This is a genomic window from Cronobacter sp. HA18003, from assembly GCF_011605905.1.
Taxonomy (GTDB): domain Bacteria; phylum Pseudomonadota; class Gammaproteobacteria; order Enterobacterales; family Enterobacteriaceae; genus Cronobacter; species Cronobacter sakazakii.
This window is the reverse complement of the sequence record NZ_JAANQO010000023.1, coordinates 173015-288357: the sequence shown is the minus strand read 5'-3', so window position 1 is coordinate 288357 and position 115343 is coordinate 173015. Positions and strand designations below refer to the sequence as shown.

The following is a 115343-nucleotide window of genomic DNA, read 5'->3' as shown; positions in this document are numbered from 1 at the left end:
CATCAGTATGGCGAGCTCGATCGCGCCACCGGCCTGAAATTCCGGGGCAGCAGCACGCCGTTTGTCACCAACAGCGTGTCAGCCTCACGCGACGGCACGGTGCTGAAAGCGAGCGCCGAGGTGGCGGTGAACCGCAACGCGCATCTGTCGCTCGGCTACAGCGGGCTGATTTCCGATAACTATCAGGACAACAGCGTCAACGCGGGCTTTAGCTGGAATTTCTGATAACCCGGCATCGCGTGCAGTCATTTTGCAGTCATAAATAAAGGCGCCTGCCTGGGCGCCTTTACTGTTTAAGACATGCACAATGATAAATCACTATGCACATGCATGACGATGTTTTCCGGTATATTGCCTGCTAACGATACGGTTAGTGAAGGAACGCAGAGATGAGCACGGAGAGTGACAAGTTAAAATCACTGGCAAAGCGAGTCGGGAAATATTTCGTCGCGTTATTACCTTATTCAACCCTGTTATCTGGTGCGATTATCTGGAGTTATCTGACGAGTATTGGACGGCTCGATCTTCTGATGGGGGCGTTTTCTTTTAATATCGGTCTGGTCTCGCTTCTGATCTCCGCTGCCGTGTTTTCACTGGCGACGGCACTTACGCTGGTGCTGCCCAGTGCGATTTTACTGGCACACCGCGAAATTAATCCTGGCGATCCTGAGCGTTATTTTAATAAAGGATTGCCGTGGATCTGCTTTTCTGTCTCGTTTTTTTATCTGACGCTTGTCTTTCTGCCGCACACAACGCTTGTGAAAAAACTGACGGGGGACTATGTCTTTAGCGTTGAAAAAATACTGCTCATTACTGCCCTCTTCGCAACCTTACTGGTTATCTGTTTCAACTTCGGTTTTCTTCTTCGCCCCCTGAAACCTGGCAAATGGCAACGAGTGTGGCTGGTTTTAATGTGGGCGGGAGTCTTGATCGCCAATACGTTTTTTATCCTGTTACCAGGATTATCCATATCGATACCTGCGGGCTTTCTTATTCACTCCAGCCGCGGTGAAGGTTCATGGGCTGTGGTATTCGCATGGGTGTTTATCAGCCTGTTCTCCTTACTGGCATTTTTGCCTGCTATCGTGCATTACTCGCAAAAAAGTGACGCTCAAAATAACAGCGGGGCTATTAAAAACTTTTTTGTGACGGCCTTTATTGCCGTCGTCTTTATCGTTCTGCTCTTTCCGACCCTCTGGAGTACGCTTGTTTTTGGCTCGCTGGTCTCGATTGGTCTGGTTGATACGCAGCCGCATTACTACCGGGTCGATGACGAAAAATTCTCACCAGCGCTGTTTCCGCAAACCGTCTGGCAGACGCAGGAAATGCCGGGCCGCGATGAAAAAGCCTTTTTTATCCGCGGCGTAAATCTGTTTTCCACCGGCAGTGTCAATCTCATCTGCCCGGCTTATATTGTCAAACTGCGCGCGCAGGCCACGGCACGCGACTACGCGAATTTCATCCCCGGCAATAACGAAGCCTCGGTACGCTATTTCCGCCAGATGATGAAAGGCTGTGTCGCCTTTGAAACGGGCGAGATCCGCCGGTGGGATACGCTGTTTGACGCGAATGGCGCGATTAAAAAATAAATGCCTTTGAGGGAAAGCAGGGAACGTCTCTGTTTTTCTCTCTTCTCCCACTTTCGAGCAAACCGCTAACGTTTTGCGCTTAGGCATTATTTTGTCATGCTGAAATCAGAAATTAAGCGGCGCTTAATTTGTATTCTCGCAAGTCACAATATGAGCTGCGTCACACACTGCGTATTTATGGCGATTTCCCCACCAAAGTTAGTACAAAAATCGGGCCCGGGCGGGGCTTATCCTTATAAAGTTTTTGGGTTTAATGCCGAAACTCTCTCCATCTGTCGTATCGGGAAGAGAAACCATGTTAAACCGCATCAAAGTTGTAACCAGTTTGCTGTTTGTTCTGGCCCTGTTTGGTCTGTTGCAAATGGCTTCCGGTGGCCTGTTCTTTAATGCCATCAAAAGTGACAAGGAAAATTTCACCGTTCTGCAAACCATCCGTCAGCAGCAGTCCACGCTGAATGGCAGCTGGGTTGCGCTGATTCAGACCCGTAACACCTTAAACCGCGCCGGTATCCGTCACATGATGGATGCGAACAACATCGGCAGCGGCGCGACGGTGCAGGAGCTGATGCAAATCGCCAGCAGCTCGCTGAAACAGGCGGAAACGCACTGGGCGGATTACCAGGCGCTGCCGCGCGACCCGCGCCAGAGCGAAGAGTACGCGCAGGAAATTAAGCGTAACTACGACATCTACCACGGTGCGCTGGCGGAGCTGATTCAGTTGCTCGCGGCCGGGAAAATCAACGAATTCTTCGACCAGCCGACCCAGAAATATCAGGACGGTTTCGAGAAAGCCTATACCGATTACATGGCGCAGAATGACCGCCTGTATGACATCGCCGTGGAAGGCAGCAACAGCTCCTACAGCATGGCTATCTGGATCCTGATTGGCGTGCTGGCCGTGGTGCTGGGCGTGATTGTTTGCGTCTGGTTCGGTATCCAGAACACCCTTATCACCCCGCTGAACCGCATTATTGAGAGCATTCGCCATATCGCGAGCGGCGACCTGGCGCGTCAGATTGACGTCGACGGCACGAACGAAATGGGCCAGCTGGCCGCCAGCATTAAACATATGCAGGGCGAACTGGTGCGTACCGTGGGTGAAGTCCGTAACGGTGCCGATGCCATCTACAGCGGCGCGAGCGAAATCTCTGCCGGTAATAACGATCTCTCTTCCCGTACCGAAGAGCAGGCTGCGTCTCTCGAAGAGACCGCCGCCAGCATGGAAGAGCTGACCGCCACCGTGAAACAGAACGCCGAAAACGCCCGTCAGGCGAGCCAGCTTGCGCTGAGCGCGTCGGAAACCGCCCAGAAAGGCGGCAAAGTGGTGGATAACGTGGTGCAGACGATGCGTGACATCGCCGGCAGCTCCCAGAAAATCGCCGATATCACAAGCGTGATTGACGGCATCGCCTTCCAGACTAACATCCTGGCGCTGAACGCCGCGGTAGAAGCTGCGCGTGCAGGCGAACAGGGCCGCGGCTTCGCCGTGGTGGCCGGTGAAGTGCGTAACCTGGCGCAGCGTAGCGCCCAGGCCGCGAAAGAGATCAAAGGCCTTATCGAAGACTCCGTCAGCAAAGTGGACGTGGGCTCGACGCTGGTAGAAAGCGCCGGTGAAACCATGGGCGAAATTGTCAGCGCGGTGACCCGCGTGACCGACATCATGGGCGAAATCGCCTCGGCCTCTGACGAGCAGAGCCGCGGTATCGACCAGGTGGGCCTGGCCGTCGCTGAGATGGACCGCGTGACCCAGCAGAACGCCTCGCTGGTGGAGCAATCCGCCGCTGCTGCCGCCGCGCTTGAAGAGCAGGCGAGCCGCCTGACGCAGTCCGTCGCCGTGTTCCGCATCAGCCAGAGCGCGCAAGACAAGCCGCGTAGCGTAAGCCCGGTACAGGCAAGCGTCGCGCCGGTCGTCACCGCAAAGCCGGTGGTGGCCCAGGGCAGCGATAACTGGGAAACGTTCTAAGCGGTTCGTTTTCACCTGAAAAGCCCCCGTCGCTCACGCGGCGGGGGCTTTTTTTATGGTCAGCGTTCATCTCCCGAACAGGCGGCTGAAAACCCGCACCCGCGCCGATGCATTTATATTAAGAATCGGTTAACGGCTTCTATAATTTATCTGTCAGTAAAATAACCAAACCGGGGCGTCTTTCTTACGCAGGCACGCCATATCATCTTCGGCCCTCTTTTTAACGAACGGGATCCTCTGTGCGCATCGCAACGATGACTAACATTGCCTATGGCGCAACGGTAGCGCTCACCCTGATTTCCGGGGTCGTGCTGATGATGGCCTCCGGCGCCGACAAGGCGGAGCGGGCGGCCGTGCGCCAGAGCGCGGCATACGACAGCCTGACGGAAACGGTAGAACAGGAGACTTACGCGCTCACCGAGCTGGCGCGCGTTTACGTAGTGGATCGCAGAACGCAGGATCTGACGGCCTGGCAGGCGAAACGAGCGCAGGACAATAAAGATGAAGCGCATCTGGCGCGGCTGCGGGATCTGGGCGCTACACCTGAAGAGTTAGAGCATCTGCGTCAGGGCGTGGCCGTTGCGCATGCGCTGGAGCAGGAGCAGCAGCAGGCGATCGAGGCTGTAGCGCGTGGCGATAACGCACGCGCGCTGCAACTGTTGTTTGGCGTGAATTATGAGCATGAGCTTGACCGGGTGGACCTGCAGTTCGCGCAATTTCGCAGTCTGCTTGATTATCGGACCGGCATGTCGATTAAGGCTGCGACCGACGCCTCACTGCGGCTGCGCACGCTGTCGGAAATCATGGTCGGCCTCACCGCGCTGCTGTTTCTCTTTGTCCTCGGGTTTATTCTCAAACGCCGTATTTTGCGGCCGGTCGTGAAGCTGAGCGATGTGGTCAACCGGCTGGCGACGCAGGATTACGAAGTGGAAGCGCCGCTGTTGCAGCAGGTGGATGAGATTGGCGACATGGCGCAGGCTATCCATGTATTTCGCGAAAACGGGCTGGCGCGCCAGCGCCTTGAGCGGGAGCGCGATGCCGACTGGGCCATCCGGGGATTATTGTCACGCATGACCCAGCGGTTACAGGGGAGTGAATCACGTGGCGATATTATCGAGCTGGTCCGGCTGTTTGCACCGCAAATTGCGCCGGGGCTCGCGGGCAGGCTCTATGTGCTGGATACGCGCGATCATCTGATGGTGTGCGCCGCTCGCTGGCCTGAAAACGCTGGCGGCGACAGCGCGTTTACGCCGGACGAATGCTGGGCGCTGCGGCGCGGGCAGATGCACAGCCCTGACCGTGACCTGGTGGATATTCCCTGCAAACATCTGCCGCCTGCCGCTGCCTTGCGGGCCATCTGCGTGCCGCTGATTGCCCAGAATGAAACCATCGGGCTGCTGTCGTTTGAAAAAATCAGCGAGGAGCTTGAGCCGCCTTACGTTTATCTGGAACTGATGGCCGAGACGCTGGCGCTGGCGCTCGCCAACCAGAAGCTGCGCGATGAGTTGACCGAAAAAGCGATGTTCGATTCGCTGACGGGCCTGCGTAATCGCTATCACCTGGAAGACGCGCTGTACGCCTGTATCAGCCAGGCGGAGATGACCGGCTCGCCGGTAAGCTGCCTGATGATTGATATCGATCACTTCAAATCGCTTAACGATCAGTACGGACATGATGCGGGCGATGCGGTGCTGAAAGAGGTGGCGCGGACGATTCGCTCCGTGCCGGGCGAGACGGCGCAGGTGTTTCGCTACGGCGGCGAAGAGTTTCTGATGCTACTGCCCGGTATGCCACAGGCGCAGGCTCATGCGCTGGCCACGCGTATTCTGACGCAGGTCAGTGAGTTATCGCTGCGCTATAACGGCCTTGAGATTGGCCCGGTGTCGGTCTCCATCGGCCTCGCCACTTGGCCCGATCACGCGCGGCGCGAGAGCCTGATAAAAAATGCCGATATTGCGCTTTATCTTGCCAAAGAGATGGGCCGCTCGCGCATCGTGGTGGCGAACCGGCTGAAGCCGAGCGCCTGACGGCGCGGCGGCGCAACGGCGGCAAATAGGGTGCGGGTCATCCGCGGTAGTGGCTGCCGTTTCGCAAATCGCCCGTTTTTCCTCCTATACTCATCCGTTTACCTCAATATATTTTCTGGCAGAATGCTTCCCTTACACTGGCGGGCGCGCTGCTACTGACGCGGAGGCGGAACATGAAATTTCCTGGTATCCCTGAAAACGAAGAAGCGCGGCTGAAGTCGCTGTATATGATGGATCTGCTGGATACCAGGGATGACGAGCGTTTTGAGCGCCTGACGCGGGTGGCGAAAAAACTGTTCCGGGTGCCGGTGGCGCTGATTAGCCTGCTCGATCGCAACCGTCAGTGGCTGCTGGCCTGCCAGGGACTGAACACGCGCGAAACCACGCGCGACGTCTCATTTTGCGGGCACGCGATTTTGCAGGAAGGGCCGTTTATCGTAAATGACGCCCGCCTGGATGAGCGTTTTCACGATAACCCGCTGGTCACCGGCGAGCCGTTTATCCGTTTTTATGCGGGTTACCCGGTGCGGCTGCCGGATGGCGCGGTGGTCGGCACGCTTTGTATTATCGACGGCACGCCGCGCGATTTCAGCGATGATGATATTGCGACGTTGAAAGACCTGGCGTTTATCGTTGAAGATGAGTTTCACGTGATTAGCATGGCGATGACCGACAGCCTGACCGGTATTCCGAACCGCCGCGGCTTTTACCGTAGCGGCGAGCGGCGTTTTCGTGCCCTGAAGGAGAATCCCGAGCCGTTCAGCATTCTCTATTTCGATCTCGACCGCTTTAAGCCGATTAACGATTTGTGGGGCCACGCGGAAGGCGATGAGGTGCTGAAAGTGTTCGCCAGCCAGTTGCGAGAGCATCTGGGCCCGAAAGATATCGCCGGGCGGCTGGGGGGCGATGAGTTCGCGGTACTCCTGGCCCGGGAAAGCGACACGCAGCCGTTTCTGAACAATCTGCGCGCGAGCCTGGACGCGCATAACCAGCGCGCCGGTAAGCCTTATAACATCAACTACTCGTACGGAATGCTCCATCGCGATTCAGGCAATTACGACTCTTTGCTTGAGATGGTCAAAGAGAGCGACAACGTGATGTATTCCGAGAAGCGCAGAAAGCGGATCGGCTAACGAGCGGGATCACCCGCTCGCGTTAATGACTTTGATGGACACCATGCCGATGCCGAGACGGCGCGGCGAGTGACCAAGAATGTTGCCTTCGTTGGTCGACTGCGGATCTGGCGGCACAATCATCAGCGTGTTGCTGCGCGTCGGGTTTTCGAAATGCAGCGTGGTGGTGGAGACCTCGTTGCCGAGCGTCAGCGTCTGTTCGCTGTCGCCCACCTTCACGGGCACCGGTTTCCCGGCGTTCGGGCCAAACGCTTTGGCGGTAATGACCAGATCGAATTTCTCCGGCAGCGGCTGGTTATATTCGATTTTCACTTCTTCGCCGAGCTGCGCGTTGGACCAGCGGCCCCAGGATTCCGGGCGTGAAATGCCGGAGAACTGTTTGACCTCTTCCGGCGCGCCCGCCACGTTAAAGATAAAACTGTCGGCCTGATAGCGGATGTCGTTATCCATCACTTTGAGCGTCTCGACGTTACGCTGGTAGCGCGCGGTGTCGATGACCGTATCGCGAAACGCCGCTTTGCCCTGCCAGGTGGCTTTATCCACCCGCTGCACTTTTTGCTCGCCGCCGAGCTGCCCCTGCGAGACGCAGTAATCGGTGGAGAGCGCCAGCGCAGGTGCCCACAGACGCGCCATTTTGTAGCAGTTATCCACCCACAGGAAGTTATCGCGCGGGGCGAAATCCGCCAGTTGGAAGCGCAGCGGCGCGGAGTATTCGCTCTCCGGCAGCGGTTCGATACGTTTATCCGACACGCGCAGCAGCAGCGGCAGGCGGAAATGGCTTCCGGAGAAGGCGATGGTCTGTTTTTGCGTGTCGACCGTGAAGTTGTCTATTTTCGACGGGAATTTCCACAGGCTGATGATATCGGGCTTCCACGCCAGCACTTTTGATTTCATGTTCAGAAACACGGTCGAGAGCGACTGGCCGGAAAGACTGCTGCGCCCGAGTCCCAGGAAGTTGTCGCCGCCCAGCACATCGAGCACTGTCGCGCCGTTATCCATTGTATTGCGTTTCACCGCCAGCACGTCCTGCTGCGGCTGATCGCCTCGCAGAATAAAGAACAGGTTATTACGATCCTGCTTGCTGAGATATTTATAGGCGGTGTTGTTCATCGCCAGATGATCCGACGACACAACGATGACCGTATTTTTGAAATACGGCGACGCTTTGATTTTGTTAATAAACGCCGCGATATGCTGCTGGCTACAGGTGACCGCGCTGAAAGACTGGTTCGGTTTGCCTTCAAACGAGTAGCTCTTTCGCGTACAGGTGCGCGAGACGAAACCGTCCGGGTGGTGCGTGTCGACCGTCAGCGTAAAGAGCGAGAAGCGTTTGCCCGCTTTTGAGAGCTCTTCATATTTTTTCCACGCCTGGTCCAGCACCGTGTCGTCGTAAAAGCCCCAGTCGTTGCGATAGGTTGGGTCCGCTACCGTGTTTTTCAGCTCTTCGGCCCCGTAGAGATGATCGAAACCGTGGGATTTGAGAAACACGTCTTTTCCGGCAAAGCGCAGGTTAGCACCCTGGATGAAGTAGTTCTCATAGCCGGAGTTTTTGAGGATATCGCCCAGGCAGACGTTCTGCGGGAAGAAGCTCGACATCGAGGCAGACGCGTTGCCCTCAAAGGGCGCAAAAAGCGGAATGCCGCACTGCGAGGCGACCATACCCGCGATGGTGTAATCGGTGCCGGGCAACTGCGCGGTATGGCTGAAATCGATGCCTTCGTTTTTCAGCGCGCCCAGCTCCGGCGTCAGGTTCGGGAACGCCTGATCGTCAAAATAGGTGCGCTCCAGGCTTTCGCCGTAGATGTAAACGAGATTGAGCTGTGGATTGTCGATACGCTTTTGCGGCTCTTTATAGTACGCCGCAAAGTCGGGATCGCCCTCTGCGGTCTGGGATTTCACCAGTTCGGTTATCTGGCGAAACGCCGGGCTGGCGTCCACCGAGGCCAGCGCCAGCAATAGCGCCACGAAGCTGTAGCCGAAGTGATAAGGCAGATGGCGGCGACGGCGCAAAATCCACGTCAGCAGGCCAAAGACCGCGAGCAGCGCCGCGACCAGCCCGACGCCAGGCAGGATGTATTTGCTGACGCCCGCGCCGGTGAGACTGTTGGTCAGCGTGTAGAGCACCGCGTCATTGATGCCATCGCCGGTAAAATAGTTGCTGGCAAGCAGCGTCAGATTCAGGATAACAAACAGCCCTAACACCACCAGAGTGGCGATAAACCACCAGGTGTTACGGCCCGCCTTGAAGGCGTAAATCGCCACGGAGGCGATAAAGAAAAGTATGGAAAGCCACTCTGACAACACCACATCCTCGCAGCGAAGGCGCCATGCCCGTTAGGTTAAACTGCTTTTTTAACACCGAAATATAACGCTACTGTCATACTGGTACCATTTTAGCGTCATCTTTTTATGGAGCAGTTCAGATAAGGTTTAGATATACGGAATTATGAGCCGCGTCTCATCGCCTGTGGCGCGGGGGTAGCGTCGGGCAAGGCCAGAAAATAGGTGTTTAGTAATACACAGTGAGCGGAAACGCTAAAAAGCGGATTCTTTTATGAAAATTTTATGACGGCGCAGATTTCACTGTAGAGGCGTAAAAATAAAGCGAGACGGCAGGGAAGGGGAAGTGTCGGGGCGCAGAAAACGCGCCCCGTAAAAAGTGCGGAGTTTAGTACTCTTTACCCGTGACGCGGCTGCGGTAGCTGTCCCAGTTGAAATTCACCCACAGGCTGTTGCCAAGGCGCATACGATCCATCACGCGCTCGCCGAGCAGTTTGGTCATCTCTTCCATATTCTGGTTGGTCAGCATGCCGGTGGGGCGCTTGGACGACGAGCGGCGATCCACCAGCTGGTTGATGATCACTTTCTCGTAGCGCGACTCACTCTGCATACCGATCTCGTCGATCACCAGCAGATCGACGCTGCTCAGATCTTTTAAAAGCTGCTCTTCGCTGGTTTCGCGGTTGCCGAACGTGTCTTTCATGGCGGACATGATATCGGCGACGGTAATGATCATCACCGATTTACCGCGCAGCAGCAGTTCATTACAGATCGCGGCGGCAAGATGGTTCTTGCCGGTGCCCGGTTTACCGGCGAAAACAAAGCTCGCGATGTTGCCGTCAAAAGCGTCGACATACTGGCGCGCTTTGTTGACAGCGTTCATCTGCCCGTCGTTTTCAACACGATAGTTATCGAACGAACAGTTCTGATGCAGCGGGCGAATACCCGAGCGGTTGAAGGTGCGCTGCATTTTCATCGCGCGGTTTTCGCGCTCGATGGCCTCTGAGCGAATTCGCCCCTGCTCCTGCTGCCAGGCGATAAGCTCTTCGCCGGTTTTAAAGGCCGGCTTGACGTCAGGCGGCATCAGCCGCTTCAGGCGCATCATCAGGTCAGTGACGTTTTTCATTGTTACCCTCGAAAGCCGTCAGGAATATGGTCGTCCGGCTGCGCGATGGCGTTTACATCGCGCCGCGTTGATGACGTAAAGGTGGCGCGGTTCATCTGAATACTGCGCGCCAGCTTCTGCTGCCACTGGATGTGGTGGAAGACTTTGCCTTCCGCCTGCCAGTAAGCGACAAACGAGGCCAGCTCTTCGCTGGTGACCGGCTGGGCCAGCGGAATGCCCCAGAGCGCGGCCATACGCTGAAACTCCGGGTCGGGCTGCCAGCCCGGATACATGGCGAATTTGCCCATCGGCACCGGCACGGGCTGGGCGGCGTCGTTGCCTTCGTCGAAAAATTGCGCTTCCAGCGCGACATCGGAGCGGGGCGCGGCGAGCTGTTTTTCCAGCGCCAGCAGTTCCGCCATGCGCGCCGGCGTCACGGCATAAAATGCGGGCGCATTGTTATCAAACACCGCCACGGCCCCACGTTCGGCGTGCGCCAGCGCGCTGCCGGGATTGCGCCGGAAGGCGTCAATATCAACGACATCAGGGGTCAGGATTCTGGAAGACATAAAACGTTCTCAATCAAAGCGTTATCAGACACTGGCGCGAAAATCGCCAGCAGAGACGATAATTCCTTCATAGTAGCATAGTCAGAGGCGGGGTTTGAGCTTATTGGCGCATGGGATCGCACGTAAAAAAAAGAGCGCGCCATGACATCTGGCGCGCTCCGCGTCCCCTGGTGAGGGCAGTTTCGTTTTTTATTTTAAGCTTCCCCGTTAGCGGGGATAGCGTCAGGCAATGATATTCAGAGTGACGTCGATGTTGCCACGGGTCGCGTTAGAGTACGGGCAGACGATATGCGCCGCATCGACCAGTTTCTGCGCTTCTGCCGCGTCCATCCCCGGCAGGTGAATATTCAGCTTCGCTTCGATACCAAAACCGGTCGGCAGTGGGCCGATCCCGACTTCGCCTTCAATAAACGCGTCTTTCGGCATCGCGATTTTGTCGCGGGCGGAGACGAATTTCATCGCGCCCAGGAAGCAGGCGGAGTAGCCTGCGGCAAACAGCTGTTCCGGGTTGGTGACATCGCCGCCCATGCCGCCCATCTCTTTCGGTACGCCAAGCTTTACATCCAGCACGCCGTCAGAAGAAGTGGCGCGGCCGTCGCGGCCTCCGGTGGCTTTGGCTTTGGCGCGGTAGATGACATTTTCTAAAGACATGTAATATTCCTTATTTAAGTTTTAGGCGATTTAATAGTGCGCTACTTATTTGGTGCTTTCACGCCATCCGCAGATGGCGCTTACGACTGATTCAGATTATGGCGTAATGCTTCAAGCTGATCTTTCAGATCCAGCAAAGTCTCTTTGTCGCACGCGGTGGCGCAGAGCACCGAGCCCGGTATGTTGTGGGCTTCGGCCTTGAGCTGCCGGCCTGCGTCGGTGAGCGTGACGATCACTTGTCGTTCATCCTGACGCGAACGCTGGCGCATCAGCAGCCCCGCGGTTTCCATCCGCTTTAACAGCGGCGTCAGCGTGGCGGAATCCAGATAGAGCCGCTCGCCAATCTCAGAAACGGTCACGTCGTCCTTCTCCCACAGCACCAGCATCACCAGATATTGCGGGTACGTCAGCCCGAGCGGCGTCAGTAACTGGCGGTAAATTTTATGCAGCGCCAGGTTTGTCGAGTAGAGCGCGAAGCAGAGCTGGTTATCTAAATCCAGCGAGAGCGCTTTGCTTTTTTGTTGTGTCGTCTTCATGCTTTCAATATAGGTAGTGCGCGATTTAATTGCAAGCCAGGTTTTATCTTTTGCTTTGATAGTCGTTATACGCGCGGACGTTTTCGATAGAGCCACAGGCCGGGCAGCGACAGCCCGATAGAGAGCGCGCCAACGGTGGACGCGGCTTTAAGGAAGTTGGTCACCAGCGAAACCATCAAGGCATCGGTATAGCCGAAGTGGCTGATCTTCACGGCGGATATCATGGCCGAATAGGCCGAGATGCCTGGGAACATCGGGATCACCGCGGCAACGGTAAACACTTTCGGATGCGCCAGATACCAGCGCGACCATTGAATGCCGATGCAGCCGACCAGCATTGCCGCGAGAAACGTGCCCCATTCGATATTCAGCCCCATCATTATCATGACGGTGCGCGAACCGTGGCCGACCGCGCCCAGCAGCGCGCACCAGGGCAGGGCGCGGCGCGGAACGTTAAACACCATCGCAAAGCCCGCCGCCGGAATCGCGGAGAGCAGCATATCTTCCAGCATCAGCGTAATGATACGAATTACATCCATCCCCGCAGCCCCCATAACGCCATCGCCATAATCACGCCAATGCAGGTGGCGAGCGTCAACATACTCGCCATCGCCCAGCGGGCAAGACCGGTATTCACGTGGCCTTTAAACATATCGGCCACTGCATTGATAAGCGGAAACCCCGGCACCAGCAGCAGGACGCTCGCGGCCATCGCCACGGTGGACGCGCCTGCGAATGGCGGCAGCGCCAGCAGCAGACCAGAGACGGTGGTCGCCACAAAGGCCGTCAGACAGAAATTAATTTGCGGGTGCAGATGGCGCTGCGTCAGCGTCTGGCGCACATACATCGCCAGGGTGCTCGCGATAAACGTCACCAGCGCACCGTCCCAACCGCCTTTATTCATTTTGCAAAAGCAGGCGCAGGAGAGCCCGACCATCAGCACCACCTGCCAGCGCGGGTAACGCAGCGGTTTTAATTGCGAAAAGCGTTTCGCGACGTCGTGCCGGTCCAGCAGCTTATGTTCAGTCATAATGACGATGTGCTGGACTTCGGTCACCATGTGCATGTTGATGCCGCGATCGATGTTTTTTCGCGTCGTCGTCAGGCAGTGATTATCTTTTATCGTGGTCAGCACAATGGCATTAGCGGAGATAGAACTCTCCACGCTGTCCATGCCCAGCGCGCGGCCAAGCCGGGTAGTAAGTTCATCAATCAGCGCGCTCTCCGCGCCGTGCTGCAATAAAAACAGCCCGCACTGAATACACAAACGGGTCACGTCCCGCTGCGCTAAAGCATCCGCTTCCATATTCGGTCCTGGTGAGAATAGGCGTGGGTGTCAGATGTCCATTATTACCATGCGCCGCCAGGCGCAGCCGTGGCGGTAGATCAAGATTGCTGCATTTTTCGGCGTGGCTTCAGGGGGTATGTGAGTGCGGGTAGCCAATCTCGTTCCGCAGAAAACAATCGAGGCGGGTGCTGTTATCACAGTTAATTAATGTCGTACTGGCGGAGTCGCCAAATTAATTAAACAGGTATTTATATTGTGTCTATAAATAGACATTTTTTATCTTTTTACTATGAGAATATCCTTTAAACCGAGGTGGCGTATTTTTAGCCTTGTTTATCGTTGACAGTAAAATAAAGGGTTCATAGAATGCCGATGTTTTGTCGGGCAGAAAATTCTTTATGTCCACTTATATACATTATCTGCTAACGCGGTCTGCGTTTTTTCTTGATTTAGATTTTGAAATTTATTTTTACGTTATTACATAAGTTGGTTTTGAAATTTGTTTGGCCGGAAGGATATAACCGGAGGAAATATGTTACCAGGACGTTGCAAACTAGGCATTATCATTAGCCAAACCCCCGTGATGCATACCGGGCTGGAGACCATTATGCGTCACCATTTTCCGGAAACCGAACTTTATCACTACAACAGCAGCGCAGAAATAACGCTGCCGCTGCTAAACCCCATCGACATGGTGCTGGCAGAACTGCCCTGTGCGCCAGAGGACGCCCGTCGCGAGTGCGAAGCGTATTACTCCCTGGTGGCGCAAGCGCCAGGCGTACACTGGATTTTTCTTGTGCCTGCGGCCTCATTCAATATGGCGGTGCAGTTACTGATGCGCCCGGAAACCACGCTGCTTTCAACGGCGGAACCGGTGGAATGTGTCGTTAATGCTGTACGACTTGGCCGTGAAAAAGCCGAGAGGGTCAGCCAGATGTTAGTCACGCCGCGCCAGGCGCAGGAGAAAGAGACGGCGTCCAGCGTGATGCTCACTACGTCAGAAAAACAGGTATTACGGTTGCTCGGTAAAGGCTGGGGAATTAATCAAATCGCCCAGATGCTGAAAAAAAGTAATAAAACCATCAGCGCGCAGAAAAACAGTGCCATGCGACGCTTATCTCTGCGCGGCAATGCTGAAATGTATGCATGGATAAGCAGCTTACAGGGATTAAAGGAATTAAATTTGCTTTCATTACATAAGGAACAGGCTGAATGGAACACGGAGTCGAAAAACGAAACATTGCGCTAATCGAAAAATGCGTAATGAGCGGCGAGGGAATACGTTCGCTGCTACAGGGAAATAATTCGACGTCATGCCGCCTGGAAATATTTTCCGACCATCACGCGTTTATTGAGGCACTGACGAAACGTAATTTTTCTGCCGTTATCTTTTCGCTTGAAGGTACGCGCGAGCACCGGCGCGACTGTCTGCAGTTCGTCAGTGAGATGGCGAAAGCCTGGCCGCGTATGAAGCGTATTGTGATGGTAAATAACGTCAATGAGGCAAAACTAATAAGCCAGCTTTCTCCGACGCCACTGCAGGGGATTATTGATAAGTCGGAAACGCTGGCGCGCTTTACGGATGAACTGATGTCCGCGATGAGCGACTCCATCCGTGTGAGCGAATCGCCTAATAAAATCTGGTATGCCACGCAGGGATCGCGACTGCTGAGCCCGACCGAGCGGATTATCCTGCGCTACCTGACGGACGGCTATTCGGTGTCGCAAATTGCCAGCCGTCTGGAGCGCAATATCAAAACCATCCGCGCGCATAAATTTAACGCCATGCTGAAGCTCGGCGTGCATACCGATGCCGGATTGCTGAATGCGGCGGATATTCTTCTGCACCGGGCAGGCTTATTTTAAGCCTGCGGTAGAGGCGTTATCGCGTTACGCGCACACTTACAGACACACATCCACCCACTGCGCCTGGGTCAGCTCTGCCAGGCGAGTGGGCGAAATACGCACCGCGCTGTGAATCGCGCCTGCTGCAGGCAGCACTTCGTCATACTGACGCAGTGAGATGTCGCAGTAGACTGCCAGCGCGTTTTCCAGCCCGAACGGGCAGACGCCGCCAACCGGGTGGCCGGTCCAGGTCACCACTTCATCACTGCTGAGCATTCGCGCTTTCGCACCGAATGTGTTTTTTAGCTTCTTGTTATCAAGCCGCGCGTCGCCTTTGGCGACCACCAGAATCACCTCATCTTTCACTTTCAGCGAGAGCGTTTTGGCTATCTGACCGGGTTCAACCTGATGGGCAGCGGCGGCCAGCGCGACGGTGGCGGTGCTTTGGTTAAGTTCAATGATTTCAATATCGGGGGCGTTTTCGACAAAAAATTGTCGCACGGATTCCAGACTCATTTATTTCTCCTGAAAATAGCTGTCCTAATCTGGCATACCGCACCAGGTTTTGTAAATTATCGGAAAAGCGCTTTTCTGTGGCCATCCGGTGTTTTCTGGATCTCCTTCACAATCAAAGAAACCGGTTACTGTAACCGGTTGCAGAGCGACCATCGCGGATTAATACTGGTGATGTAACCTCCCTCTGTAACCAATAATAAGAGCCGTGTATGAAACCTTTCTTTCTCAGTTACGCCGCTGGCAAGGCAGTCAGACACTGTTGCAGCCCGGAAGATTTCACTGCGCAGGAAGCAGAGCGACACACCTGGTTACGGTTTTCAGTTCAATGGATTATGGGATGATGCGCGACGGCCGCTCGCCGCGTATTCACGTTGATTGCCTGACAGGAGACCGCCATGTCTGCCAACCATGCTGCCTTTAATGTGATATTTCGCTTTGTTGAAAACTATGTCAGCCCGATAGCTTCGCGCATTTCCGCGCAGCGCCACGTGATGGCGATCCGCGACGGGTTTATCTCCGCCATGCCGTTTATGATTGTCGGCTCGTTTTTACTGGTGTTTGCCTATCCGCCGTTTTCACCCGACACCACACTGGGTTTTGCCCGTGCGTGGCTGGATCTGGCGAAACAGTTTGAAGGGCAGATCCTCACGCCGTTTGATATGACGATGGGGATCATGTCTATCTACATCTGCGCCGCTATCGCTTATAACCTCGGCAAGCACTATGTGAAATCGCATCAACTGGATCCTTTCATGTGTGCGATGCTGTCGCTGATGGCATTTATGCTGGTGGCTGCGCCGAAAACCAAAGGGACGCTACCGGTAGACAGCCTCGGCGGCACGGGTATTTTTACGGCGATTCTGGTGGCGATTTACTGCGTGGAGATGATGCGTTTTCTGAAAGCGCATAACATCGGCATACGCCTGCCGGATCAGGTGCCGCCGATGATCAAAAACTCTTTCGATCTGTTGATCCCGGTACTGGTCGTCGTGCTGACGCTGTATCCGCTGAGCCTGTTAATTCAGTCGCAGTTCGACCTTCTGATCCCACAGGCGATCATGGCTATCTTTAAACCGCTGGTGTCGGCGGCCGATTCGCTGCCCGCCATTCTGTTAGCGGTGCTGATTGCCCATCTGCTGTGGTTTGCAGGCATTCACGGCGCGGCGATTGTCTCCGGTATGCTGCAGATGTTCTGGCTGACCAACCTCGGGCTTAACCAGACGGCACTGGCGCAGAGCGCGCCGCTGCCGCATATTTTTATGGAAGCGTTCTGGACCTTCTTTATTGTAATTGGCGGTTCCGGGGCGACAATGGGGCTGGTGTTCTGTTATCTGCGTAGCCGTTCCGCGCATCTGCGCTCGATAGGACGGCTCAGCGTGGTGCCCAGTATTTTCAACATCAATGAACCGGTGATTTTCGGCACGCCGATAGTAATGAACCCGGTTTTCTTTATTCCATTCCTGCTGGCCCCAATGCTGAACGCGGTGCTGGCATGGGCGGCGATGAAATTTGATTTAATCGGTCGTGTGATTTCTGTCGTGCCGTGGACCGCACCTGCGCCGATTGGCGCAGCCTGGGCGCTGGGCTGGGATTTCCGCGCCGCGCTGCTGGTGATTGTGCTCGCGGTGGTCTCGGCCATCATTTACTTCCCGTTCTTTAAAGTCTACGAGAAGCAGTTACTGGCACAGGAAGCGGAAGAGGCGCTGAAGGAGGCGCAGGGCGCGGGTGAACAGGCCGCGTGATGAAAAACGGCGGGGAAACCCGCCGTTAACTATTTCAGCGTACAGTCGCCGCACTGCTGCACGTCAGGCAGCTTGTAGCGCTGGCAGCAGGTGCGGCGCACCAGTAGCCCTTCGCGCATAACGACAGTACGAAACAGCGGATTTTCGTCGCCATTAAGCAGTGTCTTTTCGAAAAAACAGCTCTGGCGCAGCGCGCTGACGGTCTCGTCGCCGAGCCACTCGCGCCATTCGCCAAAACACCAGTTAATAAGATAACCGGTGTTACTCCAGATAAGCTTGCCGTTGATATCGCCGGAGGCTTCCAGCGCCTCAACGACCGGCGTCATAACCTCCAGCACCAGCTTTTCCAGCCGCTCGCGCGCGGAAAGAGCGGTTGCGCGCGCATCTTCTTTAACGGTCAGATAAAAGCAGGCCGCGCGGCCCGTTTCGTGAAACTCAACGGCGAGATTCTCTTCGTTTAAATCCAGCGCCTGCGGCTGCGTCAACAGCGCCAGCATCAGCGGCGGCACGAGTAGCCCGAGATACCACTGCGCCCAGAGCGATTTCAGCGGCTTATTTTCACGTACCGCGTGCGGCTGATTGCGATAAATATGATCGGAGTAAAGCGCCATTAATGTGGCGAGCGTCGCGGGCTGTGTCCATTCGCGAAAGGAGAGCGCTGCAGAGGGCGGCGTTTCGTCCAGCTTCATAATATCGTGAAAATGCGCGCGGTGCGTCGTAAACGCGTCGCGCAGGCGCACCGCCAGCGTCGATGGCGAACGAGGCAGCGGGGCGCGCCAGAGTAATTCATCAACAGAATGAAGAGAGCGATAAGCCATAGCGTCTGTGAATAGCAAATCTAAATGATAATGATTGCCAATCCTAACTATAGGCAGAAACGAGTGCAAGCAGTTTGACCAGAAAACCGGCGCACCGCAGCGCGCCGAGGGTTTTCACGCGGCGCGCAGGGCGTCGTGATAACGGATGTGATTGCGGCCCTGATTTTTGGCGGCGTAAAGCGCTTCATCGGCGCGGCGCAGCGCATCTTCAATGTCGTCGTTTTCCAGCGGCGCGATGCCGATGCTCAGCGTGACGTTGGTTGCCACGCTCTCGTTGAAAATATGAGGAATGCGCAAATCATAAACCCGCTGGCGAATTCGCTCGGCGGTAAGTCGTGCGCTCTTTTCATCCGCCTGCGTCAGGAGCACCATAAATTCCTCACCGCCGTAGCGGGTAACGATATCCCGCGAGCGCACGGCATCGCGGATCGCCGCTGACACCCGCGTCAGCGCCTGATCGCCCATCATATGGCCGTAGTGGTCGTTATAGGCTTTGAAATGGTCGATATCCATCAGCAGAACAAACCGCTGCCCGGCGTCTGGCGAGAGGTTAGCGAAGCGGTTTTCAAAGCCGCGGCGGTTACAAAGGCCGGTAAGTGGGTCCATCATACTGAGATCGTTGAGCGTCGCTTTTTCGTCTATCAGCGTCTGCACCATTTGCCGCGCGAGAATATCGTTGTGCCTGCCAATGAAATGCTGAATAACCAGTCCCATTAACGGTACGGTCAGCGTAAAAGCATAAAACACAGGAGGCTGGACGTTATCAAGCCACAGGATCGTCGAGATTATCGGCAGGCAAAAAGCGATACCCGGTCCGGGCATATTGATAAATGACAGCGCCGCAATAAACAGCGCGCCGAGCAAAGAAATAAGCAGGCACGTGCCATCATGAAATACGCACCACGGGCTTTTCAGCCAGAGATTGGCTGACCATAACGCGCCGGTCAGCAGCGCTGTCAGGGTAATTGCTTTCAGGCTGAATGTGCGCGTCCGCGCGTGCAGCAGAAGGGCACCGCAGAGCGCAATCATGCTAAACGCCGCCCAGGGAATATGCGGGTAAGGAGAGAGCGGATCCACGAGATTAAACAGCGCGGAAAAGAGATTAAGAAACAGAAAGCATTTCAGTGAGAGCTGATATTTTTTTTCCGTCAGGGCTCGCCAGTTATTTGCAGTCATATCCATTGTGACTTATTTAGCGCTATCAGATTTTTATAAAAGCCGGATAAAACAGAGGCTTATTATACCGCGAAACAGGGAGTAAGAATTTTCTTAACCAGGGCGGCTAATTTATCACCTTCATTCTGATATGTCATTAGCTCTTAACTTAAGTAAAGTAGCGCTAAACTCATAATCGCTGACAAATGAGAATTTATATCATATGATATTGTTTATCATTATCGATGAGAGAGGCGAAACGATGTTGTACAGGCGACTGGAAAGTGGTTGGGCCGTCATTTTGCCGGGTGCGGTGGTCGCGATGCTGGCCTGGAAAGAGCTGAGCTGGGAAGCGTGGCGGGTCATTATTGTACTGGCGCTGCTGGCGACCATCGGCATGCTGTATCATCCGCGTCTGCGGCACTATGTGTTGCTGCCATCCTGCATCGCTTTCGCCAGCGGATTAATGCTGATCGTGTCGCATTTGCATCTGGCGCTGAATTAAAGCAGTACGGAAAATCGTAGAGAAATAACAGGGAATCACGACGAGGAAAAACAGAGGAAATCAGAAGTGATAAAAGAAGTGGTGCGAGGGGGGGGACTTGAACCCCCACGTCCGAAGGACACTAACACCTGAAGCTAGCGCGTCTACCAATTCCGCCACCTTCGCACTGTCTCTTTTATCGTATCGCCATCGCATTGGTGCGAGGGGGGGGACTTGAACCCCCACGTCCGAAGGACACTAACACCTGAAGCTAGCGCGTCTACCAATTCCGCCACCTTCGCGCAGTGCGAGCGATACTTTCTTGCGTGGTCTTTGGTGCGAGGGGGGGGACTTGAACCCCCACGTCCGAAGGACACTAACACCTGAAGCTAGCGCGTCTACCAATTCCGCCACCTTCGCATACCAGCAATACCGGGAAGTATTGCAACCACGGAGGCGCATTCTAGATGTTTTCTGGACTTCGTCAACACTTAATTGCATGCCGCTTTTCCAAATGATGCAAAAAGCGGCATTCGACGCGTGAATACGCTTAACGCTTCGCGTTGCGGCCCATTACGGCGCGATAGACCTTAAAGCGGCCGGTCTGCGCCAGCACTTCGTGGTTGCCGAAGGTTTCGTCCAGCACGTTGGGATACGGCAGAAACGCATTCGCCACAATACGCAGCTCGCCGCCGATATTCAGGTGGCGTACGGCGCTGCGAATCAGCGTTTGCGCGGCTTCAAAACTGGTCTCCATGCCATCGTGAAACGGCGGGTTGGAGATAATCATATCGAAGCGGCCTTTGATTTCTGAAAAGACGTTGCTTGCAACCACTTCACCTTCAAAGCCGTTCGCGGCGAGCGTCGCGCGGCTCGCTTCCACCGCTGGCGCGCTCACGTCGCACAGGGTCAGACGCACTTTCGGCGAATGGCTCGCCAGCACCGCGGCCAGCACGCCCGCGCCGCAACCCACGTCCAGCACTTTGCCTTTGGTATGCGGCGAGAGGGTAGAGAGCAGCAGATCGCTACCAACATCCAGCCCGTCGCGGCTGAAGACGCCCGGCAGGGTTTTGATGGTCAGATCGTCGACCTGGTATTCGCCCCACCAGCCGTCGGCATTGAATTCCGGCTGTTTTTCAAGGCGACCGTGATACAGTCCGCAGCGGCGCGCGCTGTCGACTTTATTAAGCGGGCAGTGCGCTTCCAGCATTGCTTCGGCGCTGCGCACGCCGCTGCGGTTTTCGCCGACCACGAAAACATCGGTACCGACCGGCAGCAGCGACAGCAGGTTCATCAGCTGGAACTGGGCTTCCGGTTTGTTTTTCGGCCAGTAGTAGATCAGGGTATCGCTGTCCGCCACGATTTCGGCGTCGGCCACCAGACCATAGCGCGCGTTATCGCCCATCGGCTTGCTCAGCACCTGCCAGTGGTGGAACTGCTGCGTATGCGCGCGGCTTTGCGCGGTGTCAAAACGCGCCGGCAGGTCATCCTGCATATCGCCGGCAAACAGAACGCGGCTTTCGGTAAAATCATCACTGTGGCGCAGCAGAACTTCGCTTGCCGGGGAAAAACCAGACATGAAACACTCCTTCGGAAACTTGAGGAGCGATTATAGTGGTTTGTTGGCGCATGTTCGACGGATTTGCTATATTTGCGGCCCTTCGGCACTGATTCAGGCATTCCTATGACATCCCGACGAGACTGGCGATTACAGCAACTGGGCATTACCCAGTGGGTATTGCGTCGCCCCGCCGCGCTGCTGGGGGAAATCGCCATTGTGCTGCCTTCTCATATTCGCCTGGTCATGGTGGCCGCCGAGCCGCCGCCGCTCACGCAGCCCTTTATAAAAGATGTGCTGCGCGCGCTGGCGCTTGATGCCGACCAGGTGATGCAGTTAACCCCCGATCGCGTGGCGATGCTGCATGACGCCCACTGCAACAGCTGGTGTCTGGGCGTGGATGCGCCACCTGGGCTGCCCGGTGCCCGGCTGGTGACGCCGGGGCTGGAAACCTTACAGCGTAGCGGTCCGGCGCGCGCCGATCTCTGGCAACAAATTTGCGAGCACGAAGATGATTTCCTTACTGCAGAGCGCTGATCTGCCGGCGGCTTTCGCGATTGAACAGCGGGCCCATGCGTTTCCCTGGAGCGAAAAAACGTTCGCCAGCAACCAGGGCGAGCGCTATCTGAATCTGCGTCTGGATGTCGACGGCAACATGGCCGCCTTCGCGATTACCCAGGTCGTGCTGGATGAAGCCACGCTGTTTAATATCGCGGTCGACCCGACGTTTCAGCGCCGCGGCCTGGGCCGTGCGCTGCTGGAACATCTTATCGAGGCGCTTGAGGCGCGCGACGTGCTGACGCTGTGGCTCGAAGTGCGCGCCTCCAACCACGCGGCGCGCGCCCTCTATGAAAGCCTGGGCTTTAACGAGGCGACGATTCGCCGCAACTATTACCCGACGTCCGACGGGCGCGAAGACGCCATTATCATGGCGCTACCGTTGGGCTGATAATCAAGAAAGGTGACGTAATGAAGTGGGACTGGATTCTTTTTGACGCTGACGAAACGCTGTTTACTTTCGACGCCTTTGGCGGCCTGCAGCGCATGTTCCTGGACTACAGCGTGACGTTCACCGAGCAGGATTTTCACGAATATCAGGCCGTGAATAAACCGCTGTGGGTCGATTACCAGAACGGCGCTATCAGCGCGTTACAGTTGCAACACCAGCGTTTTCAGGGCTGGGCCGACCGTCTGAGCGTGCCGGCAGGCGATCTGAACAGCGCCTTTTTGAACGCGATGGCGGAGATCTGCGCGCCGCTGCCGGGTGCCGCGTCGCTGCTGGCGTCGCTTAAGGGCAAAGTCAAACTGGGCATTATTACCAACGGCTTTACGGCGCTACAGCAGATCCGTCTTGAGCGCACCGGTTTTCGCGACTATTTTGATTTACTGGTTATCTCCGAACAGGTTGGCGTGGCGAAACCCGCCCCGGAAATCTTCGACTATGCGCTGGAGAAAATGGGCAACCCCGATCGCTCCCGCGTGCTGATGGTGGGCGACACGGCGGAATCCGATATTCTGGGCGGCATCAACGCCGGGCTCGCGACCTGCTGGCTCAACCACCACGGACGCACGCTGCCGGAAGATATCGCCCCGACCTGGCAGGTCACCTCGTTAAGCGAACTGGAGCAACTGCTGTGTAAACAATGATTGTCTGACCCTGGCAGATGGGTAAAATAGCCGCATTTTTCGCTCACTCGCCGCGTGGCGCCTGGCCGCGCGCTTACACAGAAGATTGATTATGACGTTGTCTCCTTATTTGCAAGAGGTGGCCAAGCGCCGCACTTTTGCCATTATTTCGCACCCGGACGCCGGTAAAACGACGATCACTGAAAAGGTGCTGCTGTTCGGACAGGCGATTCAGGTCGCCGGTACGGTAAAAGGGCGTGGCTCCAGCCAGCATGCGAAATCTGACTGGATGGAGATGGAAAAGCAGCGCGGGATTTCTATTACCACCTCCGTGATGCAGTTCCCTTACCATGATTGTCTCGTTAACCTGCTGGACACCCCCGGCCACGAAGACTTCTCGGAAGATACCTACCGCACGCTGACGGCGGTGGACTGCTGCCTGATGGTTATCGACGCCGCGAAAGGCGTTGAGGATCGCACCCGTAAGCTGATGGAAGTTACCCGTCTGCGCGACACGCCGATCCTGACCTTTATGAACAAACTCGACCGTGACATCCGCGATCCAATGGAGCTGCTGGATGAAGTGGAAAACGAGCTGAAAATCGCCTGTGCGCCGATCACCTGGCCGATTGGCTGCGGCAAACTCTTTAAAGGCGTTTACCACCTTTATAATGACGAAACCTACCTGTACCAGACCGGTCAGGGCCACACCATTCAGGAAGTCCGCATCGTTAAAGGGCTGGACAACCCGGAGCTGGATCAGGCCGTGGGCGACGAGCTGGCCGCGCAGTTGCGCGACGAGCTGGAGCTGGTGAAAGGCGCTTCGCATGAGTTTGACCGCGAGCTGTTCCTGAGCGGTGAAATCACGCCGGTGTTCTTCGGGACTGCGCTTGGCAACTTCGGCGTCGATCACATGCTGGATGGCCTGGTGGAGTGGGCGCCTGCGCCGATGCCGCGCCAGACCGATGGCCGCGTGGTTGAAGCAAGCGAAGAGAAGTTCTCCGGTTTCGTGTTTAAAATTCAGGCCAACATGGACCCGAAACACCGCGACCGCGTGGCATTTATGCGCGTGGTGTCCGGTAAATATGAAAAGGGCATGAAGCTGCGCCAGGTGCGTACCGGTAAAGATGTGGTTATCTCCGACGCGCTGACCTTTATGGCGGGCGACCGTTCGCATGTCGAAGAGGCGTATCCGGGCGATATCATCGGCCTGCACAACCACGGCACCATTCAGATTGGCGATACCTTCACGCAGGGTGAAAGCATGAAGTTCACCGGTATCCCGAACTTCGCCCCGGAACTGTTCCGTCGTATCCGCCTGAAAGATCCGCTCAAGCAGAAACAGCTGCTGAAAGGGCTGGTTCAGCTCTCAGAAGAGGGCGCGGTGCAGGTGTTCCGTCCGCTCTCCAACAACGATCTGATCGTGGGTGCGGTGGGTGTGCTGCAGTTTGATGTCGTCATGTCGCGCCTTAAGAGCGAATACAGCGTTGAGGCGATTTACGAATCGGTCAACGTGGCGACAGCCCGCTGGGTGGAGTGTGACGACGCGAAGAAATTCGAAGAGTTCAAGCGTAAAAACGAGGTTCAGCTGGCGCTGGATGGCGGCGACAACCTGACGTATATCGCCCCGACCATGGTCAACCTTAACCTCACGCAGGAGCGTTACCCGGACGTCACCTTCCGTAAAACGCGCGAGCACTAATCCCCTTCAGGACGCGGCAAAGCCGCGTCCTGCCTCGTTTCCCCGCCTTTTTTCCGCCATGCGGAATGTTCTTAAATTCCTGCTTTCTCAGCTGTTTTGGCGATTTTTCCCGCCGTTGCCCAGGCGTTTTTGCGAAGCTGATCTATATTTAACAATGTGATGACAACGTCGTCGGGATGAAATGCCGCTAAGCGCTTCTCATCCGGTGATTCATCATCATAAACGTTATTATTGCCATATTAATAACTGAGTTTTCGCAACGCGACGGCTGTCTGACTGACCCTCTGACGATGCCTTGCCGGTGCGGCGCGAATAACTCATCAGCGGTGCTTATGCCTGCTGTTAGGAAAGCCGCTGACGTGGCGGCTTGCGGCTCAAATTCTGAGCAAACTACAGGAACGAATCGATGAATAAGACTAAGATTTCAAAAACTCTGCTGGCTGTTGTATTGGGTTCTGTCATGGCGTCCTCTTCTGCATTCGCAGAGAACTCCGCCGTTGAAAGCACCAAATCTACCGCGGATAGCGCAGGGCAAAAAATCGATAGCTCTATGAATAAAGTCGGTAACTTCATGGACGATAGCGCCATCACCGCTAAAGTTAAAGCGGCGCTGGTAGATGACGAACAGATTAAGAGCACCGACATCTCTGTTAAAACCGAGAAAAGCGTTGTAACGCTGAGCGGCTTTGTTGAAAGCCAGGCTCAGGCCGAGGAAGCGGTGAAAATCGCCAAAGGCGTTGAAGGCGTTACTTCTGTCAGCGACAAGCTGCACGTACGCGACGGTAAAGACAAGTCGGTGAAAGGTTATGCGGGTGACGCGGCCACCACCAGCGAAATCAAAGCGAAACTGCTGGCGGATGACATCGTTCCTTCGCGTAATGTGAAAGTCGAAACCACCGACGGTGTGGTGCAGCTTTCCGGTCACGTCGAGTCTGAAAAACAGTCTCAGCGCGCTGAAAGCATCGCAAAAGCAGTTGATGGCGTGAAAAGCGTCAAAAACGATCTAAAAGTGAAGTCGTAACAGGCAAGCCCCTCTCCCGGTTTGCGCCGGGAGGGAAGGTAAGCACTATCAGCTGGATGACACCGCCAGTGGACGCTGCGTTCATTAAGAAGCGGTATAAAGATTAACTATGGTAAAGGAGAGTCTTATGTTTCGTTGGGGCATTATCTTTCTGGTTATCGCGTTGATTGCGGCCGCTCTGGGCTTTGGTGGCCTGGCAGGTACCGCAGCAGGCGCAGCGAAAATCGTATTTGTTGTGGGTATTATTCTGTTCCTGGTTAGCCTTTTTATGGGCCGTCGACGCCCATAGTGTGATAAAAAGATAACTGACAGACGGCAAAGCCAGTCCCTGTGACTGGCTTTGCTGGTTTATGGCACCGAAAAACGTTCGCGCGACGCGCGACGGATAACAACAGGAAAGCAGGGTGGGACAACGTATTCCCGTAACGCCGGGCAGCATAGCGCCGCTGGCGGTGAAACCGTTTCGTCCCGGTAAGCTGGCTATCGTCTGTGAAGGTGGCGGTCAGCGCGGGATCTTTACTGCCGGCGTGCTGGACGAATTCATGCGCGCGCAATTCAACCCGTTCGACTTCTTTCTCGGCACCTCTGCCGGGGCGCAAAACCTCTCAGCCTACGTCTGTAACCAGCCCGGTTACGCCCGGCGCGTCATTACCCGCTTTACCACCTCTCGCGATTTCTTTGACCCGGTGCGCTTTGTGCGCGGCGGTAATCTTATCGATCTCGACTGGCTGACCGAGGCCACGTCTGCGCGTATGCCGCTCAATATGGGCAACGCGATGCGGCTCTTTGACAACGGCAAAGCGTTTTATATGTGCGCCTGCCGCCGTGATGACTACTCGCCTGGCTATTTCGCGCCGCAGGAGAGCAACTGGCTGGAGATTGTTCGCGCCTCTAGTGCTATTCCGGGTTTTTACCGGCCTGGCGTCGATATCGACGGCGTAAACTATTTTGACGGCGGCGTGAGCGATGCGATCCCGGTGCGCGAGGCGGCGCGCCTCGGTGCCACGACGCTTGTCGTTATCCGCACAGTACCGTCGCAGATGTACTACACGCCGCAGTGGTTTAAGCGTATGGAGCGCTGGTTGACCGACAGCAGCCTGCAGCCGCTGCTCAATCTGGTGCAGCACCACGAAAAAACCTACCGCGAGATTCAGGAATTTATCGAAAACCCGCCTGGCAAACTGCGCGTTTTTGAAATCTCTCCGCCCCGCGCGCTCACCAGCATGGCGCTCGGCAGCCGTCTTCCGGCGCTGATGGAAGATTACAAACTGGGCCGTCTGTGCGGGCGCTATTTCCTGGCCACCGTCGGCAAACTGCTGGTGAACAAACCGCCGCTGCGCCGTTACGGTACGCGCCCTGTGCTGCCGGTGGCTGAACCGGCCGCGGTTGCCGCGGCGGCTGAAGTGCTGGCACCTGTTGTTCCGGAAACGACCATCGTGGTGCCGCCGGCGACCGTCGCTAACGACGCGCTGGACGCGCCGCTGGTCAAAACCGAGCAGGCGAACGACGCGACGTTCAGCGATGAGGATCTGGCATGACGCGGCGCTTTATCGACACCCATTGCCATTTCGATTTCCCGCCGTTTACCGGCACTGAGGCTGAAAGCCTGGCGCAGGCGGCGTCGGCAGGCGTTGAGCACATCATCGTGCCTGCGGTGGAAGCCGCGCGCTTCGCGACGGTACTGGAGCTTGCCGCGCGCTATCCGGCGCTGTGGGCGGCAATCGGTTTGCATCCGATTGTCATCGGCAACCATAACGACGCGAGCCTCGCGCTGCTGGAGCATCATCTGCAACAGCAGGTGGACAAACTGGTGGCGATAGGCGAGATCGGGCTCGATCTCTATATGGAAAACCCGCTGTTTGAGCGCCAGGAAGCGATACTCGACGTCCAGTTGCGGCTCGCGAAACGCTATGATCTGCCGGTGATCCTGCACTCGCGCCGCACGCACGATAAGCTCGCGATGCACCTTAAGCGCCACGCGCTGCCCTGTACCGGCGTGGTGCACGGCTTCGCGGGCAGCCTGCAACAGGCGCAGCGCTTTGTGGATCTCGGCTACCGCATCGGCGTGGGCGGCACTATTACGTACCCGCGCGCGCAAAAGACGCGCGACGTCATCGCGAAGCTGCCGCTGTCTGCGCTGCTTCTGGAAACCGACGCGCCCGATATGCCGCTGAACGGCTGGCAGGGGCAACCAAACCGGCCCGAGCGCGTTAACGGCGTGTTTGACGTTCTCTGCGAACTGCGCCCCGAGCCGCCGGACGTTATCGCTCATACCCTCTTTGAAAACACCCGCGCGCTGTTTCCGCGCCTCAAAATGTGACCCACTGTCCACGCTTGTTTAAAAAAGCGTAAAGCGTCTGGATTTCAACAGATTCCCTGTCGTTAAATCGCGCCGCCTGCCTGTGCGGGACAACATAATTCACTCATATCTCAGGGATACTGTATGCAAATATTGATGGGCCTGGTGGGAATGCTGGCGCTGCTTCTCATCGCGGTCGCACTCTCCAGTAACAGAAAGGCGATTAATCTTCGCACCGTCGTGGGTGCATGGCTGATTCAGGTTGCTATCGGCGCGCTGGTGCTCTACGTGCCCGCCGGGCGCAAAGTGCTGCTGGCGATGTCTGAAGGCGTGGCGAATGTCATCGCTTACGGCAATGACGGCATCTCGTTCCTTTTTGGCGGGCTGGTGTCCGACAAAATGTTTGAGGTGTTCGGCGGCGGCGGGTTTATCTTCGCGCTGCGCGTTCTGCCGGTTATCGTCTTTTTCTCCTCGCTTATCGCGGTGCTCTATTATCTCGGCATCATGCAACTGGTGATCCGCCTGCTGGGAGGCGCGCTGCGTAAAGTGCTGAAAACCTCCCGTACTGAATCGCTCTCGGCGACCGCCAATATTTTTGTCGGCCAGACCGAAGCGCCGCTGGTGGTGCGCCCGTATATCGCCACGATGACCCGCTCTGAACTCTTTGCCGTGATGTGCGGCGGGCTGGCATCGGTGGCAGGCTCAGTACTGGCGGGCTATGCCCAGATGGGCGTACCGCTGGAATACCTGATTGCCGCATCCTTTATGGCAGCCCCTGGCGGCCTGCTGTTCGCCAAAATCATTATTCCGGAGACGGAAACCCCGCACGACGCGCCGCAGCTCGATACCACGCAGCGCGATCCCGACAGTCCGTCGAACGTGCTGGACGCCGCCGCCTCCGGTGCGTCCGCCGGGATGCAGCTGGCGCTTAACGTCGGCGCGATGCTGCTGGCGTTTGTGGCGCTTATCGCCCTGCTGAACGGCATGCTCTCCGGCATCGGCGGCTGGTTTAATCACCCGGAATTGTCGCTGCAGCTGATCCTCGGCTGGCTGTTCTCGCCGGTGGCGTGGCTGATTGGCGTGCCGTGGGATGAGGCGATGGTCGCGGGCTCGTTTATCGGCCAGAAGCTCATCATTAACGAATTCGTGGCATATATGAATTTCGGCGAATACCTGAAAGAGGACGCGTTAGTCGCGGCGGCGGGCTTGCAGGTGCTCTCTGATCACACCAAAGCGATTATCTCTTTCGCGCTGTGCGGATTTGCTAACCTTTCCTCTATCGCCATCCTGATTGGCGGGCTGGGCAGCATGGCACCCAACCGCCGCCACGAAGTCGCGCAGCTCGGGCTTAAGGCCGTAGCGGCCGGTACGCTCTCTAACCTGATGAGCGCGACGATTGCCGGACTGTTTCTCGCGCTGTAGCAGGATGTGTAAATGTTATTATTTTCACATTTTCGGTGATATTCAGGCTGGCGTCGCGCCAGCCTTTTTTCTTTCCGGCGCACGTTTCTGACTGTCATAATGTTGTGTTAATCACATATAATGGCGCAAAGTATGCAATGATGACTTTGCAATTTGTGAAACAAGGCACAAAAACATCCTGCCTGTCGGTGTTAAAATTTTAACATTGATGGCAATGATGTGCGGTGAGACGGATCTCAGCGTGACGGCGGACAACGCCGCTCTTCTTCACGGAACCACGACCGCTCCAACGTGTTGAGTTTCTCGCCCGAGATGCATTTTTTTGTTGGAGAAAGTTATGACTGATTTAACCAAAAGCAGCCTGCGTGCGCTGCAACTGATGGACCTCACTACCCTGAATGACGACGACACCAATGAAAAAGTGATCGCCTTATGTCATCAGGCCAAAACCCCGGTGGGCAACACCGCCGCGGTCTGTATTTACCCGCGCTTTATCCCGATCGCCCGTAAGACGCTGAACGAGCAGGGGACGCCGGATATCCGTATCGCCACCGTCACCAACTTCCCGCACGGCAACGACGATATCGATATCGCGCTGGCGGAAACCCGCGCGGCGATCGCCTATGGCGCGGACGAAGTGGACGTGGTTTTCCCGTATCGCGCGCTGATGGCGGGCAACGAGCAGGTGGGCTTTGATCTGGTGAAAGCCTGTAAAGACGCCTGCGCGGCGGCGAACGTACTGCTGAAAGTGATTATCGAAACCGGCGAGCTGAAAGAAGAAGCCCTGATCCGCAAGGCGTCTGAAATCTCCATCAAAGCGGGTGCCGATTTCATCAAAACTTCAACCGGTAAAGTGCCGGTGAACGCGACGCCGGAAAGCGCCCGCATCATGCTGGAAGTGATCCGCGATATGGGCGTGGCGAAAACCGTGGGCTTTAAACCGGCTGGCGGCGTGCGCACGGCGGAAGATGCGGCCAAATATCTGGCGGTTGCCGATGAGCTATTGGGTGCCGACTGGGCCGATGCCCGTCACTACCGCTTTGGCGCGTCCAGCCTGCTGGCGAGCCTGCTTCAGGCGCTCGGCCACGGCGACGGCAAAAGCGCCAGCAGCTACTAAGCCACGTTGTGCCTGATGGCGCTTCGCCCATCAGGCCGACTGAATCACCGGGCGGGAGCTTCGCGTGACCCGCCATCGTTCTTCCTTATTCACGGGGGGTACCGTGTTCCTCGCTCAAGAAATTATTCGTAAAAAGCGCGACGGCCATGCGCTCAGCGACGAAGAGATCCGCTTTTTTATTAACGGCATTCGCGATAACACTGTGTCCGAAGGCCAGATCGCCGCGCTGGCGATGACGATTTTCTTTCACGACATGACCATGCCGGAGCGAGTCTCGCTGACGATGGCGATGCGTGATTCCGGCACCGTGCTGGACTGGAAAAGCCTGAACCTCAATGGCCCGGTCGTGGATAAACACTCCACCGGCGGCGTGGGCGACGTGACCTCGCTGATGCTTGGCCCGATGGTGGCGGCCTGCGGCGGTTACATTCCGATGATTTCCGGGCGCGGGCTGGGCCATACCGGCGGCACCCTCGATAAACTGGAAGCGATTCCGGGGTTTGATATTTTCCCGGACGACAACCGCTTTCGCGACATTATTAAAAACGTCGGCGTGGCGATAATTGGCCAGACCAACTCGCTGGCACCGGCGGATAAACGCTTCTATGCGACGCGTGATATCACCGCGACCGTCGATTCTATTCCGCTTATCACCGCTTCGATCCTCGCGAAAAAACTCGCCGAAGGGCTGGACGCGCTGGTGATGGACGTAAAAGTGGGCAGCGGTGCGTTCATGCCGACTTATGCGCTCTCTGAAGAGCTGGCGCAGGCGATCGTTGGCGTGGCGAACGGTGCGGGCGTGCGCACGACCGCGCTGCTGACCGATATGAACGAAGTGCTGGCCTCCAGCGCCGGTAACGCGGTGGAAGTCCGCGAGGCGGTGCGGTTCCTGACCGGCGATTACCGCAACCCGCGCTTGCTGGAAGTGACGATGGCGCTGTGCGTCGAGATGCTGCTCTCCGGGGGGCTTGCGAAAGACGAGACTGAAGCGCGCGCGAAGCTGCAACAGGTACTGGACAACGGCCAGGCGGCGGAGATTTTCGGGCGTATGGTGGCGGCGCAAAGCGGCCCGGCGGATTTTGTCGACAACTACGAGCGCTACCTGCCCGCGGCCACGCTCAGCAAAGCGGTATATGCCGACCGTTCCGGCTTTGTTACGCAAATGGATACCCGCGCGCTCGGTATGGCGGTCGTCGCCATGGGCGGCGGTCGCCGTCAGGCGTCCGACAGCATTGATTACAGCGTCGGCCTGACCGATATGGCGCGCCTCGGCGAACAGGTTGACGGCGAGCGTCCGCTGGCCATCATCCACGCGAAGAGCGAAGCAAGCTGGCAGGAAGCGGCGGCGGCCGTTAAAGCGGCCATCAACGTTGACGATACGGCGGCGAAAACGTCACCGGTTGTCTATCGCAGAATCAGCGAATAAGTGGCATACTGATCTGATCACTTTTTTACAGCGCAATAGGTACGGAGAAAATATGAAACGTGCATTTATTATGGTGCTGGACTCCTTTGGTATTGGCGCGACAGAAGACGCGGAACGTTTTGGCGACGCGGGTTCTGACACCCTTGGCCACATTGCCGAGGCCTGCGCCAAAGGTGAAGCAGACATCGGCCGTAAAGGCCCGCTGCATCTGCCGAATCTGACGAAGCTGGGCCTTGCAAAAGCGCATGAAGGCGCGACGGGCTTTATTCCTGCCGGCATGGACGGCAACGCGGAAATCACCGGCGCGTACGCCTGGGCGCATGAGCTTTCCTCCGGTAAAGACACGCCGTCAGGCCACTGGGAAATCGCCGGTGTGCCGGTGCTGTTCGACTGGGGCTATTTCACCGACGAGAAAAACAGCTTCCCGCAGGAACTGCTCGACAAGCTGGTGGAGCGCGCGAACCTGCCGGGTTACCTCGGTAACTGCCACTCCTCGGGGACGGTGATTCTGGACGAGCTGGGCGAAGAGCATATGAAAACCGGCAAGCCGATTTTCTACACCTCCGCCGACTCCGTCTTCCAGATTGCCTGCCATGAAGAGACGTTCGGCCTGGACCGCCTCTATGAGCTGTGCGAAATCGCCCGTGAAGAGCTGACCGAAGGCGGCTACAACATTGGCCGCGTTATCGCGCGTCCGTTTGTCGGCGACAAAGCGGGCAACTTCCAGCGTACCGGCAACCGTCACGACCTGGCCGTCGAGCCGCCGTCGCCGGTCGTGCTGAAAAAGCTGGTGGACGAGAAGGGCGGCCACGTGGTGTCTGTCGGTAAAATCGCGGATATCTACGCCAACATGGGCATCACCAAAAAAGTGAAAGCCACCGGGCTGGATGCGCTGTTTGACGCCACCATCAAAGAGATGAAAGAAGCGGGCGACAACACCATCGTCTTCACCAACTTCGTGGACTTTGACTCCTCCTGGGGCCATCGCCGCGATGTCGCGGGCTACGCGGCCGGGCTTGAGCTGTTTGACCGCCGTCTGCCGGAGCTGCTGGAGCTGGTCGGCGAAGATGACATTATCATCTTTACCGCTGACCACGGCTGTGACCCGACCTGGAAAGGCACCGATCACACCCGTGAGCACATTCCGGTGCTGGTCTACGGCCCGAAAGTGAAACCGGGCTCGCTTGGCCACCGCGATACCTTTGCTGATATCGGCCAGACCGTCGCCAAATACTTTGGCCTGTCTGACATGGAATACGGCAAAGCTTTATTTTAACTGACGATAGTCAGTTGCAGGCCGGGTGTGCCGCCGCCGCCCGGCAACATAAAAAACTAAAAAGGAAACAGAGATGGCAACCCCACATATTAACGCTGAGATGGGCGATTTCGCGGACGTTGTGCTGATGCCGGGCGACCCGCTGCGTGCGAAACACATTGCAGAAACCTTCCTGGAAGACGTGCGCGAAGTGAACAACGTGCGCGGCATGCTGGGTTTCACCGGGACTTACAAAGGCCGTAAGATTTCCGTTATGGGCCACGGCATGGGTATCCCGTCCTGCTCTATTTACACCAAAGAGCTGATCACCGATTTCGGCGTGAAGAAAATCATCCGCGTGGGCTCCTGCGGCGCGGTGCGTGCAGACGTTAAGCTGCGCGATGTGGTTATCGGCATGGGCGCGTGCACCGATTCCAAAGTGAACCGTCTGCGTTTTAAAGATCACGATTTCGCGGCAATCGCGGATTTCGACATGGTGCGTAACGCGGTAGACGCGGCGAAAGCGCTGGGCGTGGAAGCGCGCGTGGGTAACATCTTCTCCGCTGATCTGTTCTATACGCCGGATCCGTCGATGTTCGACGTGATGGAGAAATACGGCATCCTGGGCGTGGAAATGGAAGCGGCAGGCATCTACGGCGTGGCGGCAGAATTCGGTGCGAAAGCGCTGACCATCTGCACCGTGTCCGACCATATCCGTACCCACGAGCAGACCACCGCGGCAGAGCGTCAGACCACGTTTAACGACATGATCAAGATTGCGCTGGAATCCGTGCTGCTGGGCGATAAAGAATAAGTTTTCGCGTGTTTAAAGTGAAAGAAAAGGGCGCTGCGGCGCCCTTTTTTAGTGGGCGAATTCGGGCAGTTGAACGCCCCGGCGCGGCGGGTGCGCTGCGCTTACCCGCCCTATGTGCAGAAAGAGCTATGTTTTCGTAGGGTGGGTAAGCGAAGCGCACCCACCATTGTTGACTTACCGCACCGCCTGCGCCATCCACGCGCCCACTTCGCGCAATTCCGCGGCCTGGGCGGGAAACTCACTCACTAACGCCTCACAAACTCCCTGCAATGCGCTGGCCTGATACACGCAGCCTTGCAACCGGCTCGCCAGCGCCTCCAGCGGCGCGGGGTTCAGGCTGTCGGTAAAAAGCTGTGTGCGGGTGATATGCCCCTTTTCCACGTCGAAATGCAGCTCCACGCCGCCCCAGACAAAACGCTCGTCCAGTTGATGCGTAAAGGCGGGCGCCTGGCCAAAATTCCACTCCCAGCTGCTCTGACGCGCGAACGTTTCGGCAAAGCCGGGCAGATCCGGGAACGCGTCCGGGGAAATCACCTCGGCGGCCACCCGTTCGCCGTAATACGCGAAAAACGCCTCCGTCACGGCCTCGCAGATCTGCGCATGCGTCACGCCGGGTTTGAGATCGTGAATATTGGCGACGCGCCCGCGCACGGAGGTGATCCCTTTCGCCTGGAGCTTTTTCTTATCCGGGTTCAGGTAATTCGAAAGCCGGCTTAAATCGGCGTTCAGCAAGAGCGTGCCGTGGTGAAAACCGCGATCCATCGTCTCGCGGTAGGCGGAGCCGGAAATTTTGCGCGGCCCTTCGGCGGTTTCCACCACCAGATCGTTGCGCCCGGAGGCCGACGCCGGAATACCAAGCTGCGCCAGCGCGTTAATCACAATCGCGGTCGAGACGCTTTTGTCATACTCCGGTTTGCCCGCCATAAAGGTAAAACAGGTATTGCCGAGATCGTGGAACACCGCGCCGCCACCGCTGCTGCGCCGCGCCAGACGAACGTTATCTTCCTCCATCCGGCGCGTGTTGCACTCTTTCCACGGGTTCTGCGCCCGGCCAATTACGACGGTATCGGCGTTGCGCCAGAGGAACAGCACGCGCTGGGTGGCAGGCATCTGGCGGAAGATGCACTCTTCCACCGCCAGGTTAAACCAGGGATCGTAAGAATCGGAAATAAGCAGGCGTAAAGAGGACACAGGCGTTTTCCCTAAGGCATTGAAGAACGCCCATTATATCACGCGGCGTCAGGCGTGTTTGTCGTCCGCGGGCGTTTCAGGCTCGCTCTCTTCTTCCGGCACCGATCTGCTGGCGGTGAGCAGGAACGGCGACTGTTGCCAGCGCGTGCGTTTGCCCTGAAGCAGCGTGCGGGTCAGCACGATGCCGATAGCGAGCGCCAGCAGCATCATCAGACGCAGAATATTGGTGGTGTTATCCACCTGACGCGCCTCAGTCGGCAGGCTGTGGGTGTCGAGCGTGAGCCGCAGGTATCCCACCGGGCCGCTCTTATCCTGCACCGGCTGAACGATTTGCTGGTTGAAGTAACTGCCCGCTTTTTTGCCGTCGAGCGCCAGCCGGTCGCGCACGTTGACGCTCTCGCCCGCTCGGGCGATCAGTTCGCCCTGCTGGTCATAGACGCTGGCATCCAGAATGCGGCTCTCGTCGGCCAGTTGATTCAGCATGGCCGCGACGCGTTTCTCATCCGGGTTTTCGCCCTTGATCAGCGGCGCGAGGCTGTAGCTGACCTGGCGGGCCAGTGTGCGGGCGAGCTCTTCCATCTGGATATTGCGCGACTGCTGATGGCTCTGGCTAAACCAGGACGCGCCCTGCATCAGCGCCACCAGCAGCGCCAGACAGATAAGTACAATCACTGCGCGATGCAGCCGAAATTTGAGTTTTGCCCGGGCCATAAAGTACCTGCTTAAATTTTGAAGCTTAATGTTGCCAGAAGCGCCGCAGACAAGGTAGCCTCATGCGTTGTTTTGTCCCGCCCCGATACTATTTACAGGAGCCTGAATGCCGAACAGTCTTACCTGGTGCGACCTGCCAAACGAGGTCTCCCTCTGGCCTGGATTGCCCCTTTCTTTAAGCGGTGATGAAGTGATGCCGCTGGATTATCACGCTGGCCGCAGCGGCTGGCTCCTGTACGGACGGGGTTTAAATAAGCAAAGCCTGACCCAATATCAGCACAAGCTCGGCGCGGCGATGGTTATCGTTAACGCGTGGTGCGTGGAAGATTATCAGGTGATCCGCCTGGCGGGCTCGCTGACGCCGCGCGCGACGCGCCTGGCGCATGATTCCGGTTTAGATGTCGCGCCGCTTGGCAAAATTCCGCATCTGAAAACGCCTGGCCTGCTGGTGATGGATATGGATTCCACCGCGATTCAGATTGAATGCATTGATGAAATCGCAAAGCTTGCCGGTACGGGCGATGAAGTGGCGGATGTCACCGAGCGTGCCATGCGCGGCGAGCTGGATTTCGCGGCCAGCCTGAAAGCGCGCGTCGGCACGCTCAAGGGCGCGAGCGCGGAGATCCTGCATCAGGTGCGCGACGCGCTCCCGTTAATGCCAGGCCTCACCTCGCTGGTGCTGAAGCTGCATGCGCTGGGCTGGAAAGTGGCGATCGCCTCCGGCGGTTTTACCTTCTTCGCGCACTATTTGCAGGACAAACTGCATCTTGACGATGTGGTCGCCAATGAACTGGCGGTGGAAAACGGCGTCTTTACCGGTGAAGTGACCGGCCAGATCGTCGACGCCCAGTTTAAGGCGCAGACCCTGCAACGCCTTGCTGAAAAATATGAGATCCCGACGGGCCAGACCGTCGCGATTGGCGATGGCGCCAACGACCTGCCGATGATCCAGACGGCGGGGCTGGGTATCGCCTATCACGCTAAACCGAAAGTGAATGAAAAGACGGAGATCACTATCCGTCACGCTGACCTGATGGGGGTTTTCTGTATCCTTTCGGGCAGCCTTAACCAGAAATAAAGAGGTAAAAGGTGGCGAAAGCTCCAAAACGCGCATTTGTCTGTAACGAGTGTGGTGCGGATTATCCGCGCTGGCAGGGGCAGTGCAGCGCCTGTCATGCCTGGAATACCATCACGGAAGTGCGCCTCGCCGCCTCGCCGCAAGCGGCGCGCAATGAACGTCTCTCCGGCTACGCGGGCAGCGCAGGCGTGTCGAAAGTGCAGAAGCTTTCCGACATCAGCCTGGAAGCGCTGCCGCGCTTCTCCACCGGTTTTAAAGAGTTTGACCGGGTGCTTGGCGGCGGCGTCGTGCCGGGCAGCGCCATTCTGATTGGCGGCAACCCTGGCGCCGGGAAATCAACGCTGCTGCTGCAAACGCTCTGCAAGCTCGCCGAGCAGATGAAAACGCTCTATGTCACCGGCGAAGAGTCGCTGCAACAGGTGGCGATGCGCGCGCATCGTCTCGGCCTGCCGACCACCAATCTCAACATGCTCTCGGAAACCAGTATTGAGCAGATCTGCCTGATTGCGGAAGAAGAGCAGCCGAAACTGATGGTGATCGACTCCATTCAGGTGATGCACATGGCTGACGTGCAGTCGTCGCCGGGCAGCGTCGCGCAGGTGCGCGAAACCGCCGCTTACCTGACGCGCTTTGCGAAAACGCGCGGCGTGGCGATTGTCATGGTGGGCCACGTGACCAAAGACGGCTCGCTGGCAGGCCCGAAAGTGCTGGAGCACTGTATCGACTGTTCCGTCCTGCTGGACGGCGACGCCGATTCCCGTTTTCGCACGCTGCGCAGCCATAAAAACCGTTTCGGCGCGGTCAATGAGCTCGGCGTTTTCGCCATGACGGAACAGGGGCTGCGTGAAGTCAGCAACCCGTCGGCCATCTTTTTAAGCCGTGGCGATGAAGTCACCTCCGGCAGCTCGGTCATGGTCGTCTGGGAAGGAACGCGCCCGCTGCTGGTAGAGATCCAGGCGCTGGTAGACCATTCGATGATGGCGAACCCGCGGCGCGTGGCGGTGGGCCTTGAGCAGAACCGTCTCGCAATCCTCCTCGCCGTGCTGCACCGTCACGGCGGCCTGCAAATGGCGGATCAGGACGTCTTCGTCAACGTCGTTGGCGGGGTGAAAGTGACTGAGACGAGCGCCGACCTGGCGCTGCTGCTGGCGATGGTGTCAAGCCTGCGCGACCGGCCGCTGCCGCAGGATCTGGTGGTCTTTGGCGAAGTGGGCCTCGCGGGTGAAATTCGCCCGGTGCCGAGCGGCCAGGAGCGTATTTCCGAGGCGGCGAAACACGGTTTTCGCCGCGCGATTGTTCCTGCCGCTAACGTGCCGAAAAAGGTACCGGAAGGTATGCAAATTTTCGGCGTGAAAAAGCTGGCGGATGCGCTGGCCGTTTTTGACGACCTATAATCAGTAAATCCCTGTTTTCTGGCGGGTAGCGCACGGCTGACCCGCCCTTTATCTGTCCGGCACGCTCATTCAGCAGGAGGCTCTTGTGTCATCATTCGACTATCTCAAAACCGCGATTCGTCAGAAAGGCTGCACGTTGCAGCAGGTGGCGGATGCCAGCGGCATGACCAAGGGTTATTTAAGCCAGCTTCTCAACGCCAAAATCAAAAGCCCGAGCGCGCAAAAGCTCGAAGCGCTGCACCGTTTTCTGGGGCTGGAATTTCCGCGCCGTCAGAAGCGCGTCGGCGTCGTCTTTGGCAAGTTTTATCCGCTGCATACCGGCCATATCTATCTGATCCAGCGCGCCTGTAGCCAGGTCGATGAGCTGCATATCATCATGGGCTATGACGAAAAGCGCGACCGCACGCTGTTTGAAGAGAGCGCGATGTCGCAGCAGCCGACCATCAGCGACCGTCTGCGCTGGCTGTTACAGACGTTTAAATACCAGAAAAACATCCGCATTCACGCCTTTAATGAAGAAGGCATGGAGCCGTATCCGCACGGCTGGGACGTCTGGAGCGAAGGCATTAAAGCGTTTATGGAGGAGAAGGGGATCGAGCCGGATTCCATCTATACCTCCGAGGAGGCCGACGCGCCGCAGTACCGCGAACATCTCGGCATCGAGACCGTGATTATCGACCCGAAACGCACCTTTATGAATATCAGCGGCGCGCAGATCCGCGCCAATCCGTTCCGCTACTGGGAGTACATCCCTACCGAAGTGAAGCCGTTCTTTGTACGCACGGTGGCGATTCTGGGCGGCGAATCGAGCGGGAAATCGATGCTGGTGAATAAGCTCGCCAATATTTTCAATACGACCAGCGCCTGGGAATATGGCCGCGATTATGTGTTTTCGCATCTCGGCGGCGACGAGATGGCGCTGCAATATTCCGATTACGACAAAATCGCGCTCGGTCACGCGCAATATATTGATTTTGCGGTGAAATATGCTAATAAAGTGGCGTTTATCGACACCGATTTCGTGACCACGCAGGCGTTTTGCAAAAAGTACGAAGGACGTGAGCACCCGTTTGTGCAGGCGCTGGTGGATGAATACCGTTTCGACCTCGTTATCCTGCTGGAAAACAATACGCCGTGGGTGGCGGACGGGTTGCGAAGCCTCGGCAGCTCGGTGGATCGCAAAGAGTTTCAGTCGCTGCTGGTGTCGATGCTTGAAGAGAACAACATCGAGTATGTGCATGTCGAGGAGCCGGATTACGACTCCCGTTTTCTGCGCTGCGTGGAGTTAGTTAAGCAACTGATGGGCGAGCAGGCATAGCGAGCGGTTGTTGTTGGGTGGGAAAGGCGTTACTGGTGGGGGCGCTGCGCTTACCCACCCTACAAAGATGCTCACGTTTCCCGTAGGGCGGGTAAACGGAGTGCACCCGCCGTGGGTGTGGATGCATTAAGGTGGGTGCGCTGCGCTTACCCACCCTACAAATAGAGCCATGTAGGGCGGGTAAACGACGTGCACCCGCCATGGATGTAAATGCTCAAAGGTGGGTGCGGCTACGCTTACCCACCCTACATGCACATATTCTGTTGTAGGGCGGGTAAACGGAGTGCACCCGCCGTGGCCCGCCAGAATTAAAACTCTACCACCACCTTGCCGCGCATATGGCCTTCCAGCACCTTCTCGTGCGCCTTGCTGATGCTCTCAACGCTCAGGCCGTGGAACGTTTCGCTCAACGCGCTCTCCACTTCGCCCGCATCCACAAGCTTCGCCACTTCATTGAGGATCTCGCCCTGACGCGCCATATCGGCGGTCTGATACATGCTGCGGGTATACATAAACTCCCAGTGCAGCGCGGCGGATTTCGATTTCAGCGCATCCTGATCCAGCGGGTGCTCATTCTCCACGATGCTGCAAATATGCCCCTGCGGCGCGATAAGCTGGCTCACCGCTGCCCAGTGGCCGTCGGTATCATTCAGAATGAAAATATAATCAACAAATTTAATCCCGTGTTTCGCCAGCTCACCCGGCAGATCGTGATAATTCACCACCAGATCCGCGCCGCGATCGCGGCACCACTGCGCGGAATCTTCACGCGAGGCGGTGGCGATAATTTTGACCTTGCTGTGCAGACGCGCGAACGGAATGGCAAGCGAGCCCACGCCGCCTGCGCCGCCGATAATCAGCAGGGTTTTGTCTTCTCCGACGTCCTGAATCGCCAGACGCTCGAATAAGCCTTCCCACGCGGTCAGCGCCGTCAGCGGGATAGCCGCCGCCGCCGCCCAGGAGAGCGTGCGCGGCTTATGGCCCACAATGCGAGAATCGATCAACTGATGGCTGGCGTTGCTGCCAGCGCGGGTAATATCGCCAGCGTAATAGACTTCATCGCCCGGTTTAAAGCCGCTGACTTTGCTGCCCACTGCCGTCACCACGCCGCTGGCGTCCCAGCCCAGCACGCGCGGTTCCTGCAATCCATTCTTTTTGAGGCTGGCGTGTACTTTGGTATCCACCGGGTTGATGGAAACCGCTTTGACCTCTACCAGCAGGTCGTACTCGCCGGGCTGCGGCATCGGCTGGGTAATTTCAATAAAGCTTTCCGGGGCGTTCGGATTCACAGCAATCGCTTTAACAGACATATCAGGTTCCTTTCGTGTATTCAGAGGAGGATGTGTTGACTGTAGTCTATGCAGCCTGAAAGAGGGTGATAAGATGGACAATCCAGAACGGCGTGTTCGTGAGAGATGAACAATCATGTTTAAACAACTGCAGGATATGGCCCTTTTCGCGCTGGTGGCGGAGACGGGCAGCTTCACGGCGGCAGCGCAAAAAGCGGGGCTGCCAAAGTCCAGCGTCAGCCAGCGCATTAGCCAGCTTGAGGCGCATGTCGGGTTGCGGCTGCTTAATCGCACCACGCGCAAGCTCAGTCTGACCTTTGCGGGCGAACATTATCTGGTGCACTGCCGTGAAATGCTGGATGCCAGCGAACGCGCCGATCTCGCCATCCAGCGCCTGCGCGATAACCCCAGCGGTCGGCTGCGCATCACCAGCCCTGCCGGGATCGGCGCGACGCTGCTGGCGCGTATGAACGCCGAGTTTCTCGCGAAATACCCGGATATCACGCTGGAGGTGTTTATCTCCGACGACGTGCGGGATCTGGTGATGGAAGGGTTTGACGTGGCGCTGCGTACCGGCAAACCGCAGGATTCCTCGCTGATTGGCCGTAAGATAGGCCACTGCCCGCGCTATCTGCTCGCTTCGCCAGCGTATCTGGCGCGCCACCCTGCGCTGACGCACCCGTCACAGCTGGTGGATCACCGCGTGATTGTTCATCGCGCCTGGTCGGAGTGGCTGCTCCAGCGCGACCGCGAGCTTTACCGCTGCCATCTGAACCAGATGCACCAGACCGATAATCTTCTTTATGCCCGTGAAAGCGCGCTGGCAGGTGCCGGGATCACGCTGCTGCCCGCCTTTCTGCTTGATGATTCGCTTGCAGAAGGCGCGCTGGTCAATGTCCTGCCGGAGTGGACCGTCACCGGGAACGATCTGTATCTGGTGTATCCGGGCCGCAAGCTCAACGCACCGGCGCTGGTTAGCTATATCAACTTTGCACTGGAGTACGAAGGTGTGACGCAGTTTTACGATAATTTATCGGCTTTCGTCTCAAAATGACTATCTTTTTAAAATTGACAGTTAAAAACGGATAAATAAAAAGTATGAAATCTTAATATCTCCAAAAAAAGAAACCCAGAATAAGTTATTTATGGAGATGATGGTTTGTGATATTTTACGCGCCTGAATTATTGTAACACCCTTCTGTAGTCGTAATGATAATTACGGCTAATAAAACACGAATTTTGATTGTTTATAATGATAATCACGCGAGCGGTTACGCGCGTGTTGCCGTTATTTTTCTGGCAACGGATGTGTATTTTACAACAAGCTGTTATGGGAATGTCCCATAGCGGTAGCCTGTTCACAATAATATAACCAGGAACTGTTTATGAAAAGGCATGGGCTGGATGTCCAGCGCGCCACTGTACTGGCGTTATTTTTAAGGGAAATTAAAACGCGTTTCGGCAAGTTTCGACTGGGCTACTGCTGGGCGCTGCTTGAGCCACTACTTCATCTTGCCATCCTGCTGTTTGTTCTGGATTTTGTGATGGAGCGAACGCTGCCGGATATCTCATTTCCTGTCTTTTTATTAAGCGGCATTATTCCGTATTTTATTTTTAGCCATATTACGAGTCGTTCTATTAATGCCATCGAGGCGAACCAGGGGCTTTTTAATTACCGTCCGGTAAAGCCTATTGACACAATAATTGCGAGAACGTTACTGGAAGCCGGAATTTATATTGCCGTTTATCTGGTGCTGCTCGCGCTGCTGGCCATGACAGGCGAGGCGTTTACCTGCTCTCATTTGTTAGTTCTGTTTGGCGTCTGGGGTTGTCTGGTGGTGTTTTCCTTCGGTGTCGGGCTGATTTTTATGGTGACCAGTAGTGCGTTTCCGGAGTCGGAAAAGTTTCTGCCCCTGCTGACCCGCCCGCTTTATTTCATCTCCTGCGTGATGTATTCGCTCAATACTATTCCTCAGGAATATCAAAGCTGGGTCGCGTGGAACCCGCTGGTGCATGTGGTGGAACTGACCCGCGAATCGCTGGCGGCAAGTTATGAAAGCGACGGAGCCAGCCTGACGTATCTCGCAGTCAGCACGCTGGTAGTGCTCTTCACAGGCCTCGCGCTTTATCGTCATCAGGAAGAGGCGATGCTGACGTCATGATTGCTATCGAAAATCTCACCAAATCGTACCGCACACCCGCAGGGCGGCATTATGTCTTTAAGGATCTCTCTCTGACGCTGCCGTCCGGCAAGAGCGTTGCGCTGATAGGGCGTAACGGGGCGGGGAAATCGACGCTGCTGCGCATGATTGGCGGGACGGATAACCCGGACAGCGGGCGAATCATCTCCAGCGCCACGATCTCCTGGCCGGTCGGGCTGGCTGGGGGGTTTCAGGGCAGCCTGACCGGGCGTGAAAATGTGAAATTTGTGGCGCGGCTTTACGCGCCTAAAGAAGAAGTCCGCCAAAAAGTCGCGTTCGTTGAGGAATTCGCCGAGCTTGGAAAGTATTTTGACATGCCGGTGAAGGCCTATTCCTCTGGCATGAAAGCGCGTCTCGGGTTTGGGCTGAGCATGGCGTTCAAATTCGACTACTACCTGGTGGACGAAGTCACCGCTGTTGGCGACGCAAGTTTTCGTAAAAAATGCGAAACGCTGTTTGAAGCTCGCCATCAAGAGTCGTGCTTTTTAATGGTGTCGCACAATCTCCACTCACTCAAACAGTATTGCGATGCGGCGTTGTTTATAGGTCGGGAAAATCATGTGCATTTTTACGAAAGTGTTGATGATGCCATTGATGCTTATAAAGCTCAGGAGAATCTGTAAGCATGCAATACAGAAAAATCAGGAAGCTACTGACGTCGCCAGGTCTGTTTTTACGGGACTATCTTCTTAATAAATATCCTCTTTTTCTCAATGAAATAAACTGCCCACTGAGCGAGGAGAGCGTATTAATTAAGCATGATCTGGCGCTGGAGAGCATGAATAATGTGACTTTCCCGGTAGATGTGGTTTTTACCTGGGTGGATAACGGCGACGGCCAGTGGCGCAGTAAATTCGAGCAGTATCGGAAGCATCATCTACAAGCAGAGGCTGGCATTGATCATGACCCTGCGCGCTTCGATAACCACAACGAAATTTTTTATTCGGTACAGAGCGTACTGATGTTCATGCCCTGGGTTCGCCGGATATTTATTGTTGTCGACGGGCATCCGCTACCGTGGGCCGAAAAGATCGCAAAAGTGAAAATCATTTCACATGATGAGATTATTCCGGCGCGCTATTTGCCGACATTTAACTCGCACGTCATCGAAGCGCATTTAGACGCCATCCCCGATCTTGCCGAACACTTTATCTACTTTAATGATGATGTCTTTGCCGCGCGCCCCCTTCCGGCAAGCCACTTTTTTAAAGGGAATGGTCTGGCTTCGCTCTTCATTGCCGGTAAAAGCCTGACGGCAATGGCGCAGCGGGGGAGACATACCGCTGCACTTTCTGCGTCATTAAACGCCAGGAATTTACTGTCTGAGGATATCGATTTTGCACCGGATAGTCCGCTGGCACATACTTATGTGCCTCTGCGCAAAAGTATTTTTACTGAAGCCCGGCAGCGATACAGTAAACAGATTAGCGCTTTCTTACCCTGTAAATTCAGAAGCGATCATGATTTGAATTTACCCACCTTTCTGGTGCCCTGGTTTGCCTATGCCAGAGGCGTTGCTGTGCCTGCCAGGGATATTTGTTATTACTTTAACGTGCGCTCTCCTGCCGCCAAAACGCATTATCGTGCGCTAATTAACGCACGCAGGCAGGGGGGTTCTCCGCACTCTTTTTGCGCCAACGATTTTTCTTCACGTAACCATAGTGTCAATGATTATCAGGAACAACTGATTGCAATGCTCGAAACATATTTTGAAAATGGAATGTACAAAAATGTTTAATAATAAACTCCGTAAGCTGGTAAGGGACCCAAAACTTTTCTTCAGCGATATGGCTGCCAATCAGGCGCGTAAACTCAGAAAGCTTCATCTAAAAAAAGAAGATGGGCACTATAATTATACCGTGGTTTCTGCCGTGTATAACGTGAGTGCTTTTCTGGATGATTATTTTAAAAGTTTCGTGACGCAACGGATAAACTTCAAAAAAAATATACAGCTCATTCTTATCGATGATGGTTCAACGGATACGTCCGCCGAGATCATCAAAAGATGGCAGAGGAAGTATCCAAAGAACATCACCTACATTTATCAAGAGAATGCGGGGCAATCAGCTGCGCGTAATAATGGGTTACAGCAAGTCGCTACCGAATGGGTCACTTTTATCGATCCCGATGATTTTGTTGATGCAGATTATTTTTACAACCTTGATAACTTTCTTTATCAAAATCAGGATAAAGATATTAAAATGGTGGGTTGTAATACTATTATGTTTTATGAAGCCAAGAATCAGTATAAGGATGCACATCCTCTTGGTTTCAAATTTAAAAAAGGGAATCAACTTGTGCCGCTTGGCAGTATGGAAAAGGAAATCCAGCTGTCAGCCAGCACTGCCTTTTTTCGAGCAGATATAATTTTTGCAAAACAAGTCTTCTTTGACGCCAGGGTTAAACCTAATTTTGAAGATGCGCATTTTGTTGCCCGATACTTAAAAGGCGATAAATTCGGTCATGCTGCTTTTTTACAGCACTCAAAATATTATTATCGTAAGCGTGAGGATGGTTCTTCGACGCTGGATACGTCATGGACTAAAAAAGAACGGTTTCTCAACGTACCGGAGTATGGTTATCTGGATGTATTGAAAAGCTATCATGAAACAGAAGGCTCAGTCCCTGTAAATATTCAAAGGACGGTGATTTATGAAATCGTCTGGTATTTAAAATGGCTCACTAATCACGGCGAGCGTAGCGCGTTCTTGTCGACAGATGAAAAGCGCGAATTTATCAGTAAGCTTAAGGAAATATTCGTTTTCCTTGATAAAAATACGATTATGAATTTTGAGCTGGCGGGGGCGTGGTTTTTTCAGAAAGTCGCCATGCTTTCATTCTTTAAAGGGCTACAACCAGATGCCCAGATTGTTTATGTTGAAAAATACGATCCCTACAAGCACATGGTTCAACTGCGATATTTTACCAGCACGTTGAGCCTAGAGCAGATATCACTGGATGATAGAGACATTATTCCAGCATATGCCAAAACGATCCGTCATGATTTTATGGATGAGACGCTGATTCTTGAGCGACGTCTGTGGGTAGCGCTTGGCGATGCACAGCAAATCGATATTTCTGTTTCACACCTGCCGACTCGTCTCTCTCTTGGCGGTAAGCAATATAAAGAAGGTTTAAAAGCTACTGATATCAAAAAGCACTTCCTTGCCTTGATGCCAAAATATGAAAAGAAAAGAGAATATCAAGATGCATGGATTTTTATAGACCGAGATACGCAGGCTGACGATAATGCTGAACATCTTTATCGTTATGTTCACGAGCATTATCCAGAAAAGAATATATATTTTGCGTTAAAGAAAGAATCCCATGATTGGGAACGCCTTCAGAAAGAAGGATTCAATTTGATTGAATTTGGTTCTCATGAGCATAAGCTGGCTTTGGGGTCATGTAGTAAAGTGATTAGCTCACATGCTAATTATTATATTACGAATCTCCTTGGCCCTAAAATGCTTGCAGGAAGACATTTTGTTTTTTTACAGCATGGAGTAACAAAGGATGATCTGTCGGCGTGGTTAAATACCAAAGATGAAATAAATTGTTTTATAACTTCTTCGCCTGCAGAGTATCACTCTATTAGCGACAATTTAACAAAATATTTTTATTCAAAAAAAGATGTTTTTCTGACAGGTTTTCCACGGCATGACAGATTAATAAAAAGCAATAATGTTGCAGAAAGATTAATTGTTATCATGCCTACCTGGCGGCAAACTATTGTTGGGAAGGTTTTAGGTAATGGTGATGAGAGGGAAATAAATCCTCTGTTTATGCACAGTGAATTTGCCACCCGGTGGAAAAGCGTTTTACATTCTCCTTTACTGGAGAAATGTGCTAAGCAATATAATTACCGTGTGGCCTTTTTCCCCCACTTCAATATATTGCCTTATTTAAATAACTTTGATGTTCCAGAATATATTGAAGTTCTTACTCATGTCACTGGGAGTATTCAGGAAGTATTCTCTCGCGCCGCGCTAATGATTACTGATTATTCTTCAGTAGCTTTTGAAATGGCAGTGCAAAATAAACAAATAATTTACTATCAGTTTGATGCTAGAGAGTTTTTTGCAGGACATGTTTATACTAAAGGCTATTTCGATTACCGTAAGCATGGTTTTGGCCCGGTGGTAGAAACCGAAAAAGAGCTGTTTAAAGAGTTAAATACGCTGTTGAAAAATGATGCGGTGCCGTCTGCGAAGATTCTCAAGCGTATTAATGATACCTTCCCGTTCCGCGATGGCCTTAACTGTGAGCGCACGTATCAGGCGATCGCTTCGCTGGATGCGCCGCTGCCGGAAGGATTTGCAGATAAAGATATCCATCAGCAGTACGCACAGCAGGCTGCGGATGCTCGCCGCTGGGGACTTGCCGAAAAACGCTGGCAGGCGTACCTGATGCTGGCACTCACTCAGGATGAAGAGGCACATGGCTGCGCCGGGCTTGCTGAAGCACTGCGTAAACAGGGGAAAACCGTCGCAGCGCGCAACGCTATACACCACTGGTATGCACGTCATACTGAACAGCGTCATACGGCGCTTTCTGCAGGGCTGGCGCTGGTAGAAATGGCGGAGCACCACTGGCAGCAGGCAGCCGCTCACTGGCAAGAGGCGGGTGAGGCGACTATCGATAACGTGCGCTACTGTTATTGCCTGTATCGCAGTGGGCAGGTATCTGTGCTGGAGGCTTTGTGCAAGAAAGCACGGCCTGCGGCTGGTTTTAGCTATGCCCGGTTCTGTTTACTTCTGGCGAAGCAAAAATGGGCTGATGGGATTGCTTATGTAAAAGAGCAGGACGTTGATGTGACTTCATCAGAAAGTCTTGAGAATAAGCTTCTGATTACGCTTTCTTATTGCTATCAGCAGCTGAATAAACTGAATGACGCCCATCAGTGCCTGGTGAAATATGAAAAATATATTGAAAATGATCCGCAGTGTCGTCTGAAAATCGCTCGTCTCGCTTTCCTGCGTCAGAACTGGGAGAAAATTCTCACCCAGCTTAATAAAGCCAGTGCGGATGTCGATCATTTGCCTGATGAGCATCTTTATTACTACTGCGTCGCGCTGCTGCGTACCGATAAATATAAAGAGCTGTATACGCTATACGGTACTCTGAGTGATGCGCTGAGAAATGATGTGCGGTTCCTGAAAATCTATGCGCAGGCGTGTCTGGCACTGAAAAAAACCGGTGAGGCGATCGCACTCTTTGAGGCACAAAATAAACCGGATGATGAGTTCTGTCTTATCTATGCAGAAGCGCTGAGAGAGGCCGGACGCTTTAGTCAGGCGCTTTCTGTCGTTCGCAATAAACTTAGCCGTTACAACCAGAAAGCGTGGATGCTGCGGTGTGAACTCGCCCAGCTTTGTGAGGACTGGGACGATGCTTACGATTGTTGGCTGAATCTGTTACGTCATTATCCGCAGAATATGCCAGCCAATGCGGCGGAGAAATTACAGAACCTGCGGTTGCTGCGTGAGTTTTCTGTTAAATCGGATGCGTAACCCCAAACGTTAATAACTTAAAAACAGGCGCGACCATCACTCGCGCCTGTTTTTATGGAGTAAATATGTCAGAGCAAATAGAAATAATTAATGGCGTGCAGATAAAGTATCGCTATAAAAAAAGAAAGTATGACACTCAGCATATGGTTTTCATTTTTAGCGGGTTTGGCGGTGCCGGGATGTTCACATGGGATTTTGCCAACGCCCTCCAGGATTGCCCTGCGCATGTGGTGTGGATAAAAGATGATTTTCATAATGCCTGTACGTATTACCTCTGCCATAACAACGATTTCTGTGTTGAACAGGCCGTAATTACTTTTATTGAAACCATGCTCGCTCGCTATGGGCTTGAAAAGACGCAATGTACGCTGGCCGGATTTTCTAAAGGCGGCAGCGCCGCGCTGTGGTATGGACTTAAATATCAGTTTAAAAATATTATTTCGACGGTGCCGCAGTTCCATATTGGCAGTTACGCCAGAAAAAACTGGCCTGGCGTATTTAGTCATATGTCGGGTGACGACAGCGAGGCTTTCGCACTAAAACTTGATGCTTTGTTGCCTCAGTTATTATCCCGCGACACTGCACTGGATAAAAATATCTATCTGTTAACTTCTGAGGCTGATATACAGTACGAAAGTGAAGTAAAGCCCTATATTTCTGAATTCAGGAAATACCAAAATTTTAATCTTTTTATGGCGCAATCTATGCTCATCAGAGAGCATAATCAGGTTACTTCTTACCATGTGCCACTTTTGCTTGGGATTTTTTATTCGCTTTCACAGGGTGCGGTTCCACGCTATGGCGAATGTGAGCTCAGCGCGGATAACAGCCTTTTGCCGCGTCCGGTCAAGCCACAGCCATTTGCAGTATTGAAGAAAATCGCTGTCAAAGGATCGGTATTCTTCCCGGAAGGCATAGCGGTATTAAAAGGCGTGAGCTGCGCTGAGTATCAGGATATTCAGGTTGATATGGTTTTCAAAACCGATGGTTTTGAAGACGTCTTTCGTATTGCGAAGGCGCATCGTTCGATTCTGAGCCGTCAGCTTTATGAAGACGGTTTTGTGAATTATGACAAAGGGTGGTTCTGCACATTGCGCTATGAAGGGCTCTCGCTTGAGACGTTACCCATAGGCACTTATCAGATCTTTCTGGATATAACGTGCCAGCAAAGCTGGGCGCGTAAAGCGCTCGAAACTGAGCCCTCGCAAGCAAACACCGTGCTCGCCGTCAGTGAAGCGCTGGAAGTATTTAGTCATGAAGGAAATGTTTATGTCACCCGCAAAGCAGGTCTATAACCCGGAGAACGGGTTTTCACGGCTGTAAAAAACGGTATTAAGCTGGGTTTTTTGCATCAGATAATAGCGAAAGGTTGAAAACAGGGTGTGGTCGGGGCGAAAGGACGCTTGCCAGAAGTCGTCAAGACGCCCCTGGAACGTTAACCCTTCGATATCATAGAGCGCTCTTCCCATTACTTTCAGCGGTTTGTTATGAATCAGCGCTGAAATTCCCGCTGTACTGTTAATCGTCACGACGCCCGCTGCATTGCTCAGTAGCTCTGGTAGCGGCAAGTCATGGACATAAACAATGCGCCCACTGACGCCATAGCGTTTGCTGAGGGTTTTAATCAGTGAACGATACTGCCGGTGCCCTCTGTCCATCGGATGGTGTTTGATGACCAACATGCGTGAGGGCGGCGCACCACGCGCGAATGAGCTGACCGTCTCCTTAATGAAATCCCGCATATCGCCATAATCGCTGTGGTGCTGAAGCTGGCTGTCGTTAAACACCTGAAGCACCGCAAGAAAATAGTGTCCGTGATAGTCTGTAGACAGCGAACGTCGAATGCCCCGCTCTGTATTGCGATACCAGATTTTGCGTATCGCGGCGCGTACCCAGCAGCCGCCTTCATACCAGGGCGAAAAACTTTTGTGGTGCTGGTAGCGTGGAAATGCGCGCTGATAGTAGCAGCCCATCAGATAATACCAGGCGGCATGAGCGATACGCCGCAGTAGCGAGGGTGTGATACGCCGCACTTCCGGAACCGGCAGAAAAGGCAGGGCACGATAAAACCCAGCCTCCCGCGGCAGGCTGGAAAACCCGTTCACGCCATTCTCTTCAAGCGTGATAAAACACGGGCGCAAATAACCCTCTTCAAAGACCAGAAAACGTATCCCCTGCGCTTGCGCCCAGCGGCGCGCGGCCTGATGCAGAGGCCGACAGTCGCCAAAGCATACCAGCGTATCAAACGGCCATGCGCTTCGCGTTGCCGCTAACCACGCGCCAAACCCCTCCGGCGTGCCCTGATAAGACAGGCTTTTCCCTTTGCGGCGGTAAAACCAGTCGCCTCCGTTAAACACCACCTGTTTCGCCTCGCGCCCTTTGGTCTCCAGCCAGTTCCCCAGGTCTCGAAAAAACGGCCCCATCGGCCCTTGCAGCAGCAAATATTTCTGGCCGGAAAGGAGGGTATCAAGCGCGCTGTGGTTCATCTGGGTCACCGGGAATAAAAAAGCGCGTGAAAGAGATTGCGGGCTTTATTGGCGAGCCGGGTGAGTGTTTTACGGCGGCGGTGTTGCGTGACGTTGCGTCGGGGCGACGCGCTGAGCAGGGCAACCGCTTCCTCCGCAGCGATCGGCGTTTTGCGCGTTGGGTGGAGGTAGAAGGGGTAATCGATAAGCGTGGTGTGGATAAGCGCGTTAAGCGTGAGCCGCCGGGTGCGGCGCGGGCAAGGATATTCGTCGTGTGTCAGGCCCCAGCCGGCGTAAAACGGCATACCGTAGCAGAAGACCGTCTTGCCACGCAGCAGCGCCTCAAAACCGGCAAGCGACGTCAGCGTATGCACTTCGTCTACCTGATCGAGCACATCGACGATATCCGCCTGCGTGGCGAGACAATCCGCCCAGCGCAGCGCGTCTCGCGTGCTGGGTTCGCCCTGGCGGTTGCCGCAGGCCACGTCCGGGTGCGGCTTGAAGACGATATACGCCTGGGGATTTCTGGCGCGCACCATGCGCAGGAGCGCGGCAATCGTGCGGATGCCTTGCGTGCCACCGACAAGCGAGGCATCGTCGCTGACCTGCCCCGGCACCAGCAGAATACGCCGTCCCCATGCCGATGCAGGCAGCCGCCACGCGCCGCCCGCGTTGTATTTACTGACCCGGCTTTCGATAATCTGTCGACGCAGTGCTGCGGCGCGCGCTTCTTCGGCTGGCGTCAGATGCACCCGGTTCAGGGCTATTTCCAGATCACTTGCGCGCGTGGCGTCGTAATAGAGACCGCGTTTATCGAGCACCAGCGAGAGCGGGGCGAACAGATCGGAGCCGAGCCCCACCGAGCGCAAAAACGCATCTTCCATTCGCCACACGGGCATGCCACGCGCCTGTGCCGTTGATTGCCAGCGCGCTTCACCCGCGGTTCCCCACACCACGCAGGCATCAGCCTGCGGCGCGCGGCGCGTAAAGCGCAGCTGGTTACGGGGTGTTGAAAGAAAAGGTTTTACGACGCTGCGCTTCCAGAGTGTCAGCCCTGGTACCCATAACGTGCCGCGCAGCGCCAGATGATGACGCCGCTGCAGCGCCAGCCACGTCAGCACATCAAACAGCGTGCCGGGCTGATTGGTTTGCGGGTTGAGGTAGCGGGCGTAACGCAAATAGGCGGCGCTGAAAAGCGTGAGCAGCGAGGCGTCGCCGCGGCGTGCGGCAAGCGTGGCCGCCGCCGGGTGCCTGTCGTCCGTCAGCCCCCATCCGGCATACCACGGCTGCCCGAAGCAGACCACCGGCTTGCCCGCCATCAGCGCTTCAAAACCGAAGTGAGACGTCACGGTATAAACCCGAGATACGCACCGCAGCAGCGACTGCGGGCTGGCGTCTTCGGTTATCAGTCGCAGGCGCGTATTCGCGCGGATATCGCGCAAATAGCCACGCTTGCCGCCGTGCACAACATCAGGATGCGTTTTTACCCAGATTTCGGCATCCGGGTTTTCAGCAAGGGCGCTCTCCAGCATCAGCCGAAACGATGCCGCGCTGGCATTGCCGAAGGTGACAGACATATCGCCTGCCGTCTGATCCACCACCAGCACCGCGCGGGCATCGGGCGAGCCGTCAAACGGCGGCGCGTGGTTATACTTCGCCAGATCGCCTTCCACGATAAGGCGCATCGCCTCCTGCGCCGCTTCGCGCAGCGCCGCGTTGCCCGCAGTGTCCTGAATCAGGTTCTCCAGCGTGCTCGGCTGGCTGGCGTCGTAGTAAATGCCGTCGTAATCGATAACCAGCGAGAGCGGCGGATAGCCGTGCGCCGCCGGGCCGCAAGAGCGGATAAACCCGTCTTCAAGGCGAATCACCGCAAGCCCGGCTTTGCTGGCGCGGGCAACAGCTGCCGCCGCGCTGGGACGACGCCCCCAGACGGCGATAGCGGTAACATCGTCCGGGATAGCCCGACGCGGCGCGAGTTTTCGACAAGGCATCGGCAGCAGGTGATGTAAGCCCGCAATACGCCAGATGCCTTTCGAGAAAATGCCGGTGACGCTATTTTTCATGGGATTACAGCGTCAGGATGACTTTCGCTGCGACAGCCAGCTGGTACATGATGGTTGAAATGCCGCGCGTCACTTCGATATTCTTCGACTCATACTTCGGCAGCACCATCAGTTCATCGCCCGGCTGCATGTCATCGACATCTTCGGCATTGAGCGCCTCGCCGTTCTGGCGAATCACGATGACTTTAGCGCCGCTGGCTTTTTGCGTCATGCCGCCGCATTTGGCGATGTAATCCTCAGGCTCCAGCCCTTTCTCCCAGGTGACGGCGTTGGGGAACAGCACCTCGCCATGCACCATGACGAGCGACGTTTTCTCCGGGATGGTGATAACGTCGCCATCTTCCAGCAGCACGGAATCAAGGTTGTTCTCATTCAGTACCACTTCGCCCTGCGGCACCACAGTGCGGGCTTTCGCCACGAAACGGCTGACCAGTTGCGCCTCCTGCATACGCAGGCGCGATTCCTCCTGTGTGGAGGATTGCGCTGAGAGCGAAGCCTGCTCCAGCTTTTGCAGCGACAGATCCAGCATCTCTTTCTGACGCAGCGCGACCGAGCGGCGATAGAGTTTGATGGCGTTTAACTGCGACATCGTGTTCGGGCGCAGTTTCGCCATCACCTGGCGCAGCGTGGCACCGTAAGGCAATACCATCGCATGTTCGCCGGAGTGTGCGCCTTCCACGCGTACCTGGATGGTGCCGGTATAGCGATCGGAGCTGACCACCATGCGATCGCCATCCTGCAACATGCGGCCTGCGGTTTCGCTAATCGGGAAATATTCGCTCTGCTTCATCGCGCCTTGCTGGCGCATCAACGTCACATGCGTGGCCCCCGGTTTAGGCCGCGCCCAGCGCAGCGCTTCGGAAACCGGAATACGCTCATCGGTAAATTCAAAGTCGTAGCTGTTAAAGACATCGCCTTCGACGCCAAAGGTGTGCTGGCGCGGACCGACAATAATGGTGTCGCCGTCGGCGAACTGCGACAGACTGAGGCTGCCGTTGAGCAGAAAATCATACAGGTTCACATGCGAGCGCGTTTTCTGGCCGCGTTTGACGGTGATATCGACATAACTGCCGCGTTCGCTGTCCACGCCGCCCGCTTTGCTGAGATACGAGAGCAGTGAGTCGGACGCCACGCCGCCATATAACCCCGGCGTGCGGACATAGCCCGTGACAAACACTTTGACCGGCTGCGCCTGAACCAGCGAGGCGTAGACATTCACATTCGCCTGGTATACCTCTTTCACTCGCGAGATAACCAGTGCGTTGAGCTGGCTATTCGTCACACCTGCAACTTTAAGCGGGCCGACGTTAGGCAGAAAGATGTTGCCTTTCGGGTCGACAGTTAATGTGCCGTCATACGTGAAAGCGCCCCACAGACGCACCTGAATGGTGTCGCCAAGGCCAATCACATAATTGGGATTGAAGGCGATGCCAGCCCCGCCTTCCGCGTTTTGGACGGTAAAAAGCTGTGCGCCGAACATGCGGCTCATGACCGTGGCGGGCGCGGGCGGCGGCGTGTTATCAAAGCCATCTGCGCTGACCGGAGTCGATGACGACGATGACAGAATGGGCGCCGCGCCGGTCAGCGCCGGGTCGGCGGTGAGATCAAGCGCGCTGGCGCAGGCCGATAAACAGAAAAAGATCAGTGAGGCGGATGAAACGTTTTTCATAACTCTCTCGGGTGTGAAAGCGGCAAGGTTAAGCACGGTGATCGTCAATAATGGCCAGCAGCAGTCTGAGCGTGCCGAACAGCAGGCAGCAGATCAGCAGGCAACTGGCTAACAGGTAGAGCGTCTCGGGGTAGCGGGCTTCCTCGGCAAGCTGGGGAGAGCTGATCACCGCCAGGCTTTTCAGCTTGCGGGCCGATTCCACGCGCGTTTTTTCAATGGCCGTGAGCGCGAGCTGGTACAGGTCTGTATCGAACGTCACGCGCGATTTCAGCTCTTCGAAATCCGCCGCCACACGGTTGAGGCGGTCGCCTTCCGGTGCGGTAATGTTGTTTTTCTCTTTCTCAATTTGCGCGTTAATGGAGGCCAGCGTGTTTTTCGTCGTGATGACCTGCGGCGCATCTTCACGCAGATATGTCAGCAGAGTACGCAGCTCTGTTTCGAGGCGAATCTTTTGCTCGGTCAGGTTGTTGACCGCTGAGCTCGCCGCCACGGCGGAAGCTTGTGGATCGAGCATCTGGTTGCGGTTTTGAAAGGCGAGCAGCGCGCTTTTGCTGGCATCGAGGCGCTTGCGCGCTTTGTCGAGCTCGCTTTCGGCGAAGGATTGCTGGTCGCGCGCAATATGATGCGAAAGCTCGTTGATAAACCGCTCAGACTCTTTGAGCACCGCCTGGTTGAAACGCAGGGCGAATTCGGGCGTGAAGCCCTGAGTCTGGATGGTCAGCAGGCCGTTTTTGTTGTCGTAATTGATGGTGATGCGGTGACGGTAGTAATCCAGAAATTCTTCGGCGCTCGCGCTGGCATAAAGGTGATAGAAGAGATCCAGTCCGCTGTCGCCAAAGGCCTGTTTGAAATTGAGCTGTTTATCGAGTACGGCTAAGAGATCCGGCGAGTGCAGATACTCTTTCAGGTACAGCGCATCTTCGGCAGAAGTAGGGTTAGAGGCACCCATCAGCAGGCCAATATTCAGGCTGCCGTTTTCGATATCACTGGCGCGTTTGATGGCGACCTGTGATTCGCTCACATAACGCGGCTGGCTGAAAATAAGCAGATAAATCACCAGCAACAGAAATGGCGCGCCAATGACGATTTTCGCGCTGTGGCGCTGAAACAAAATAAGCAGGCGGGAAAAATCCTGACGCCGCATCCATGCTGAAAAACGTTTTATTTTCGTGAGCACTGTGTGATGACCATTAATATAATGAATAAATGACGGATATATATTTATATAAAAAATGTTTTAACGGCTGCCTGCGCGTTTAATAACGTCAATATGCCCGAGCTATCGTTGCCGGTATAAAGAAAGCAATCAAGCATAGCGAGAGGCTACGGCGCGTGCCGGTAGTAAATCTACAAACTGTCTGTTGTTTTTATGTATTGACGCTGAAAATGATGAAAAGCGAGGAGAGATGACGTTAACGACGTGCAGGCGGCGGCCCGCTTACCCTGACAACGATTCCGTGACATTTCCATTCCATGAAAATCATAGCGCTAATAATAAAAAACCCTCGTTCATGAAAGATCATATGAAAATGGAGGGATATGATTTATTAATTACCATAACAAGGGTGAATGGACAATTGGTCAGGAATAAATCGGAGTAGAGGGCAGGTATTTATCTGAGGGGAATCACTAATAAAACGGCCTTCATTAAGAAGGCCGTTGCGGGAATTACTTGGCGATACGTTTGTATTTGATACGCTTCGGCTCCAGCGCTTCGGCGCCCAGCGTGCGTTTCTTATACTCTTCGTACTCGGTGAAGTTACCTTCGAAGAATTCCACTTTGCCTTCATCCTGATAATCCAGAATGTGTGTGGCGATACGGTCCAGGAACCAGCGGTCGTGCGAGATAACCATCGCGCAGCCCGGGAACTCCAGCAGGGCGTTTTCCAGCGCGCGCAGGGTTTCGATATCCAGGTCGTTGGTCGGTTCATCGAGCAGCAGCATGTTGCCGCCCACCTGCAACAGTTTCGCCAGATGCAGACGACCACGCTCACCACCGGACAGCTCGCCCACGCGTTTGCCCTGGTCCACGCCTTTAAAGTTAAAGCGGCCAACGTACGCGCGGCTCGGCATTTCGGTGTTGCCGATCTTCATGATATCCAGCCCGCCGGAGACTTCTTCCCAGACGGTTTTGCTGTTGTCCATGGCGTCACGGAACTGGTCAACAGACGCGAGTTTCACGGTTTCACCGAGCGTAATGGTACCGCTGTCCGGCTGTTCCTGGCCAGACATCATACGGAACAGCGTCGATTTACCCGCGCCGTTCGGACCAATGATGCCGACAATCGCGCCTTTCGGCACGGAGAAGCTCAGATCGTCAATCAGCACGCGGTCGCCGTAGGATTTACGCAGGTGGCTGACTTCCACCACTTTATCGCCCAGACGCGGTCCCGGCGGAATAAAGAGTTCGTTGGTTTCGTTACGCTTCTGGTATTCGGTGTTGTTAAGCTCTTCAAAGCGCGCCAGACGGGCTTTGCCCTTGGACTGACGGCCTTTCGCGCCCTGACGCACCCACTCCAGCTCTTTCTCGATAGATTTACGACGCGCCGCTTCCTGAGAGGCTTCCTGCGCCAGACGCTGATCTTTCTGCTCAAGCCAGGAAGAGTAGTTGCCTTCCCACGGAATACCTTCGCCGCGGTCCAGTTCGAGGATCCAGCCTGCCACATTATCGAGGAAGTAACGGTCGTGAGTAATCGCTACAACGGTGCCTTCGAAGTCGTGCAGGAAGCGCTCCAGCCAGGCGACGGATTCGGCGTCCAGGTGGTTGGTCGGTTCGTCGAGCAGCAGCATGTCCGGTTTTTCGAGCAGCAGGCGGCAGAGCGCCACGCGGCGGCGTTCACCACCGGAGAGATTCGCGACTTTCGCATCCCAGTCCGGCAGACGCAGGGCGTCGGCCGCGCGTTCCAGCTGCACGTTCAGGTTGTGGCCGTCATGAGCCTGGATAATCTCTTCCAGTTTGCCCTGCTCGGCGGCGAGCTTATCGAAATCGGCATCCGGATCGGCGTACAGCGCGTACACTTCATCCAGGCGCTTGAGCGCGTTAACGACTTCCGCAACCGCTTCTTCGATCGATTCGCGCACGGTATGTTCAGGGTTGAGCTGCGGCTCCTGCGGCAGGTAGCCGATTTTGATGCCAGGCTGCGGACGGGCTTCACCTTCGATATCTTTATCGATGCCCGCCATGATGCGCAGCAGGGTGGATTTACCGGCGCCGTTCAGGCCCAGCACACCGATTTTGGCGCCAGGGAAAAAGCTCAGAGAGATATTCTTCAGAATGTGTCGCTTCGGCGGAACGACTTTGCCGACGCGATGCATGGTGTATACGAATTGAGCCACGTTGGACTTCGCCTCTTATCATGATTAAGGGTTTCTCAGCTGCGGAGTTTAGCTGTTTTCAACGCTTAATCCCAGCCAGCAACGCCGTGAATGCGGCGTAAGAGGCATTAATGCGCGAATGGTAAAAAAATGTTCGCGACATGGCGCAACGGCCTTCGCCTGGTTAGCATGAAGTATCTGAGAATTTCAGGCGGCATGAGGCTGCCGGTCAGTCAATTAACATGAGGAAGGATTGTGGGAACATCCAGACAGGTCGTCTGGCGGTGGCTGGCGGCGGGCGTCTGCCTGCTGACGCTCGGCCAGGCCGCACGCGCCGATTCGCTCGACGAGCAGCGCAGCCGCTATGCGCAGATCAAACAAGCGTGGGATAACCGGCAGATGGACGTGGTGGAGCAGATGATGCCCACCCTGCAAACCTATCCGCTCTATCCCTATTTGCAGTATCGCCAGCTCACTGACGATCTCATGAACGAGCCGACTATCGCGGTGCAGCAGTTTATCCAGGCAAACCCGACGCTGCCGCCGGCGCGCACGCTGACGTCCCGGTTTGTCAACGAACTGGCGCGCCGCGAAGACTGGCGCGGCCTGCTGGCGTTCAGCCCGCAACCGCCTGGCAGCACCGAGGCGCAGTGCAACTACTATTACGCGAAGTGGAACACCGGTGACGCGCAGGGCGCCTGGCAGGGCGCGAAAGATCTCTGGCAGACCGGCAAAAACCTGCCTGCGGCGTGCGAGCGCCTCTTCCAGGCGTGGCGCACGTCCGGCGCGCAGGATCCGCTGGCTTACCTTGAGCGCATTCGCCTTGCGATGAAAGAGGGCAACACGTCGCTTGTCAGCTCGCTCGCAAGCCAGCTGCCGCCGGATTATCAGACCATCAGCAGCGCGCTGGTGAGCCTGGCAAACGATCCCAACAGCGTGATGACTTTTGTGCGCAGCGTCGGCGCGACCGATTTCACGCGCCAGATGGCCGCGGTGGCGTTTGCAAGCGTCGCCCGTCAGGATGTGGAAAACGCGCGGCTGATGATCCCCTCGCTCATCCAGGCGCAGCAACTGAACGACGCCCAGGCGCAGGAGCTGCGCGATATCGTGGCGTGGCGTCTCATGGGCAGCGATGTCACCGAAGAGCAGGCCCGCTGGCGCGACGACGCGATCATGCGTTCAGAATCCACATCGCTCATTGAGCGTCGGGTGCGTATGGCGCTTGGCACCGGCGATCGCAGCGGGCTGAACACCTGGCTTGCGCGCCTGCCGATGGAGGCGAAAGAAAAAGACGAATGGCGCTACTGGCAGGCCGATCTCCTGATGGAGCGCGGGCGCGACGACGAGGCCAAAACCATTCTGCATTCGCTGATGCAGCAGCGCGGTTTCTACCCGATGGCAGCGGCCCAGCGGCTTGGCGAAGATTACCCGCTGCGTGTCGATAAAGCGCCAGCGGTAAACGCCACGCTGTTTGAAGGCCCGGAGATGGCGCGCGTGCGCGAGCTGATGTACTGGGGGCTTGATAACACCGCGCGCAGCGAATGGGCGAATCTCGTCACCAGTCGCAGCAAGCAGGAACAGGCGGCGCTGGCGCGTTACGCGTTTGACCGCAACTGGTGGGATCTGAGCGTGCAGGCGACGATCGCCGGTAAGCTCTGGGATCAGCTCGAAGAGCGTTTCCCGCTGGCTTATAAAGACCTCTTTGCCCGCTACGTGAGCGACAAAGCCGTTCCGCAGAGTTACGCGATGGCGATCGCCCGTCAGGAGAGCGCCTGGAACCCGAAAGTGCGCTCGCCGGTAGGCGCGGCTGGCCTGATGCAATTAATGCCGGGCACCGCCACCCACACGGTGAAGATGTTTAATCTGCCAGGCTACAGCAATAGCGCGCAGCTGCTCGACCCGGAAACCAACATCCAGATAGGCACCAGCTATTTGCAGTACGTCTATGGCATGTTCGACAACAACCGTATTTTCGCCTCCGCCGCCTATAACGCCGGGCCGGGGCGCGTGCGCACCTGGCTTGGCAACAGCGCCGGGCGTATCGATGCGGTCGCGTTTGTTGAAAGTATTCCGTTCTCCGAAACGCGCGGTTATGTGAAAAACGTGCTGGCTTATGATGCCTATTACCGTTACTTCATGGGCGGTAAGCCGGTGTTGATGAGCGATGCGGAGTGGAGCCGCCGTTACTGATTCGGCGGCGTTGTGCTATTCTGTCGTACTAGTGAACGAGTATGGCGGCATCTGATGACTCAACATTCAACCTATTCCGCGGCCCAGGCCGAACAGAGTAATCAGGAGTGGCTGCGCTTTGTGGCGCTCCTGAAACAATCTTTCGACAACGACCTGCATCTTCCGCTGCTGACGCTGCTGCTGACGCCGGACGAACGCGCCGCGCTCGGCACGCGTGTGCGGATCATTGAAGAGCTGCTGCGCGGCGAGATGAGCCAGCGCGAGCTGAAAAGCGAACTGGGCGCGGGGATCGCGACGATCACCCGCGGCTCTAACAGCCTGAAAGCGGCGCCGCCGGAGCTGCGCCAGTGGCTTGAGCAGGAGCTGTTACAGGCTCAGCGGTAAATCGCGTTATGAAAGGGGCTTAAGGCCAGGATCACCGCCTGATGGTAGACGCTGCTGCGCGTCAGCTTACCGGCGGTGAAAATGCCGATAGCCCCTTCTTTACGCCCGATTTCATCAATGCCTGTCCAGGCCGACATCACCGGCCCAAGCGCTTTTCCGGCGCGCACTTCATTAAGGATCGCCGCAGGCAGCGGCAGCGTCGCCGAGCGCGCTTCGCCACGCTGGTCTGCGCTTTCAATCACTACCCAGCTAAACGTGCTGTCGTCATCAATACCGGCTTCAATCGCCACCCAGTAATCGGCTTGCGGGCGCAGCGCGCGGGCATTAATGACGCGCTGGCGTGCGCCGGTGCGCGTTTCTTCACTGCCGAGCGGCTGTTCCGGCACGCCGCTATCGACGGAGACGGCGTCAATATGGCAGGATGCTTCGCCGAAAATCTCGCTAAATGCACGCAGAATCGCCTGAATTTTGGCTGGATTCGTCGTGGCGCAGACAACATGGTACATAATTCAATTCACACTCACAGACGTTTAAAGTCGCAGCAGTATAACGGATAAAAAGCATGTTACAGGTATATCTGGTTCGCCACGGTGAAACGCAGTGGAACGCCGAGCGACGCATCCAGGGGCAATCGGACAGCCCATTGACGGAAAAAGGGGAACGCCAGGCCATGCAGGTGGCGCAGCGCGCTAAAGCGCTTGGCATCACGCACATTATCACAAGCGATCTGGGACGCACGCAGCGCACCGCTGAGATTATCGCGCAGGGCTGCGGCTGCGACGTGATACTCGATCCGCGCCTGCGCGAGCTGGATATGGGCATCCTTGAGCGCCGTCATCTCGACACCCTCAGCGAAGAAGAAGAAGGCTGGCGTCGCCAGCTGGTGAACGGCACGCCGGATGGTCGTATTCCGCAAGGGGAATCGATGCAGGAAGTGAGCGAGCGTATGCACGGCGCGCTGAACGCCTGCCTCGATCTGCCGCCGGGAAGCCGCCCGTTACTGGTGAGCCACGGTATGGCGCTTGGCTGCCTCGTCAGCACCATTCTCGGTCTGCCCGCGTATGCGGAGCGCCGACTGCGCCTGCGCAACTGCTCAATCTCTCGTGTCGATTATCAGCAGAGCCCGTGGCTGGCGTCCGGCTGGGTGGTGGAAACCGCAGGCGATGTGTCGCATCTCGATGCGCCTGCGCTGGATGAGCTACAGCGTTAACGGCGGATGGGGATCAGGTACTCGCAGCGCAGGTTGATGTCGCCCTCCTGGGCACCGGACGCCTCCGTAAGCAAATAGCGCTCGATATCCTGACCACGGCGGCGCGTCAGCCCCAGTGCGGGCATACAGGTGCCGTAGACGGTCAGGATAAACTCCTGAACGCCGGTGCCTGGTCCTTCATAGGTAAACTGCACATAATCGCCGCCCTCCAGCGTCACCGGATGGGCGTGCTCCACGCAGCCTTCCGCCAGCGGCTCCGGCAGCGCGGTGGTGTAAAAGACTTCCTGCTCGTCATCTTTTTCGACGCTCGGGCGTGATTCATTCAGGCCGTAAAAGACCGGTGGAATGGTCGGACAGTTCGCGAGAAATTCGCGCCAGAACTGGACACGCATCTGCTGGCGGAACACCGAGATTTGCTCAAGCGAGCAGGTATAGCTCTGGGTGAGGCCGGTGAGGTGCATCGGCGCGAGCGTGACAAACTGATGCGGCGGTGGCGTGAACGGCTCAAGGCGCAGCGGCGGGCGCATACCCTGCGCGCTCCAGTCCGCCGAGCGGCGATAGAGCGCAGGCGTCAGCGAGAACTGCTTTTTAAACGCGCGAGTAAACGTCTGTTGCGAATCGAAACGGTATTGCAGCGCGATGTCGAGAATCGGGCGCGCAGTGAGACGCAGCGCAACGGCGGATTTGGACAAGCGGCGCGCGCGAATATAAGCCCCGATGGCATGGCCCGTCACCTCTTTGAACATCCGTTGCAAATGCCACTTGGAATACCCGGCTTTAGCCGCCACATTGTCCAGAGACAAGGGGTGATCAAGATGGCTTTCCAGCCAGGCGAGCAGATCCCGAATGATCCCAGACTGATCCATATTTAATCCTCATCCTTAAACGCAGTGCCTGAAAAAGTGGGTAGCGAATAGTAGCATTTTTTGTTCTTCTGGCATTCAGTGTTTTCTTTTGCGGTTAAAGCGGAGCGGACTGCTGCAAAACAGGATTTTTGAGTAACAATGTGATCTGTAAGGTTTTTTGTTTTAACGGTGAATAATCACTAAACGTAACCTTTAATGAATGGTAACAATATGAAATACAAGCTGTTATTAATTCCGGCATTGTTTATGGCTTTAACTGGCGGTTTACGTGCGGAAGAAATTGGATCGGTTGATACCGTGTTTAAATGGCTGGGGCCGGATCACAAAATTGTGGTGGAAGCGTTTGACGATCCGGATGTCAAAAATGTGACCTGCTACCTGAGCCGCGCCAAAACCGGCGGTATCAAGGGCGGGCTGGGGCTTGCGGAAGACACGTCCGATGCGGCGATTTCCTGCCAGCAGGTCGGGCCCATTGAACTGAGCGATAAAATCAAAGCCGGGAAAGCGCAGGGCGATGTGGTGTTCCAGAAGCGCACATCGCTGGTCTTTAAAAAACTGCAGGTGGTGCGTTTTTACGACGCGAAACGCAACACGCTCGCCTATCTGACCTATTCCGATAAAGTTGTCGAAGGCTCGCCGAAAAACGCGCTGAGCGCCGTACCGATTATGCCGTGGGGTCAGGCCCGGTAATTCACAGGACTATTCAGGATGAATCAGACAACCGTCTGGCTGGTGGAGGATGAGACCAGCATCAGCGAAGCGCTGTCATATGTGATGCAGCTTGAAGGGTTTACGGTGCGGACGTTTGAGCGCGGGCTGCCCGCGCTGGATGCCGCGCGCCAGACGCTGCCCGATCTCGTTGTGCTGGATGTGGGCCTGCCGGATATCAGCGGCTTTGAGCTGTGTCGTCAGCTTCTGGCGGCGCATCCGGCGCTGCCGGTGCTGTTTCTGACCGCGCGCAGCGAAGAGGTCGATAAGCTTATTGGCCTGGAAATCGGCGCGGATGATTATGTCGCCAAGCCGTTTTCGCCTCGGGAAGTTTGCGCCCGTGTGCGTACCATCCTGCGGCGTCTGCAAAAGCAGCAGCGCGGCGCGCAGACCGTCGTGCGGGTGGGGCGTTTCGAGCTCAATGACGAGGCCGCGCACATCGCCTGGTGTGGTCAGCCGCTGTCGCTCACCCGCTATGAATACCTGCTGCTGAAAACGCTGCTGCTGGCGCCGGGGCGCGTCTATTCGCGCCAGCAACTGATGGATATCGTCTGGGGAGATGCGAACGACAGTTTCGATCGCACCGTCGATACCCATATTAAAACGCTGCGTGCCAAGCTGCGCGCGGTGAATCCTGACGTGTCGCCTGTCAATACGCATCGGGGGCTGGGTTACAGCCTGGCGGTAAACTGATGCGTATCGGCATGCGGCTGCTGCTGGGCTACTTTCTGATCGTCGCCGTGGCGGCCTGGTTTGTTCTCACGATTTTCGTGCAGGAGATCAAACCCGGCGTGCGGCGTGCGACAGAGGGCTCGCTTAATGACACCGCCACGCTGCTGGCGGAAATCGCCCGTGACGATCTGCTGGCGGGCCATCCGCGCGACGGGCAGCTGGCGCAGGCCTTTGAGCGGTTAAATCATTACCCGGTCAACGCCAACATCAGCGGCATTAAAAAAGAGCGCAATGAATACCGCGTGTACCTGACCGACGCGCAGGGGCGCGTGGTGTTTGACTCCAGCGGCGCGGCAGTCGGGCAGGACTATTCGCGCTGGAACGATGTCTGGCTGACGCTTCGCGGCAAGTATGGCGCGCGCAGTTCGCCGCTGCATCCGGACGACCCTGACAGCACAGTAATGTATGTCGCCGCGCCCGTGCGCGACGCCGGGCGCATCATCGGCGTGCTGAGCGTGGGCAAGCCGAATATCGCGCTTGCGCCGGTGATCAGGCGCAGCGAACACCGGATCATGATGGCGGGCGTGGCGCTGCTCGGTATCGCGCTGCTGACCGGCATCGTTATGGTGCTGTGGATTAACCGCTCCATCGGCACACTGGTGCGTTACGCCGATTCGGTCACCGAAGCCGCACCGCTGCCGCTGCCTGACCCCGGCAGCAGCGAGCTGCGACGTCTCGCCCAGGCGCTGGAAAATATGCGCGTACGGCTGGAGGGTAAAAACTATATCGAGCAGTACGTCCACGCGCTGACTCACGAGCTGAAAAGCCCGCTTGCAGGCATTCGCGGCGCGGCGGAGATCCTGCGTGAATCACCGCCGCCGGCGGTGGCACAGCGCTTTTGCGACAATATTCTTGAGCAAAACGCGCGTATGCAGGCGCTGGTTGAAAAACTGTTGCAGCAGGCGAAGCTGGAAAACCGGCTGGAGATCGTGCCTGAGCCGGTATTGTTGGCATCGCTTTTCGCCACGCTCGCGGAGCTGCATGCCTCGACGCTTTTGCAAAAATCGGTGCGGCTCACTATCGACCCCGCTCCCGGCAGCCTGCGCGTGGCGGGCGACGAGGCGCTGCTGCACCAGGCCATCGGCAATCTTCTTGTCAATGCGCTCGACTTCACCCCGCCTGGTGGTGAGATAACGCTTGGCGCGTGGCAGGAGGGCGAGCGCGTTATCGTGCGCGTAACGGATACCGGCAGCGGTATTCCGGATTACGCGCTGGCGCGTATCTTCGAGCGGTTCTATTCACTGCCGCGCGCGAGCGGGCAGAAGAGCAGCGGGCTCGGCCTTGCTTTTGTGCAGGAAGTGGCGCGGCTTCACCAGGGCGAGATAGCGCTAGTTAACCGCCCTGAAGGCGGCGTTGAGGCGCGGCTGACGTTACCGCTCGCCTGACTTCACCGACGCTTCACATAACTTCATTTCCACCCCACATAAGCTCTCTATCTTCGGCAGCATCGAAGAGGAGAGGCTTATGTTGAAATCACCACTGATGTTAAAAGGGCTGGCGCTGCTGGGCTGTATGGCGCTGCTGTTAATTCCACTGCGTATTCTGAGCGTGGTTATCGGCGAGCGTGCCGACTATCGCGACGATGTGTCCCGCTCGCTTGAGCAGAGCACCAGCGGGCCGCAAAAGCTGGTGGGGCCGCTTATCGCCATTCCGGTAACCGAAATCACCACCGTGACGGAAGGGGGCAAAGACGTCACCAAACAGCGCAGTTTTATTCGCTACTGGCTGCCGGAGTCGCTGGTGGTCACGGGAAAGCAGGTGGTTGAGCCGCGGCATATCGGCATTTACGAAGGGCAAGTCTGGCGCAGCGATATCGTGCTGGAAGCGCGCTTTACCTTGCCTGAACAGGGGCTCAACCCCGGCGCGCAGTATCAGCTGGGCGACCCGCGGCTGGTGATGGCGGTGGGCGATGCTCGCGGCATCGGTAACGTGGGCGCGCTGAAAATCAACGGGCAGGCGCTGGCGGTGGAGCCCGGTTCCGGTCTTGAAGAGGGCGGCCAGGGGTTGCATGCCATCGTACCTGCTGAGCTTTTGAACTCCCCGACGCTCGCAGTCAGTTTCTCACTGGAGCTGAACGGCACCGGCGCGTTTTCCGTCGTGCCGCTGGGCCGCAACAGCGAGCTGTCGCTTATCAGCAACTGGCCGCATCCGGGTTTTTATGGCAATTTCCTGCCAGCGACGCGGGAGATTTCCCCCAGCGGTTTTGCGGCGAAATGGCGCAGCAGCTGGTATGCCAACAATATCGACAGTGAATTTCATGACGCGCAGAGCGTGACGCTTCGCAACTTGCCCGCGTTTAGCGTGACGGTGGCAACGCCGGTGGATCAGTACCAGCTAACCGACCGGGCGGTGAAATACGCCGTGCTGCTGATAGCGCTCACCTATATGGCGTTTTTCGTCTGCGAAACGCTCAGCGGTATTACGATGCACCCGGTGCAGTATCTGCTGGTGGGGCTTTCACTGGTGATGTTTTATCTGCTGCTGCTGGCATTTTCAGAGCATATCGGCTTTAACCTGGCCTGGCTTACCGCAAGCCTTGCAGGAGCGGGGCTGAACGCGCTCTATCTTCAGGCGGTACTGAAAGGGTGGCGGCGCAGCCTGATGTTCGCCGGTGGTCTGCTGGCGCTCGACGGCGTGCTCTGGCAACTGCTGCGCTCGCAGGATTTCGCGCTGTTGCTCGGCAGCGGGTTGCTGTTCGTCGCGCTGACGGCGGTGATGCTGCTGACGCGCCATATCGACTGGTATGCGCTGACGCCCGCGAAACCACGCTATCAGCGCCTGACGCCTGCACCGCAGGAGGAGCGGTTCCGGCTCTGGAAGTAAAACGCGGGCAATAAAAAAGGGCGGAAATTCCGCCCTTTTTGCGTGGCGCCGAAACGCCTTATTCCTGCAGATCGCCGCAGAAACGGTAACCTTCGCCATGAATGGTGGCGATGATTTCCGGGGTGTCCGGCGTGGACTCGAAATGTTTACGAATGCGACGGATGGTCACATCAACGGTACGGTCATGCGGCTTGAGCTCGCGACCGGTCATTTTCTTCAGCAGTTCCGCACGGGTCTGGATCTTGCCCGGGTTTTCGCAGAAATGCAGCATCGCGCGGAATTCGCTGCGCGGCAGTTTGTACTGCTCACCGTTAGGGCTAATCAGCGAACGGCTGTTGATATCAAGCTCCCAGCCGTTGAACTTGTAGCTTTCCACGCTGCGGCGCTCTTCGCTCACCGTACCGAGATTCATGGTGCGGGAGAGCAGGTTGCGGGCGCGAATAGTCAGCTCGCGGGGGTTAAACGGCTTGGTGATATAATCGTCGGCACCAATTTCAAGGCCTAAGATTTTATCCACCTCGTTATCACGGCCGGTCAGGAACATCAGCGCGACGTTCGCCTGCTCGCGCAGTTCACGCGCCAGCAGCAGACCGTTTTTACCCGGCAGGTTGATATCCATGATAACCAGGTTGATATCATTATCAGACAGGATCTGATGCATCTCGGCGCCATCGGTGGCTTCAGAGACATCATAGCCTTCTGCTTCGAAAATACTTTTTAACGTGTTGCGTGTAACCAACTCGTCTTCAACGATAAGAATGTGCGGGGTCTGCATGTTTGCTACCTAAAAATTGCCAACTAAATCGAAACAGGAAGTACAAAAGTCCCTGACCTGCCTTCTGCATGCCATAAATTAACATGCCCGGCGTAACATGACTAAAGTACGTAATTGCGTTCTTGATGCACTTTCCATCAACGTCAACAACATCATTAGCTCGGTCGTGGGTACTTTTCCCTCTGGACCCGACGGTGTCAAAAACGGCAGTCATCCTAACCATTTTAACAGCAACATAACAGGATGATACGATACCAACACCCAATAAAACTACTCTTCGTTGACATATATCAAGTTCAATTGTAGCACGTTAACAGTTTGATGAGATCGTCGCAGCGAAGAACTAACTTTGGTTACATTTGAATAACAATACGGATAATTTCGTATCCTAATTAATAAACAAGGTGAATCCGATAAGCAAGCGGAATTTATATGGCTTTTTTTGATGCTAAACAGCCGCATAAGACAGCTTTTAAAGCATAATTAAGCCGCGCTTTTCTGAATTATTCATAACTATTATTTATCGTTTTTACTGTCACTTTCATGCTGTAATTGTATATAAAATGTAAATTCGCGACGCGTATTAATTAGCGCGCTGATATTTACCTCCACAACAGGATCATTAAAAGCCTTATGCGTTTGCCCATTATTCTTGTGTCTCCCGCCAGACCTGAAAACGTCGGTGCCGCCGCGCGCGCGATGAAAACCATGGGATTTACCGAACTGCGGATCGTCGCCAGTGAAGCTCATCTCGACCCGGCCGCACGGCGCGTTGCCCACGGCGCGGGCGATATTCTCGACAATACAAGGCATTACGACACGCTCGCCGCCGCGCTGGAAGAGGTGGATTTTACTGTCGCCACCACGGCGCGTAGCCGCGCCAAATTTCACTATTACGCGACGCCGCAACAGTTATTGCCGCTGCTTGAAGAGAAAGCGGCCTGGCTGCCGGTCACGGCGCTGGTGTTTGGCCGTGAGGATTCGGGGCTGACCAACGACGAGCTGGCGCTGGCCGATGTACTGACCGGCGTGCCGATGGTGGCGGACTATCCGTCGCTCAATCTGGGCCAGGCGGTGATGGTGTACTGCTATCAGTTAACCGCGCTGATGCAAAACGTGCCTGCTGTCGCACCCGCCGCCGATGAGCAACAGCTGAAAGCGTTACGTCTGCGCATTGATACGTTGCTGGCGACGCTCGGGGTGGCAGACGACCTCAAAATGGCCGACTGGTTACAGCAGCGTCTCGGGCTGCTTGAGCAGCGCGACACCGCAATGCTGCATCGTTTGCTGCACGATATCGATAAAAAAGTGGCGGGCTGAAATGCTGATATGTCTCCATTGGATAGCATTAAATGCTAAAGAGGCAGGGCGTTTGCCGGTTTTTCGGGCCGTGAGTGCGGCTTTTATCGGTATCCGTGGGGAAAGTTTCGGCCGGTGCGTAAATGAAATATTCGTTGACTTAACCTGACGATTACTTTAACCAATAGAGATACAGGACAGAAAACAGAAAAGTACAGAGCACACAACATCCATGATTCGCATCAGCCTGACTACCATTATTACTACCACCACCATTACCACAGGTAACGGGGCGGGCTGACGCGTACAGGAAAAACTGAAAAAAGCCCGCACCTGAACAGTGCGGGCTTTTTTTTCGGCATAAAATCAAGGGGTAACAACAATGCGAGTGTTGAAATTCGGCGGTACATCGGTCGCGAACGCAGAACGCTTTATGCGTGTCGCCGACATTCTGGAGAGCAATGCCAGGCAGGGGCAGGTAGCGACCGTTCTTTCTGCCCCCGCAAAAATCACCAACCATCTGGTGGCGATGATTGAAAAAACCATCAGTGGCCAGGATGCCCTGCCGAATATCAGCGATGCCGAACGTATTTTTGCCGAACTCCTGAAAGGCCTCAGCGACGCCCAGCCTGAATTCCCGTATGCGCAGATGAAAGCGCTGGTCGATCAGGAATTCGCCCAAATTAAACATGTGCTGCACGGCATCAGCCTGCTCGGCCAGTGCCCGGACAGCATCAACGCGGCGCTGATCTGCCGCGGCGAAAAACTCTCAATCGCTATTATGTCGGCGCTGCTTGAGGCGCGCGGCCATAAAGTCACGGTCATTGATCCGGTGGAGAAACTGCTCGCGGTCGGCCATTACCTTGAATCCACGGTCGATATCACCGAATCCACCCGCCGCATCGCGGCCAGCAAAATCCCGGCGGATCATATGATCCTGATGGCCGGTTTTACCGCCGGGAACGACAAAGGCGAGCTGGTCGTGCTCGGGCGCAACGGCTCTGATTATTCCGCCGCAGTGCTGGCGGCGTGTCTGCGCGCCGACTGTTGTGAGATCTGGACCGACGTCGATGGCGTTTATACCTGTGACCCGCGCCAGGTGCCGGACGCCAGGCTCCTGAAGTCGATGTCGTATCAGGAGGCCATGGAGCTCTCCTACTTCGGCGCTAAAGTTCTTCACCCTCGCACTATTACCCCCATCGCCCAGTTCCAGATCCCTTGTCTGATTAAAAATACCGGTAACCCGCAGGCGCCAGGCACGCTGATTGGCGCGTCCAGCGATGAAGATGGCCTGCCGGTGAAAGGCATCAGCAACCTGAACAATATGGCGATGTTTAACGTCTCCGGCCCCGGCATGAAAGGCATGGTGGGGATGGCGGCGCGCGTGTTCGCGACCATGTCCCGCGCCGGGATCTCGGTGGTGCTGATAACCCAGTCGTCCTCAGAGTACAGCATCAGCTTCTGCGTGCCGCAAAGCGACTGCGCCCGCGCGCAGCGAGCAATGGAAGAGGAATTCTATCTGGAGCTGAAAGAAGGGCTGCTGGAGCCGCTCTCCATCATGGAGCGGCTGGCGATTATCTCGGTGGTGGGCGACGGCATGCGCACGCTGCGCGGCATCTCCGCCAAATTCTTCGCGGCGCTCGCCCGCGCCAACATTAACATCGTGGCGATCGCGCAGGGCTCGTCTGAGCGTTCTATATCTGTGGTGGTGAGTAATGATGACGCCACCACCGGCGTGCGGGTCACGCATCAGATGCTGTTTAACACCGATCAGGTAATCGAAGTGTTTGTCATCGGCGTCGGCGGCGTTGGCGGCGCGCTGCTGGAGCAGCTTAAGCGCCAGCAGGCGTGGCTCAAGCAGAAGCATATCGATCTGCGCGTTTGCGGTGTCGCCAATTCCCGCGCGTTGCTGACCAACGTTCACGGTCTCGATCTGGAGAACTGGCGCGCGGCGCTGGAAGAGGCCAACGAGCCGTTTAATCTCGGCCGCCTGATCCGTCTCGTGAAAGAGTATCATCTGCTGAACCCGGTGATTGTCGACTGTACGTCTAACCAGGCGGTGGCGGATCAGTACGCCGATTTCCTGCGCGAAGGCTTCCACGTGGTGACGCCCAACAAAAAGGCTAACACGTCGTCAATGGCGTACTACCACCAGCTGCGCCACGCCGCCGCCGCGTCGCGCCGCAAATTCCTCTATGACACCAACGTTGGCGCGGGGCTGCCCGTAATCGAAAACCTGCAAAACCTGCTGAATGCGGGCGATGAGCTGCAACGCTTCGCGGGCATTCTCTCCGGCTCGCTCTCTTTTATCTTCGGTAAGCTGGATGAGGGCATGAGCCTCTCTGAAGCAACCACGATGGCGCGCAAAATGGGCTATACCGAGCCGGATCCGCGCGACGATCTCTCCGGCATGGATGTGGCGCGTAAACTGCTGATCCTGGCGCGTGAAACAGGCCGCCATCTTGAGCTTAGCGATATCGTTATTGAGCCGGTACTGCCGGAAAGCTTTGACGACAGCGGCGATACCGAAAGCTTTATGGCGCGTCTACCGCAACTGGACGACGAGTTCGCCGCCCGCGTGGCGCAGGCCCGCGATGAAGGCAAAGTGCTGCGTTATATCGGCACCATTGAAGAAGATGGCGTCTGCCGCGTGAAAATCGCCGCCGTTGACGGCAACGATCCGCTCTATAAAGTGAAAAACGGCGAAAACGCGCTGGCGTTCTACAGCCGTTACTATCAGCCGCTGCCGCTGGTGCTGCGCGGCTACGGCGCAGGTAATGATGTCACGGCGGCGGGCGTGTTCGCCGATCTGCTGCGCACCCTGTCATGGAAGTTAGGAGTTTAAGATGGTTAAAGTGTATGCCCCGGCCTCCATTGGCAACGTCAGCGTGGGGTTTGACGTATTAGGCGCGGCGGTATCGCCGGTGAATGGCGAGCTGTTGGGCGACTGCGTAACGGTGGAAGCGGCGGCGGAATTTTCGCTGACCAACACCGGGCGCTTCGTCAGCAAGCTGCCCGCCGAGCCGCGCGAAAATATCGCCTGGCAGTGCTGGGAGCGTTTTTGTCAGGAGATAGGCAAAACCGTGCCGGTCGCCATGACGCTTGAAAAAAATATGCCGATAGGCTCCGGGCTAGGCTCCAGCGCCTGTTCGGTGGTCGCGGGCCTGATGGCGATGAACGAATTTTGCGGCAAGCCGCTTAGCGATGACCGCCTGCTGACGCTGATGGGCGAGCTGGAAGGGCGCATCTCCGGCAGCATTCATTACGATAACGTCGCGCCCTGTTTTCTGGGCGGGCTGCAGCTGATGCTGGAAGAAAACAACATTATCAGCCAGCCGGTGCCGTGCTTTGATGAGTGGCTGTGGGTAATGGCGTATCCGGGCATTAAAGTCTCTACCGCCGAGGCGCGGGCGATTTTACCGGCGCAGTATCGCCGTCAGGATTGCATCAGCCACGGGCGCTATCTCGCGGGCTTTATTCACGCCTGCCATACGCGCCAGCCGCAGCTTGCCGCTAAACTGATGCGTGACGTCATCGCCGAGCCTTACCGCACAAAACTGCTGCCGGGCTTTAGCGAGGCGCGTCAGGCGGCGCTGGAGACCGGAGCGCTCGCCTGCGGGATCTCCGGCTCCGGCCCGACGCTGTTCGCGGTCTGCGATAAAACCGACACCGCGCAGCGGGTGGCAGAGTGGCTGAAGCAGCACTATCTGCAAAATCAGGAAGGCTTTGTACATATTTGCCGTCTCGACACGGCTGGCGCACGAGTACTGGGATAACGCATGAAACTTTATAATCTGAAAGATCATAACGAGCAGGTCAGCTTTGCGCAGGCCGTCACGCAGGGACTGGGTAAAAATCAGGGGCTGTTTTTCCCGCATGATTTGCCGGAATTCAGCCTGACTGAGATCGACGAAATGCTGGAGATGGATTTTGTCTCCCGCAGCAGCAAAATCCTCTCCGCTTATATCGGCGATGAAATTCCGACGGACACGCTGCGTCAGCGCGTGGAAAAGGCGTTCACCTTCCCGGCGCCGGTAAGCCAGGTAACGGAAGATATCGGCTGTCTGGAGCTGTTCCACGGCCCGACGCTGGCGTTCAAAGATTTCGGCGGCCGTTTTATGGCGCAGATGCTGACGCAAATCAGCGGCGATAAACCGGTAACCATTCTGACTGCAACCTCCGGCGACACGGGCGCGGCAGTAGCCCACGCGTTTTACGGCCTGAAAAACGTGCAGGTAGTAATTCTCTATCCGCGCGGCAAAATCAGCCCGCTGCAGGAAAAACTGTTCTGTACGCTTGGCGGCAATATTGAAACCGTCGCCATCGACGGCGATTTCGACGCCTGTCAGGCGCTGGTGAAACAGGCGTTTGATGACGAAGAGCTGAAGGCGAAACTTGGCCTTAACTCTGCTAACTCCATTAACATCAGCCGCCTGCTGGCGCAGATCTGCTACTACTTTGAAGCTGTCGCGCAGCTGCCGCAGGAAGCCCGCAACCAGCTGGTGGTGTCGGTGCCGAGCGGCAACTTCGGCGATCTCACCGCCGGGCTGCTGGCAAAATCCGCCGGGCTGCCGGTGAAGCGCTTTATCGCCGCCACCAATGCCAACGACACCGTGCCGCGTTTCCTGCAACACGGCGAGTGGCTGCCGAATGCGACGGTGGCGACGCTCTCGAACGCGATGGATGTGTCACAGCCAAACAACTGGCCGCGCGTGGAAGAACTCTTCCGCCGTAAAATCTGGCGTCTTAACGAGCTGGGTGTGGCAACCATCGACGATGACACCACAAAGGCAACCATGCGCGAACTGCGCGAGCTGGGGTATCTCTCTGAGCCGCACGCGGCGGTGGCTTACCGCGCGCTGCGCGATCAGCTACGCCCTGGCGAGTACGGGCTGTTCCTCGGCACCGCGCATCCGGCGAAATTCAAAGAGAGCGTGGAAGCGGTGCTTGGCGAAACGCTGGAACTCCCGCCGGAGCTTGCCGAACGCGTCGATCTGCCGCTGCTGTCGCATTCGCTGCCGGCGGATTTCGCTGCGCTGCGTGAACTGATGATGAGCAAAGCGCCGTAAGCGGCGCAGGCTGAATGAAGGGAAAAGCCGCCTGTCTCGCAGGCGGCTTTTTTATTGCTCGTGGCGCTTAAAGACCAGTTCGTTGCCTGCTGATGACGCTTCGTCGAAGAAGTAACCTTCGCTGTCGAACGCCGTCAGCTGTTCCGGTTTTGTCAGGCGATGTTCAATGATGTAACGGCTCATCAGGCCGCGCGCTTTTTTGGCATAGAAGCTGATGACTTTAAACTTGCCGTTCTTCTCATCGAGGAACACCGGCTTGATGATTTCCGCGTTCAGTTTCGCAGGCTTCACCGCTTTGAAATATTCATCTGACGCCAGATTCACCACCACGTTATCGCCCTGAGCGGCGATCGCCTCGTTGAGTTTTTGGGTAATCGTCTCGCCCCAGAAGCTGTAAAGATCTTTGCCTTTCGGGGTGGCGAGCCGCGTGCCCATCTCCAGACGGTACGGCTGCATCAGATCGAGCGGGCGCAGCACGCCGTAAAGCCCGGAAAGCATCCGCAGGTGCTGCTGGGCGAAATCGAAATCCGCGTCGCTGAAAGTTTCCGCCTGCAGGCCTGTGTAAACGTCACCTTTAAACGCCAGAATCGCCTGACGGGCGTTATCCGGTGTGAAATCCGGTTGCCAGTCATTAAAACGAGTGGCGTTCAGCGACGCCAGCTTGCTGCTGATACTCATGAGATTGGCAATCTCTTCGTCGGTTAAGCGGCGGGCCACATCAATAAGCTGCTGCGCATGATCGAGCAGTTCAGGCTGCGTGAAACGCGTTGTGGCAAGCGGGCTCTGGTAATCCAGCGTCTTGGCGGGGGAAATAAGAATCAGCATGACGTTTCCTTTCTTGGTTTTCTCGAAACTCTACCAAAGAACGCCGCAAAGTGAACCAATGGCTGCGATTGAAAGCGCTTAATCCAGCGGCGCGCTGCGCCAGACTTCCGGTTCCACCTGACGCGCTATCTCCGGGTAGCGATCGGTGTTAAAGACGGGCCGTAAGCCGAGCCTACGCTGGCGCAGGTAGTCGTCAGCAATGCACTTCACGACCGGCGAGAGCAGCAGAATGGCGGTGAGATTCATGACGGCCATTAACGCCATCGCCACTTCGGCGACCTGGCGCAGCAGCGGCAGATTCAGGAACGGCCCGGCAAACACCATCGCGATGACTGACGTGCGCAGCAGCCAGCGATAAGGCGGCGTATAGCGGCGCAAAAACACCAGATTGTTTTCGGCATAGGCGTAATTGGCGACGATGGAGATAAACGCGAAGAGCACAATCACGCCTGCCACCAGATCTTTTGCCCAGGGGCCAGCGAGCAGACCCAGCGATTCGCGCGCGAGCGTCAGTCCGTCGGTCGCTGTCGCAGACGGGTACGCCAGCAGCACGATAAACGCGGTAGACGAACAGATAACCAGCGTGTCGACAAACACGCCGATCATCTGCACGATACCCTGCGCCGCAGGGTGGGGCGGCCATGAGGTGGCCGCCGCCGCCGCATTGGGCGACGCGCCCATCCCTGCTTCGTTGGAGAACATACCGCGCTGAAAACCGCTGGTCAGCGCCTGGCTTATCGTCCAGCCAGCCGCGCCAGCGGCGGCTTCATGCCAGCCAAAAGCGCTGCGAACGATTAGCCAGAGGATCTCGGGCAGCGCGGCGATATGCATCACCATCACTACCAGCGCCGTGATGATCCAGATGCCTGCAATTGGCGGCACGGCGAAACGCATCAGGCGCGCCACACGGTTAAAACTGAGCACCAGCATCGGCAGCAGGCACAAAGCCAGCACTCCGCTGCTGACGGGCAGGGAGAGAGTGAAGGTGTTGCTAAGCGCTTTTGAGAGCGCGCCCGCCTGCGCGGCATTAAAGAGAAGTCCGAAAGTGAAGATTAAAAAGAGGGAAAACAGCACGCCCAGCCAGCGCATGCCGAGCCCACGCTCCATATACCAGGCGGGCCCGCCGCGAAAATAACCGTCTCTGTCTCGCCCTTTATAGAGCTGGCCCAGCGCGTTTTCAGCAAAAGAGGTGGCCATGCCGATAAGGCCTGCGACCCACATCCAGAACACGGCACCCGGCCCGCCGCTGATGATGGCGAGCGCAACGCCCGCGATATTGCCGCTGCCGACGCGCGCGGCGATGCTGGTGCAGAGCGCTTCGAACGCCGTCAGCCCGCTGCCGGAAGGGCGCAGGCTGCGGCTTAACGCGCGCGGGAAAAAGCGCAGATAGCGGAACTGAATAAACCGTGTGCGCCAGGAGAACCAGAGACCCGCGCCTGCGAGCAGGTACAGCATCGCTGATTCCCATAATATTTCGCTGATAAATAACAGAAAATCCGACATGCCTGTTCCTCGCAGCGCCACTCTGCCTTATTGCCTGCGGCGGGGATGCCGACATGCCTTCCATGAAAGCGCAGAGCCTGAAATAAAAGCAGTTTATCACATGGCAACGACGCGATTGCCCCGGTTGCGCTCGAAAAGTCTCGTGATATCATCACCGCAGACCGGTTACATTCCCTGACACGTAGTTCAAAAGAGAAACACTATCATGACGGATAAATTGACCTCCCTTCGTCAGTTCACCACTGTGGTTGCTGACACTGGAGATATCGCGGCAATGAAGCTGTACCAGCCGCAGGATGCCACGACTAACCCTTCTCTGATCCTTAACGCCGCGCAGATCCCTGAATACCGTAAACTGATTGACGATGCGGTGACCTGGGCGAAAAGCCAGAGCAGCGACCGCGCGCAGCAGGTCGTGGACGCCACCGACAAACTGGCAGTGAATATCGGTCTGGAAATCCTGAAGCTTATCCCTGGCCGTATCTCTACCGAAGTGGACGCGCGTCTGTCCTATGACACTGAAGGCAGCATCGCCAAAGCCAAGCGCCTGATCAAACTCTACAACGACGCCGGCATCAGCAACGATCGCATCCTGATCAAACTGGCTTCCACCTGGCAGGGCATCCGCGCCGCGGAGCAGCTGGAAAAAGAAGGCATCAACTGTAACCTGACGCTGCTGTTCTCCTTCGCGCAGGCGCGCGCGTGTGCTGAAGCGGGCGTGTATCTGATCTCCCCGTTTGTGGGCCGTATCCTCGACTGGTACAAAGCGAACACCGACAAGAAAGAATACGCGCCGCAGGAAGATCCGGGCGTGGTGTCTGTGACGGAAATCTACCAGTACTATAAACAGCACGGCTATGAAACCGTGGTAATGGGCGCAAGCTTCCGTAACGTCGGCGAAATCCTTGAGCTGGCGGGTTGCGACCGTCTCACCATCGCGCCTGCGCTCCTGAAAGAGCTGGCGGAAAGCGAAGGCGCGGTTGAGCGCAAACTCGCGTTCAACGGCGAGGTGAAAGCGCGTCCGGCACGTCTGACCGAATCCCAGTTCTTCTGGGAGCACAACCAGGATCCGATGGCCGTGGACAAACTGGCGGACGGTATCCGCAAGTTCGCCATTGACCAGGAAAAACTGGAAAAAATGGTCGAAGAACTGCTGTAATCCCTCCGTGGCCGGTTCCGCCGGCCACGTTTCTTGCACTCTCTCCCTGTCTGCAAACCGCGCTGGCGTGTATCATTTCGCAAAACTGCACTGATTTTCGGAAATGATATGGATACGTTACGCATAGGCTTAGTTTCAGTTTCTGACCGCGCTTCCAGCGGTGTGTATCAGGATAAAGGCATTCCGGCGCTCGAAGCGTGGCTTACGCAGGCGCTGACGACTCCGTTCGTGCTGGAGACGCGTCTGGTGCCTGACGAGCAGCCGCTCATTGAACAGACGCTCTGCGAACTGGTGGATGAAATGGGCTGCCATCTGGTACTGACCACTGGCGGCACTGGCCCTGCGCGTCGCGATGTGACGCCGGACGCCACGCTCGCTATCGCTGACCGTGAAATGCCAGGCTTTGGCGAACAGATGCGCCAGATTAGCCTCAACTTCGTGCCGACCGCGATTCTGTCGCGCCAGGTGGGCGTCATTCGCAAGCAGGCGCTGATCCTTAATCTTCCCGGCCAGCCAAAATCCATTCAGGAGACGCTTGAAGGGCTGAAAGATGAGCAGGGAAAAGTGAAAGTGGCAGGAATATTTGCCAGCGTGCCGTACTGCATCCAGCTGCTGGATGGCCCTTATGTTGAGACTAACGCCAGCGTGGTAGCGGCTTTTCGTCCAAAAAGCGCAATTCGCGACGTAAAAAACTAATTATTTGCTGTTCTTGGCATAAATGCCCGTTGGGCGTGGCGTGATGGTGATTTAACGATATAGTCACTTTAAGTTTACGCTTTTGCAGTAAGCTAATTCACGCCCACCTCTTTACAAACGGTTCGTTATGGAACAGCAAACACGCCCTCTTAATCGTCAGGATTATAAAACCCTGACGCTGGCGGCCCTTGGCGGCGCGCTGGAATTCTACGATTTCATTATCTTCGTCTTTTTCGCGGCAGTGGTGGGAGAGCTTTTCTTCCCGCCGGATATCCCGGAGTGGCTGCGTCAGGTGCAGACGTTTGGGATCTTCGCCGCGGGTTATCTGGCAAGGCCGCTTGGCGGCATCATCATGGCGCACTTCGGCGATCTGGTCGGGCGCAAAAAGATGTTTACACTGAGCATTTTGCTCATGGCGGTGCCGACGCTGCTGATAGGCCTGCTGCCGGATTACGCCGCGATGGGCATCGCCGCACCGGTGTTGCTGCTGCTAATGCGTATTTTGCAGGGCGCGGCGATTGGCGGCGAGGTGCCCGGCGCGTGGGTGTTTGTGGCGGAACATGTGCCGGAAAAACGCATCGGTATCGCCTGTGGCACGCTGACGGCGGGCCTGACGGTGGGCATTCTGCTCGGCTCCGTGGTCGCTACGATTATTAACACCAGCATGACGGCGCAGGCCATCCATGACGGCGGCTGGCGTATTCCTTTCCTGCTCGGCGGCGCGTTTGGGCTGGTGGCGATGTATCTGCGCCGCTGGCTTCAGGAGACGCCGATTTTCCTTGAGATGCAGCAGCGCAAGGCGCTGGCGCAGGAGCTGCCGGTAAAAGCCGTGGTGGTGAAGCATCGCCAGGCGGTGGTGATTTCTATGCTGCTGACCTGGCTGCTCTCGGCGGGGATTGTCGTTGTGATCCTGATGTCGCCGGTGTGGCTGCAAAAACAGTACGGCTTTGCGCCTGCGGTGACGTTACAGGCTAACAGCATCGCGACGATGATGCTCTGCGTCGGTTGCCTGCTGGCCGGGCTTGCCGCCGACCGCTTCGGCGCAAGCCGGACGTTTATTGTCGGTAGCGTGTTGCTGGCGGTTGCCAGCTGGGCGTTTTATCACCTTTCCGGCACGCACCCGGAGCAGCTTTTTCTTCTCTACGGGCTGGTGGGGCTGTGCGTCGGCGTAGTGGGGGCCGTGCCGTTCGTAATGGTGCGCGCATTCCCGGCAGAAGTGCGCTTTACCGGCATTTCGTTCTCCTACAACGTGGCGTACGCCATTTTTGGTGGGTTAACGCCTGTCGCGGTGACGATGCTGATGGGCGTCTCGCCGATGGCACCCGCGTGGTACGTGCTGGCGCTTTCCGTTATGGGGCTTGGGCTTGGCGTGTGGCTTGGCCGAAAGCGGCAGGTTGAGAGCCGGAGCGCGGTGGCGGCGCAACCGTAGTTCAGGCAGGAATAATAAAGAAGCGACGTCGTGCCCGCGGGCACGACGTCGGGTAAATCAGCGTTTCTCGCCGATCGGCAGTACGGTACGGCCATACTGTTCGTTCAGCACTTCGCCCATCGCCAGCCAGATAGCACTCGCGCCGCACACCAGACCAATCCAGCCTGCGATATGTACGATGCTTTCGTTATCCATCAGATGACCGACGGCCAACAGCGCGAACAGCACCGTCAGGCTCAGGAAGACGAACTGCAGCATGCGAGCGCCACCCAGCGTGCCAAAGAACATAAACAGCGTGAACACGCCCCAGATGCCTAAGTAAACGCCGAGGAAATGCCCGTTGGCCGCGTCCGCCAGGCCCATTTTCGGCAGCAGCAGAATAGCGACCAGCGTCAGCCAGAATGAGCCATAGGACGTAAACGCCGTTAAGCCGAAGGTATTGCCTTTTTTATATTCCAGCAGACCGGCAAAAATTTGCGCGATACCGCCGTAGAAAATCCCCATCGCCAGAATAATGCCGTCCAGCGGGAACATCCCGATGTTGTGCAGATTGAGCAGAATGGTAGTCATACCAAAGCCCATTAACCCCAGGGGGGCCGGATTAGCCAACTTAATGTTGCCCATAAACCCTCAAAAGAAGAAGAAAATTTGCAAAAAGTAACGCCCCGTACGTTATCTTCCGTGGCGGGGCGCGGCATCATAATCAGGCCGTTTCGCGCCGTCTATGATCCCGGAGGGGAGAAAATAAAAAAATTTTGCGTATTACCCCTTGATGGCGGACAAGCCGACCCCATCTTGTAGTCAACCGCAAAGGATGAGCCTGAAAAAAAGGGCGGTGGACGGTTGAATCCCCACCGTTAGCCCGCATAACAGGTTCATACCACATGATGACGATTTTTTAGTGGAGACGTTTAGATGGGTAAAATTATTGGTATTGACCTGGGTACAACCAACTCTTGTGTAGCGATTATGGATGGCACTCAGGCTCGCGTGCTGGAAAATGCGGAAGGCGATCGCACCACGCCTTCGATCATTGCATACACTCAGGATGGTGAAACTCTGGTAGGTCAGCCGGCTAAACGTCAGGCAGTGACTAACCCGCAGAACACCCTGTTTGCGATCAAACGCCTGATCGGCCGCCGCTTCCAGGACGAAGAAGTTCAGCGCGACGTGTCTATCATGCCGTACAAAATCATTTCCGCTGATAACGGCGACGCCTGGCTGGATGTGAAAGGCCAGAAAATGGCGCCGCCGCAGATCTCCGCGGAAGTGCTGAAAAAAATGAAGAAAACCGCCGAGGATTACCTGGGCGAGCCGGTGACTGAAGCGGTCATTACCGTTCCGGCTTACTTCAACGACGCGCAGCGCCAGGCGACCAAAGACGCCGGCCGTATCGCGGGTCTGGAAGTAAAACGTATCATCAACGAACCGACCGCCGCTGCGCTGGCTTACGGTCTTGATAAAGAAACCGGCAACCGCACCATCGCGGTCTACGACCTGGGTGGTGGTACGTTCGATATCTCCATCATCGAAATCGATGAAGTTGACGGTGAAAAAACCTTCGAAGTTCTGGCAACCAACGGTGATACCCACCTGGGTGGTGAAGACTTCGACAGCCGCCTGATCAACTATCTGGTAGAAGAGTTCAAGAAAGATCAGGGTATCGACCTGCGTAACGACCCGCTGGCGATGCAGCGCCTGAAAGAAGCCGCAGAAAAAGCGAAAATCGAGCTTTCTTCTGCGCAGCAGACCGACGTGAACCTGCCGTACATCACTGCAGACGCGACCGGTCCGAAACACATGAACATCAAAGTGACTCGCGCGAAACTGGAAAGCCTGGTGGAAGACCTGGTGAACCGTTCTATCGAGCCGCTGAAAGTTGCACTGCAGGACGCTGGCCTGTCGGTTTCTGACATCAACGACGTTATCCTGGTCGGTGGTCAGACCCGTATGCCGATGGTTCAGAAGAAAGTGGCTGAGTTCTTTGGTAAAGAGCCGCGTAAAGACGTTAACCCGGACGAAGCTGTGGCTATCGGTGCAGCGGTTCAGGGTGGTGTACTGACCGGCGACGTGAAAGACGTACTGCTGCTGGACGTTACCCCGCTGTCTCTGGGTATCGAAACTATGGGTGGCGTGATGACCCCGCTCATCACCAAAAACACCACGATCCCGACCAAGCACAGCCAGGTGTTCTCTACTGCAGAAGACAACCAGTCTGCCGTGACCATTCACGTGCTGCAGGGTGAGCGTAAACGCGCTGCGGATAACAAGTCTCTGGGTCAGTTCAACCTGGATGGCATTAACCCGGCACCGCGCGGTATGCCGCAGATCGAAGTCACCTTTGACATCGACGCCGACGGTATTCTGCACGTGTCTGCGAAAGACAAAAACAGCGGTAAAGAACAGAAAATCACCATCAAGGCTTCTTCTGGTCTGAACGAAGAAGAAATCCAGAAAATGGTGCGTGAAGCGGAAGCGAACGCTGAAGCTGACCGTAAGTTCGAAGAGCTGGTGCAGACCCGTAACCAGGCGGATCACCTGGTGCACAGCACCCGTAAGCAGGTTGAAGAAGCAGGCGACAAACTGCCGGCTGATGACAAAACCGCTATCGAATCCGCTCTGAGCGCGCTGGAAGCGTCCCTGAAAGGCGAAGACAAAGCGGATATCGAAGCGAAAATGCAGGCGCTGGCGCAGGTTTCCCAGAAGCTGATGGAAATCGCTCAGCAGCAGCATGCTCAGCAGCAGGCGGGCTCCGCTGACGCTTCTGCGAACAATGCGAAAGATGACGACGTCGTTGACGCTGAGTTCGAAGAAGTAAAAGACAAAAAATAATCGCCCTGATGCAGGGTAGATAACACTGGCACGGGCGTAGGAGTTTCTCCACGCCCGTGCACGCATGTCAGGGGCAGATAAAACATGGCGAAGAAAGACTATTACGAAATTTTAGGCGTCCCGAAAACGGCGGACGAGCGTGAAATAAAAAAGGCGTATAAACGCCTGGCCATGAAATTTCACCCGGACCGTAACCAGGGTGATAAAGAGGCCGAAGCCAAATTCAAAGAAATTAAAGAAGCTTACGAAATCCTCACCGATGCGCAAAAACGCGCCGCCTACGATCAGTACGGCCACGCGGCCTTTGAACAAGGCGGTATGGGCGGCGGTGGTTTCGGCGGCGGCTTCGGTAATGGCGCTGACTTCAGCGATATTTTCGGCGACGTCTTCGGCGATATTTTTGGCGGTGGACGCGGCCGTCGCGCCTCTCGCGGCGCGGATTTACGCTACAACATGGAGCTGACGCTCGAAGAAGCGGTTCGTGGCGTGACGAAAGAAATTCGTATCCCGACGCTGGAAGAGTGTGAAGTTTGCCACGGCAGCGGTGCCAAACCAGGCAGCCAGCCGCAGACCTGTCCGACCTGTCATGGCGCAGGCCAGGTACAGATGCGTCAGGGCTTTTTCGCGGTACAGCAGACCTGTCCGCACTGTCAGGGCCGCGGTACGCTGATTAAAGATCCGTGCAACAGCTGCCACGGTCACGGGCGTATCGAGAAAACCAAAACGCTGTCGGTGAAAATCCCGGCGGGCGTGGATACCGGTGATCGCATTCGTCTGGCTGGTGAAGGCGAAGCGGGTGAGCAGGGCGCACCGGCAGGCGATCTGTACGTTCAGGTGCAGGTGAAACAGCACCCGATCTTTGAGCGTGAAGGTAACAATCTCTACTGCGAAGTGCCGATCAACTTTGCGATGGCGGCGCTGGGCGGCGAGATTGAAGTTCCGACGCTGGATGGCCGTGTGATGCTGAAAGTGCCGAGCGAAACCCAGACCGGTAAGCTGTTCCGCATGCGCGGCAAAGGCGTGAAATCGGTCCGTGGCGGCGCGCAGGGTGATTTACTGTGTCGTGTCGTGGTGGAAACCCCGGTCGGCCTGAACGATCGTCAGAAAGCGTTGCTTCAGGAGCTGCAGGAAAGCTTTGGCGGCCCGACTGGCGAAAAGAACAGCCCACGCTCTAAAAGCTTTTTCGACGGTGTGAAAAAGTTCTTTGACGACCTGACCCGTTAACCTTTCGGTTTTAACGAATCATGGATGAGCCTGAAACGGTATTTGCCGTTTCAGGCTTTTTTTATACTCAGTTTTTACTTAATCATAATAAATAACAGCGAAGCGGATATTAACATTGTCTTGCACCAGTCTGGTGGCTCAGGAACAAATAGTGTGGCTTGCGCCGCCATTTTAGATAAGGACGTTGTAGAGGATATAAATTGATTTTGCCAGCAGCCGTCGAAGCTTATATTTTGTACCTTCCCCTACCGGCGCCAGGACACTCTGTGAGATGAAGAAGAAGAATGGTGTCAAAGAATTTGATTATAATCTAATCAAAGTCCTTGATGCGGTGATCACCGCGGGCAATGCCACTCGTGCTTCCCGTCAACTTCAGGTCACTCCTGCCGCCATTACGCTTGCTATTCAACGTCTCCAGCAAACCTATAACGAAGAACTTTTTATTCGTACTCGCGAAGGCCTGATGCCAACACCGCGTGCGCACGAAATTCACCGCGCCTATAGTAAGGTGCTGGATATGATTGACGCCACCTTTGATCATGACGCCAGGATATCGCCCTGGTGTGAAATGAAAATTATGGGTGACGATATCAGCGAGCAGTACTACATTTCGCAACTGTTTGATATGGAGATGTTTGAGCGTTTTCGGCTGCATTGCTCATCAGTCTCAGGGAAAGATTCTTCAAAGAAAATCAGCGACATAAGAAACGGAAAGGGCGATCTGCTGATAAGCACACATTATTTCAGCGATCCCGATATTGAGCAGATCATTCTTGATCAATACCGTACTTATACCGCCGTCTGTCACGTTCAGAATCCGCTTTGTGAACTACAGCAGTTAACGCTCGCTAATCTTTTTACCTCCCGGCATGCCATTTATTATCCTTACGCGATAACACCAAGACTAAAAAAAGAAATCACAAACAATGAATCCTTCTCTTTTTTTAATAGCCATTTTTCAGTTGGGTATAATACAGAATCAATAAATGGGTTATTAAGTATTATTGAAAACTCATCCATGATAGCGATATTACCGGAAAAGATAGCGCGTTTTTTTCAGTCGCAGGGACGGTATCGGATTGCATTAATCGATCTTCCTGACGCCATAGAGTTTGAAATAATTAAGATTTATGCCTACTGGTATCGTCATAACCCGCAACGCGATCAGATAAGAGATGTTATTGCAATGCTGCAAACTCTTATCAATTATCGTAAATAGCCTTTCACAGACACGTAAATCACTGGCTAAAAAAAATGGGTAAAAAAAACATCGGTGCGTCAAAGAATCGATGAAGACCGGGCATGAGATTAAATGATTAGCGACCTACTGGTTAGATTGCTAACTTTATCGCATCGCCAGACGGCGTAATTATTTATCGTCTACTTATTACCGAGGTTTATTATGTCTATTGCAGCTCATGTCGCCGCCCCTAAACTGGTTCTGGTTGAACTGGAGATCTTATTAACGATTATTGCAATCGGAGGGTGGGGGGGCTTTGTCAGTTATCTGATGAAGCGTGAAAGAAATGACACCCATAAAGATATTATGGATTGTCTGGCTCAGATAGCGATTTCCTGCTTTACCGCTTTTCTGTTGAGCGTGGCGGCTATTGACCGCAACATGAGTTTTAATATGGTGCTGATGGTCGCAGGGCTCGGTGGGGTGTTTGCCACGCCGATATTGCGGGTGCTGAGCGAGAAAGTGAAAAACTTCCTGAGTGGCGCCTCGTTGCTAAAATAAGCACAACAAAAAGCCCGCTGTGATAAGCGGGCTTTTTTTCAGGCCAGTCAGGAGAGCGTGACTCTTTCACGCAGCCAGCCATAGATGAACGCCTCGTTTGCCTCGCGTTTTTCCGTAATCTCCAGATAGTAATCGCCTTGCGTACAGTTAAGCGCCTTAACCAGCACGCTCTCGCCCTCTTTGCCACGCTTATCCAGATACGTTTTCAACGCATTCAGGGTGTTTCTTCCGATAACGCCGTCCACGGTCAAATCGTGATAAAACGCTTGTTGATTGTTGAATACGTTCAGCCAGCGCTGCAGCCATCGGGCAGGCACCGAAGGCCCGATATTCGTCCCCGCTTCGCATAGCTCAAACGCGACAGGCAGCGAGTATTGTGCGACCTGGTCAAACCCCGGCGCTGTCCAGTAATCTTGCTCCAGTATGCGGTACGCCTCATCGCGGCTCAGATCCCGCATATTCCCTTTGTAGCCGTGCGCTCTTGCCGTTTTCTCGGTAATACCCCATTTTGTCGGGCCTCCCCGATCGGCCGGATTATCCACATAACTGCCTTCAATATTCAGAATACCGTCGATAACAGGATTCATAGTGATTCCTCGCAACAGAGTTTATGGGTTACTTACATCCGTCAGAGTTAAAAGCGTCAGGACACAGAGGATGAACACGGCAAACACCGCCGCGGTCCAGAGCGCGCGTTTTGGCTTTTTCTTTTTTTCTTCGGTCAGGATGTCGACCGGCACATCATCATTCACTTTGATGCCAAGCTTAGGAATGGTGACAAAGAGGTCATTAATGCCGAGCGCGCGCAGATCCCGGCGCAGCAAGTACAGCACCTGCGTCAGGTTGGCATCGCTGATGAATTGTCCCCGGTTGCCCCATAAGAAAGCGGCGATTTGTTGCTTTTCAATCACACCATTTTTGGCGTTTTCAATAATAAAACTTAAGCATCGTGCCCGCATGGACGTCATTTTGATGACGCATGCGTTATCGGTATTTTTTAATTCGTTATTAGCCTCAGTAAAAATACAATTGTGGTTAATCAGATAACTTTTCATATATCACCTGTGAACAGATACGAATATATGGCGGGAGGTTCTCTGGCGCCTTTAAGAGTAGGGAGGCAGTTTATTAATTTCCACAGAATAGAATAAAAAATGCGTTGTTATTTAGCGAAACGCTAATACGGATCACGATTCCCCTGGCTTTTTAAATCTCTTTTAAGTTGGAATTAACGGCAGTTTAATCTTTAATGTATGATATATTGAGTTTCAACTGGTTGAATACAGTGATAAAAAATGAAAAAGATGGGTTTTGTTTGTTCTTTTGAAAGCGCTCTTTAAATCATTGTTGTTTTTTAAAATCATTTTTATTGGTTGTGACTGGAGGAATAGAAACTGGCCGATCATGATAGTTAGCGCAGAAAGTACTGCACTCACTTTTCACGAAGGAAAATAAACATGGCTACAAGTAAATTAATTCAGGGCGATAGCCTGACGGAAACCAGTAATGCTGCCGATGGTTTTAATCCAGCAAGCGAAACTGAAAAATACAGTTATACTTCAGCCCGCGTGGCGAAACCGGTATATAACAAATATAAGGCTGCTAATAAACCAAAAGTATTTGGTTATTATACTGACTGGTCGCAATATGATGGACGCCTGCAGGGTGATGACAGCCCCGCTAACCGGGGTCGCGGCTATGATCTGGCGAAGGTCTCGCCTACTGCGTATGACAAAATCGTTTTTGGTTTCCTCGGTATTGTTGGCGATAAAGGCGAAAAGCAATACACCATTGAAAACGCGGCTCGCCAGACCAACAAAAACACCAACGAACCCACTTTCCTCGATCCGTGGGGGGATTTTCAGTCTTATGAAAACTGCGGCCACACCACCAGCGGCTGGGATATCGACCCGGCTACGGTAACCCAGGCGACAACCAAAGGGCTGCTGGGCGGCCTGCGCGATCTCCAGCAAAAAGCGAAACAGCAGGGACATACCCTGGTGTTGTCGATGAGTATCGGTGGCTGGACCATGAGTAACGGTTTCCACGAGATGTCGAAAACCGACTCATCGCGCAAAACGTTCGCCGCCGGCGTGGTGAAGCTGTTCAAACAATTCCCGATGTTTAGCGAAGTGGATATCGACTGGGAATATCCAAACGCCGAAGGCAACGGCAACCCGCATGGCCCGGAAGATGGCGTGAATTACGCGTTGCTTATCGCTGAGATGAAAAAGCAGCTCAACGCGGCAGGGCGCAGCGATGTGAAAATCTCGATTGCCAGCTCAGCGGTTGTCTCTACGCTTGAGTATTCCAATATCAAAGCGCTGCTGGACGCGGGTCTCTACGCCATTAACGTCATGACCTATGACTTCTTCGGCACCCCGTGGGCGGATACGCTGACACACCACACCAACCTGACGCCGCTCACTGCGGGTGGATGGAGTATTGAGGCGGTAGTGGATTATCTGATTGCCGAAGGCTTCCCGTCCGATCGTATCAACATTGGCTACGCAGGTTATACCCGTAACGCCCGCAATGCGGTGATTGAAAGCTTCTCCCCGCTGAAAGGGTCTTATTCTCCGGGCAACGGCACCACGACCGGGAGTTTTGAATCCGGGAGTACCGAATGGTACGACACCATTTATAACTATCTGGATCTAGAAAATCAGAAAGGGCGCAACGGCTTTAACGTCTATACCGATAAAGTCGCTAACGCGGATTATCTCTATAACCCGCAAAGCAAACTGTTTATGTCGCTCGACACGCCGCGCTCGGTAAAAGCGAAAGGCCAGTATGCCGCGTCGCGTAACCTCGGCGGGTTATTTACCTGGACGATTGACCAGGATAATGGCGTGCTGGTGAATGCCGCACGCGAAGGGTTGGGTTATGAAATCGACACCCAGACCATCGATATGAAGCCGTTCTACTTCGAAGGCATCAATGTTGCTGAGCCGGATAACAGCGGCGGTGATAGCGAGCCGCAACCGACAGTCAACCATGCGCCCGTGGCGGCTATCCAGTTGCGGGTGGTCGGCGGTTCGCGCATTCAGCTCTCCGGTGAGTCGTCGCATGATGACGACAACGACGCGCTGAGCTTTAGCTGGGGCGTGCCAGGGACGATTACCGTCGCGGATAAGAGCGTCGCCGTGATTGAGTTTGACGTGCCTGTTGTTACCCAGAGCACCGATTACCAGTTCACGCTGTTTGTCCGCGACACCAAAAATGAGCCTTCGTCACAGCAGCGCTTTGTTGTCACTGCCGTGCCGGGTAATGCACCTGCGGGCGGCGACACTCCGGTGCCACAACCGACGCCTGAGCCGACACCGGATCCGACACCCACTCCGACGCCCACCCCGACCCCGGATACCGGCAGCGCGCCGTATCCGCTCTGGGATGCCGGCACGATTTACGGGGCGAAATGGGGATCTTTCGAGAAAGTCAGCTGGAAAGGCCACAACTATCAGGTGAACTGGTATTCGCAGGGCGAGCAGCCCGATCTCAACAGCGGGCCTTATCAGGTCTGGACAGATATCGGAACCTATTGAGTCGTCAACGTCACGATGATATTTGCCGCTCTGCCCGTGTTTGAGCGGACCTCTGGCCCCGGGGATGGATTACCGGGGCTTTTTTTGCCTGCCATTTACCCGATGTCATTTCCAATAATTCGTTTTAAACGATCTGTATGCCCAGAATAAACTGCTTTTCCGATGGATAAAGGCCGCTATCCTTATACCTGGTGTAAGTCAGTGAATACGTGACTCTATAATTCTGGGTAGACAATGATGATAAAAAAAGTAGAACGTTTCTTTAAAAGTGACGCAGCAGGCGGCATTGTGCTGATCGCCGCCGCCGCGCTGGCCATGCTTCTGGCAAACCTCAACGCCACTCAAGAGCTCTACACCGGCTTTCTCAGTACGCCGGTAGAATTAAAATTCGGGGCGCTGGAGATTAAAAAGAACATGCTGCTATGGGTGAACGACGCGCTGATGGCCGTGTTCTTCCTGTTGGTGGGGCTTGAGGTGAAGCGTGAGCTGGTACAGGGCTCGCTCGCCAGCCGTCGACAGGCGTCGCTGCCGGTGATTGCCGCGCTGGGCGGGATGGTGTTGCCTGCCGCGCTCTATCTGGCGTTCAATTTTCAGGATCCGATAACCCGCGCGGGCTGGGCTATCCCGGCGGCGACGGATATCGCGTTCGCCCTGGGGATTCTGGCGCTGCTCGGTAGCCGTGTGCCGCCCGCGCTGAAAGTTTTCCTGATGGCGCTGGCTATCATCGACGATCTGGGCGCGATTGTGATTATTGCGCTGTTCTATACCAGTTCGCTGTCGATGGTGTCGCTGATGGTGGCAGCTGGCGCTATCGCTGTACTGGCAGTGCTTAATCTCTGCAACGTGCGCCGCGTCGGGGTTTATATTCTTGTGGGCGTCGTGCTCTGGACGGCGGTGCTGAAATCGGGTGTCCATGCCACGCTTGCGGGCGTCATTATCGGCTTTTTCGTACCGCTTAAAGCGCAGAAGGGACATTCGCCCGCAGGCACGCTTGAGCATGCGCTCCACCCGTGGGTGGGTTTTCTCATCCTGCCGCTGTTTGCGTTCGCGAACGCAGGCGTTTCGCTGGATGGCGTCACGCTGGCGGGCCTGGCGTCGCTGCTGCCGCTTGGCATTATCGCCGGTTTGTTTATCGGTAAGCCGCTCGGCATCAGCCTGTTCTGCGCGCTGGCGGTAAAGCTTAAGTGGGCAACACTCCCGCCGGGCGTCAGCCAGAAGACGATTCTGGCCGTCGGCGTGCTGTGTGGTATCGGCTTTACGATGTCCATTTTCATCGCGTCGCTGGCTTTTGGTGATGTCGACGCAGCTCTGGTGACCTGGGCTAAGCTTGGCATTCTGGTCGGTTCATTATTGGCTGCGGTCATCGGCTATGCGCTCCTGCGCAGCCATTTATCACGGGCACCTTAACGCCTGGTTTATCATGCGGCCTTTCGGAGTAAAGGCCGCTTTGCCTCAGGGACTCCACAGAGAACGCGCTTATGTCTCATATCAATTACAACCACTTATATTATTTCTGGCAGGTTTGTAAGGAGGGCTCGGTCGTCGGTGCAGCCGAGGCGCTCTACCTTACGCCGCAAACCATTACCGGACAGATAAAAGCGCTGGAGGAGAGGCTACAGGGCAAACTGTTTAAGCGTAAGGGAAGAGGGCTTGAGCCGAGCGAGCTGGGGCAACTGGTGTTTCGTTATGCCGACCGCATGTTCACCCTAAGCCAGGAGATGCTGGACATCATCAACTACCGCAAAGAATCTCACTTATTGTTTGATGTCGGCGTGGCGGACGCCCTTTCGAAAAGGCTGGTCAGCGGCGTGCTCGACGCGGCGGTGGTGGAAGATGAGCAAATCCACCTGCGCTGTTTTGAATCGACGCACGAGATGCTGCTTGAGCAACTGAGCCAGCATAAGCTCGATATGATTATCTCCGATTGCCCCATCGACTCCACGCAGCAGGCGGGCCTGTTTTCCGTCAAAATTGGCGAGTGCAGCGTGAGCTTCTGGTGTCAGAGTCCGGCGCCGACAAAGCCGTTCCCGGCGTGTCTTGAAGAGCGCCGGTTACTGATACCCGGGCGTCGTTCCATGCTTGGGCGTAAATTACTGAACTGGATCCACTCGCAAGGGCTGAAGGTGGAAATTCTCGGCGAGTTTGACGACGCGGCGCTGATGAAAGCCTTTGGCGCGGCGCACAATGCTGTTTTTGTCGCACCAAGCCTCTATGCGCATGATTTTTACGAGGATGAGAATATTGTGGAGATAGGGCGCATGGATAACGTGATGGAGGAGTATCACGCGATTTTCGCAGAGCGAATGATTCAGCATCCGGCGGTGCAGCGCATCTGCAATCGTGACTATTCGGCGCTGTTTGTGCCGCCAAAATAAATCAGCAGGCATAAAAAAACCCGCATAAGCGGGTTTTTTTAACAAGCTGCTTGCAACAAGCGACAGCGAATGGCGATTAAGCCAGTTTGCTGATCTGTGCAGCCAGGTTAGCTTTATGACGAGCAGCTTTGTTTTTGTGGATCAGACCTTTAGCAGCCTGACGATCCACGATTGGTTGCATTTCGTTAAATGCTTTCTGTGCAGCAGCTTTGTCGCCAGCTTCAATCGCTGCGTACACTTTCTTAACGAAAGTACGCATCATAGAGCGACGGCTTGCGTTGTGCTTACGGGCCTTTTCAGACTGAACGGCACGCTTCTTAGCTGATTTGATATTAGCCAAGGTCCAACTCCCAAATATGATCTATGTGGACAATTCAAAGGCCGAGGAATATGCCCTTTCAGCCTTCTTTTGTCAATGGATTTGTGCAAATAAGCGCCGTTGTTATGCGGCGCTCGTTACGTAGTGATGGCGCAAGATTCTACCAGCTTGCCTCGTGCGAATACAGTCTTTGTGGGACAAAATTCGCGTTCAGTGCGAAACCCTGACGCAGCGCGATGAAATCGTTGCCGGTTTATGGCTGACAGGGCCAAATCGTCGGTTAACCTTATAGGCTGTACAAGGTATAATCCGACGATTTTCACTGTTCTGAGCCAGTCATGAAGCTGATACGCGGCATACATAATCTCACCTCTGAGCATCACGGTTGCGTGCTGACCATCGGCAATTTCGATGGCGTGCATCGTGGGCACCAGGCTTTGCTTGCCGGGCTATGCGCGCAAGGGCGCGAACGCGGCCTGCCCGTTATGGTCATGATTTTCGAGCCGCAGCCGCTTGAACTTTTCGCGGCCGATAAAGCGCCTGCACGGCTTACCCGGCTGCGCGAAAAGCTGCGCTACCTCGCCCGTTGCGGCGTGGATTACGTGCTGTGCATTCGTTTTGACCGCCGCTTTGCCGCGCTGACGGCTCAGAATTTCGTCAGCGATCTGCTGGTCGAGCGCCTCGGCGTGAAATTCCTGGCAACCGGTGACGATTTCCGCTTTGGCGCTGGTCGCGAAGGGGATTTCTTGTTATTACAGAAAGCCGGGCGCGAATATGGTTTTGAAGTCACCAGCACGCAAACGTTTTGCGAAGAGGGCGTGCGCATCAGCAGCACTGCCGTACGCCAGGCGCTCGCGCAGGATGACTTAAGCCTCGCAGAAAACCTGCTCGGACGGCCATTCGCCATCTCCGGGCGTGTGGTTCACGGCGACGCGCTCGGACGCACCATAGGTTTCCCGACGGCGAATTTACCGCTGCGCCGTCAGGTTTCGCCCGTTAAGGGCGTTTATGCGGTGGAGGTGCTGGGCATCAGCGACAAACCGCTGCCCGGCGTCGCCAATATCGGCACCCGCCCGACAGTGGCCGGCCTGCGTCAGCAGCTGGAAGTTCACTTGCTGGACGTTGCAATCGACCTCTACGGCCGCCATATAGATGTAGTGCTGTGTAAAAAAATACGCAATGAACAGCGGTTTGCCTCGCTTGATGAACTCAAGGCGCAAATCGCCAGAGACGTGATCACCGCCCGCGACTTTTTTGGGCTACCGACACCGGCGTAACGCCTGAATCGGCTAATTATCAAACCGAAATACGGAACCGAGAATCTGATGAGTGACTATAAATCAACCCTGAATTTGCCGGAAACAGGGTTCCCGATGCGCGGCGATCTCGCCAAGCGCGAACCGGGAATGCTGGCGCGTTGGACCGATGATGACCTTTACGGCATCATCCGTGCAGCCAAAAAAGGCAAAAAAACCTTCATTCTGCATGATGGCCCTCCTTATGCGAATGGCAGCATTCATATTGGTCACTCGGTTAACAAGATTCTGAAAGACATTATCGTGAAGTCCAAAGGGCTTGCCGGTTATGACTCTCCGTACGTGCCGGGCTGGGACTGCCACGGTCTGCCGATCGAACTGAAAGTGGAGCAAGAGTTTGGCAAGCCGGGTGAGAAATTCACCGCGGCCGAATTCCGCGCCAAATGCCGTGAATACGCGGCGACCCAGGTTGACGGCCAGCGTAAAGACTTTATCCGTCTGGGCGTGCTGGGCGACTGGTCGCACCCGTATCTGACCATGGATTTCAACACCGAAGCCAACATCATTCGCGCGCTCGGTAAAATCATCGGCAACGGCCACCTGCACAAAGGCGCGAAGCCGGTGCACTGGTGCGTCGACTGCCGCTCTGCGCTCGCCGAGGCGGAAGTGGAGTATTACGACAAAACGTCGCCTTCTATTGATGTTGCCTTTAACGCGGTAGACGCGGCGGCGGTCGCGGCGAAGTTTGGCGCGCAGAACGTCAACGGCCCGGTATCGCTGGTTATCTGGACCACCACGCCGTGGACGTTGCCGGCGAACCGCGCTATCTCTCTGCACGCTGAAATCGACTATGTGCTGGTGCAGATCGAAGGCCAAGCGCTGATCGTGGCGAAAGACCTGCTTGAGAGCGTGATGAAGCGCATCAACGTCGCCGATTACACCGTGCTTGGCGAAACCAAAGGCGCGCAGCTTGAGCTGATGCGCTTTACGCACCCGTTCATGGGCTTTGACGTTCCGGCTATTCTCGGCGAGCACGTGACGCTTGATGCCGGTACCGGCGCGGTGCATACCGCAGGCGGCCACGGCCCGGACGACTACACTATCAGCCAGAAATATGGTCTGGAGATTGCCAATCCGGTCGGCCCTGACGGCACGTACCTGCCGGGCACGTATCCGGGGCTGGATGGCGTTAACGTCTTCAAAGCGAACGATCAGATTGTTGAACTGCTGCGTGAAAAAGGCGCGCTGCTGAACGTCGCGAAGCTGCTGCACAGCTATCCGTGCTGCTGGCGTCATAAAACGCCGATCATCTTCCGCGCCACGCCGCAGTGGTTCGTCAGCATGGATCAAAAAGGCCTGCGCGCGCAGTCGCTCAAAGAGATCAAAGGCGTGCAGTGGATCCCGGACTGGGGCCAGGCGCGTATCGAGTCGATGGTTGCCAACCGCCCGGACTGGTGTATCTCCCGTCAGCGTACCTGGGGCGTGCCGATGTCTCTGTTCGTCCATAAAGAGACGCAGGAGCTGCACCCGCGCACGCTGGAGCTGATGGAAGAAGTGGCAAAACGCGTTGAGCAGGACGGCATTCAGGCGTGGTGGGATCTCGACCCGCGCGACATCATGGGCGATGACGCCGATGTCTATGAAAAAGTGCCGGATACGCTGGATGTATGGTTCGACTCCGGCTCTACCCACTCATCTGTGGTTGACGTGCGCCCGGAATTCGCAGGCCATGCGGCGGATATGTATCTCGAAGGCTCTGACCAGCATCGCGGCTGGTTTATGTCCTCGCTGATGATCTCCACCGCGATGAAAGGCAAAGCGCCATATCGCCAGGTACTGACCCACGGTTTCACCGTTGACGGCCAGGGCCGCAAGATGTCGAAATCCATCGGCAATACGGTCTCTCCGCAGGATGTGATGGACAAACTGGGCGCGGATATTCTGCGTCTGTGGGTGGCATCCACCGACTACACCGGCGAGATGGCGGTCTCTGACGAGATCTTAAAACGCGCCGCCGATGCGTATCGCCGTATCCGTAACACCGCGCGCTTCCTGCTGGCGAACCTGAACGGTTTCGATCCGGCGAAAGACATGGTGAAACCGGAAGAGATGGTCGTGCTGGATCGCTGGGCGGTCGGCTGCGCGAAAGCCGCGCAGGACGATATCGTCAAAGCGTATGAAGCGTACGATTTCCACGAAGTGGTGCAGCGCCTGATGCGCTTCTGCTCTATCGAAATGGGCTCGTTCTATCTCGATATCATCAAAGACCGTCAGTACACCGCGAAAGCTGACAGCGTGGCGCGCCGCAGCTGCCAGACCGCGCTTTATCACATCAGTGAAGCGCTGGTGCGCTGGATAGCACCGATCCTCTCCTTCACCGCAGATGAAGTGTGGGGCTACCTGCCAGGCGAGCGTGAGAAGTATGTCTTTACCGGTGAGTGGTACGACGGCCTGTTTGGCCTTGCCGATACCGAAGCGATGAACGACGCTTACTGGGACGCGCTGCTGAAAGTGCGCGGCGAAGTGAACAAGGTGATTGAGCAGGCGCGTGCCGATAAGAAAGTCGGCGGCTCGCTGGAAGCGGCGGTCACCCTGTACGCGGAGCCGGAGCTGGCGGCGAAACTCACCGCGCTTGGCGAGGAATTGCGATTTGTCCTGTTGACCTCGCAGGCGAAGGTTGAGGATTATGCCAGCGCCGCCGCGGATGCCCAGCAGAGCGAACTGCTCAAAGGGCTGAAAGTGGCGCTCGCAAAAGCCGAAGGTGAGAAGTGCCCGCGCTGCTGGCACTACACCACCGATATCGGCAAGGTGGCGGAACACGCAGAAATCTGCGGTCGCTGTGTCAGCAACGTCGCCGGTGACGGCGAAAAACGTAAGTTTGCCTGATGAGTAAACCGATTCTTTCAACCGGTCTGCGCTGGCTGTGGCTGGTGGTGGTCGTGCTGATTGTCGATCTGGGTAGCAAGGCGTTAATCCTCCAGCATTTCGCGCTGGGGGAAACTGTCTCGCTGTTCCCGTCGCTCAATCTGCATTATGCGCGCAACTACGGCGCGGCGTTCAGCTTCCTCGCGGACAAAGGCGGCTGGCAGCGCTGGTTCTTCGCCGGTATCGCTATCGGTATCTGCGTGCTGCTGGTGGTCATGATGTATCGCGCGAAGGCGAGTCAGAAGCTCAACAACATTGCTTACGCGCTGATTATTGGCGGCGCGCTGGGCAATCTGTTTGACCGTCTGTGGCACGGCTTCGTGGTCGATATGATCGACTTCTATGTCGGCGACTGGCACTTCGCGACGTTCAATCTGGCCGATACCGCCATTTGTATCGGCGCGGCGTTAGTGGTGCTGGAAGGCTTCCTGCCTTCTAAACAGAAAGCCACGGCGTAACCTCTGGCCGGGCGGCGCTACGCTTCCCGGCCCACAGAATGTGCGGCCGTCTGTTTTCCCGGTACCGGGCAGACAGACGACCCAAAATAAGTGAGCAACCTGCATGTCTACATCCATACAGAGCAACAGCGCGGTGCTTGTGCACTTTACGCTGAAGCTTGAAGACGGCTCCACGGCGGAGTCCAGCCGCAACAGCGGCAAACCCGCGCTGTTTCGCCTGGGCGACGGCTCGCTGTCGCAGGGCCTGGAGCGCGAGTTGCTCGGCCTGCATGCCGGCGACAAAAAAGCGTTTACGCTCCTGCCGGAAGACGCGTTCGGTACGCCAAGCCCGGATCTCATCCAGTACTTCTCCCGCCGCGAGTTTATCGACGCGGGCGAGCCGGATATCGGGGCTATCATGCTCTTTACCGCAATGGACGGCAGCGAAATGCCGGGCGTCATCCGTGAAATTAACGGCGACTCCATCACGGTGGATTTCAACCATCCGCTCGCCGGGCATACCCTTCATTTTGATATAGACGTGCTGGAGATCGATCCGGCGCTGGAGAGTTCTGATGCAGATCCTGTTGGCTAACCCGCGCGGCTTCTGCGCAGGCGTGGACCGCGCTATCAGCATTGTGGAAAACGCGCTGGCGATTTACGGCGCGCCTATCTACGTTCGCCATGAAGTGGTCCATAACCGTTACGTGGTGGACAGCCTGCGCGAGCGCGGCGCGATTTTTATCGAGCAAATCAGCGAAGTGCCGGATGGCGCGATCCTGATTTTCTCCGCCCACGGCGTTTCTCAGGCGGTACGCAATGAAGCGAAAAGCCGCGATCTGACGGTGTTTGACGCCACCTGCCCGCTGGTGACCAAAGTGCATATGGAAGTGGCGCGATCCAGCCGCCGCGGTGAAGAAGCCATTCTTATCGGCCACGCCGGGCACCCGGAAGTGGAAGGCACCATGGGCCAGTACAGCAACCCGGAAGGGGGCATGTATCTGGTGGAATCGCCGGAAGATGTCTGGAAAATTACCGTGAAGGATGAGAATAACCTCTCCTTTATGACCCAGACGACGCTGTCGGTGGACGACACTTCCGAAGTGATCGACGCGCTGCGCAGCCGTTTCCCGAAAATCGTCGGGCCGCGTAAAGACGATATCTGCTACGCCACCACCAACCGTCAGGAAGCGGTGCGTGCGCTGGCGGAGCAGGCGGACGTCGTGTTAGTGGTGGGCTCGAAAAACTCCTCTAACTCCAATCGTCTGGCGGAGCTGGCACAGCGCATGGGCAAAACGGCGTATCTTATCGACGACGCCAACGACATTCAGGAAGCCTGGGTGCAGAACGCCGCCTGTGTCGGCGTGACCGCGGGCGCCTCGGCACCGGATGTCCTGGTGCAGAACGTCATTACGCGCCTCAAAGCGCTTGGCGGCAGCGACGCTCACGAGCTGACCGGTCGCGAAGAAAACATCGTTTTCGAAGTGCCGAAGGAGCTGCGCATCGACGCGCGCGAAGTGCAGTAATTTTTTACGCGCGTACCAGAACTGCATGCCGGACGGTGAAGATCGTCCGGCATTTTTTTATCCTGACGGCAGGCCAGACAATAAGGAGCGCCCATGACAAAAACGCCGATTATTCTCGATACCGATCCCGGTATTGACGATGCCGTGGCTATCGCCGCCGCGCTGTTTTCACCAGCGCTTGATTTACAGCTCATCACTACCGTCGCAGGCAATGTGTCCGTAGAGAAAACCACACGCAACGCGCTGCAACTGCTGCATTTCTGGAATGCTGATGTGCCGGTGGCGCAGGGTGCCGCCACGCCGCTGGTGCGCCCGCTGCGCGATGCCGCGTCGGTGCATGGCGAATCGGGAATGGAAGGCTACGAATTTGTCGAACACGACCGGCTGACGCTCGACGTTCCGGCATTTCAGGCGATTTACGAACGCCTGACGGCCGCCACGGAGCCGCTGACGCTCGTCACCATCGGGCCGCTGACCAATATCGCGCTGCTGCTGACGCACTATCCGGCATGTAAAGCGAAAATCAAACGGCTGGTAATGATGGGCGGTTCGGCAGGGCGCGGCAACTTTACTCCCAATGCTGAGTTTAATATCGCTATCGATCCCGAGGCCGCCGCACGGGTGTTTGAAAGCGGCATTGAGATCGTAATGTGCGGCCTGGATGTGACCAATCAGGCCGTGCTGACGCCTGATTACCTCGCCGCGCTGCCCTCGCTTAACCGCACCGGGAAAATGCTGCATGCGCTGTTCAGCCATTACCGCAGCGGCAGCATGACGACGGGTCTGCGTATGCACGATCTCTGCGCTATCGCCTGGCTGGTTAAGCCTGAGCTGTTTACGCTCAAATCCTGTTTCGTGGCGGTAGAGACGCGTGGCGACTACACGGCGGGCACCACGGTGGTGGATATCGAAGGCAAGTTAAACCGGCCTGCGAACGCGCAGGTCGCGCTCGGTATCGACGTGGCTGCGTTTCGCGGCTGGGTTGCACAAACGCTCACGCTTGCGCCTTAACTGAGCTTTTCCGTCAGGTAGTCGATGAGCGCCCGGATTTTGGCAGGCATATGACGGCTCGTGGACCACAGCAGCCAGAGCCTGCCGGAATAGCTGCTGATAAACTCCCACTCCGGCAGTACCTGCACTATCTCGCCTGCCGCCAGCGCGTCGCTGGCGGTAAAACGCGGCAGGCTGCCGATCCCAAGATGACGCTTCACGGCGTCCAGCCGCACGCCGGTATGGTTGGCGGCGTACCGCCCGTGCGTCTGCACCACCACGCTTTTCCCGTCGCGACGAAACTTCCAGCGCGCGTCCGCCGCCGTTTCACCCAGGCTGATGCAGCTGTGATGACGTAATGCCTGCGGCGTTTCCGGCGTGCCGTGGCGCGCGAGATAGTCCGGCGTGGCGCACAGCAGATGCTCTATTGGCATCAGCGGTTTGCCGTACAGGCCGGGAGACGGGGAATCGGTAATACGCAGCGCCAGATCCACCTCATCATCGATCAGATCCATATACCGGTCTTCCAGGCGCAGGCAGATATCCACCTGCGGGTAGCGCGTCAGAAACTCTTCCATTAGCGGATGGATCACAAAACGGCCCACCGCTTTCGGCACGCCAAGCGTGACGCGCCCCTGTGGTGACTGTGAGGCGGTACCGCCCCGGGCCATCACATCGCGGGCGGCATCCATCATACTGACGGCGCGCTGAAACACACCGCTGCCCGCCTCGCTGAGGCGCAGTTTGCGTGTGGTGCGCACCAGCAGCTTGCAGCCCAGCTCGCGCTCCAGGCGGGAGACGCTGCGGCTGACGGAAGAGGGCGTACTGCCAAGTTTTCGTGCGGCGGCGGAGAAACTGCCGCTCTCGACCACCTGAACGAAAACGGCGATGTCGGGCAGAAGGGCTAAATTCATATTTGTGCGCCTGATGCAAAGGTTCGTTGTCGTAAGGCAGGATTATCGCTGCGGGAATAATAAATATACTGTGTGATGAACCCGGAGGACAACGATGACACACAGAGAGTACTACCTGAGCGATGCGCTGCAGGGTGAAGCAAACGTACTGTGCTGCGAACAAAATGCGCAGGGCGAGTATGAAGTGGAGCTGGATACAACGCTGTTTCACCCGCAGGGCGGCGGGCAGCCCTCAGACAGCGGCACGATAAACGGCGTGCCGGTGCTGCGCGTCGAAAACCGCGGCGATTTGGTGATTCATCTGCTGGCGCAGCCGGTAGCGACCGGCCCCGTCACGCTCGTGGTCGATGACACGTTGCGTCACCGCCATACCCGCTGGCACTCGGCGGGCCACCTGATTGGCTATGCCGGGGAGCAGCTCGGCTGGCAGCCCGTGAAAGCGCACCACTGGCCTGGCGAAGGCAAAATTACGTTTGCCCCGGCGCAGGCGTCAGACGTGCCGGATGCCAATGCGTTAAGCGAGAAGATCGCCGCGTGGGTTGCCGCCGATTTGCCACGCTATGTCGATTTCGTGGACGGGCGGCGGCAGGTGCGCTTTGGCGAACTGCCCGTCTACGGCTGCGGCGGCACGCATGTGGCGTCGCTCTCGCAGGTGGGTGAGGTGACGCTCACGGGCATTAAAGTAAAGAAAGGCCAACTGCTGGTGGCTTACCAGTTGGCAGAGTAAGCCTCGCGGCAGGTCAACGCGCCTGCCGTTTCTTCCTCTGTCGCCTGACAAGCATCCGCCAGGGATTCCGTTTCAGCCAGGCTGAACGCCTGGCTGAAACACGTGCGCGAAGCGCGTCATCCTCTCACCCAGGCTTTTATCGTCGCCAGTTGCTGCCCGATCCCTTTGCCAAAGGGAGAGATGCGGTAGGCACCTGCTGCCGCCGGAACGATAAAGGTTTCGGCGTAATGCACCACGAACGGCTCAAACGTGCCATTGGGGCTCTCCACTAACGCTTCGGCACCCTCGACGAGATTAAGCACGTTAACGGTGCCATGGGTATGATGCAGTACCGGTTTATCAAACCAGTGTCTCCGGGTTTCGATAAACTCGCGCTCATGCAGGCCAGTACGCTCTTCTCGCCAGCCGTCGCCGCCAGCGCGAGGTTCTGCCCGGTTCACCAGATGGCGGCGCACCCAGTCTGTATCACGGCTCCAGTCGATCACCTGCGCCCCATGCTCAAGATGTACGGGGCGGGGAAGGCCATCCATACCGAGGCGTCCCCAGTCCCAGAGTTTGAAGGTAAAAATATACGGCGTGGCGCTTATCTCAAGCACCATCGTTCCCGCGCCAGCGCCATGTACTGTTCCTGCCGGGATCAGGAAATGATCGTGTTTATGGGCGGGGATCGGGTTAACGAACCGGGCATCGTCAAAGGCTTTCTCTCCACGCGCGGCGCGTCTGAGTGCATCAACCATCTGCACAGGCTGCGTCCCGGTCTGGACGCCGAGATAAACCACTGCGTCCGGTTCCGCATCAAGAATGTAGTAGCTTTCATCCTGGGTGTAATGCATGCCGAACTGCTGCTGAATATAGTCCGTCACCGGATGAACCTGGAGGCTGAGATTCTGGCCGCCGATGGTGTCCAGCATGTCAAAGCGAATCGGAAACTCAGCACCGAAGCGCGCATGAACGTTTTCACCGAGCAAAGGCCGTGGGTAAAGCAGCACCAGATCCTGTGCCGGAATTTCTGTTCGCACCGTGCCAAAACGCAGGAACAGGCTGTTTTCTTCTGGCACGCAGTCAAAGCACCAGGCGTAATTGGGCATGGATGGATCGAGATCAAATGTGCGCTTCATCCACTGTCCGCCCCAGACGCCGGGGTCAAAAAACGGCACTACCCGGAAAGGCCGCGTTGTCAGTTGCTCCAGGCCTGCGCGGAACGCGTAACCGCTCACGATGGCGGGTTGATTCGCAAGCGTGGTGTCTAACAGAAAATCGGCGCGTTTTAGCAGTGGCGTTTTGTGGCGATCGAAGACACGCCATTCGATAAAGTAAGCACGCTTGTAGCGACGAAGCATATCTTCGTGCTGATTATCCGCGCCCCAGTTGCCAAGCTCGCCCCGGCGCATACGCTGCTGGATCTCCCAGCGCGGCATATCGGCATAAATCAGTATATCGCCGTCATGTACCAGCGCCGCGCCAGAGCCATAGACAATAACCAGGCCTGTACTTATTGCATCGACCCGTTCCCGCAGCGCAGTGAGTTTCGCCTCATCAAAAAAGTCAGTGAGCTGGTGGCAGGAGATCACGCCGAAAACGCGATCGTTCGTAAGGTTGTAAGCCAGTAAAGACTGAAGTTCCCGCTCATCGCGGCGCGCGGTTTCCACGTTGAGAACCAGGGTTGCATTGAGGCCAGGGAAAAAGCGCTCCGCCAGCTCCTCAAGACGCACGCCGGGGTAACAGTCGATAACCAGTACCGTTTTCTCAGCGGGCGGGAGCCGTTCGCGCACTTTTTTCACTGCTGCTGGCCAGCCCTGCGCAGCGTGGTTCGCATAACCGGAAACTGCAACTTCCGGAAACTTGTCATACGACGCGCTACTCATGGCTGTGATCCTGCATAAGGTGTATGGCCAGCGTCAGATAGTCTTTCGCGGCGATAGTCGGGTTGTCTTTCACCGTTTCCTGAATTTCTTCCAGCAGTGACAGCCGATAAATTCTGCAGGTAAAAGGAGAAGCGAGCTCGACGGTTTGCGGCGTGTCGCCAGGGTTGAACAACCTGATGATAACGGTATGTTCGCCATCGCCGGGCTTACACATGCTCATCTGAATGGCTGGATTATTCTGTATGAGCCAGGTGAACGCCGGGGCGAGGCCTTTTTCCGGTAGCGGGATAGTGAAACGCTCCAGGCGTTCTTCAAAGGTATTGAGCTGTTGCAATTGATAGCTCAGATAGTGCTCACGATACTGTTTGCACGCATTAAATAAGGCGGCATCGTCGATTCCGCTATCCATCATCAGCGCATAATCAAACGTCATCGGCTGCAGCATTTGAGCATCCGGTGTGTCGACGATTTTATTATTGATGCCTGACGCCCGGCCAGGTCGCCACGGCGTATCATCTTTTCCAAGCAAGCCGACGCTTCGAAATAACGTCAGCGCCAGTACGTCTTCGTCCGGTAAAACTTCATACTCTTTGATGCCTTGAGTGATTGCCGCGAAGAGATGGTTGTCATCGCGTAACGCCACGCAGTTTTCCAGGGTGTAAACAGGCACGGGTTTCTCAACAAAGCCTTGCTCTCGCCAGCCGTTTACGTAACGGCTCCGGGTCTCGCGACGCAGTAAGGCGTAGCCCTGATCGGCAAAGGCGTAATCGGGGGCTTTCACCGGTGTTCTGATATGCACGCGAAGACGATGGTCATGAGCCTCGTTGACCAGATGATGCTGCACACGCACATAGTTTTCATGCTGGCGGAGTTCCAGCGTCGTTTGGATGGTCATGGGCTGTGTCGGTGCTGCATTCCGTCGTTGCTGCATATCTTTGGGCAGCACAAGCGTCGTTTTCAGCGTCATGCGCGACACCATCGGGCTCGTTTCGCAGGCTATAAGCGTAAAGGTGCTGATGCTTACAGGCTGCTCATGCTCCACAGGCGCAAAATCGAATTCATCGCCATCATCCCCGCAGTCAACGAAGGTCAGAAGATTGTCGATACGTTGGCCGGTACCGCGGTTTTCCAGCGAGAGAACGCCCTGATGAAGTGAGATTCGCAAGCGTGCATTTTCAATGGCCTCTTCGTGGCTCAGGGTCAGTGACGGGCTCGCCGTTTGTTCATCAATGAGCCATGTCTGATAACCCAGCCCGTGAAGGCCATCAGCCCTGAAAAGAATAACGCTGCGATAATAGCCTTCCACCGTTTCCAGCTTTTCGCCCTGCGCGGTCACGATGACCTGCTGGCCGCCATCCAGTTTTCGTTGTTCCAGTACCGTACAGGCGACGGGGTTGCCACCACGTCGCAGCGAAACCTGTTTATCTTTCGTGAACACAACAGCCTGAACCAGGCTATCCAGCGGGCTAATATCACTGTTAAAAACCACCAGAATATTGCGTTGCTCGGACTGCAGACTAATGGCGTGGCTGATTTTCTTTTTCAGCAGATTAATCAGGCTCAGCGCAGAGCGCTCCACGCTGATGAGTCGCTGTTTAATGTTCTGATTGACTGGGTCGGCATTGGTCGCCTCAATACCGTTATGAGCATGTGCGCAAAACAGGGTTTTCCAGAGCGAGGCCATTAACGGTTGCGGCCAGTGAATACCCAGTAATGAAGCCATAACGGTGAGCGGTTCAAGCTTATCGATCAGCAGATGCTCGGTTTCCCAGGTCTGGCGTTTAATGTCATAACGCGTTGAGTGGCAGGTTCGGTGAATGCGGGATTTCTGACAGGCGAACAGCTCCCCCTCAATCACGTGGGTAAATTCACCGTCACGCCAGGTTTCACGCATATAGCTCTCATAGTCAGCCATAACGAACTGATAAGGCAATCCGCGCTGGTTTAAGGCGTTTACCGTTTGTGGATACTGGGCGTTGGGCAACACCTGATCGCCGCCACAGGGTAAGAGCAGCTTATCGGTATGGCGGTTCATCACGCTCAACTGTTCAAGAATAGGCAGGAGGCGGTGCTGTAAATAATCAGGTTCAGCGGACAAAAACTTACCTGGCCCATAACCATAATAGAGATAGTTGGTGGCGATGGATTTCTGGTTTGGTGCCCGCCAGTAAAAATTGAGATCGCCACGAAGCTGATCCGTATAAATCCCTCTTTGCAGAACGCAGAAATCGATACCGGCGTCCGTAAAAAAGGCGGGCAACCAGGCATGCTGGCCGAAAATATCCGGTAAATAACCAACATTCATTGAATGGCCAAACTGTGTCGCGGTGCGAATGCCGTACTGCAAATTACGGATTAGTGACTCCGTGCGTATCAGCAACGAGTCGCATTGTGTATACCAGGGACCCACAAAAAGCCGCCGCTGACGTATCAACGCATGAATGCGCGATGTATTTTCCGGGCGTTCTTTGAGGTAGTCATCGAGCACGATCGCCAGGCCGTCAAACGTATAGCTTGGAAAATCCGCATCTTTTTCCAGCAGATCCAGCAAATAATCCATATTCTCGACCAGCAGAATATGTGAGTCCTCGCAGGTAAAATACCATTCAGCGTCCCAATGACAGTGGGGAACGACATACACCTTTTTGTTGACCATTAAAAACAACCTCCCTGTCAGTTCAGCTTAAGCTTGCCTGTGGTTATCAGGTAATAGCGGACAAAAACGTTAGCAAAAGCGATAAACGCTACGCCGAGAAACATCCCAAAGAGATAAGCGGGAAGATTTTGCACCAGTGGCCAACCCCAGATGGCAGGCAGCGGGAACCACTGCACTGAGCCTAAGGTAATGGCCGTCACTGCGCCGATAATGGCGCCTGTAATGTTAATCGAGATGGTAATCACCGGATTTCTGAGCATAAAAGGGATAGCGCCTTCGCCGATCGCCAGGAACCCAAGGATTAGCGAGGTAGTGCCGGTGACACGTTGGTTTTCGTCAAACACTCGCCGCCTGACGAGGAAACGATCGATAACCGTCGCAAGGCCCAGACCAATAGGGGGAATAACGATTCCCAGCACGCGCGCTGTCAGCGGGAAAATATGGTCAGCCGCCAGCCCGATGGCGATGGCACCTGCGGATTTATTCACAGGCCCCCCTAAATCAAAGGCGGTCAGCGCGGCGATAATGACAGCCAGCATTAACGCGCTGGAGGCACCGTGCTCGGTAATAAACTGCTGAAGAAATTTATTGATGCCGCCAAAAACCGGATCGACAAAATAGAAGTTGATAAAGAAGATCGCGAGGACCGATAAACCCGGCACGATCAACATCGGCTTCATGGCCTGTAAGTGCTTATGCAGGCGGATATGTTGATTCAGAAAGTTTGCGATGAACCCGGCAAGCGCGCCCAGAATAAGAGCGCCGAGAAAGCCGGAAGGAATGCCGCCGTTAACCGCCCAGAAGGTGTAATGCAGCCCGCCGGCAAAGGCACCGCCAACGAAACCGGGCACCAGGCCTGGTCGGTCGGCAATGCTCCATGCCATATAGGCGGCAAAGACCGGGTACATAAACTTCATGATCATGTTGCCGTAGAGCGTCAGGTAATGGCACATGACCAGCATTGTGTTGTGTTCGGTGGCGTAACGCGCGTTGCCGATATCGGTGACGCCCAGCATGCTGGCGGCTAACTGGCCGAAGCCCATCATCAAGCCTGCCGCGACGATAACCGGGATCATATAGGAAATACCGCTGGAGATGCCCTGATAGAGCTGACTGCCAAAAGATCGTTTATGCGCTGTGGTTGGGCTTTCCGTGGTGTTTGATTCATTGACGATACCGTCAGGGTTGGTGAGTACGCGCTCAATTAACCCCGCCGCGTCTTTCAGCGGCTCCGAAACGGAGGTTGTGATGAAGGGCTTGCCGTTGAAGCGCGCTTTGCCTTTAGGGGGCAGCGCAGCGGCAAAAATGACGCCGCTCGCCTCGCGGATTTGCGTTTCATTTACCTCATCTTCAATACCGTTCGCGCCCTGTTTTTCGCTATAAACCCGGATACCGCGCGCGGCGCCTGCTTTTTCCAGCGCCTCTGCGGCCATGTAGGTATGCGCGATACCGGTAGAGCACGAGGTGATGACAATCAAACTTTGCCCGCTGGCGTTAATGAGCATTTTTTCGCCAGCAGATTCATGCGCATCCAGCAGGGCGAGAAAGGCGTCCACGGTAGGTGCTGCTTTAAGCGCGCTGACATTATCTTCATCCATCAGTGCCAGGCTTAATGTCGAAAGCAGGCGCAGGTGCCCGTCATCATCGCCAAGCGGCACCGCAAGTAAAAAGACCAGAGAGACCTTTTCCTCGCCCTCAATGGTGGGCCAGTCATCAACAGGCTGTGTGAGCCGGACGGCAGCAAAGGCAGGCTGTTTTACGACGGGCGATTTGCCGTGCGGGATGGCGATACCTTGTTCAAAGCCTGTTTCAGAAATGTTTTCCCGCTCCCATACAGCACGGAGAAACGCTGCTTGATCGGAGACTTTCCCTTCCTGGTATAAAAGCATGGAGAGATTCTCCAGAATGGATTCACGGGTATTCCATTCCTTATCGAGGAGAATCAAATTAGGGGAAGTCACGCCGCTTAACACCATAAATCCTCCCTGAAAATCAGAGTTGTCGACAGGTTAATCGAGATCAGGCCTTATAAATGCGACGGATTGCTCATATATCGGCGCAGTGCGTTCATTGAGCTAATAAATAACAGTGTGCGACACAAGTATGAGGCTGAAAAATGTGGTTTACGCTTAGCGATTCTTTTTAAAACAACCGCTAATGGTTTAATGAATGCTGTAACGGCGTGCTCTACGATAAATCGGAGTAAAGTGCTTCCGATTCAAACTGCCAGCCATGATTAAGCAATCACGATAATTAGAGCGCAGATACAACACCGCTGTCATTTGTATGGTGATACAACAAATGTATCAGAAAATAGTGTTCACCTTGTGGTTGCCAGAGCAATCTGATTACGGATTTTTTTGTGTAACTTTTGGGGAGAGTATATGAATAATCTGTTAAAGGTATGCCTGTGTATTCCTGTTATATATAGTGTGTCCGGGTGGGCGGGCACAACCTGGGTAGATGTGCGTGGCGCGCATAATATACGCGCGGATACGAATGAAACGCGTATTAAATTTATGCATCAGGCAACGAATGGTTTCTATTTTTCTGCTGAAGCGACGCAGAGCCATAATGAATCATTTTTTGGTGATGAAGATAGCCGGGATGGTAAAGAAGATGGCGTGACCGGCGTCTCGCAGGAAATAGAAACGCGGTGGCAATTCCCGCTCGGTAATGGTTATTCCATAGCTCCCGGTCTGACGACCGTTTTCACTAAAACCAATACGCACTATCGCCCTTTTATCCAGGGATGGAAGGCATTTGACAACGGGATTAATCTCGCTGCCCGCTATCGCTATAACACGGTGAATGATGCCCATAGCGACAGAAAGCTTGACAGCGATGAGTATACCCGTCGTAAATCGCATCAGTTTGATATCTGGATTGCCTATAATATCGGGCGCTTCGGTATGTCCTGGAACCCTCGCTTCCGTTACCAGGATGGCGTCGATCAGGGAACCGGGAGAGACACGTACTGGGAGCATACGCTGGCATTCAGCTATAAAATGGACGATGACTGGACGCCTTATATCGAGCTTGGTTCTCTTGACAAAACCTATGTGGATGACCACGGAACGCATAAAAATGAGTTCGTTGGCCGCTTAGGGATTACTAAAAAGTTATAATTTTTCTGTGTATTATGCATCGGGTGTCGTCAGTAATTTGCATCCGATGCTATCAATAAAATCCAGTATTTTTATTTGCGACTCCCTTTGATAGAGCGATGACGCCTCGTCAGCATCTTCAACAGCCCATGTGCGGGAAGCGACCTGAGATAAAGAGGAATTATTACGGGTAATTGCCATGACCCGGATATTTTTACGCTTCGCGTTGCGCGCCATTTCAACAATGGCTTTCGTTTCTCCCGATTTGCTGACCAATAAGAGCGTGCCTTTATTTATTAACGCCAGTTGATGCACATCCGTTAACATTAAATGAGGAATGCCAGCAATAGATAAGAAACGAGATAAATAGCTCAGGCTGGTCAGTGTTCCGCCCCTGGCATATAAATAGATATGCTGCGCTTGATGTAACTGCTGGCAGAGTTCCGCAATATCTTTCTCCTGCCCGTTTGACATTTTGTCAGACACGTGCGGTTTCGTTTGTAACGGGAATCCGCATTTATATCGTAATTCGGTATATCCCGAATATCCCATTTTTTTACAGACCCGATTAACCGACGTTGTCGTGGTAAACGTCTGGCTGGCAATCATCTTTGCAGAGATGCCTGATAATCTGTGAATATTGCACAGTATATATTCATAGACAATGCGCTCTGTCCTTGAGAGGTTATTCATTACATGATCCCGTTTTACATTTATAGTGATCCGTGTAAACCTTGTGTATGTTATCAATTTGAAATTAGTAATCGGAAAAAACATCCCTTCTTTTGGAAAGCAATATTAATCGAGCAGACGTATTTTTGTAAAATAATAAATGAGTTTATCTCTGCGGAAGTTAAAAATTCTGGAGCCAGCTCGCGTTAATATGAAACCTGGCGCGAGAAAACCGCAAACAGAGAGACAGGGATTAACACGTAACCCTGAAAAGACTGTCACTATTTTTCCGCCGTTCACACACAGTGGCCTGCTGTTTTTCCTGCCCATTATGCCTTTTACTGATATCCCTCCCTGTTTATCATTAAATTCTAATTATCGATGTTTTGGGCTGGCAGCACGACGAAACGCTGGTTAACCTGAGAACGTTTTATAAGCAATTTTTTAACATATAAAGAGTATAACTATGCAAGAAGCACAGGTCCGCGTCGCGATCGCGGGGGCGAATGGCCGTATGGGACGGCAGTTAATCCAGGCAGCACTTGCGATGGATGGCGTGGCGCTCGGTGCCGCGCTGGTGCGCGAAGGCTCAACGCTGCTCGGCGCTGATGCGGGTGAACTGGCGGGCACTGGCGCAACCGGCGTCACTCTCAAGAGCAACCTTGAGGCGGTGAAAGACGATTTCGATGTGCTTATCGATTTTACGCGTCCGGAAGGCACGCTGGCGTACCTGGCGTTCTGCCGCGCGCATAATAAAGGCATGGTGATCGGTACCACCGGATTTGACGATGCCGGTAAAGCGGCCATTCATGAAACCGCCACGGCGATCCCTGTGGTGTTCGCCGCTAACTTCAGCGTTGGGGTTAACGTGATGCTGAAACTGCTGGAAAAAGCCGCTCAGGTGATGGGCGATTACACCGATATCGAAATTATTGAAGCGCATCACCGCCATAAAGTGGATGCGCCTTCCGGTACGGCGCTCGCGATGGGCGAGGCGATTGCCGGCGCGCTGAATAAAGATCTGAAAAGCTGTGCGGTCTATGCGCGTGAAGGCTACACCGGCGAGCGCGTGCCCGGCACCATTGGATTTGCGACCGTACGCGCGGGCGATATTGTCGGTGAGCACACCGCGATGTTCGCCGACATTGGCGAGCGCATCGAAATCACCCATAAAGCCTCCAGCCGGATGACATTTGCTAATGGTGCCGTCCGGGCGGCGCTGTGGCTTAAAGCGCAAAAAAAGGGTTTTTTTGATATGCGGGATGTGCTTAATCTGAATGATTTGTGATTATTATTACCCATCGTGATGTGGTTATTACAATCATAAGTTTCTGATTTGAAGGGCAATAATTTATTGCCCTTTTTTGTTTTATTTATTTTTGCGACGTTAGTTGTTAATTTAATCTTAGCTGCTTAAAACAGAGTGTTTTTAACTGATTTTGCGTTAATGGTTTGTGAATTTTGACCGTTTGGTCCATTTTAAAAGCTGTGTTATGCTTCGTTTTTACTTTTCTTGCCGGGCAACCGTTTTCTGCGCTTCGTTTTCTTTGTTTTTTGCCCTTCATTTCCTGTGTTTTCCTCAAAGCCTTCAAAAAAACAATAAAAAGTGCGTTTTCAGGTAGACTTCCCCCTGAGTTATCTCTAGAATGCCGCCGTTTGCCAAAAATTCGCTGTTCAGGCGTTTTTGCGTTGATTTAGCCATACTGGTTGAATTAATATGCAAATATATTGACTTTTTATTCCCTGGAGGACGTTTTGATTAAGTCAGCGCTGTTGGTTCTGGAAGACGGAACCCAATTCTACGGTCGGGCCATCGGGGCAACAGGTACGGCAGTAGGGGAAGTCGTTTTCAATACTTCAATGACCGGTTATCAAGAAATCCTCACTGATCCTTCCTACTCCCGCCAGATTGTCACTCTCACTTATCCTCATATTGGTAATGTCGGCACTAACGATGCTGACGCTGAATCCTCCCAGGTACACGCGCAGGGCCTTGTAATCCGTGATTTACCGCTGATTGCGAGCAACTACCGCAACACCGAGGATCTCTCTTCTTACCTGAAGCGCCATAACATCGTGGCGATTGCCGATATCGATACCCGCAAGCTGACGCGTCTGCTGCGTGAGAAGGGCGCTCAGAACGGTTGCATCATCGCAGGGGATAATGTCGATGCCGCGCTGGCGCTGGAAAAAGCGAAAGCCTTCCCGGGCCTGAACGGCATGGATCTGGCGAAAGAAGTGACTACGGCGGAAGCTTATAGCTGGACGCAGGGCAGCTGGACGCTCGCAGGCGAACTGCCGGAAGCCAAAAAAGAAGAAGAGCTGCCGTATCACGTGGTGGCGTATGACTACGGCGTGAAGCGCAACATCCTGCGCATGCTGGTGGACAGAGGCTGCCGCCTGACGGTCGTCCCGGCGCAAACCTCCGCCGAAGACGTCCTGAAAATGAACCCGGACGGCGTGTTCCTCTCCAACGGCCCTGGCGATCCGGCACCGTGTGACTACGCCATCGAAGCCATCCAGAAATTCCTCGAAACCGACGTACCGGTCTTCGGCATCTGCCTCGGCCATCAGTTGCTGGCTCTCGCGAGCGGCGCGAAAACCGTGAAGATGAAGTTCGGCCATCACGGCGGCAACCACCCGGTGAAAGATATCGACAACAACCGCGTGATGATCACCGCCCAGAACCACGGGTTTGCGGTGGATGAAGCCTCCATGCCGTCAACGCTGCGCGTGACCCATAAATCCCTGTTCGATAACACGCTCCAGGGCATTCACCGCACCGATAAACCGGCCTTCAGCTTCCAGGGACACCCTGAGGCGAGCCCCGGCCCGCATGACGCCGCGCCGCTGTTTGACCACTTTATCGAATTAATTGAGCAGTACCGTAAGACCGCCAAATAATCGGGAGAAAGAGAACAATGCCAAAACGTACAGATATTAAAAGCATCCTGATTCTTGGCGCAGGCCCGATTGTTATCGGCCAGGCGTGTGAATTCGACTACTCCGGTGCCCAGGCGTGTAAGGCGCTGCGCGAAGAGGGCTACCGCGTCATTCTGGTGAACTCCAACCCGGCGACCATTATGACCGACCCGGAGATGGCCGATGCGACCTACATCGAGCCGATCCACTGGGAAGTGGTGCGTAAAATCATCGAAAAAGAGCGCCCGGACGCGGTGCTGCCAACCATGGGCGGCCAGACGGCGCTCAACTGCGCGCTGGAGCTGGAGCGTCAGGGCGTGCTGGAAGAGTTCGGCGTGACCATGATTGGCGCGACCGCCGATGCGATTGATAAAGCCGAAGACCGTCGCCGTTTTGACGTCGCGATGAAGAAAATCGGCCTCGACACCGCGCGCTCCGGCATCGCGCACAATATGGAAGAAGCGCTGGCGGTGGCGGCGGATGTGGGTTATCCGTGCATTATTCGCCCGTCGTTCACGATGGGCGGCACCGGCGGCGGCATCGCGTATAACCGCGAAGAGTTTGAAGAGATTTGCGCCCGCGGCCTGGATCTCTCGCCGACCAAAGAGCTGCTGATTGATGAATCGCTGATCGGCTGGAAAGAGTACGAGATGGAAGTGGTGCGTGATAAAAACGACAACTGCATCATCGTCTGCTCGATTGAAAACTTCGACGCCATGGGCATCCACACCGGCGACTCCATCACTGTGGCTCCTGCCCAGACGCTGACCGACAAAGAGTATCAAATCATGCGTAACGCCTCGATGGCGGTACTGCGTGAAATCGGCGTCGAAACCGGCGGCTCCAACGTGCAGTTTGCGGTGAACCCGAAAAACGGCCGGCTGATTGTGATTGAAATGAACCCGCGCGTGTCGCGCTCTTCGGCGCTGGCCTCTAAAGCGACCGGCTTCCCGATTGCCAAAGTGGCGGCGAAACTGGCGGTGGGTTACACCCTTGATGAGCTGATGAACGACATCACCGGCGGCCGTACCCCGGCGTCGTTCGAGCCGTCCATCGACTACGTGGTCACCAAAATCCCACGCTTTAACTTCGAGAAATTCGCCGGTGCCAATGACCGTCTGACCACGCAGATGAAATCGGTGGGCGAAGTGATGGCTATTGGCCGCACCCAGCAGGAGTCGATGCAGAAAGCGCTGCGCGGCCTCGAAGTGGGCGCGACCGGTTTTGACCCGAAAGTGAGCCTTGATGACCCGGAAGCGCTGACGAAAATTCGCCGCGAGCTGAAAGACGCGGGCGCCGAGCGTATCTGGTACATCGCCGACGCGTTCCGCGCTGGTCTGTCCGTCGACGGCGTGTTCAACCTGACCAATATCGACCGCTGGTTCCTGGTGCAGATTGAAGAGCTGGTGCGCCTCGAAGAACAGGTGGCCGAGCAGGGCATTAACGGTCTCAGCGCCGATTTCCTGCGTATGCTCAAGCGTAAAGGCTTCGCCGATGCGCGTCTTGCGAAACTCGCGGGCGTCAGCGAATCGGAAATTCGCAAGCTTCGCGAGCAGTACAACCTGCACCCGGTCTACAAACGTGTGGATACCTGCGCGGCGGAGTTCTCAACCGATACCGCCTACATGTACTCCACCTATGAAGAAGAGTGCGAAGCCAACCCGAACCAGGATCGCGAAAAAATCATGGTGCTGGGCGGCGGGCCGAACCGTATCGGCCAGGGCATTGAGTTTGACTACTGCTGCGTACACGCCGCGCTCGCGCTGCGTGAAGACGGTTACGAAACCATTATGGTTAACTGTAACCCGGAAACGGTCTCCACCGACTACGACACCTCCGACCGTCTCTACTTCGAGCCGGTAACGCTGGAAGATGTGCTGGAAATCGTGCGTATCGAGAAACCGAAAGGCGTTATCGTGCAGTACGGCGGTCAGACCCCGCTGAAACTGGCGCGCGCGCTGGAAGCGGCAGGCGTGCCGGTTATCGGCACCAGCCCGGACGCGATTGACCGCGCGGAAGACCGCGAGCGCTTCCAGCAGGCAGTGGATCGCCTGAAGCTCAAGCAACCGGCGAACGCCACCGTGACGGCCATCGAACAGGCCGTTGAGAAGGCGAAAGAGATTGGTTACCCGCTGGTGGTGCGTCCGTCTTACGTACTGGGCGGTCGCGCGATGGAAATCGTCTACGACGAAGCCGACCTGCGTCGCTACTTCCAGACGGCGGTCAGCGTTTCCAACGACGCGCCGGTGCTGCTGGATCGCTTCCTGGATGACGCGGTGGAAGTGGATGTCGATGCTATCTGTGACGGCGAAATGGTACTGATTGGCGGCATCATGGAGCATATCGAACAGGCGGGCGTACACTCCGGCGACTCTGCGTGCTCTCTGCCAGCTTACACCTTAAGCCAGGAGATCCAGGACGTGATGCGCCAGCAGGTGCAGAAACTGGCCTTTGAACTCCAGGTGCGCGGCCTGATGAACGTGCAGTTCGCCGTGAAAGATAACGAAGTCTATCTGATTGAAGTGAACCCGCGCGCCGCGCGTACCGTGCCGTTCGTCTCTAAAGCCACCGGCGTGCCGCTGGCGAAAGTGGCGGCGCGCGTCATGGCGGGCAAGACGCTGAGCGAGCAGGGTGTGACCAAAGAGATCATCCCGCCGTACTACTCGGTGAAAGAAGTGGTGCTGCCGTTCAACAAATTCCCAGGCGTCGACCCGCTGCTGGGGCCGGAAATGCGCTCCACCGGCGAAGTCATGGGCGTGGGCCGCACCTTCGCGGAAGCGTTCGCCAAAGCGCAGCTCGGCAGCAACTCCACCATGAAGAAACAGGGCCGCGCGCTGCTCTCGGTGCGTGAAGGCGATAAAGAGCGCGTGGTGGATCTCGCCGCCAAACTGCTGAAATTCGGCTTTGAGCTGGACGCCACCCACGGCACTGCGATTGTGCTGGGTGAGGCGGGCATCAACCCGCGTCTGGTGAACAAGGTGCATGAAGGTCGTCCGCACATTCAGGATCGCATTAAGAATGGCGAATACACCTACATCATCAACACCACCGCAGGCCGTCAGGCGATTGAAGACTCCAAGCTGATTCGCCGCAGCGCGCTGCAATACAAAGTGCATTACGACACCACGCTGAACGGCGGCTTCGCCACCGCGATGGCGCTGAACGCTGACGCCACCGAGAAGGTGATTTCCGTTCAGGAGATGCACGCGCAAATCACGAAGTAAGACGTCGTGAACTCCACCAAAGCCAGCGTAAGCTGGCTTTTTTCATATGCGCCCCCCTAAATTTGATAGCCAATTAGTTTTTCACTCCTGCACGGCCATCCGTTACCCTTCAGGCTGTCTCGTTTGCCGACTTCCCGGTTTACGTTTAAGGAGAAACACGTGTTAAAAAAAGTCCTGCTTGTGGGTACCTGTCTGGCATTAACCGCCTGCTTTGGCGGTGGTGACAGCAAAGAGTTCCTGATAGATAACCCGACCGGGAAACCGCTCGCG

At 55.6% G+C, this 115343-nt stretch carries 98 protein-coding genes, 3 tRNA genes, 1 pseudogene and 1 other annotated feature (2 of these 103 running past the window's edge); of the genes and pseudogenes, 66 read left to right on the top strand and 36 right to left on the bottom strand.

What is annotated here, in order from left to right; translation table 11 throughout:
• From G6041_RS15345 to G6041_RS15325, 5 genes are all read left to right on the top strand, one after another.
• On the top strand, positions 1 to 225 hold the 3' portion of the coding sequence (locus G6041_RS15345; protein WP_012125859.1) for an autotransporter serine protease. Its footprint begins 2823 nt before the window's first position; the window shows 225 of its 3048 coding nt (coding positions 2824–3048); its start codon lies beyond the left edge, outside the window; it ends in the stop codon at positions 223 to 225.
• A gap of 164 nt (positions 226 to 389) precedes the next feature.
• Positions 390 to 1589, top strand: a complete 1200-nt coding sequence (locus G6041_RS15340) for a hypothetical protein (protein ID WP_012125858.1) — start codon at positions 390 to 392, stop codon at positions 1587 to 1589.
• Between the two features lie 295 nt (positions 1590 to 1884).
• Positions 1885 to 3552 carry a methyl-accepting chemotaxis protein gene (tsr, locus tag G6041_RS15335; protein WP_012125857.1) on the top strand — a complete coding sequence of 556 codons (1668 nt, stop codon included), beginning with the start codon at positions 1885 to 1887 and terminating at the stop codon, positions 3550 to 3552.
• Between the two features lie 239 nt (positions 3553 to 3791).
• Positions 3792 to 5579, top strand: coding sequence for a sensor domain-containing diguanylate cyclase (locus G6041_RS15330; protein ID WP_032988941.1), 1788 nt, complete (start codon positions 3792 to 3794; stop codon positions 5577 to 5579).
• Between the two features lie 173 nt (positions 5580 to 5752).
• Complete coding sequence (locus G6041_RS15325) at positions 5753 to 6712, top strand: GGDEF domain-containing protein (protein ID WP_004386496.1); 960 nt, start codon at positions 5753 to 5755, stop codon at positions 6710 to 6712.
• A gap of 9 nt (positions 6713 to 6721) precedes the next feature.
• On the opposite strand, the gene opgB is transcribed toward G6041_RS15325, so the two are convergent.
• The 7 genes from opgB to G6041_RS15290 form a co-directional block, all read right to left on the bottom strand.
• A complete protein-coding gene (gene opgB / locus G6041_RS15320) occupies positions 6722 to 9013 on the bottom strand; it encodes a phosphatidylglycerol--membrane-oligosaccharide glycerophosphotransferase (RefSeq protein WP_032988939.1) in 2292 nt (763 codons plus the stop codon).
• A 367-nt stretch (positions 9014 to 9380) separates the two neighbouring features.
• Positions 9381 to 10118, bottom strand: coding sequence for a DNA replication protein DnaC (gene dnaC / locus G6041_RS15315; RefSeq protein ID WP_004386494.1), 738 nt, complete (start codon positions 10116 to 10118; stop codon positions 9381 to 9383).
• A gap of 2 nt (positions 10119 to 10120) precedes the next feature.
• The gene (gene dnaT, locus G6041_RS15310; protein ID WP_012125853.1) at positions 10121 to 10666 is read right to left on the bottom strand and encodes a primosomal protein DnaT; all 546 of its coding nucleotides are present in this window, start codon (positions 10664 to 10666) and stop codon (positions 10121 to 10123) included.
• Positions 10667 to 10888: 222 nt separating this feature from the next.
• Positions 10889 to 11317 (bottom strand): organic hydroperoxide resistance protein, encoded by a 429-nt coding sequence (locus tag G6041_RS15305; RefSeq protein ID WP_004386492.1) that lies wholly within the window; start codon positions 11315 to 11317, stop codon positions 10889 to 10891.
• A gap of 80 nt (positions 11318 to 11397) precedes the next feature.
• A complete protein-coding gene (locus tag G6041_RS15300) occupies positions 11398 to 11853 on the bottom strand; it encodes a MarR family winged helix-turn-helix transcriptional regulator (RefSeq protein WP_012125852.1) in 456 nt (151 codons plus the stop codon).
• 65 nt (positions 11854 to 11918) lie between these two features.
• Positions 11919 to 12392: a threonine/serine exporter gene (locus G6041_RS15295; RefSeq protein ID WP_004386489.1), complete on the bottom strand. Its 474-nt coding sequence runs from the start codon at positions 12390 to 12392 to the stop codon at positions 11919 to 11921.
• On the bottom strand, positions 12383 to 13159 hold the full coding sequence (locus tag G6041_RS15290; protein ID WP_007847024.1) for a threonine/serine ThrE exporter family protein: 777 nt from the start codon (positions 13157 to 13159) through the stop codon (positions 12383 to 12385). Before G6041_RS15290 ends, G6041_RS15295 begins: the two co-directional genes overlap by 10 nt.
• 514 nt (positions 13160 to 13673) lie before the next feature.
• Between G6041_RS15290 and G6041_RS15285 the strand changes: the two genes are divergently transcribed.
• Positions 13674 to 14390 carry a helix-turn-helix transcriptional regulator gene (locus tag G6041_RS15285; RefSeq protein WP_199782040.1) on the top strand — a complete coding sequence of 239 codons (717 nt, stop codon included), beginning with the start codon at positions 13674 to 13676 and terminating at the stop codon, positions 14388 to 14390.
• The gene (bglJ, locus tag G6041_RS15280; protein ID WP_004386486.1) at positions 14354 to 15007 is read left to right on the top strand and encodes a DNA-binding transcriptional activator BglJ; all 654 of its coding nucleotides are present in this window, start codon (positions 14354 to 14356) and stop codon (positions 15005 to 15007) included. Before G6041_RS15285 ends, bglJ begins: the two co-directional genes overlap by 37 nt.
• A 36-nt stretch (positions 15008 to 15043) precedes the next feature.
• On the opposite strand, the gene G6041_RS15275 is transcribed toward bglJ, so the two are convergent.
• Positions 15044 to 15502 carry a YbaK/EbsC family protein gene (locus G6041_RS15275; RefSeq protein ID WP_007866066.1) on the bottom strand — a complete coding sequence of 153 codons (459 nt, stop codon included), beginning with the start codon at positions 15500 to 15502 and terminating at the stop codon, positions 15044 to 15046.
• A gap of 395 nt (positions 15503 to 15897) precedes the next feature.
• Here G6041_RS15275 and G6041_RS15270 point away from each other — a divergent pair, with 395 nt between their 5' ends.
• Positions 15898 to 17244 (top strand): PTS cellobiose transporter subunit IIC, encoded by a 1347-nt coding sequence (locus tag G6041_RS15270; RefSeq protein WP_004386485.1) that lies wholly within the window; start codon positions 15898 to 15900, stop codon positions 17242 to 17244.
• A gap of 29 nt (positions 17245 to 17273) precedes the next feature.
• Here the strand turns inward: G6041_RS15270 and fhuF are convergent, their stop codons facing one another.
• Positions 17274 to 18062 (bottom strand): siderophore-iron reductase FhuF, encoded by a 789-nt coding sequence (fhuF, locus tag G6041_RS15265; RefSeq protein WP_032988936.1) that lies wholly within the window; start codon positions 18060 to 18062, stop codon positions 17274 to 17276.
• A gap of 114 nt (positions 18063 to 18176) precedes the next feature.
• Positions 18177 to 19244: a diguanylate cyclase gene (locus G6041_RS15260; protein WP_012125847.1), complete on the bottom strand. Its 1068-nt coding sequence runs from the start codon at positions 19242 to 19244 to the stop codon at positions 18177 to 18179.
• Between the two features lie 196 nt (positions 19245 to 19440).
• On the opposite strand from G6041_RS15260, the gene G6041_RS15255 reads away from it, so the two are divergent.
• The gene (locus G6041_RS15255; protein ID WP_012125846.1) at positions 19441 to 19722 is read left to right on the top strand and encodes a DUF1435 domain-containing protein; all 282 of its coding nucleotides are present in this window, start codon (positions 19441 to 19443) and stop codon (positions 19720 to 19722) included.
• A 79-nt stretch (positions 19723 to 19801) separates the two neighbouring features.
• Here the strand turns inward: G6041_RS15255 and G6041_RS15250 are convergent.
• The 4 genes from G6041_RS15250 to rsmC form a co-directional block, all read right to left on the bottom strand.
• Positions 19802 to 19887, bottom strand: a tRNA-Leu gene (locus tag G6041_RS15250).
• A gap of 30 nt (positions 19888 to 19917) precedes the next feature.
• Positions 19918 to 20003: transfer RNA gene (locus G6041_RS15245), tRNA-Leu, on the bottom strand.
• 32 nt (positions 20004 to 20035) lie between these two features.
• Positions 20036 to 20121, bottom strand: a tRNA-Leu gene (locus G6041_RS15240).
• 130 nt (positions 20122 to 20251) lie between these two features.
• Complete coding sequence (gene rsmC, locus G6041_RS15235; protein ID WP_012125845.1) at positions 20252 to 21280, bottom strand: 16S rRNA (guanine(1207)-N(2))-methyltransferase RsmC; 1029 nt, start codon at positions 21278 to 21280, stop codon at positions 20252 to 20254.
• A gap of 105 nt (positions 21281 to 21385) precedes the next feature.
• On the opposite strand from rsmC, the gene G6041_RS15230 reads away from it, so the two are divergent.
• From G6041_RS15230 to deoD, 13 genes are all read left to right on the top strand, one after another.
• The gene (locus G6041_RS15230) at positions 21386 to 21796 is read left to right on the top strand and encodes a DNA polymerase III subunit psi (protein ID WP_012125844.1); all 411 of its coding nucleotides are present in this window, start codon (positions 21386 to 21388) and stop codon (positions 21794 to 21796) included.
• Positions 21771 to 22208 carry a ribosomal protein S18-alanine N-acetyltransferase gene (rimI, locus tag G6041_RS15225; protein ID WP_012125843.1) on the top strand — a complete coding sequence of 146 codons (438 nt, stop codon included), beginning with the start codon at positions 21771 to 21773 and terminating at the stop codon, positions 22206 to 22208. Before G6041_RS15230 ends, rimI begins: the two co-directional genes overlap by 26 nt.
• A 20-nt stretch (positions 22209 to 22228) precedes the next feature.
• Positions 22229 to 22906 carry a pyrimidine 5'-nucleotidase gene (yjjG, locus tag G6041_RS15220; RefSeq protein ID WP_007866037.1) on the top strand — a complete coding sequence of 226 codons (678 nt, stop codon included), beginning with the start codon at positions 22229 to 22231 and terminating at the stop codon, positions 22904 to 22906.
• A gap of 91 nt (positions 22907 to 22997) precedes the next feature.
• The gene (prfC, locus tag G6041_RS15215; protein ID WP_004386477.1) at positions 22998 to 24587 is read left to right on the top strand and encodes a peptide chain release factor 3; all 1590 of its coding nucleotides are present in this window, start codon (positions 22998 to 23000) and stop codon (positions 24585 to 24587) included.
• A 406-nt stretch (positions 24588 to 24993) separates the two neighbouring features.
• A complete protein-coding gene (gene osmY, locus G6041_RS15210; protein ID WP_004386476.1) occupies positions 24994 to 25608 on the top strand; it encodes a molecular chaperone OsmY in 615 nt (204 codons plus the stop codon).
• A gap of 127 nt (positions 25609 to 25735) precedes the next feature.
• The gene (locus G6041_RS15205) at positions 25736 to 25897 is read left to right on the top strand and encodes a DUF1328 domain-containing protein (protein ID WP_002437547.1); all 162 of its coding nucleotides are present in this window, start codon (positions 25736 to 25738) and stop codon (positions 25895 to 25897) included.
• A 115-nt stretch (positions 25898 to 26012) separates the two neighbouring features.
• Positions 26013 to 27146: a patatin-like phospholipase family protein gene (locus G6041_RS15200; protein ID WP_012125839.1), complete on the top strand. Its 1134-nt coding sequence runs from the start codon at positions 26013 to 26015 to the stop codon at positions 27144 to 27146.
• The gene (locus G6041_RS15195) at positions 27143 to 27928 is read left to right on the top strand and encodes a metal-dependent hydrolase (protein ID WP_012125838.1); all 786 of its coding nucleotides are present in this window, start codon (positions 27143 to 27145) and stop codon (positions 27926 to 27928) included. The genes G6041_RS15200 and G6041_RS15195 overlap by 4 nt, the downstream gene beginning before the upstream one ends.
• Before the next feature lie 123 nt (positions 27929 to 28051).
• The gene (locus G6041_RS15190) at positions 28052 to 29329 is read left to right on the top strand and encodes a NupC/NupG family nucleoside CNT transporter (protein ID WP_007847044.1); all 1278 of its coding nucleotides are present in this window, start codon (positions 28052 to 28054) and stop codon (positions 29327 to 29329) included.
• A gap of 337 nt (positions 29330 to 29666) precedes the next feature.
• Positions 29667 to 30446 (top strand): deoxyribose-phosphate aldolase, encoded by a 780-nt coding sequence (gene deoC, locus G6041_RS15185; protein ID WP_007767250.1) that lies wholly within the window; start codon positions 29667 to 29669, stop codon positions 30444 to 30446.
• A 103-nt stretch (positions 30447 to 30549) separates the two neighbouring features.
• A complete protein-coding gene (gene deoA / locus G6041_RS15180; RefSeq protein WP_012125837.1) occupies positions 30550 to 31872 on the top strand; it encodes a thymidine phosphorylase in 1323 nt (440 codons plus the stop codon).
• Between the two features lie 52 nt (positions 31873 to 31924).
• Positions 31925 to 33148, top strand: coding sequence for a phosphopentomutase (deoB, locus tag G6041_RS15175; RefSeq protein WP_007847056.1), 1224 nt, complete (start codon positions 31925 to 31927; stop codon positions 33146 to 33148).
• A gap of 73 nt (positions 33149 to 33221) precedes the next feature.
• Entirely contained in the window at positions 33222 to 33941 is a 720-nt protein-coding gene (gene deoD, locus G6041_RS15170) for a purine-nucleoside phosphorylase (protein ID WP_004386471.1), read from the top strand.
• A 174-nt stretch (positions 33942 to 34115) separates the two neighbouring features.
• Here deoD and lplA read toward each other — a convergent pair whose 3' ends face one another.
• On the bottom strand, positions 34116 to 35132 hold the full coding sequence (gene lplA / locus G6041_RS15165; RefSeq protein WP_012125836.1) for a lipoate--protein ligase LplA: 1017 nt from the start codon (positions 35130 to 35132) through the stop codon (positions 34116 to 34118).
• Between the two features lie 48 nt (positions 35133 to 35180).
• The gene (locus G6041_RS15160; protein WP_012125835.1) at positions 35181 to 35843 is read right to left on the bottom strand and encodes a YtjB family periplasmic protein; all 663 of its coding nucleotides are present in this window, start codon (positions 35841 to 35843) and stop codon (positions 35181 to 35183) included.
• A 106-nt stretch (positions 35844 to 35949) separates the two neighbouring features.
• Between G6041_RS15160 and serB the strand changes: the two genes are divergently transcribed.
• The 3 genes from serB to nadR all read left to right on the top strand — a co-directional run bounded on the left by serB (position 35950) and on the right by nadR (position 39633).
• Positions 35950 to 36921: a phosphoserine phosphatase gene (gene serB / locus G6041_RS15155; RefSeq protein WP_004385878.1), complete on the top strand. Its 972-nt coding sequence runs from the start codon at positions 35950 to 35952 to the stop codon at positions 36919 to 36921.
• An 11-nt stretch (positions 36922 to 36932) separates the two neighbouring features.
• Positions 36933 to 38315 carry a DNA repair protein RadA gene (gene radA / locus G6041_RS15150; RefSeq protein ID WP_004385877.1) on the top strand — a complete coding sequence of 461 codons (1383 nt, stop codon included), beginning with the start codon at positions 36933 to 36935 and terminating at the stop codon, positions 38313 to 38315.
• A gap of 85 nt (positions 38316 to 38400) precedes the next feature.
• On the top strand, positions 38401 to 39633 hold the full coding sequence (gene nadR, locus G6041_RS15145) for a multifunctional transcriptional regulator/nicotinamide-nucleotide adenylyltransferase/ribosylnicotinamide kinase NadR (protein WP_004385876.1): 1233 nt from the start codon (positions 38401 to 38403) through the stop codon (positions 39631 to 39633).
• A gap of 308 nt (positions 39634 to 39941) precedes the next feature.
• Here the strand turns inward: nadR and G6041_RS15140 are convergent, their stop codons facing one another.
• Entirely contained in the window at positions 39942 to 40943 is a 1002-nt protein-coding gene (locus G6041_RS15140) for a zinc-binding alcohol dehydrogenase family protein (RefSeq protein ID WP_012125832.1), read from the bottom strand.
• Between the two features lie 115 nt (positions 40944 to 41058).
• Here G6041_RS15140 and G6041_RS15135 point away from each other — a divergent pair, with 115 nt between their 5' ends.
• The 6 genes from G6041_RS15135 (at position 41059) to G6041_RS15110 (ending at position 49931) form a co-directional block, all read left to right on the top strand.
• Positions 41059 to 41976: a LysR family transcriptional regulator gene (locus G6041_RS15135; protein ID WP_012125831.1), complete on the top strand. Its 918-nt coding sequence runs from the start codon at positions 41059 to 41061 to the stop codon at positions 41974 to 41976.
• Between the two features lie 331 nt (positions 41977 to 42307).
• On the top strand, positions 42308 to 43084 hold the full coding sequence (locus G6041_RS15130; protein WP_012125830.1) for an ABC transporter permease: 777 nt from the start codon (positions 42308 to 42310) through the stop codon (positions 43082 to 43084).
• Positions 43081 to 43746, top strand: coding sequence for an ABC transporter ATP-binding protein (locus G6041_RS15125; RefSeq protein ID WP_012125829.1), 666 nt, complete (start codon positions 43081 to 43083; stop codon positions 43744 to 43746). Before G6041_RS15130 ends, G6041_RS15125 begins: the two co-directional genes overlap by 4 nt.
• A gap of 2 nt (positions 43747 to 43748) precedes the next feature.
• On the top strand, positions 43749 to 44861 hold the full coding sequence (locus tag G6041_RS15120) for a Stealth CR1 domain-containing protein (RefSeq protein WP_012125828.1): 1113 nt from the start codon (positions 43749 to 43751) through the stop codon (positions 44859 to 44861).
• Positions 44854 to 48636, top strand: coding sequence for a CDP-glycerol glycerophosphotransferase family protein (locus G6041_RS15115; RefSeq protein ID WP_054628572.1), 3783 nt, complete (start codon positions 44854 to 44856; stop codon positions 48634 to 48636). Before G6041_RS15120 ends, G6041_RS15115 begins: the two co-directional genes overlap by 8 nt.
• A 65-nt stretch (positions 48637 to 48701) precedes the next feature.
• Positions 48702 to 49931, top strand: coding sequence for an alpha/beta hydrolase (locus G6041_RS15110; RefSeq protein ID WP_012125825.1), 1230 nt, complete (start codon positions 48702 to 48704; stop codon positions 49929 to 49931).
• Here G6041_RS15110 and G6041_RS15105 read toward each other — a convergent pair.
• The 5 genes from G6041_RS15105 to ettA all read right to left on the bottom strand — a co-directional run bounded on the left by G6041_RS15105 (position 49926) and on the right by ettA (position 58169).
• A complete protein-coding gene (locus G6041_RS15105; protein WP_041460615.1) occupies positions 49926 to 51122 on the bottom strand; it encodes a capsule biosynthesis protein in 1197 nt (398 codons plus the stop codon). The genes G6041_RS15110 and G6041_RS15105 overlap by 6 nt on opposite strands.
• A gap of 5 nt (positions 51123 to 51127) precedes the next feature.
• Positions 51128 to 53164, bottom strand: a complete 2037-nt coding sequence (locus G6041_RS15100) for a capsular polysaccharide biosynthesis protein (protein ID WP_012125823.1) — start codon at positions 53162 to 53164, stop codon at positions 51128 to 51130.
• Positions 53165 to 53168: 4 nt separating this feature from the next.
• A complete protein-coding gene (locus tag G6041_RS15095; RefSeq protein WP_012125822.1) occupies positions 53169 to 54833 on the bottom strand; it encodes a polysaccharide biosynthesis/export family protein in 1665 nt (554 codons plus the stop codon).
• A gap of 28 nt (positions 54834 to 54861) precedes the next feature.
• Positions 54862 to 56010, bottom strand: a complete 1149-nt coding sequence (locus tag G6041_RS15090; RefSeq protein ID WP_007847075.1) for a hypothetical protein — start codon at positions 56008 to 56010, stop codon at positions 54862 to 54864.
• A gap of 491 nt (positions 56011 to 56501) precedes the next feature.
• Entirely contained in the window at positions 56502 to 58169 is a 1668-nt protein-coding gene (gene ettA / locus G6041_RS15085) for an energy-dependent translational throttle protein EttA (RefSeq protein ID WP_004386289.1), read from the bottom strand.
• Between the two features lie 234 nt (positions 58170 to 58403).
• Between ettA and sltY the strand changes: the two genes are divergently transcribed.
• Positions 58404 to 60338, top strand: a complete 1935-nt coding sequence (gene sltY / locus G6041_RS15080) for a murein transglycosylase (RefSeq protein ID WP_012125819.1) — start codon at positions 58404 to 58406, stop codon at positions 60336 to 60338.
• 54 nt (positions 60339 to 60392) lie between these two features.
• Complete coding sequence (gene trpR / locus G6041_RS15075; RefSeq protein WP_007767317.1) at positions 60393 to 60722, top strand: trp operon repressor; 330 nt, start codon at positions 60393 to 60395, stop codon at positions 60720 to 60722.
• Here the strand turns inward: trpR and yjjX are convergent.
• Positions 60713 to 61228, bottom strand: coding sequence for an inosine/xanthosine triphosphatase (yjjX, locus tag G6041_RS15070; protein ID WP_004386286.1), 516 nt, complete (start codon positions 61226 to 61228; stop codon positions 60713 to 60715). The genes trpR and yjjX overlap by 10 nt on opposite strands.
• A gap of 56 nt (positions 61229 to 61284) precedes the next feature.
• On the opposite strand from yjjX, the gene gpmB reads away from it, so the two are divergent.
• Positions 61285 to 61932 (top strand): 2,3-diphosphoglycerate-dependent phosphoglycerate mutase GpmB, encoded by a 648-nt coding sequence (gene gpmB, locus G6041_RS15065; RefSeq protein WP_004386285.1) that lies wholly within the window; start codon positions 61285 to 61287, stop codon positions 61930 to 61932.
• Here the strand turns inward: gpmB and robA are convergent.
• Positions 61929 to 62798 carry an MDR efflux pump AcrAB transcriptional activator RobA gene (gene robA / locus G6041_RS15060; RefSeq protein ID WP_004386284.1) on the bottom strand — a complete coding sequence of 290 codons (870 nt, stop codon included), beginning with the start codon at positions 62796 to 62798 and terminating at the stop codon, positions 61929 to 61931. The two genes, gpmB and robA, sit on opposite strands and share 4 nt — an antisense overlap.
• A 210-nt stretch (positions 62799 to 63008) precedes the next feature.
• Here robA and creA point away from each other — a divergent pair, with 210 nt between their 5' ends.
• The 4 genes from creA (at position 63009) to creD (ending at position 67061) form a co-directional block, all read left to right on the top strand.
• Complete coding sequence (gene creA, locus G6041_RS15055; RefSeq protein ID WP_004386283.1) at positions 63009 to 63488, top strand: protein CreA; 480 nt, start codon at positions 63009 to 63011, stop codon at positions 63486 to 63488.
• An 18-nt stretch (positions 63489 to 63506) separates the two neighbouring features.
• A complete protein-coding gene (gene creB, locus G6041_RS15050; protein ID WP_012125818.1) occupies positions 63507 to 64199 on the top strand; it encodes a two-component system response regulator CreB in 693 nt (230 codons plus the stop codon).
• Entirely contained in the window at positions 64199 to 65623 is a 1425-nt protein-coding gene (creC, locus tag G6041_RS15045) for a two-component system sensor histidine kinase CreC (RefSeq protein WP_054628574.1), read from the top strand. Before creB ends, creC begins: the two co-directional genes overlap by 1 nt.
• A gap of 79 nt (positions 65624 to 65702) precedes the next feature.
• A complete protein-coding gene (gene creD / locus G6041_RS15040) occupies positions 65703 to 67061 on the top strand; it encodes a cell envelope integrity protein CreD (RefSeq protein ID WP_012125816.1) in 1359 nt (452 codons plus the stop codon).
• 58 nt (positions 67062 to 67119) lie between these two features.
• Here creD and arcA read toward each other — a convergent pair whose 3' ends face one another.
• The gene (gene arcA / locus G6041_RS15035; protein WP_007675752.1) at positions 67120 to 67836 is read right to left on the bottom strand and encodes a two-component system response regulator ArcA; all 717 of its coding nucleotides are present in this window, start codon (positions 67834 to 67836) and stop codon (positions 67120 to 67122) included.
• A 97-nt stretch (positions 67837 to 67933) separates the two neighbouring features.
• Here arcA and yjjY point away from each other — a divergent pair.
• The 6 genes and pseudogenes from yjjY to thrC all read left to right on the top strand — a co-directional run bounded on the left by yjjY (position 67934) and on the right by thrC (position 74204).
• A pseudogene (gene yjjY / locus G6041_RS15030) lies at positions 67934 to 68075 on the top strand (protein YjjY).
• 394 nt (positions 68076 to 68469) lie between these two features.
• Positions 68470 to 69156 carry a tRNA/rRNA methyltransferase gene (locus G6041_RS15025; RefSeq protein WP_084999294.1) on the top strand — a complete coding sequence of 229 codons (687 nt, stop codon included), beginning with the start codon at positions 68470 to 68472 and terminating at the stop codon, positions 69154 to 69156.
• Positions 69157 to 69367: 211 nt separating this feature from the next.
• Positions 69368 to 69436: a thr operon leader peptide gene (gene thrL / locus G6041_RS15020; RefSeq protein WP_071601047.1), complete on the top strand. Its 69-nt coding sequence runs from the start codon at positions 69368 to 69370 to the stop codon at positions 69434 to 69436.
• Positions 69375 to 69492 (top strand) — a sequence feature (Thr leader region). Its footprint overlaps the gene before it by 62 nt.
• A 25-nt stretch (positions 69493 to 69517) precedes the next feature.
• Positions 69518 to 71980, top strand: a complete 2463-nt coding sequence (gene thrA / locus G6041_RS15015; RefSeq protein WP_012125814.1) for a bifunctional aspartate kinase/homoserine dehydrogenase I — start codon at positions 69518 to 69520, stop codon at positions 71978 to 71980.
• Position 71981: 1 nt separating this feature from the next.
• Positions 71982 to 72911: a homoserine kinase gene (gene thrB, locus G6041_RS15010; RefSeq protein ID WP_007781610.1), complete on the top strand. Its 930-nt coding sequence runs from the start codon at positions 71982 to 71984 to the stop codon at positions 72909 to 72911.
• Between the two features lie 3 nt (positions 72912 to 72914).
• A complete protein-coding gene (thrC, locus tag G6041_RS15005) occupies positions 72915 to 74204 on the top strand; it encodes a threonine synthase (protein ID WP_012125813.1) in 1290 nt (429 codons plus the stop codon).
• 51 nt (positions 74205 to 74255) lie between these two features.
• On the opposite strand, the gene yaaA is transcribed toward thrC, so the two are convergent.
• Positions 74256 to 75029 carry a peroxide stress protein YaaA gene (yaaA, locus tag G6041_RS15000; RefSeq protein ID WP_012125812.1) on the bottom strand — a complete coding sequence of 258 codons (774 nt, stop codon included), beginning with the start codon at positions 75027 to 75029 and terminating at the stop codon, positions 74256 to 74258.
• A 78-nt stretch (positions 75030 to 75107) separates the two neighbouring features.
• Positions 75108 to 76532, bottom strand: a complete 1425-nt coding sequence (locus tag G6041_RS14995) for an alanine/glycine:cation symporter family protein (protein WP_012125811.1) — start codon at positions 76530 to 76532, stop codon at positions 75108 to 75110.
• A gap of 205 nt (positions 76533 to 76737) precedes the next feature.
• Here G6041_RS14995 and tal point away from each other — a divergent pair, with 205 nt between their 5' ends.
• From tal to G6041_RS14980, 3 genes are all read left to right on the top strand, one after another.
• The gene (tal, locus tag G6041_RS14990; protein WP_004386273.1) at positions 76738 to 77691 is read left to right on the top strand and encodes a transaldolase; all 954 of its coding nucleotides are present in this window, start codon (positions 76738 to 76740) and stop codon (positions 77689 to 77691) included.
• A 108-nt stretch (positions 77692 to 77799) separates the two neighbouring features.
• Complete coding sequence (mog, locus tag G6041_RS14985) at positions 77800 to 78387, top strand: molybdopterin adenylyltransferase (RefSeq protein ID WP_012125810.1); 588 nt, start codon at positions 77800 to 77802, stop codon at positions 78385 to 78387.
• A gap of 127 nt (positions 78388 to 78514) precedes the next feature.
• Positions 78515 to 79816, top strand: a complete 1302-nt coding sequence (locus tag G6041_RS14980) for an MFS transporter (protein WP_012125809.1) — start codon at positions 78515 to 78517, stop codon at positions 79814 to 79816.
• Positions 79817 to 79873: 57 nt separating this feature from the next.
• Here the strand turns inward: G6041_RS14980 and satP are convergent, their stop codons facing one another.
• Positions 79874 to 80440 (bottom strand): acetate uptake transporter, encoded by a 567-nt coding sequence (gene satP / locus G6041_RS14975; protein WP_012125808.1) that lies wholly within the window; start codon positions 80438 to 80440, stop codon positions 79874 to 79876.
• 291 nt (positions 80441 to 80731) lie between these two features.
• Between satP and dnaK the strand changes: the two genes are divergently transcribed.
• From dnaK to G6041_RS14955, 4 genes are all read left to right on the top strand, one after another.
• Positions 80732 to 82648 (top strand): molecular chaperone DnaK, encoded by a 1917-nt coding sequence (dnaK, locus tag G6041_RS14970; protein WP_004386269.1) that lies wholly within the window; start codon positions 80732 to 80734, stop codon positions 82646 to 82648.
• Positions 82649 to 82732: 84 nt separating this feature from the next.
• Positions 82733 to 83872: a molecular chaperone DnaJ gene (dnaJ, locus tag G6041_RS14965; protein WP_004386268.1), complete on the top strand. Its 1140-nt coding sequence runs from the start codon at positions 82733 to 82735 to the stop codon at positions 83870 to 83872.
• Positions 83873 to 84143: 271 nt separating this feature from the next.
• On the top strand, positions 84144 to 85091 hold the full coding sequence (locus G6041_RS14960; protein WP_004386266.1) for a LysR family transcriptional regulator: 948 nt from the start codon (positions 84144 to 84146) through the stop codon (positions 85089 to 85091).
• Positions 85092 to 85274: 183 nt separating this feature from the next.
• Positions 85275 to 85613, top strand: coding sequence for a phage holin family protein (locus G6041_RS14955; protein ID WP_004386265.1), 339 nt, complete (start codon positions 85275 to 85277; stop codon positions 85611 to 85613).
• Between the two features lie 47 nt (positions 85614 to 85660).
• Here G6041_RS14955 and G6041_RS14950 read toward each other — a convergent pair whose 3' ends face one another.
• Positions 85661 to 86200 (bottom strand): glycoside hydrolase family 108 protein, encoded by a 540-nt coding sequence (locus tag G6041_RS14950; RefSeq protein ID WP_007864128.1) that lies wholly within the window; start codon positions 86198 to 86200, stop codon positions 85661 to 85663.
• Positions 86201 to 86221: 21 nt separating this feature from the next.
• Entirely contained in the window at positions 86222 to 86668 is a 447-nt protein-coding gene (locus G6041_RS14945) for a winged helix-turn-helix domain-containing protein (RefSeq protein ID WP_004386264.1), read from the bottom strand.
• A 402-nt stretch (positions 86669 to 87070) separates the two neighbouring features.
• On the opposite strand from G6041_RS14945, the gene G6041_RS14940 reads away from it, so the two are divergent.
• The 3 genes from G6041_RS14940 (at position 87071) to nhaR (ending at position 91533) form a co-directional block, all read left to right on the top strand.
• Entirely contained in the window at positions 87071 to 89158 is a 2088-nt protein-coding gene (locus G6041_RS14940) for a glycosyl hydrolase family 18 protein (protein WP_012125804.1), read from the top strand.
• A gap of 234 nt (positions 89159 to 89392) precedes the next feature.
• Positions 89393 to 90565, top strand: coding sequence for a Na+/H+ antiporter NhaA (gene nhaA, locus G6041_RS14935; RefSeq protein ID WP_012125803.1), 1173 nt, complete (start codon positions 89393 to 89395; stop codon positions 90563 to 90565).
• A gap of 71 nt (positions 90566 to 90636) precedes the next feature.
• Positions 90637 to 91533 (top strand): transcriptional activator NhaR, encoded by an 897-nt coding sequence (gene nhaR / locus G6041_RS14930; protein WP_007864137.1) that lies wholly within the window; start codon positions 90637 to 90639, stop codon positions 91531 to 91533.
• A 76-nt stretch (positions 91534 to 91609) separates the two neighbouring features.
• Here nhaR and rpsT read toward each other — a convergent pair whose 3' ends face one another.
• Positions 91610 to 91873: a 30S ribosomal protein S20 gene (rpsT, locus tag G6041_RS14925; protein WP_004386260.1), complete on the bottom strand. Its 264-nt coding sequence runs from the start codon at positions 91871 to 91873 to the stop codon at positions 91610 to 91612.
• Positions 91874 to 92190: 317 nt separating this feature from the next.
• On the opposite strand from rpsT, the gene ribF reads away from it, so the two are divergent.
• The 6 genes from ribF to rihC all read left to right on the top strand — a co-directional run bounded on the left by ribF (position 92191) and on the right by rihC (position 99007).
• Positions 92191 to 93129, top strand: a complete 939-nt coding sequence (gene ribF, locus G6041_RS14915; protein WP_054628575.1) for a bifunctional riboflavin kinase/FAD synthetase — start codon at positions 92191 to 92193, stop codon at positions 93127 to 93129.
• A 48-nt stretch (positions 93130 to 93177) separates the two neighbouring features.
• The gene (gene ileS, locus G6041_RS14910) at positions 93178 to 95994 is read left to right on the top strand and encodes an isoleucine--tRNA ligase (protein ID WP_166498056.1); all 2817 of its coding nucleotides are present in this window, start codon (positions 93178 to 93180) and stop codon (positions 95992 to 95994) included.
• Positions 95994 to 96491, top strand: a complete 498-nt coding sequence (lspA, locus tag G6041_RS14905; protein WP_007864145.1) for a signal peptidase II — start codon at positions 95994 to 95996, stop codon at positions 96489 to 96491. The genes ileS and lspA overlap by 1 nt, the downstream gene beginning before the upstream one ends.
• Positions 96492 to 96594: 103 nt before the next feature.
• Positions 96595 to 97065 (top strand): FKBP-type peptidyl-prolyl cis-trans isomerase, encoded by a 471-nt coding sequence (gene fkpB, locus G6041_RS14900; protein ID WP_004386255.1) that lies wholly within the window; start codon positions 96595 to 96597, stop codon positions 97063 to 97065.
• Positions 97046 to 97996, top strand: a complete 951-nt coding sequence (gene ispH / locus G6041_RS14895; RefSeq protein WP_004386254.1) for a 4-hydroxy-3-methylbut-2-enyl diphosphate reductase — start codon at positions 97046 to 97048, stop codon at positions 97994 to 97996. Before fkpB ends, ispH begins: the two co-directional genes overlap by 20 nt.
• A gap of 93 nt (positions 97997 to 98089) precedes the next feature.
• Positions 98090 to 99007, top strand: coding sequence for a ribonucleoside hydrolase RihC (rihC, locus tag G6041_RS14890; RefSeq protein ID WP_012125801.1), 918 nt, complete (start codon positions 98090 to 98092; stop codon positions 99005 to 99007).
• On the opposite strand, the gene G6041_RS14885 is transcribed toward rihC, so the two are convergent.
• On the bottom strand, positions 99004 to 99900 hold the full coding sequence (locus G6041_RS14885) for a LysR family transcriptional regulator (protein WP_012125800.1): 897 nt from the start codon (positions 99898 to 99900) through the stop codon (positions 99004 to 99006). The genes rihC and G6041_RS14885 overlap by 4 nt on opposite strands.
• A gap of 94 nt (positions 99901 to 99994) precedes the next feature.
• Here G6041_RS14885 and G6041_RS14880 point away from each other — a divergent pair, with 94 nt between their 5' ends.
• On the top strand, positions 99995 to 100627 hold the full coding sequence (locus G6041_RS14880) for a hypothetical protein (RefSeq protein ID WP_012125799.1): 633 nt from the start codon (positions 99995 to 99997) through the stop codon (positions 100625 to 100627).
• Positions 100628 to 100743: 116 nt separating this feature from the next.
• Here the strand turns inward: G6041_RS14880 and G6041_RS14875 are convergent, their stop codons facing one another.
• The 3 genes from G6041_RS14875 to G6041_RS14865 are packed head-to-tail and all read right to left on the bottom strand — an operon-like array spanning position 100744 to position 107124.
• Entirely contained in the window at positions 100744 to 102492 is a 1749-nt protein-coding gene (locus tag G6041_RS14875; protein WP_012125798.1) for a class I mannose-6-phosphate isomerase, read from the bottom strand.
• Positions 102485 to 105148: a glycoside hydrolase family 38 C-terminal domain-containing protein gene (locus G6041_RS14870; protein WP_012125797.1), complete on the bottom strand. Its 2664-nt coding sequence runs from the start codon at positions 105146 to 105148 to the stop codon at positions 102485 to 102487. Before G6041_RS14870 ends, G6041_RS14875 begins: the two co-directional genes overlap by 8 nt.
• Before the next feature lie 17 nt (positions 105149 to 105165).
• Entirely contained in the window at positions 105166 to 107124 is a 1959-nt protein-coding gene (locus tag G6041_RS14865; RefSeq protein ID WP_012125796.1) for a fructose-specific PTS transporter subunit EIIC, read from the bottom strand.
• Positions 107125 to 107532: 408 nt separating this feature from the next.
• Here G6041_RS14865 and G6041_RS14860 point away from each other — a divergent pair, with 408 nt between their 5' ends.
• Positions 107533 to 108276, top strand: a complete 744-nt coding sequence (locus tag G6041_RS14860) for an oligogalacturonate-specific porin KdgM family protein (protein ID WP_012125795.1) — start codon at positions 107533 to 107535, stop codon at positions 108274 to 108276.
• A 12-nt stretch (positions 108277 to 108288) separates the two neighbouring features.
• Here G6041_RS14860 and G6041_RS14855 read toward each other — a convergent pair whose 3' ends face one another.
• Positions 108289 to 108948, bottom strand: coding sequence for a MurR/RpiR family transcriptional regulator (locus G6041_RS14855; RefSeq protein ID WP_041460748.1), 660 nt, complete (start codon positions 108946 to 108948; stop codon positions 108289 to 108291).
• Positions 108949 to 109393: 445 nt separating this feature from the next.
• Between G6041_RS14855 and dapB the strand changes: the two genes are divergently transcribed.
• The 4 genes from dapB to G6041_RS14835 all read left to right on the top strand — a co-directional run.
• Positions 109394 to 110215 carry a 4-hydroxy-tetrahydrodipicolinate reductase gene (gene dapB / locus G6041_RS14850; RefSeq protein WP_012125793.1) on the top strand — a complete coding sequence of 274 codons (822 nt, stop codon included), beginning with the start codon at positions 109394 to 109396 and terminating at the stop codon, positions 110213 to 110215.
• A 467-nt stretch (positions 110216 to 110682) separates the two neighbouring features.
• A complete protein-coding gene (gene carA / locus G6041_RS14845) occupies positions 110683 to 111831 on the top strand; it encodes a glutamine-hydrolyzing carbamoyl-phosphate synthase small subunit (RefSeq protein ID WP_004386245.1) in 1149 nt (382 codons plus the stop codon).
• Positions 111832 to 111848: 17 nt separating this feature from the next.
• Positions 111849 to 115073 carry a carbamoyl-phosphate synthase large subunit gene (gene carB, locus G6041_RS14840; protein ID WP_004386244.1) on the top strand — a complete coding sequence of 1075 codons (3225 nt, stop codon included), beginning with the start codon at positions 111849 to 111851 and terminating at the stop codon, positions 115071 to 115073.
• A 159-nt stretch (positions 115074 to 115232) separates the two neighbouring features.
• Positions 115233 to 115343: the 5' portion of a hypothetical protein gene (locus G6041_RS14835; RefSeq protein WP_084999173.1), read on the top strand. It continues 753 nt past the right edge of the window; the window shows 111 of its 864 coding nt (coding positions 1–111); it begins with the start codon at positions 115233 to 115235; its stop codon lies off the right edge, out of view.

What these genes read in the sequence shown, in the direction of transcription:
- G6041_RS15340 (WP_012125858.1), top strand. Translation starts at nt 390, where the DNA reads ATGAGCACGGAGAGTGACAAGTTAAAATCACTGGCAAAGCGAGTCGGG.
- tsr (WP_012125857.1), top strand. Translation starts at nt 1,885, where the DNA reads ATGTTAAACCGCATCAAAGTTGTAACCAGTTTGCTGTTTGTTCTGGCC.
- G6041_RS15325 (WP_004386496.1), top strand. Translation starts at nt 5,753, where the DNA reads ATGAAATTTCCTGGTATCCCTGAAAACGAAGAAGCGCGGCTGAAGTCG.
- dnaC (WP_004386494.1), bottom strand. Translation starts at nt 10,118, where the DNA reads ATGAAAAACGTCACTGACCTGATGATGCGCCTGAAGCGGCTGATGCCG.
- dnaT (WP_012125853.1), bottom strand. Translation starts at nt 10,666, where the DNA reads ATGTCTTCCAGAATCCTGACCCCTGATGTCGTTGATATTGACGCCTTC.
- G6041_RS15305 (WP_004386492.1), bottom strand. Translation starts at nt 11,317, where the DNA reads ATGTCTTTAGAAAATGTCATCTACCGCGCCAAAGCCAAAGCCACCGGA.
- G6041_RS15300 (WP_012125852.1), bottom strand. Translation starts at nt 11,853, where the DNA reads ATGAAGACGACACAACAAAAAAGCAAAGCGCTCTCGCTGGATTTAGAT.
- G6041_RS15295 (WP_004386489.1), bottom strand. Translation starts at nt 12,392, where the DNA reads ATGGATGTAATTCGTATCATTACGCTGATGCTGGAAGATATGCTGCTC.
- G6041_RS15290 (WP_007847024.1), bottom strand. Translation starts at nt 13,159, where the DNA reads ATGGAAGCGGATGCTTTAGCGCAGCGGGACGTGACCCGTTTGTGTATT.
- G6041_RS15285 (WP_199782040.1), top strand. Translation starts at nt 13,674, where the DNA reads ATGTTACCAGGACGTTGCAAACTAGGCATTATCATTAGCCAAACCCCC.
- bglJ (WP_004386486.1), top strand. Translation starts at nt 14,354, where the DNA reads ATGGAACACGGAGTCGAAAAACGAAACATTGCGCTAATCGAAAAATGC.
- G6041_RS15275 (WP_007866066.1), bottom strand. Translation starts at nt 15,502, where the DNA reads ATGAGTCTGGAATCCGTGCGACAATTTTTTGTCGAAAACGCCCCCGAT.
- G6041_RS15270 (WP_004386485.1), top strand. Translation starts at nt 15,898, where the DNA reads ATGTCTGCCAACCATGCTGCCTTTAATGTGATATTTCGCTTTGTTGAA.
- fhuF (WP_032988936.1), bottom strand. Translation starts at nt 18,062, where the DNA reads ATGGCTTATCGCTCTCTTCATTCTGTTGATGAATTACTCTGGCGCGCC.
- G6041_RS15260 (WP_012125847.1), bottom strand. Translation starts at nt 19,244, where the DNA reads ATGGATATGACTGCAAATAACTGGCGAGCCCTGACGGAAAAAAAATAT.
- G6041_RS15255 (WP_012125846.1), top strand. Translation starts at nt 19,441, where the DNA reads ATGATATTGTTTATCATTATCGATGAGAGAGGCGAAACGATGTTGTAC.
- rsmC (WP_012125845.1), bottom strand. Translation starts at nt 21,280, where the DNA reads ATGTCTGGTTTTTCCCCGGCAAGCGAAGTTCTGCTGCGCCACAGTGAT.
- G6041_RS15230 (WP_012125844.1), top strand. Translation starts at nt 21,386, where the DNA reads ATGACATCCCGACGAGACTGGCGATTACAGCAACTGGGCATTACCCAG.
- rimI (WP_012125843.1), top strand. Translation starts at nt 21,771, where the DNA reads ATGATTTCCTTACTGCAGAGCGCTGATCTGCCGGCGGCTTTCGCGATT.
- yjjG (WP_007866037.1), top strand. Translation starts at nt 22,229, where the DNA reads ATGAAGTGGGACTGGATTCTTTTTGACGCTGACGAAACGCTGTTTACT.
- prfC (WP_004386477.1), top strand. Translation starts at nt 22,998, where the DNA reads ATGACGTTGTCTCCTTATTTGCAAGAGGTGGCCAAGCGCCGCACTTTT.
- osmY (WP_004386476.1), top strand. Translation starts at nt 24,994, where the DNA reads ATGAATAAGACTAAGATTTCAAAAACTCTGCTGGCTGTTGTATTGGGT.
- G6041_RS15205 (WP_002437547.1), top strand. Translation starts at nt 25,736, where the DNA reads ATGTTTCGTTGGGGCATTATCTTTCTGGTTATCGCGTTGATTGCGGCC.
- G6041_RS15195 (WP_012125838.1), top strand. Translation starts at nt 27,143, where the DNA reads ATGACGCGGCGCTTTATCGACACCCATTGCCATTTCGATTTCCCGCCG.
- G6041_RS15190 (WP_007847044.1), top strand. Translation starts at nt 28,052, where the DNA reads ATGCAAATATTGATGGGCCTGGTGGGAATGCTGGCGCTGCTTCTCATC.
- deoC (WP_007767250.1), top strand. Translation starts at nt 29,667, where the DNA reads ATGACTGATTTAACCAAAAGCAGCCTGCGTGCGCTGCAACTGATGGAC.
- deoB (WP_007847056.1), top strand. Translation starts at nt 31,925, where the DNA reads ATGAAACGTGCATTTATTATGGTGCTGGACTCCTTTGGTATTGGCGCG.
- deoD (WP_004386471.1), top strand. Translation starts at nt 33,222, where the DNA reads ATGGCAACCCCACATATTAACGCTGAGATGGGCGATTTCGCGGACGTT.
- G6041_RS15160 (WP_012125835.1), bottom strand. Translation starts at nt 35,843, where the DNA reads ATGGCCCGGGCAAAACTCAAATTTCGGCTGCATCGCGCAGTGATTGTA.
- serB (WP_004385878.1), top strand. Translation starts at nt 35,950, where the DNA reads ATGCCGAACAGTCTTACCTGGTGCGACCTGCCAAACGAGGTCTCCCTC.
- G6041_RS15140 (WP_012125832.1), bottom strand. Translation starts at nt 40,943, where the DNA reads ATGTCTGTTAAAGCGATTGCTGTGAATCCGAACGCCCCGGAAAGCTTT.
- G6041_RS15135 (WP_012125831.1), top strand. Translation starts at nt 41,059, where the DNA reads ATGTTTAAACAACTGCAGGATATGGCCCTTTTCGCGCTGGTGGCGGAG.
- G6041_RS15130 (WP_012125830.1), top strand. Translation starts at nt 42,308, where the DNA reads ATGAAAAGGCATGGGCTGGATGTCCAGCGCGCCACTGTACTGGCGTTA.
- G6041_RS15125 (WP_012125829.1), top strand. Translation starts at nt 43,081, where the DNA reads ATGATTGCTATCGAAAATCTCACCAAATCGTACCGCACACCCGCAGGG.
- G6041_RS15120 (WP_012125828.1), top strand. Translation starts at nt 43,749, where the DNA reads ATGCAATACAGAAAAATCAGGAAGCTACTGACGTCGCCAGGTCTGTTT.
- G6041_RS15115 (WP_054628572.1), top strand. Translation starts at nt 44,854, where the DNA reads ATGTTTAATAATAAACTCCGTAAGCTGGTAAGGGACCCAAAACTTTTC.
- G6041_RS15110 (WP_012125825.1), top strand. Translation starts at nt 48,702, where the DNA reads ATGTCAGAGCAAATAGAAATAATTAATGGCGTGCAGATAAAGTATCGC.
- G6041_RS15105 (WP_041460615.1), bottom strand. Translation starts at nt 51,122, where the DNA reads ATGAACCACAGCGCGCTTGATACCCTCCTTTCCGGCCAGAAATATTTG.
- G6041_RS15100 (WP_012125823.1), bottom strand. Translation starts at nt 53,164, where the DNA reads ATGAAAAATAGCGTCACCGGCATTTTCTCGAAAGGCATCTGGCGTATT.
- G6041_RS15095 (WP_012125822.1), bottom strand. Translation starts at nt 54,833, where the DNA reads ATGAAAAACGTTTCATCCGCCTCACTGATCTTTTTCTGTTTATCGGCC.
- trpR (WP_007767317.1), top strand. Translation starts at nt 60,393, where the DNA reads ATGACTCAACATTCAACCTATTCCGCGGCCCAGGCCGAACAGAGTAAT.
- yjjX (WP_004386286.1), bottom strand. Translation starts at nt 61,228, where the DNA reads ATGTACCATGTTGTCTGCGCCACGACGAATCCAGCCAAAATTCAGGCG.
- gpmB (WP_004386285.1), top strand. Translation starts at nt 61,285, where the DNA reads ATGTTACAGGTATATCTGGTTCGCCACGGTGAAACGCAGTGGAACGCC.
- robA (WP_004386284.1), bottom strand. Translation starts at nt 62,798, where the DNA reads ATGGATCAGTCTGGGATCATTCGGGATCTGCTCGCCTGGCTGGAAAGC.
- creA (WP_004386283.1), top strand. Translation starts at nt 63,009, where the DNA reads ATGAAATACAAGCTGTTATTAATTCCGGCATTGTTTATGGCTTTAACT.
- creB (WP_012125818.1), top strand. Translation starts at nt 63,507, where the DNA reads ATGAATCAGACAACCGTCTGGCTGGTGGAGGATGAGACCAGCATCAGC.
- creC (WP_054628574.1), top strand. Translation starts at nt 64,199, where the DNA reads ATGCGTATCGGCATGCGGCTGCTGCTGGGCTACTTTCTGATCGTCGCC.
- creD (WP_012125816.1), top strand. Translation starts at nt 65,703, where the DNA reads ATGTTGAAATCACCACTGATGTTAAAAGGGCTGGCGCTGCTGGGCTGT.
- arcA (WP_007675752.1), bottom strand. Translation starts at nt 67,836, where the DNA reads ATGCAGACCCCGCACATTCTTATCGTTGAAGACGAGTTGGTTACACGC.
- G6041_RS15025 (WP_084999294.1), top strand. Translation starts at nt 68,470, where the DNA reads ATGCGTTTGCCCATTATTCTTGTGTCTCCCGCCAGACCTGAAAACGTC.
- thrA (WP_012125814.1), top strand. Translation starts at nt 69,518, where the DNA reads ATGCGAGTGTTGAAATTCGGCGGTACATCGGTCGCGAACGCAGAACGC.
- thrB (WP_007781610.1), top strand. Translation starts at nt 71,982, where the DNA reads ATGGTTAAAGTGTATGCCCCGGCCTCCATTGGCAACGTCAGCGTGGGG.
- thrC (WP_012125813.1), top strand. Translation starts at nt 72,915, where the DNA reads ATGAAACTTTATAATCTGAAAGATCATAACGAGCAGGTCAGCTTTGCG.
- yaaA (WP_012125812.1), bottom strand. Translation starts at nt 75,029, where the DNA reads ATGCTGATTCTTATTTCCCCCGCCAAGACGCTGGATTACCAGAGCCCG.
- G6041_RS14995 (WP_012125811.1), bottom strand. Translation starts at nt 76,532, where the DNA reads ATGTCGGATTTTCTGTTATTTATCAGCGAAATATTATGGGAATCAGCG.
- tal (WP_004386273.1), top strand. Translation starts at nt 76,738, where the DNA reads ATGACGGATAAATTGACCTCCCTTCGTCAGTTCACCACTGTGGTTGCT.
- mog (WP_012125810.1), top strand. Translation starts at nt 77,800, where the DNA reads ATGGATACGTTACGCATAGGCTTAGTTTCAGTTTCTGACCGCGCTTCC.
- G6041_RS14980 (WP_012125809.1), top strand. Translation starts at nt 78,515, where the DNA reads ATGGAACAGCAAACACGCCCTCTTAATCGTCAGGATTATAAAACCCTG.
- satP (WP_012125808.1), bottom strand. Translation starts at nt 80,440, where the DNA reads ATGGGCAACATTAAGTTGGCTAATCCGGCCCCCCTGGGGTTAATGGGC.
- dnaK (WP_004386269.1), top strand. Translation starts at nt 80,732, where the DNA reads ATGGGTAAAATTATTGGTATTGACCTGGGTACAACCAACTCTTGTGTA.
- dnaJ (WP_004386268.1), top strand. Translation starts at nt 82,733, where the DNA reads ATGGCGAAGAAAGACTATTACGAAATTTTAGGCGTCCCGAAAACGGCG.
- G6041_RS14960 (WP_004386266.1), top strand. Translation starts at nt 84,144, where the DNA reads ATGAAGAAGAAGAATGGTGTCAAAGAATTTGATTATAATCTAATCAAA.
- G6041_RS14955 (WP_004386265.1), top strand. Translation starts at nt 85,275, where the DNA reads ATGTCTATTGCAGCTCATGTCGCCGCCCCTAAACTGGTTCTGGTTGAA.
- G6041_RS14950 (WP_007864128.1), bottom strand. Translation starts at nt 86,200, where the DNA reads ATGAATCCTGTTATCGACGGTATTCTGAATATTGAAGGCAGTTATGTG.
- G6041_RS14945 (WP_004386264.1), bottom strand. Translation starts at nt 86,668, where the DNA reads ATGAAAAGTTATCTGATTAACCACAATTGTATTTTTACTGAGGCTAAT.
- G6041_RS14940 (WP_012125804.1), top strand. Translation starts at nt 87,071, where the DNA reads ATGGCTACAAGTAAATTAATTCAGGGCGATAGCCTGACGGAAACCAGT.
- nhaA (WP_012125803.1), top strand. Translation starts at nt 89,393, where the DNA reads ATGATGATAAAAAAAGTAGAACGTTTCTTTAAAAGTGACGCAGCAGGC.
- nhaR (WP_007864137.1), top strand. Translation starts at nt 90,637, where the DNA reads ATGTCTCATATCAATTACAACCACTTATATTATTTCTGGCAGGTTTGT.
- ribF (WP_054628575.1), top strand. Translation starts at nt 92,191, where the DNA reads ATGAAGCTGATACGCGGCATACATAATCTCACCTCTGAGCATCACGGT.
- ileS (WP_166498056.1), top strand. Translation starts at nt 93,178, where the DNA reads ATGAGTGACTATAAATCAACCCTGAATTTGCCGGAAACAGGGTTCCCG.
- lspA (WP_007864145.1), top strand. Translation starts at nt 95,994, where the DNA reads ATGAGTAAACCGATTCTTTCAACCGGTCTGCGCTGGCTGTGGCTGGTG.
- fkpB (WP_004386255.1), top strand. Translation starts at nt 96,595, where the DNA reads ATGTCTACATCCATACAGAGCAACAGCGCGGTGCTTGTGCACTTTACG.
- ispH (WP_004386254.1), top strand. Translation starts at nt 97,046, where the DNA reads ATGCAGATCCTGTTGGCTAACCCGCGCGGCTTCTGCGCAGGCGTGGAC.
- rihC (WP_012125801.1), top strand. Translation starts at nt 98,090, where the DNA reads ATGACAAAAACGCCGATTATTCTCGATACCGATCCCGGTATTGACGAT.
- G6041_RS14885 (WP_012125800.1), bottom strand. Translation starts at nt 99,900, where the DNA reads ATGAATTTAGCCCTTCTGCCCGACATCGCCGTTTTCGTTCAGGTGGTC.
- G6041_RS14880 (WP_012125799.1), top strand. Translation starts at nt 99,995, where the DNA reads ATGACACACAGAGAGTACTACCTGAGCGATGCGCTGCAGGGTGAAGCA.
- G6041_RS14875 (WP_012125798.1), bottom strand. Translation starts at nt 102,492, where the DNA reads ATGAGTAGCGCGTCGTATGACAAGTTTCCGGAAGTTGCAGTTTCCGGT.
- G6041_RS14870 (WP_012125797.1), bottom strand. Translation starts at nt 105,148, where the DNA reads ATGGTCAACAAAAAGGTGTATGTCGTTCCCCACTGTCATTGGGACGCT.
- G6041_RS14865 (WP_012125796.1), bottom strand. Translation starts at nt 107,124, where the DNA reads ATGGTGTTAAGCGGCGTGACTTCCCCTAATTTGATTCTCCTCGATAAG.
- G6041_RS14860 (WP_012125795.1), top strand. Translation starts at nt 107,533, where the DNA reads ATGAATAATCTGTTAAAGGTATGCCTGTGTATTCCTGTTATATATAGT.
- G6041_RS14855 (WP_041460748.1), bottom strand. Translation starts at nt 108,948, where the DNA reads ATGAATAACCTCTCAAGGACAGAGCGCATTGTCTATGAATATATACTG.
- dapB (WP_012125793.1), top strand. Translation starts at nt 109,394, where the DNA reads ATGCAAGAAGCACAGGTCCGCGTCGCGATCGCGGGGGCGAATGGCCGT.
- carB (WP_004386244.1), top strand. Translation starts at nt 111,849, where the DNA reads ATGCCAAAACGTACAGATATTAAAAGCATCCTGATTCTTGGCGCAGGC.